Annotated in this window: 101 protein-coding genes and 5 pseudogenes (1 of these 106 running past the window's edge); 46 read left to right on the top strand and 60 right to left on the bottom strand. The window is 44.8% G+C overall.

Going from position 1 to position 115,343, the window contains the following annotated elements:
* On the top strand, window positions 1-1,122 hold a 1,122-nt coding region (locus L4D19_RS19115), incomplete at its 5' end, for a transglycosylase SLT domain-containing protein (RefSeq protein ID WP_428453807.1).
* On the opposite strand, the gene L4D19_RS19120 is transcribed toward L4D19_RS19115, so the two are convergent.
* From L4D19_RS19120 to L4D19_RS19130, 3 genes are all read right to left on the bottom strand, one after another.
* Window positions 1,106-1,492, bottom strand: coding sequence for a hypothetical protein (locus tag L4D19_RS19120; protein ID WP_428453808.1), 387 nt, complete (start codon window positions 1,490-1,492; stop codon window positions 1,106-1,108). The genes L4D19_RS19115 and L4D19_RS19120 overlap by 17 nt on opposite strands.
* A gap of 418 nt (window positions 1,493-1,910) precedes the next feature.
* A complete protein-coding gene (locus L4D19_RS19125) occupies window positions 1,911-3,950 on the bottom strand; it encodes a sensor histidine kinase (protein ID WP_428453809.1) in 2,040 nt (679 codons plus the stop codon).
* 16 nt (window positions 3,951-3,966) lie between these two features.
* The gene (locus tag L4D19_RS19130) at window positions 3,967-5,475 is read right to left on the bottom strand and encodes a sigma-54-dependent transcriptional regulator (protein WP_428453810.1); all 1,509 of its coding nucleotides are present in this window, start codon (window positions 5,473-5,475) and stop codon (window positions 3,967-3,969) included.
* Between the two features lie 277 nt (window positions 5,476-5,752).
* On the opposite strand from L4D19_RS19130, the gene L4D19_RS19135 reads away from it, so the two are divergent.
* From L4D19_RS19135 to rsgA, 12 genes are all read left to right on the top strand, one after another.
* Entirely contained in the window at window positions 5,753-6,565 is an 813-nt protein-coding gene (locus L4D19_RS19135; protein ID WP_428453811.1) for an ABC transporter substrate-binding protein, read from the top strand.
* Window positions 6,566-7,267 (top strand): ABC transporter permease, encoded by a 702-nt coding sequence (locus L4D19_RS19140; protein ID WP_428453812.1) that lies wholly within the window; start codon window positions 6,566-6,568, stop codon window positions 7,265-7,267. It begins immediately after the preceding gene.
* Between the two features lie 15 nt (window positions 7,268-7,282).
* Window positions 7,283-7,987, top strand: coding sequence for an ATP-binding cassette domain-containing protein (locus tag L4D19_RS19145; RefSeq protein ID WP_428453813.1), 705 nt, complete (start codon window positions 7,283-7,285; stop codon window positions 7,985-7,987).
* Window positions 7,974-8,558, top strand: a complete 585-nt coding sequence (mobA, locus tag L4D19_RS19150) for a molybdenum cofactor guanylyltransferase MobA (RefSeq protein ID WP_428453966.1) — start codon at window positions 7,974-7,976, stop codon at window positions 8,556-8,558. The genes L4D19_RS19145 and mobA overlap by 14 nt, the downstream gene beginning before the upstream one ends.
* Entirely contained in the window at window positions 8,555-10,324 is a 1,770-nt protein-coding gene (locus L4D19_RS19155; RefSeq protein WP_428453814.1) for a bifunctional molybdopterin-guanine dinucleotide biosynthesis adaptor protein MobB/molybdopterin molybdotransferase MoeA, read from the top strand. Before mobA ends, L4D19_RS19155 begins: the two co-directional genes overlap by 4 nt.
* Before the next feature lie 375 nt (window positions 10,325-10,699).
* Window positions 10,700-11,146, top strand: a complete 447-nt coding sequence (locus tag L4D19_RS19160; protein ID WP_428453815.1) for an NUDIX domain-containing protein — start codon at window positions 10,700-10,702, stop codon at window positions 11,144-11,146.
* A 236-nt stretch (window positions 11,147-11,382) separates the two neighbouring features.
* On the top strand, window positions 11,383-12,102 hold the full coding sequence (locus L4D19_RS19165; RefSeq protein WP_428453816.1) for a DUF3581 domain-containing protein: 720 nt from the start codon (window positions 11,383-11,385) through the stop codon (window positions 12,100-12,102).
* Window positions 12,103-12,265: 163 nt separating this feature from the next.
* On the top strand, window positions 12,266-12,814 hold the full coding sequence (locus L4D19_RS19170; RefSeq protein ID WP_428453817.1) for a hypothetical protein: 549 nt from the start codon (window positions 12,266-12,268) through the stop codon (window positions 12,812-12,814).
* A gap of 196 nt (window positions 12,815-13,010) precedes the next feature.
* Window positions 13,011-13,892 (top strand): LysR family transcriptional regulator, encoded by an 882-nt coding sequence (locus tag L4D19_RS19175; RefSeq protein ID WP_428453818.1) that lies wholly within the window; start codon window positions 13,011-13,013, stop codon window positions 13,890-13,892.
* Between the two features lie 372 nt (window positions 13,893-14,264).
* Entirely contained in the window at window positions 14,265-15,269 is a 1,005-nt protein-coding gene (dgcN, locus tag L4D19_RS19180) for an N-acetyltransferase DgcN (protein WP_428453819.1), read from the top strand.
* A gap of 14 nt (window positions 15,270-15,283) precedes the next feature.
* Window positions 15,284-16,258 (top strand): N-acetyl-D-Glu racemase DgcA, encoded by a 975-nt coding sequence (dgcA, locus tag L4D19_RS19185; protein ID WP_428453820.1) that lies wholly within the window; start codon window positions 15,284-15,286, stop codon window positions 16,256-16,258.
* Window positions 16,259-16,556: 298 nt separating this feature from the next.
* On the top strand, window positions 16,557-17,597 hold the full coding sequence (gene rsgA / locus L4D19_RS19190; protein ID WP_428453821.1) for a ribosome small subunit-dependent GTPase A: 1,041 nt from the start codon (window positions 16,557-16,559) through the stop codon (window positions 17,595-17,597).
* Window positions 17,598-17,707: 110 nt separating this feature from the next.
* Here rsgA and L4D19_RS19195 read toward each other — a convergent pair whose 3' ends face one another.
* A complete protein-coding gene (locus L4D19_RS19195; RefSeq protein WP_428453822.1) occupies window positions 17,708-19,267 on the bottom strand; it encodes a BCCT family transporter in 1,560 nt (519 codons plus the stop codon).
* Between the two features lie 383 nt (window positions 19,268-19,650).
* Here L4D19_RS19195 and L4D19_RS19200 point away from each other — a divergent pair, with 383 nt between their 5' ends.
* Window positions 19,651-20,370 (top strand): phosphatase PAP2 family protein, encoded by a 720-nt coding sequence (locus L4D19_RS19200; RefSeq protein WP_428453823.1) that lies wholly within the window; start codon window positions 19,651-19,653, stop codon window positions 20,368-20,370.
* Between the two features lie 346 nt (window positions 20,371-20,716).
* Here L4D19_RS19200 and L4D19_RS19205 read toward each other — a convergent pair whose 3' ends face one another.
* The 8 genes from L4D19_RS19205 to L4D19_RS19240 all read right to left on the bottom strand — a co-directional run bounded on the left by L4D19_RS19205 (window position 20,717) and on the right by L4D19_RS19240 (window position 26,780).
* Window positions 20,717-21,382 carry a curlin repeat-containing protein gene (locus L4D19_RS19205; RefSeq protein WP_428453824.1) on the bottom strand — a complete coding sequence of 222 codons (666 nt, stop codon included), beginning with the start codon at window positions 21,380-21,382 and terminating at the stop codon, window positions 20,717-20,719.
* Window positions 21,383-21,982: 600 nt separating this feature from the next.
* The gene (locus L4D19_RS19210; RefSeq protein ID WP_428453825.1) at window positions 21,983-22,648 is read right to left on the bottom strand and encodes a hypothetical protein; all 666 of its coding nucleotides are present in this window, start codon (window positions 22,646-22,648) and stop codon (window positions 21,983-21,985) included.
* Between the two features lie 18 nt (window positions 22,649-22,666).
* Window positions 22,667-23,281 carry a hypothetical protein gene (locus L4D19_RS19215; protein WP_428453826.1) on the bottom strand — a complete coding sequence of 205 codons (615 nt, stop codon included), beginning with the start codon at window positions 23,279-23,281 and terminating at the stop codon, window positions 22,667-22,669.
* A gap of 397 nt (window positions 23,282-23,678) precedes the next feature.
* Window positions 23,679-24,515, bottom strand: a complete 837-nt coding sequence (locus tag L4D19_RS19220) for a CsgG/HfaB family protein (RefSeq protein WP_428453827.1) — start codon at window positions 24,513-24,515, stop codon at window positions 23,679-23,681.
* An 11-nt stretch (window positions 24,516-24,526) separates the two neighbouring features.
* The gene (locus tag L4D19_RS19225) at window positions 24,527-24,928 is read right to left on the bottom strand and encodes a curli assembly protein CsgF (RefSeq protein ID WP_160658289.1); all 402 of its coding nucleotides are present in this window, start codon (window positions 24,926-24,928) and stop codon (window positions 24,527-24,529) included.
* 11 nt (window positions 24,929-24,939) lie between these two features.
* Window positions 24,940-25,395 carry a curli production assembly/transport protein CsgE gene (locus L4D19_RS19230; RefSeq protein WP_428453828.1) on the bottom strand — a complete coding sequence of 152 codons (456 nt, stop codon included), beginning with the start codon at window positions 25,393-25,395 and terminating at the stop codon, window positions 24,940-24,942.
* On the bottom strand, window positions 25,392-26,054 hold the full coding sequence (locus L4D19_RS19235; protein WP_428453829.1) for a LuxR C-terminal-related transcriptional regulator: 663 nt from the start codon (window positions 26,052-26,054) through the stop codon (window positions 25,392-25,394). The genes L4D19_RS19230 and L4D19_RS19235 overlap by 4 nt, the downstream gene beginning before the upstream one ends.
* Before the next feature lie 369 nt (window positions 26,055-26,423).
* On the bottom strand, window positions 26,424-26,780 hold the full coding sequence (locus L4D19_RS19240) for an XRE family transcriptional regulator (RefSeq protein ID WP_428453830.1): 357 nt from the start codon (window positions 26,778-26,780) through the stop codon (window positions 26,424-26,426).
* Window positions 26,781-27,544: 764 nt separating this feature from the next.
* On the opposite strand from L4D19_RS19240, the gene L4D19_RS19245 reads away from it, so the two are divergent.
* Window positions 27,545-27,988 (top strand): DUF411 domain-containing protein, encoded by a 444-nt coding sequence (locus L4D19_RS19245; RefSeq protein ID WP_428453831.1) that lies wholly within the window; start codon window positions 27,545-27,547, stop codon window positions 27,986-27,988.
* A 97-nt stretch (window positions 27,989-28,085) separates the two neighbouring features.
* On the opposite strand, the gene L4D19_RS19250 is transcribed toward L4D19_RS19245, so the two are convergent.
* On the bottom strand, window positions 28,086-29,051 hold the full coding sequence (locus L4D19_RS19250) for a hypothetical protein (protein WP_428453832.1): 966 nt from the start codon (window positions 29,049-29,051) through the stop codon (window positions 28,086-28,088).
* A 426-nt stretch (window positions 29,052-29,477) separates the two neighbouring features.
* Here L4D19_RS19250 and L4D19_RS19255 point away from each other — a divergent pair, with 426 nt between their 5' ends.
* Both L4D19_RS19255 and L4D19_RS19260 read left to right on the top strand, forming a co-directional pair.
* Window positions 29,478-30,176 (top strand): DUF2786 domain-containing protein, encoded by a 699-nt coding sequence (locus L4D19_RS19255; protein WP_428453833.1) that lies wholly within the window; start codon window positions 29,478-29,480, stop codon window positions 30,174-30,176.
* A gap of 172 nt (window positions 30,177-30,348) precedes the next feature.
* Complete coding sequence (locus L4D19_RS19260; protein WP_428453834.1) at window positions 30,349-31,653, top strand: inosine/guanosine kinase; 1,305 nt, start codon at window positions 30,349-30,351, stop codon at window positions 31,651-31,653.
* A gap of 63 nt (window positions 31,654-31,716) precedes the next feature.
* Here L4D19_RS19260 and moeB read toward each other — a convergent pair whose 3' ends face one another.
* The 8 genes and pseudogenes from moeB to L4D19_RS19300 form a co-directional block, all read right to left on the bottom strand.
* The gene (gene moeB, locus L4D19_RS19265) at window positions 31,717-33,138 is read right to left on the bottom strand and encodes a molybdopterin-synthase adenylyltransferase MoeB (protein ID WP_428453835.1); all 1,422 of its coding nucleotides are present in this window, start codon (window positions 33,136-33,138) and stop codon (window positions 31,717-31,719) included.
* 63 nt (window positions 33,139-33,201) lie between these two features.
* A complete protein-coding gene (locus L4D19_RS19270; protein WP_428453836.1) occupies window positions 33,202-33,648 on the bottom strand; it encodes a M67 family metallopeptidase in 447 nt (148 codons plus the stop codon).
* A complete protein-coding gene (locus L4D19_RS19275) occupies window positions 33,629-34,537 on the bottom strand; it encodes a PLP-dependent cysteine synthase family protein (protein WP_428453837.1) in 909 nt (302 codons plus the stop codon). Before L4D19_RS19275 ends, L4D19_RS19270 begins: the two co-directional genes overlap by 20 nt.
* Window positions 34,538-34,675: 138 nt before the next feature.
* On the bottom strand, window positions 34,676-35,245 hold the full coding sequence (locus L4D19_RS19280) for a hypothetical protein (RefSeq protein ID WP_428453838.1): 570 nt from the start codon (window positions 35,243-35,245) through the stop codon (window positions 34,676-34,678).
* A gap of 6 nt (window positions 35,246-35,251) precedes the next feature.
* Complete coding sequence (locus tag L4D19_RS19285; protein ID WP_428453839.1) at window positions 35,252-35,449, bottom strand: hypothetical protein; 198 nt, start codon at window positions 35,447-35,449, stop codon at window positions 35,252-35,254.
* A gap of 366 nt (window positions 35,450-35,815) precedes the next feature.
* Window positions 35,816-36,331, bottom strand: a pseudogene (locus tag L4D19_RS19290) (DUF2711 family protein); the annotation flags it as partial.
* A 324-nt stretch (window positions 36,332-36,655) separates the two neighbouring features.
* Complete coding sequence (locus tag L4D19_RS19295) at window positions 36,656-37,681, bottom strand: alpha/beta hydrolase (RefSeq protein ID WP_428453840.1); 1,026 nt, start codon at window positions 37,679-37,681, stop codon at window positions 36,656-36,658.
* A gap of 111 nt (window positions 37,682-37,792) precedes the next feature.
* A pseudogene (locus L4D19_RS19300) lies at window positions 37,793-38,306 on the bottom strand (IS3 family transposase); the annotation flags it as partial.
* Between the two features lie 283 nt (window positions 38,307-38,589).
* On the opposite strand from L4D19_RS19300, the pseudogene L4D19_RS19305 reads away from it, so the two are divergent.
* Window positions 38,590-39,303 (top strand): annotated as a pseudogene (locus L4D19_RS19305) (IS110 family RNA-guided transposase).
* A 248-nt stretch (window positions 39,304-39,551) separates the two neighbouring features.
* Here L4D19_RS19305 and L4D19_RS19310 read toward each other — a convergent pair.
* The 4 genes and pseudogenes from L4D19_RS19310 to hrpA all read right to left on the bottom strand — a co-directional run.
* Window positions 39,552-39,812: pseudogene (locus tag L4D19_RS19310) on the bottom strand (transposase); the annotation flags it as partial.
* A gap of 112 nt (window positions 39,813-39,924) precedes the next feature.
* Entirely contained in the window at window positions 39,925-40,698 is a 774-nt protein-coding gene (locus L4D19_RS19315) for a hypothetical protein (protein WP_428453841.1), read from the bottom strand.
* 522 nt (window positions 40,699-41,220) lie between these two features.
* Window positions 41,221-43,305 (bottom strand): methyl-accepting chemotaxis protein, encoded by a 2,085-nt coding sequence (locus tag L4D19_RS19320; protein ID WP_428453842.1) that lies wholly within the window; start codon window positions 43,303-43,305, stop codon window positions 41,221-41,223.
* Window positions 43,306-43,754: 449 nt separating this feature from the next.
* Complete coding sequence (hrpA, locus tag L4D19_RS19325; RefSeq protein ID WP_428453968.1) at window positions 43,755-47,636, bottom strand: ATP-dependent RNA helicase HrpA; 3,882 nt, start codon at window positions 47,634-47,636, stop codon at window positions 43,755-43,757.
* Window positions 47,637-47,910: 274 nt separating this feature from the next.
* Between hrpA and L4D19_RS19330 the strand changes: the two genes are divergently transcribed.
* The gene (locus L4D19_RS19330) at window positions 47,911-48,441 is read left to right on the top strand and encodes a hypothetical protein (RefSeq protein WP_428453843.1); all 531 of its coding nucleotides are present in this window, start codon (window positions 47,911-47,913) and stop codon (window positions 48,439-48,441) included.
* 119 nt (window positions 48,442-48,560) lie between these two features.
* Here L4D19_RS19330 and L4D19_RS19335 read toward each other — a convergent pair whose 3' ends face one another.
* Window positions 48,561-49,967: an MATE family efflux transporter gene (locus tag L4D19_RS19335; protein WP_428453844.1), complete on the bottom strand. Its 1,407-nt coding sequence runs from the start codon at window positions 49,965-49,967 to the stop codon at window positions 48,561-48,563.
* A 129-nt stretch (window positions 49,968-50,096) separates the two neighbouring features.
* Between L4D19_RS19335 and L4D19_RS19340 the strand changes: the two genes are divergently transcribed.
* The 4 genes from L4D19_RS19340 to L4D19_RS19355 all read left to right on the top strand — a co-directional run bounded on the left by L4D19_RS19340 (window position 50,097) and on the right by L4D19_RS19355 (window position 54,390).
* Window positions 50,097-50,951 (top strand): helix-turn-helix transcriptional regulator, encoded by an 855-nt coding sequence (locus L4D19_RS19340; RefSeq protein WP_428453845.1) that lies wholly within the window; start codon window positions 50,097-50,099, stop codon window positions 50,949-50,951.
* 145 nt (window positions 50,952-51,096) lie between these two features.
* Complete coding sequence (locus L4D19_RS19345) at window positions 51,097-51,546, top strand: tellurite resistance TerB family protein (protein ID WP_428453846.1); 450 nt, start codon at window positions 51,097-51,099, stop codon at window positions 51,544-51,546.
* A gap of 224 nt (window positions 51,547-51,770) precedes the next feature.
* Entirely contained in the window at window positions 51,771-53,939 is a 2,169-nt protein-coding gene (locus L4D19_RS19350; RefSeq protein ID WP_428453847.1) for an LruC domain-containing protein, read from the top strand.
* A 19-nt stretch (window positions 53,940-53,958) separates the two neighbouring features.
* Window positions 53,959-54,390, top strand: coding sequence for a hypothetical protein (locus tag L4D19_RS19355; protein WP_428453848.1), 432 nt, complete (start codon window positions 53,959-53,961; stop codon window positions 54,388-54,390).
* Between the two features lie 75 nt (window positions 54,391-54,465).
* On the opposite strand, the gene L4D19_RS19360 is transcribed toward L4D19_RS19355, so the two are convergent.
* The 5 genes from L4D19_RS19360 to L4D19_RS19380 form a co-directional block, all read right to left on the bottom strand.
* Window positions 54,466-56,844: a DEAD/DEAH box helicase gene (locus L4D19_RS19360; protein ID WP_428453849.1), complete on the bottom strand. Its 2,379-nt coding sequence runs from the start codon at window positions 56,842-56,844 to the stop codon at window positions 54,466-54,468.
* A gap of 132 nt (window positions 56,845-56,976) precedes the next feature.
* Window positions 56,977-58,320, bottom strand: a complete 1,344-nt coding sequence (locus L4D19_RS19365; protein ID WP_428453850.1) for a T6SS phospholipase effector Tle1-like catalytic domain-containing protein — start codon at window positions 58,318-58,320, stop codon at window positions 56,977-56,979.
* A gap of 28 nt (window positions 58,321-58,348) precedes the next feature.
* Entirely contained in the window at window positions 58,349-59,092 is a 744-nt protein-coding gene (locus L4D19_RS19370; RefSeq protein WP_428453851.1) for a D-alanyl-D-alanine carboxypeptidase family protein, read from the bottom strand.
* A 164-nt stretch (window positions 59,093-59,256) separates the two neighbouring features.
* Complete coding sequence (locus tag L4D19_RS19375) at window positions 59,257-61,425, bottom strand: EAL domain-containing protein (protein ID WP_428453852.1); 2,169 nt, start codon at window positions 61,423-61,425, stop codon at window positions 59,257-59,259.
* 8 nt (window positions 61,426-61,433) lie between these two features.
* The gene (locus tag L4D19_RS19380) at window positions 61,434-62,411 is read right to left on the bottom strand and encodes a phosphate/phosphite/phosphonate ABC transporter substrate-binding protein (RefSeq protein WP_428453853.1); all 978 of its coding nucleotides are present in this window, start codon (window positions 62,409-62,411) and stop codon (window positions 61,434-61,436) included.
* 446 nt (window positions 62,412-62,857) lie between these two features.
* On the opposite strand from L4D19_RS19380, the gene L4D19_RS19385 reads away from it, so the two are divergent.
* From L4D19_RS19385 to L4D19_RS19405, 5 genes are all read left to right on the top strand, one after another.
* Window positions 62,858-64,546 (top strand): NAD-dependent malic enzyme, encoded by a 1,689-nt coding sequence (locus L4D19_RS19385; protein ID WP_428453854.1) that lies wholly within the window; start codon window positions 62,858-62,860, stop codon window positions 64,544-64,546.
* A gap of 423 nt (window positions 64,547-64,969) precedes the next feature.
* Entirely contained in the window at window positions 64,970-65,329 is a 360-nt protein-coding gene (locus tag L4D19_RS19390; protein ID WP_428453855.1) for a hypothetical protein, read from the top strand.
* 10 nt (window positions 65,330-65,339) lie between these two features.
* Window positions 65,340-66,149 (top strand): DUF2145 domain-containing protein, encoded by an 810-nt coding sequence (locus tag L4D19_RS19395; protein ID WP_428453856.1) that lies wholly within the window; start codon window positions 65,340-65,342, stop codon window positions 66,147-66,149.
* A 154-nt stretch (window positions 66,150-66,303) separates the two neighbouring features.
* Entirely contained in the window at window positions 66,304-67,272 is a 969-nt protein-coding gene (locus L4D19_RS19400) for an RDD family protein (RefSeq protein WP_428453857.1), read from the top strand.
* Window positions 67,273-67,497: 225 nt separating this feature from the next.
* Window positions 67,498-68,220, top strand: coding sequence for a SanA/YdcF family protein (locus L4D19_RS19405; RefSeq protein ID WP_428453858.1), 723 nt, complete (start codon window positions 67,498-67,500; stop codon window positions 68,218-68,220).
* Window positions 68,221-68,317: 97 nt separating this feature from the next.
* Here L4D19_RS19405 and L4D19_RS19410 read toward each other — a convergent pair whose 3' ends face one another.
* Entirely contained in the window at window positions 68,318-68,443 is a 126-nt protein-coding gene (locus tag L4D19_RS19410) for a hypothetical protein (RefSeq protein ID WP_428453859.1), read from the bottom strand.
* Window positions 68,444-68,980: 537 nt separating this feature from the next.
* Here L4D19_RS19410 and L4D19_RS19415 point away from each other — a divergent pair.
* Window positions 68,981-70,351 carry an SLC13 family permease gene (locus L4D19_RS19415; RefSeq protein ID WP_428453860.1) on the top strand — a complete coding sequence of 457 codons (1,371 nt, stop codon included), beginning with the start codon at window positions 68,981-68,983 and terminating at the stop codon, window positions 70,349-70,351.
* Window positions 70,352-70,436: 85 nt separating this feature from the next.
* Here the strand turns inward: L4D19_RS19415 and L4D19_RS19420 are convergent, their stop codons facing one another.
* Window positions 70,437-71,426: a Gfo/Idh/MocA family protein gene (locus L4D19_RS19420; protein ID WP_428453861.1), complete on the bottom strand. Its 990-nt coding sequence runs from the start codon at window positions 71,424-71,426 to the stop codon at window positions 70,437-70,439.
* Window positions 71,427-71,742: 316 nt separating this feature from the next.
* On the opposite strand from L4D19_RS19420, the gene L4D19_RS19425 reads away from it, so the two are divergent.
* Window positions 71,743-72,825 carry a ketoacyl-ACP synthase III gene (locus tag L4D19_RS19425; RefSeq protein ID WP_428453969.1) on the top strand — a complete coding sequence of 361 codons (1,083 nt, stop codon included), beginning with the start codon at window positions 71,743-71,745 and terminating at the stop codon, window positions 72,823-72,825.
* A 79-nt stretch (window positions 72,826-72,904) separates the two neighbouring features.
* Here L4D19_RS19425 and L4D19_RS19430 read toward each other — a convergent pair whose 3' ends face one another.
* From L4D19_RS19430 to L4D19_RS19470, 9 genes are all read right to left on the bottom strand, one after another.
* The gene (locus L4D19_RS19430; protein WP_428453862.1) at window positions 72,905-73,498 is read right to left on the bottom strand and encodes a DNA-3-methyladenine glycosylase I; all 594 of its coding nucleotides are present in this window, start codon (window positions 73,496-73,498) and stop codon (window positions 72,905-72,907) included.
* Window positions 73,499-73,571: 73 nt separating this feature from the next.
* Entirely contained in the window at window positions 73,572-74,870 is a 1,299-nt protein-coding gene (locus tag L4D19_RS19435; RefSeq protein WP_428453863.1) for a GGDEF domain-containing protein, read from the bottom strand.
* 297 nt (window positions 74,871-75,167) lie between these two features.
* Complete coding sequence (locus tag L4D19_RS19440) at window positions 75,168-76,436, bottom strand: DEAD/DEAH box helicase (protein ID WP_428453864.1); 1,269 nt, start codon at window positions 76,434-76,436, stop codon at window positions 75,168-75,170.
* Between the two features lie 114 nt (window positions 76,437-76,550).
* On the bottom strand, window positions 76,551-77,459 hold the full coding sequence (gene nagK, locus L4D19_RS19445) for an N-acetylglucosamine kinase (protein WP_160655150.1): 909 nt from the start codon (window positions 77,457-77,459) through the stop codon (window positions 76,551-76,553).
* Window positions 77,460-77,663: 204 nt separating this feature from the next.
* Entirely contained in the window at window positions 77,664-78,380 is a 717-nt protein-coding gene (locus tag L4D19_RS19450) for a tRNA-uridine aminocarboxypropyltransferase (protein WP_428453865.1), read from the bottom strand.
* A 90-nt stretch (window positions 78,381-78,470) separates the two neighbouring features.
* Window positions 78,471-80,510, bottom strand: coding sequence for a methyl-accepting chemotaxis protein (locus tag L4D19_RS19455; RefSeq protein WP_428453866.1), 2,040 nt, complete (start codon window positions 80,508-80,510; stop codon window positions 78,471-78,473).
* 257 nt (window positions 80,511-80,767) lie between these two features.
* Window positions 80,768-81,115: a DUF3802 family protein gene (locus tag L4D19_RS19460; RefSeq protein ID WP_428453867.1), complete on the bottom strand. Its 348-nt coding sequence runs from the start codon at window positions 81,113-81,115 to the stop codon at window positions 80,768-80,770.
* A gap of 128 nt (window positions 81,116-81,243) precedes the next feature.
* A complete protein-coding gene (locus tag L4D19_RS19465; RefSeq protein WP_428453868.1) occupies window positions 81,244-82,242 on the bottom strand; it encodes a GGDEF domain-containing protein in 999 nt (332 codons plus the stop codon).
* Window positions 82,239-83,216 (bottom strand): response regulator, encoded by a 978-nt coding sequence (locus L4D19_RS19470; protein ID WP_428453869.1) that lies wholly within the window; start codon window positions 83,214-83,216, stop codon window positions 82,239-82,241. The genes L4D19_RS19465 and L4D19_RS19470 overlap by 4 nt, the downstream gene beginning before the upstream one ends.
* A 712-nt stretch (window positions 83,217-83,928) precedes the next feature.
* Here L4D19_RS19470 and L4D19_RS19475 point away from each other — a divergent pair.
* The 3 genes from L4D19_RS19475 (at window position 83,929) to L4D19_RS19485 (ending at window position 86,365) form a co-directional block, all read left to right on the top strand.
* Window positions 83,929-84,288: a glutaredoxin family protein gene (locus tag L4D19_RS19475; protein WP_428453870.1), complete on the top strand. Its 360-nt coding sequence runs from the start codon at window positions 83,929-83,931 to the stop codon at window positions 84,286-84,288.
* 183 nt (window positions 84,289-84,471) lie between these two features.
* On the top strand, window positions 84,472-85,152 hold the full coding sequence (locus tag L4D19_RS19480; protein WP_428453871.1) for a DUF3334 family protein: 681 nt from the start codon (window positions 84,472-84,474) through the stop codon (window positions 85,150-85,152).
* A gap of 136 nt (window positions 85,153-85,288) precedes the next feature.
* Window positions 85,289-86,365, top strand: coding sequence for a ParB/Srx family N-terminal domain-containing protein (locus L4D19_RS19485; protein WP_428453872.1), 1,077 nt, complete (start codon window positions 85,289-85,291; stop codon window positions 86,363-86,365).
* 42 nt (window positions 86,366-86,407) lie between these two features.
* Here L4D19_RS19485 and L4D19_RS19490 read toward each other — a convergent pair whose 3' ends face one another.
* Window positions 86,408-87,304, bottom strand: coding sequence for a LysR family transcriptional regulator (locus L4D19_RS19490; protein WP_428453873.1), 897 nt, complete (start codon window positions 87,302-87,304; stop codon window positions 86,408-86,410).
* A gap of 107 nt (window positions 87,305-87,411) precedes the next feature.
* On the opposite strand from L4D19_RS19490, the gene L4D19_RS19495 reads away from it, so the two are divergent.
* A complete protein-coding gene (locus L4D19_RS19495) occupies window positions 87,412-88,023 on the top strand; it encodes a LysE family translocator (protein WP_428453874.1) in 612 nt (203 codons plus the stop codon).
* A 55-nt stretch (window positions 88,024-88,078) separates the two neighbouring features.
* Here the strand turns inward: L4D19_RS19495 and L4D19_RS19500 are convergent, their stop codons facing one another.
* From L4D19_RS19500 to L4D19_RS19510, 3 genes are all read right to left on the bottom strand, one after another.
* The gene (locus L4D19_RS19500; protein ID WP_428453875.1) at window positions 88,079-88,321 is read right to left on the bottom strand and encodes a hypothetical protein; all 243 of its coding nucleotides are present in this window, start codon (window positions 88,319-88,321) and stop codon (window positions 88,079-88,081) included.
* 65 nt (window positions 88,322-88,386) lie between these two features.
* On the bottom strand, window positions 88,387-88,866 hold the full coding sequence (locus tag L4D19_RS19505) for a GNAT family N-acetyltransferase (protein WP_428453876.1): 480 nt from the start codon (window positions 88,864-88,866) through the stop codon (window positions 88,387-88,389).
* A 258-nt stretch (window positions 88,867-89,124) separates the two neighbouring features.
* Entirely contained in the window at window positions 89,125-89,457 is a 333-nt protein-coding gene (locus L4D19_RS19510) for a YnfA family protein (RefSeq protein ID WP_428453877.1), read from the bottom strand.
* Between the two features lie 195 nt (window positions 89,458-89,652).
* Between L4D19_RS19510 and L4D19_RS19515 the strand changes: the two genes are divergently transcribed.
* Complete coding sequence (locus tag L4D19_RS19515; protein WP_428453878.1) at window positions 89,653-90,231, top strand: hypothetical protein; 579 nt, start codon at window positions 89,653-89,655, stop codon at window positions 90,229-90,231.
* A 76-nt stretch (window positions 90,232-90,307) separates the two neighbouring features.
* Here the strand turns inward: L4D19_RS19515 and L4D19_RS19520 are convergent, their stop codons facing one another.
* From L4D19_RS19520 to L4D19_RS19530, 3 genes are all read right to left on the bottom strand, one after another.
* Complete coding sequence (locus L4D19_RS19520) at window positions 90,308-91,075, bottom strand: class I SAM-dependent methyltransferase (protein WP_428453879.1); 768 nt, start codon at window positions 91,073-91,075, stop codon at window positions 90,308-90,310.
* Window positions 91,076-91,244: 169 nt separating this feature from the next.
* On the bottom strand, window positions 91,245-91,661 hold the full coding sequence (locus tag L4D19_RS19525; protein WP_428453880.1) for a GNAT family N-acetyltransferase: 417 nt from the start codon (window positions 91,659-91,661) through the stop codon (window positions 91,245-91,247).
* 75 nt (window positions 91,662-91,736) lie between these two features.
* Window positions 91,737-92,540, bottom strand: coding sequence for a GNAT family N-acetyltransferase (locus tag L4D19_RS19530; protein ID WP_428453881.1), 804 nt, complete (start codon window positions 92,538-92,540; stop codon window positions 91,737-91,739).
* A 188-nt stretch (window positions 92,541-92,728) separates the two neighbouring features.
* Between L4D19_RS19530 and L4D19_RS19535 the strand changes: the two genes are divergently transcribed.
* The 3 genes from L4D19_RS19535 to L4D19_RS19545 are packed head-to-tail and all read left to right on the top strand — an operon-like array spanning window position 92,729 to window position 94,768.
* Window positions 92,729-93,499, top strand: coding sequence for a phosphotransferase enzyme family protein (locus L4D19_RS19535; RefSeq protein WP_428453882.1), 771 nt, complete (start codon window positions 92,729-92,731; stop codon window positions 93,497-93,499).
* Between the two features lie 52 nt (window positions 93,500-93,551).
* Window positions 93,552-94,067, top strand: coding sequence for a ClbS/DfsB family four-helix bundle protein (locus L4D19_RS19540; protein ID WP_428453883.1), 516 nt, complete (start codon window positions 93,552-93,554; stop codon window positions 94,065-94,067).
* A 29-nt stretch (window positions 94,068-94,096) separates the two neighbouring features.
* A complete protein-coding gene (locus tag L4D19_RS19545; RefSeq protein ID WP_428453884.1) occupies window positions 94,097-94,768 on the top strand; it encodes a hypothetical protein in 672 nt (223 codons plus the stop codon).
* Window positions 94,769-95,099: 331 nt separating this feature from the next.
* On the opposite strand, the gene L4D19_RS19550 is transcribed toward L4D19_RS19545, so the two are convergent.
* Both L4D19_RS19550 and L4D19_RS19555 read right to left on the bottom strand, forming a co-directional pair.
* Window positions 95,100-96,524 carry a DKNYY domain-containing protein gene (locus tag L4D19_RS19550; RefSeq protein WP_428453885.1) on the bottom strand — a complete coding sequence of 475 codons (1,425 nt, stop codon included), beginning with the start codon at window positions 96,522-96,524 and terminating at the stop codon, window positions 95,100-95,102.
* A gap of 126 nt (window positions 96,525-96,650) precedes the next feature.
* Window positions 96,651-96,938, bottom strand: coding sequence for a hypothetical protein (locus L4D19_RS19555; protein WP_428453886.1), 288 nt, complete (start codon window positions 96,936-96,938; stop codon window positions 96,651-96,653).
* A 356-nt stretch (window positions 96,939-97,294) separates the two neighbouring features.
* On the opposite strand from L4D19_RS19555, the gene L4D19_RS19560 reads away from it, so the two are divergent.
* Window positions 97,295-98,260, top strand: a complete 966-nt coding sequence (locus L4D19_RS19560) for a S8 family peptidase (RefSeq protein WP_428453887.1) — start codon at window positions 97,295-97,297, stop codon at window positions 98,258-98,260.
* A gap of 7 nt (window positions 98,261-98,267) precedes the next feature.
* Here L4D19_RS19560 and L4D19_RS19565 read toward each other — a convergent pair whose 3' ends face one another.
* From L4D19_RS19565 to L4D19_RS19595, 7 genes and pseudogenes are all read right to left on the bottom strand, one after another.
* Window positions 98,268-98,450, bottom strand: coding sequence for a hypothetical protein (locus L4D19_RS19565; RefSeq protein ID WP_428453976.1), 183 nt, complete (start codon window positions 98,448-98,450; stop codon window positions 98,268-98,270).
* A 50-nt stretch (window positions 98,451-98,500) separates the two neighbouring features.
* A pseudogene (locus tag L4D19_RS19570) lies at window positions 98,501-98,626 on the bottom strand (phage holin family protein); the annotation flags it as partial.
* Between the two features lie 157 nt (window positions 98,627-98,783).
* On the bottom strand, window positions 98,784-99,293 hold the full coding sequence (locus tag L4D19_RS19575; RefSeq protein ID WP_428453888.1) for a hypothetical protein: 510 nt from the start codon (window positions 99,291-99,293) through the stop codon (window positions 98,784-98,786).
* 190 nt (window positions 99,294-99,483) lie between these two features.
* On the bottom strand, window positions 99,484-99,669 hold the full coding sequence (locus L4D19_RS19580) for a hypothetical protein (protein WP_428453889.1): 186 nt from the start codon (window positions 99,667-99,669) through the stop codon (window positions 99,484-99,486).
* Window positions 99,670-100,055: 386 nt separating this feature from the next.
* Window positions 100,056-100,511, bottom strand: coding sequence for a YaiI/YqxD family protein (locus L4D19_RS19585; RefSeq protein ID WP_428453890.1), 456 nt, complete (start codon window positions 100,509-100,511; stop codon window positions 100,056-100,058).
* Between the two features lie 143 nt (window positions 100,512-100,654).
* A complete protein-coding gene (locus tag L4D19_RS19590; protein ID WP_428453891.1) occupies window positions 100,655-102,250 on the bottom strand; it encodes an ABC-F family ATPase in 1,596 nt (531 codons plus the stop codon).
* 241 nt (window positions 102,251-102,491) lie between these two features.
* Window positions 102,492-103,640, bottom strand: coding sequence for a glycosyltransferase (locus L4D19_RS19595; protein WP_428453892.1), 1,149 nt, complete (start codon window positions 103,638-103,640; stop codon window positions 102,492-102,494).
* Window positions 103,641-103,961: 321 nt separating this feature from the next.
* Between L4D19_RS19595 and L4D19_RS19600 the strand changes: the two genes are divergently transcribed.
* Window positions 103,962-104,915, top strand: a complete 954-nt coding sequence (locus L4D19_RS19600) for a glycosyltransferase family 2 protein (protein ID WP_075765615.1) — start codon at window positions 103,962-103,964, stop codon at window positions 104,913-104,915.
* Between the two features lie 76 nt (window positions 104,916-104,991).
* Window positions 104,992-106,410, top strand: coding sequence for a lipopolysaccharide biosynthesis protein (locus L4D19_RS19605; protein ID WP_428453970.1), 1,419 nt, complete (start codon window positions 104,992-104,994; stop codon window positions 106,408-106,410).
* 66 nt (window positions 106,411-106,476) lie between these two features.
* On the opposite strand, the gene tdh is transcribed toward L4D19_RS19605, so the two are convergent.
* Together tdh and L4D19_RS19615 are read right to left on the bottom strand one after the other, a co-directional pair.
* Window positions 106,477-107,508, bottom strand: a complete 1,032-nt coding sequence (gene tdh, locus L4D19_RS19610) for an L-threonine 3-dehydrogenase (RefSeq protein ID WP_160655220.1) — start codon at window positions 107,506-107,508, stop codon at window positions 106,477-106,479.
* Window positions 107,509-107,631: 123 nt separating this feature from the next.
* Window positions 107,632-108,825: a glycine C-acetyltransferase gene (locus L4D19_RS19615; RefSeq protein ID WP_428453893.1), complete on the bottom strand. Its 1,194-nt coding sequence runs from the start codon at window positions 108,823-108,825 to the stop codon at window positions 107,632-107,634.
* Between the two features lie 190 nt (window positions 108,826-109,015).
* Here L4D19_RS19615 and L4D19_RS19620 point away from each other — a divergent pair, with 190 nt between their 5' ends.
* The 5 genes from L4D19_RS19620 to L4D19_RS19640 all read left to right on the top strand — a co-directional run.
* Window positions 109,016-109,939 carry a LysR family transcriptional regulator gene (locus L4D19_RS19620; protein ID WP_428453894.1) on the top strand — a complete coding sequence of 308 codons (924 nt, stop codon included), beginning with the start codon at window positions 109,016-109,018 and terminating at the stop codon, window positions 109,937-109,939.
* Window positions 109,940-110,143: 204 nt separating this feature from the next.
* Window positions 110,144-110,587 carry a DUF4174 domain-containing protein gene (locus tag L4D19_RS19625; RefSeq protein ID WP_428453895.1) on the top strand — a complete coding sequence of 148 codons (444 nt, stop codon included), beginning with the start codon at window positions 110,144-110,146 and terminating at the stop codon, window positions 110,585-110,587.
* A gap of 156 nt (window positions 110,588-110,743) precedes the next feature.
* Entirely contained in the window at window positions 110,744-112,594 is a 1,851-nt protein-coding gene (malZ, locus tag L4D19_RS19630) for a maltodextrin glucosidase (RefSeq protein ID WP_428453971.1), read from the top strand.
* A gap of 136 nt (window positions 112,595-112,730) precedes the next feature.
* Window positions 112,731-113,828: an anhydro-N-acetylmuramic acid kinase gene (locus L4D19_RS19635; protein WP_428453896.1), complete on the top strand. Its 1,098-nt coding sequence runs from the start codon at window positions 112,731-112,733 to the stop codon at window positions 113,826-113,828.
* Between the two features lie 186 nt (window positions 113,829-114,014).
* Window positions 114,015-115,343, top strand: partial view of an ABC transporter substrate binding protein gene (locus L4D19_RS19640; protein WP_428453897.1) — the 5' portion only. 381 nt of this gene lie beyond the right edge of the window; only the first 1,329 of its 1,710 coding nucleotides appear in the window; it begins with the start codon at window positions 114,015-114,017; its stop codon lies beyond the right edge, outside the window.

A 115,343-nucleotide genomic window follows, 5' to 3' on the forward strand; every position in this document is an offset into this window, starting at 1 on the left:
TCATTGCCTAAGCCAGAAAACACAAATCATCTGTTTCCCGACTTGTTCAATCACCACTGTGAAATAGACAACAATCAGGTAAATGACATCCTGGCAGATGCCAGCTTGTCTGCCCCAGAGAGCGAAAAGCATGTCGTTGAAACACCAACGCCAATAAACCCTGATCTGTGGGATATACTGGGTGGTGCTTTTGATATTCCTGTGCCTGATGATAAGCGGGTTGAATACTATAAAAATTGGTACTTATCCAACCCACACCATATCGACACAGTAACCAAACGCGCTAAACCCTTCTTGTTCTACATCTACCAGCAGGTCGAACAGCGCGGTATGCCGTACGAGCTTGTGCTGCTCCCCTTTATTGAAAGCTCATTTGATCAATTTGCGCACTCGCACCGCGGTGCGGCAGGCTTGTGGCAAATCACTGTCCCGACAGGCAAAACCTTTGGCCTTGAATATCTTAAAGGGTATGACGGGCGTCGGGATGTGATTACCTCTACCGTTGCGGCCCTGGATCTTCTTGACTACCTCTACGATAAATTCGATGGCAACTGGCTTCATGCAATGGCTGCATACAATACCGGTGAAGGGCGCGTCAGAAGAGCTATCAAGAAAAACGCATCCCTTGGCAAGCCCACTGACTTCTGGCATTTAAAACTGCCGAAAGAAACCCGCCTGTACGTCCCCAAGCTTCTTGCGATGTCTGATCTCGTCAAAAACAGATCACACCATGACTTAAAGCTTGCACGTATCGAACCAACGGAAGTACTTACCGAAATCACAATTAGCAATAGAGTAAAACTTGATCTTATTGCTGGCCAGGCTGGACTGACAAGCCAAACCTTGTACCAATTAAACCCTGGCTACATCAGCGGCTATACCTACCCAGGAAGAGAAAACAAATTATTAATCCCAAGCAGCAACAAAAATCAGTTTTATAGCAACAGAAAAAGCTTTAATCGTTCACGTGAAGAATTCACCATTTATCACATTCAGCCTGGTGACTCCCTCAGTGAACTTGCCTTGCTAAATAACACCACGGTTGCTCGGATAATGAATGCCAACGATATGTCAGCATCAATGATAATTGCAGGTCAACAACTGCTTATTCCGCAGCCTTAACCGGTACCTCTGCACTCGATACGTCAGCAAGATGAGCACTGTCCTCTGCTGGCGTATATTCAAGGCGAACAGAGGCGTTCCACACTTCCTGAATAGCTTCATACTTTGCCTGCACCATAGGTTGTACCTGTTGCTCCAGGACAGTTAACGTCTGCAAATCCAACTCGTTATGAGACAAAGACAAACCGACAAGGATACCGGCCAGTAAACAAACAGGCGCAATTAAGCTTCGTATAGCGGTTAAACAACATATAGACAATACTGATACAATAGTTGCCAGGTAGATATTTCCCGTGAACTCACTATAAAAAGCGATATATATAGCCACACCTTGAAGAAACACACCGAACAACAAAAAAGTTAATTTCATAACAGCCACCACTTAACACTTTTAATCAATTATAGGTCTAAATAGTGGCCCGGCTAAGATTCAGGCGTTTATTTTGAACCCATCAAACTATTAACGCTGTTGTTGTTTTTTAGCTCCAAGCATATGAAATATGTTCTATACTTAGTTTTACGACGAACATACCGGAGTCTTTTCTATCATTAGAGGGAATTATATGCAGCATACAGAAATGATCGTTCCAACCAATATGGGCATTATTAGTCGAACAGTACTTACCGCAATCGTATTTATGGTTTTCGGGCTTTTCATGATGTAATTAAATACATTGAGGCTTGTTGAGATGAAATCTCTTATACTTCGATCTCACCCCAAATAAAAAGGCATGTTTACCACATGCCTTTTTATATTTCTTGAAATTATAGCGCAAGAACAGTGAAATCTATTCTTCTATCTTGGCTAATTGCAAGCCGCTATTATCAACCGCTTTGTCCGGTAAATAAACAGAAAAGGTCGATCCTTTACCCGGCGTTGACTGCACGCAGATATCACCACCAATCTCACTGATAATACCCTGACTGACAGAAAGCCCCAGACCTGTGCCGCTGCGGCGTGTCGTAAAGAACGGGTTGAAGATTCTCTCCAGATTCTCTTTGCTGATCCCGCAACCATGATCAGTAATATGAACAACAGCACCGACGGTCTTCCCCTGCTCGTCAATCCAGTCTTCTGTTCCGACTTTGAGCAAGCCTTGATCGCCCATCGCATGGACACCGTTCATCTGCAGATTAACCAGAACCTGCAACAGTTGATGGCGATTAACCTCGACACAACACTTTGCCTCCAGGTTGGTTTCTATATGAATTGCATGCTTTTTCGTTCCCGAACGAACCAATGTCAGGCTCTCTTCAACAATTGGATTAAGGTGCTGCCAGGTAACTTCGTCCTGTACCCCTCCTTGCCGGCTGTATTGCAACAGGCTTCGGGTGATATTTCGTATCCGGTCAATCTGCTCATGAATGGCTCCCAGCTCTTCCTTCACCCGTTCGGTATCGTCTCCCAGTTCAAACTGAAGCAACTCCACATTACCGAGTATCACTGCTGTCGGGTTATTGATCTCGTGTGCGATACCGGCAGTCAGCTCGCCCAGCGCCGCCAATTTTTCGCTGGTTACCAGCTTGCTGCGGGCCTGGTTTAGCAACTTAATGTGCTGCTCTAGTTCTTCGGTTTTTTCATGCAGGCTCTTGGTACGTGCCTTAACTTTGTCTTCCAGCTCGATTGAGGCCTGCTTTATCACTTCGTTACGCTGGTGAAGCTGATCCAGCATACTGTCAAACTGTTTGCCCAGTATTTCCAACTCATGATCGGGCGTTAGATCCAGTGAGCCTATCCGGCGATCAAGCCCCAGTTGTACAGCTTTCACGACCTGGTGAATTTTCTCTATCGGCCGAAACAAATCACGTGCTCCGCGATAAACCACAAGACCGGATATCAGCAGAACAAGTACAATGCCCACCCCAAGCTCAACAATGTTTGTCAGGTAAATGCGAATAAGTGGCCATTCTAGATAGCCAGTGTAGAGCATGCCAATTCTACGGCCATCATGATCGCGGAGCGGCTCATAGGCCGACACATACCAGTCATCATAAACATAAGCCCGATCAACCCATGTCAGGCCGCTAGCCAATACCGCCTGTCTCACCTCGTCCGAGACTCGTGTCCCTATTGCACGTCCGTTAAGCTGCTCGCTGTCTAGTGGTACGTTGGTGCTTACCCGGATATCGTCCATAAATAGCGTAACGGTTCCGATGCTACCTTCGGGTAACGTGTCTGAGGCGTAAACCAGATCCCGGATTCGATCGACCAGCGAAGTACTGTTATTGAGCAGCATACCGCCATCGACAATCCACTGCAGGTTGTTTTGTTCGTTGAAAACGGGGATCAGGCTTCGGCTTACCAGCCCCTTCGATTCAATCTCACCTTCGCTAAGCAATGGGATTTGAGCCCTAGCCGGCAGGTTGGGGTGCAAATCTTCAAGCGCCATCTCATCGAGCTGCTGGAAAAAAGTCTGCTCTTCACCATTCATCAACAAGCGACGGTTTGCCTTGGAAAACTCCCCCAGAGCCGATGCTGGGTGAACGACGACAAAATCAAGATCGTAGCGACCCGCCTGTTGTCTTACCCACTCACTGAGTTTGGCCTCATCATTTCTCAGCAAATACTGAAAATCGTAAGACTCGGATAATGCCGTCAAGCGCATACGCTGCTCTTTTTGCAGCAACTCCATGCTGTGGTGGGCAACCGCCAAATCTGCACGTGCATTTTTAAGCGCATTCTGCCAAGTATACATCACGGTCCAGTACATAGTCAGCGCAATAAGTGCCAACAAGGTAATGATGATCGGCACTGATGTCAGCATCAGCAGCCGGTAGCGCACCATGGTTCGAAAACGGCGAACCCACATCGCTAAATATTGTTTCATAGCTGTCACTGCCTATTTATGCGCTTTCGTCTGCCCAGTCTTTGTATTTTCGCTCAAGCGTTTTCCGCGCAACACCAAGCTGTCTGGCAGCGGCAGACTTATTGCCTTCATGGGAGTCTACGACCTGCATGATATGCGCTTTCTCTACTTCTTTTAGCGTCCAGTCCGTCGGGTAACAGAATGAATCTCCATCTATCTCTGCACAAGAGCACGATGGCTGATTGCCTGCTGGCACAGCTACAGAATCAAGGGAGGAGAAGGTTTCTTCCGCATTGGTAGTTCCAACCTGTATATCGGATGCAACAGGCTGCTCTCCTACCGTGGTAGCAGAAGTGATAACAACATCGCCGGCAAGCTCGCGCCAGTACTCAGCAGGTGGTTTACCCAGCAGCAGGCAACGCTCCATCATATTGCGCAACTCACGAATATTGCCCGGCCAGTCATAAGCCTGCATTGACTGGATATCTTCATGAGTCCAGCTAACCGGCTTTACGCCTAAATCTTTCGCCAGTTGCTGAGTAAAATGATGAGACAAAGCCGGTATATCTTCGACGCGATCCCTTAGAGCCGGCAATTCGATGGTTAGCACATTCAAGCGATAGTAGAGATCGCGGCGGAAACGCCCCTCTTCAACTTCCTGCTTCAGGTTGCGGTTGGTAGCTGCCACAATCCGCACATCGACCTGAACTTCGCGCTCGGCACCGACCGGGCGAATGGCTTTCTGCTCAAGCGCTCGCAATAGCGATGACTGCATTGAAAGCGGCATTTCACCTATTTCATCAAGGAACAAAGTACCGTTGTTTGCAACGCGAAACAGTCCTTCGCGTCCTTTCTTGGCACCGGTAAAAGCACCTGAAACATGGCCAAACAATTCACTTTCCAGCAAGTCAGGGGCAATGGCGCCACAGTTCAAAGGAACAAAAGGTCCGCTGCGCTTGCTCAGCTGGTGCAGCGCTCGCGCAACGAGTTCTTTACCCGTACCCGATTCCCCTTCTACCAGTACCGCGGCCTGCGAGGGAGCGACCTGAGCAATCATCTTTTTCATCATCAGGGTACGTTGCGCATCACCAATAATATCAACCGGATACGTTCTATCGATATCGCGCTGCAAGGCAAAATTCTGTCTTTCGACCAACCGCCTCTCGATACAGCGACTGACCGACTGCATCATTTGATCAAGGTTAAACGGCTTGAGAATGAAATCAGACGCGCCGGCACGTAGTGCCTGAATAGCTGTATCCAAGTCTGCGTAGCCCGTCATGAAGATCACATCGCTACGGCGTGTCGAGGGGTCAAAGGCTTCATGCCACTCAATTCCTGAGCGTCCCGGCAGATTAATGTCCACAATTAACAGATCGAAGTGACATCGCTTGCGAAGCTCTTCCGCTTCCTCGATACTGCCAGCGGTATCAACCTGGGCAAATTTCTTACTCAGGGCTTTTTTGAGGATCGCTCGCATTCCCGGCTCGTCATCTACGACAAGCACCGACACAGCAGACCAAGAAGAAGCAGCGGATTCAGACATAAGTTGTTATTTACCAATAAACAAGGGATGCGACATTTTGTCCCACCTCGTTAACCAATGTCAAAACAGTTTATGATGATAATGAATATAATTGCATTTTTGATCAAAATACTTGTTTAAAATCATTCGCTTGCAGCATTGGTTCGCGTTAATCTCAATGCGTTGGAAAAATTGGCACCTGATTTGCTTTAGCCTCGGCAGTCACGAAAGATTTGTCTGCCTTACAGGCAACAGCTATTTGCGTATTCACTTAATTGACATTAAGTCAGGAAGACCTATGAAATTTATAAAAACGACTCTTGTTATCCTTTCCCTTGCCTCTGCAAGTGCAGCCCAAGCCACAGAAGATATGACCATTCGCCTGGCCACGACGACCAGTACCTATCACTCTGGCCTACTAGACTACCTGCTCCCTGAATTCAAAAAAGATACCGGCTACAGTGTTGAAGTTCTGGCTGCCGGCACCGGTAAGTCACTGCGTATGGGACAAAATGGCGATGTTGATCTTGTTATGACCCACGCCCCGAAAGCCGAAGCGAATTTCGTTGAGAAGGGCTACGGTGTACTACCTCGCAAACTGATGCACAACGACTTTGTGGTTGTCGGGCCTCAGGCCGACCCGGCAAAAATTGCTGGCGACAATAACGTTGCTGATGCATTGACTAAAATTGCTTCTTACAACGCAACCTTTGTTTCTCGCGGCGATGACTCTGGTACCCACAAAAAAGAACTTAACCTGTGGGCACAAACAAAAATGGAACCTAACTTCGGCGGCTACAAGGCTGTTGGTCAAGGCATGGGTCCTACATTGAACATGGCATCTGAACTACAGGCCTATACCATGACAGACCGTGGAACCTGGCTAGCGTACCAAAACAAACTTGACCTTAAGATTGTGGTTGAAGGTGACAAGCGCCTGTTTAACCCGTATCAGGTTATTCTGGTTAACCCAAGCCGCTACCCTGATATTAACTACCAGGGTGCGAAATCATTCAGTGACTGGCTGGTTAACCAGAAAGCACAAAAAATGATCAACAACTATAAGCGACATGGCGAACAGCTGTTTGTCGCGGATGCTATCACACAATAAATGGATATTTGGCAAACCACCCAACAAGCCGTTCAGCTACTGCTGAGCGGCGATACCGCCCTCTGGGGCATTGTTGGTGTCTCTTTCTCTGTTTCTCTGCTGGCTATAAGCATTGTGCTTTTGCCAGCATTACTTATTGGCTTCGCCCTTGCCTACGGCAAGTTCCCCGGGCGCTGGCTGATACTGTCCATATTTAACACCTTTCAGTCAATTCCGACTGTTGTTATCGGACTGCTGCTGTACATGCTCTTGTCTCGATCCGGCCCCTTGGGTGACTGGAAGATGCTGTTTACCCAGCAGGCAATGATATTGGGTCAAATCCTGATTTGCTTTCCGATCCTTGTCTCAATGATGCACGCAGCCTTTCAAAACAGTGACCGCCGTGCCTGGGAAACGTCACTCACGCTCGGCGCAAGTATCCCAAGGGCGCTCATTAGCCTGATGTGGGAGAGCCGCTTTCCGCTTATGGCCGCAGTTATTGCAGCCTTCAGCCGCATTATTACCGAGGTAGGCTGTTCTATGATGGTCGGTGGCAATATTTTGAATTCAACCCGGAATATTCCCACGGCGATTGCACTGGAGAGCTCGAAAGGTGCCTTTGCTCAAGGTGTTGCATTAGGAATGGTGCTGCTGTTGCTGGCACTCGTACTAAACTTTTTTCTATCTGTTGCGCGGGGCAAAGCCCATTTGCGTACCAATTAAGCTGAGGAGCAGATGATGTCTCAAATCTCAATTCAGGCTCATGACCTCTCAATCCGCTTCAAGGAGCGCCTGCTATTTCATATCCCTCAGCTAAGCATCGGCCCGCAAGAAGCCATTTACCTGACCGGCGATAACGGCGTCGGAAAAACCACCTTGTTAAAGGTGCTGTCCGGCCTGCAGAAACCGACCACGGGCAAGGTGAATTTACAACAAGCCTCACTGTTGACAAGACTGTTCAAAGGAAAAAGCCAGGGTGGCGTTATTTATATGCACCAAACTCCTTACATGTTTGATGGCACTGTGTTCGATAACGTATGTTACGGCCTGAAATTTACGATAAATAACCGCCAGATGCGACGAACAGAAGCCATTAATGCCCTTCGTATGGTAGGGTTAGAAACCTTGGCCGACGAACATATTTCGGTCCTTTCAGGCGGTGAGCGCCAACGCGTGGCTATGGCACGGGCTTGGGTACTAAAACCGGGTGTATTACTAATGGATGAATCAAGTGCCAGCCTGGATCAAGAGTCGGTAGAGCGTCAGGTTGTTCTTGCTGAAGACTTACTTGATCGCGGTACCAGCCTTGTGATCACCAGCCACCAGAAAAATGCCCTGACGGATTTATGTCGTCGCCAGTGGACCATCTCCAATACAAAATTAATAGAACGAGCAGACTTGCAGCTCGTCGATGAGGATAGCAATGAGTATGCCTACGCCTGAAAATACAAGCTGGGTGATCCTGGCTGGTGGACAAGCCAGCCGTATGGGGGGAAATGACAAGGGACTGGTAGAACTTGCCGGCCGCGCAATGATCGAACATGTCATCGACACACTCCAACCACAAACCTCCGCAATAACCATTAACGCCAACCGCAACCAAGTGCGTTATAACACTTACGGAACCGTGTTTGGCGACCATATCCAGGATTACCCTGGCCCGCTGGGAGGTATGCATGCCGCCCTTCATCATCTCAGTGATGAGTGGATTGGTTTTGTCCCTTGTGACTGCCCTCGATTACCGGCAGATCTCGTTTCTCGCATGAGTGCAGCATGCCAAAGCGACACCGATATTGCTGTGGCACATGACGGCGAACACATTCAACCCGTTGTAACACTATTAAACCGGCGTATTCTGCCAAAACTGGAACGTTTTCTTGAAAACGGCGATCGCAAGATCATCCTGCTGTATAAACAATGCAATATGATCACCGTTGACTTTAGCGATCAGCCGAATGCCTTCGTTAACCTGAATACACCACAAGAATTACAACAATTTGGACAGGAACTATGAGTCAGATTTATGCATCCCTGCCCTTGCTGGGCTTTGCAGCGTGGAGCGGCACCGGTAAGACGACACTGCTTGAAGCCATGTTGCCTAAACTTGTCGAGCGAGGCATACGTGTTGCCGTGATCAAGCATGCTCACCACAACTTCGATATAGACCAGGAAGGCAAAGACAGCTATCGCCTGCGCAAAGCAGGAGCCAGCCAAATGCTGATCTCATCTCGCTACCGTCGTGCGCTGGTAACAGAAACACCGGAAGAAGAAGCTACACTGCCTCACCTTATTTCCCAGCTTGATCAGACCCAGCTTGACCTTATTCTGGTCGAAGGCTTTAAGAAGCTCGATTTCCCAAAAATTGAACTGCACCGTGAAGAGATTGACAAACCTTGGTTGCATCCACAAGACAGCAACATTATTGCAGTTGCATCTGATACCAAACCATCAACAGAACTGCCGCAACTCGATATTAATAACCTCGACCTATTGACTGACTTTGTCGTTAACTTTGCCACCCAGGCGAAAAACGAAAGCTTCAGCTGCTTTGATATTGACCCGTCCGGAATGATCTCTGTCGATGAAGGCCGCTCACGTATCTTGGAACAAATCGTCCCATCCAAGCGTGAAATCACGGTTCCGCTATCACAGGCTCTGGGACAAATTGTCTCAAACGACATTCTGTCACCGGTCAATGTGCCTCAACATACTAACTCGGCAATGGATGGCTATGCCATTCGCGGCGATGATCTTGAACGCGACAACTACACGGTTGTCGCCGAAGTGCTGGCAGGTCATAGCTATAACCAACCACTAGAAGCTGGACAGGCTGTTCGTATCATGACGGGAGCACCAGTCCCGGCCAACGCCGATACCGTCATTATGCGAGAACTGGCTGAGCAAGAAGGTGGCACTGTCACCTTTGACACAACTAAAGCCGCTATTAAACAGGGCCAGAATGTTCGCCAGGCTGGAGAAGACCTTGCTATTGGCCAAACAGCTGTAGCAGCAGGATCTCAAATTACGGCTCCTGAACTGGGTATGATTGCTTCTCTGGGTATCGATTCAATTAAGATAAATTCCACAGTGAAAGTCGCCATTTTCTCGACCGGTGATGAAGTGCAACATCCAGGCGAGGAGCAAAAGGCCAACTGCATCTATGACTCAAATCGCTATACCCTACTCTCTATGCTGACCAAAGCAGGTTGTGAAGTGATCGACCTTGGCATTATTGAAGACAGTGAAGAAGCACTGGAATCTACTCTGCTCAAAGCCAGTCAGCAAGCTGATCTTATCCTGTCTTCAGGTGGGGTTTCTGTCGGTGATGCCGATTACATCAAAACCGTACTGGATAAACTTGGCCAAATAAACTTCTGGCGGATCAACATGCGCCCGGGGCGTCCATTGGCATTTGGTCAAATTCAGCAAACCCCTTTCTTCGGTCTGCCAGGCAATCCGGTAGCCGTTATGGTGACCTTCCTGCAGTTTGTCGAGCCGGCAATTCGCAAGCTACAAGGTATGGATAACTGGCAGCCACAGGTATTCAATGCCATAGCAACAGAAAAACTTCGCTCAAGACCCGGCCGTACAGAGTACAGCCGAGGCATATACAGCCTTGACGCCAACGGGCGGCTGTCAGTGAAAACGACTGGAAAGCAAGGTTCAGGCATCCTTCGCTCGATGAGCGAAGCTAACTGTTTGATTGAAATAGTGCCGGAACAGCCAAGTGTTGAAGTGGGTGAAGTTGTTCGGGTTATCCCTCTGGAAGGGCGTATTTAACCCGGTAAACTTCTACATGTTGAAACTCTAAGTTTATTATTATAGCTGCAATTTATTAGCACTCAGAAAACGGCGAATTCACCGTTTACTGAGTGCTTTTTTGTTTGCAGCTTCCGTGCTACTTTATTTTCCTGAGCTTCTACACGTCTAGAAGATGGTTTTGAATACACTTTGTGTATATATTTTTTTACGCTCAGATAAAGTAACCTAGCCTGAAAATTCTATTTTATTTGACAAATGCAAATTATTCTTTTGCTTTGCCATTTATTAAGCGCTGAGGATATTACATAATTATGCTGCCCGTTGCATCAAAAATATCATTTTTTTATCAATCATTTATGAGAGCAATGATCAGACACCGTAAAAGGACACATTATGGGACCCCGAATATCAGTCCGTGCAGTATTCTATAATCACGGTCACATTTTACTCTGCAAGCATCATGATGAACGCGGATTCTGGTATATCACCCCAGGTGGTGGTGTCGAACATGGTGAAACACTGGAAGATGCTTTTCATCGTGAACTAATGGAAGAAATAGGTCTGAAAGCAATCATGGGAGATGTGTTGTGCATCCGAGATCTCATCTCTGATCGCGCTCCTACCCCTTATCTGCCAGAACATTTTCATCAAATAGAAATCTTCGTTGAGGGAAAAGCCCCCAACTTTATTGATACTGCCAGCAAACTAGATCCTGCTCAGATTGGTTATGAATGGGTACCGCTTGAGCAGCTCGATAGCATTTTATTCTTTCCGACGGAATTAGTAGAGGTGTTCAAAAACAGAGAATTCTCTACCATCTACCAAGGCCACAAACTCTAACCTCATTCCTTTGAAGTATATGCACATCGTACAAAACCAACCGTGCAGATACCCTGATTTGTTCGTAGAACCACCGCAAAGAGGCCAAAGTGTATTAATATTCAACAATTTAGCCCTATAAGTTTTCTATCAAACAGTCAAGCTTTACCTCGCATTCACTGGCTAGACCATCTATTGTGAAGTTCTCATGTAGAATACACGACAGTTTGATTAACTAAGGTATTCATAAGTTAGGCATGTTTTTAGAATCGTATTACTCTGAACAGAACGGTGAATTTTCTTTCACACGTGAACAAGCCAGTCATTTTGCCAAAAAAGTAGCTGGTGACTTCAATCCTATCCATGATGAAGATAACAAGCGTTTTTGTGTTCCGGGTGACCTACTTTTCTCTGTTGTTCTCTCCAAAGTAGGCTTGAGCCAGAAAATGCGTTTCGAGTTCGCGGGTATGATCAATGATGGTATCGCCATCAGCGTTGATCAGAAGTCGAACGATGACCTTTCTATGATTGATTGCAGCGGTAAAGAGTATCTCCACATTATCCGTGAAGGTGATACCACGCTTAACCAGGACTTGATTGAACAAGTCACCAAGAGCTATGTCCAGTTCTCTGGTATGAATTTTCCGCACATCATGGTACCGCTAATGGAATCCAAGCAAATCATGATTAACCCAACTCGCCCGTTGGTTATCTATGAAAGCATGGAACTCGATTTCGAACGTCTTGATATTTCATCGCCAACAGTTGAACTGACAGGTTCCGATATCGATGTCGACGGCAAACGCGGCAGCGTGACTTTGAAGTTCTGCTTCAAAGAAAACGGCGAAGTTGTCGGTACTGGCCGTAAGCGTATGGTCATGAGCGGACTGAAGCCTTACTGCCAAAACGATATCGATGACTTGGTTAACCGCTTCAACCAGCGAAAAGATGATTTCACTGCATTATTAGCTGCTTAATCATACAGCACCAAAGAATCTAAAAATGCCGGCCTTAAAGCCGGCATTTTATTTCGCTTTATATATCTAGCCCTCTGCCTCTCCTCCTATACTCTATGGTGTCTTTTACTGATATTGCATTGATACGAGTTGTATCAACCATAGAAGTAGTGGAGAAACCAACATGGTTAAGCGACTAATACCTAAGTTACTGTTTGTTGCTGTAGCTGGCTTTGCCGGGAGCATGAACAGTATTGCCGAAGATGATTTGCAGGAACTTGTTGCAAGAGCAAAATCAGCGGCTCCGGCCGAAATTAGTGGTAAGGCTACGGTAATCGTAGACGGTAAAGAAGTGGTTAAAGGCACCAATGGTTGGGTCTGTCTACCAAACACTTTTCCCGATGATGGAATGCCGATGTGCAACGATCCGGTATGGATGGAAATGCTGGATGCCATGGTGAACAAAAAAGATTTTAAGGCTGATCGAATTGGTATTTCTTACATGCTGCAGGGTGATTTAGGCGCAGGAGTCAGTAACTCTGACCCATATCATTCCGATCCTAAGAAAGCCGACGACTACGTTGAAATGGGCGCGCACTTGATGATCATCGTGCCTGAAGAAATGCTAAAAGGATTAACAGACGACCCAAGTAACGGTGGCCCATACATCATGTGGAAAGATACACCTTACCGTCATATCATGGTCCCAATCTCACCAAAGCCATTGAACTAAAAAACAATTTATAGCAATAATGATGTGAATTCCTGTGTATTTTCAGCTTGGTATTATTGATAAAGCCCGTGATAACTTTATAGTAATACCAAGCTAATCATATTGGCTTTATATGCCTCAGGCATTAAATCACCTTATGCCAACCTCCAGGGCAAAACATCATATTCAGTGAGTCATCAATTGACAGGGATCCATTTTGAACCTCAGGCAAATCGAAGTTTTTTACGCAGTGATGAAATCAGGAACGGTTTCAGGTGCGGCGAGACAACTTCATGTTTCTCAACCCAATATTACCCGAGTACTCTCGCATACCGAGCAACAGCTAGGATTTGCACTATTTCAACGTATAAAAGGCCGATTAATTCCAACCGATGAGGCACGAAAACTACTTCCTGAAGCAGAAAAAATATACCAGCAGCTCGGTAGCTTTCATTCACTAACCAACAAGATTAGGAAAGGCAGCCAGCACTTGAGGGTTGGTGCCCCGCCAATTTTAGCGACATCTCTGTTAGCATCAGTTGTCGCTGAGCTATGTAAAGACAGCGATATCTCCGTCGAACTGAGCACCGACAACAGAGCGGCATTGTGTACGGGTCTTCTCCAAAACCGACTAGATCTGGTTATCTGCTTTGGAAACGAGGTACCACCAGCTATTTCTGGCCAAGAGCTTTTCACCGAAGAAATGGTGCTACTCTACCCTCAAAACCATCCATATGTTCCTTTAATAAATGAAGGCAGCACTAGAGTAGACTGGCCACAACTAGTGACAGCGTCACAAAACATCATAGGACTTGATCCTCGTGATCCGCTTGGTGGCCTGTTAAGCCAATCCATTCAGCATTACGAACCTGATTACCACCATCAAATCACTGTCAGATCTTATAGTGCGGCTGCTCAATTGGTCGAGCATGGTGCAGGATTAGCCGTCGTTGACCCCTGGACGGCATCGGTCTTTGCCAACCAATTAGAGCAAAAGCCCCTTGAGCCCGCGTTAAGATTCTCTGTCTCTTTACTCTATGCCGACCACAGTCCAATCTCTGTGACGGGTAAAAAATTCATCTCTATGCTTAGTCACTAGTCCTTCGGTCAGCCGCATCCCCTCTATACTATGAATTAACAAGGTATACAGGTTGCCCCAACCCTGAAAAACATGCTGAGGATGCTAACAATGGCTGACTACTTTTTTCCTATCGTCTCAATGATTGCTTACGCACTTCTGATTTGGAAACTGCTCCAACCAAGACCACCAAGAAAATCAGATTCGAAGAAAAAATAGAGGCTATTCGTAGCTGCTTTTGCCAAACAGCCGCTTACCCACTGTTGATCTGCAATCAGGCTTTGCTGATTAGGTATAACTTGGATTTATACCCTGCAGACAAATAAGTATTCGGCTTCCGGCAGTTCACTCCTTACAGTAAGTGTCATTGTTTGCACCATACAAGGAAGAATCATGCAAATCCCACAGCCTTACTTACTCTTTCTCGGTGATGTCACCGATCCCCTTTCAGCCAAAACAGCCAAAGGAATACTACAGTGGCGTCCTAAGATGTGTACGGGTCAATTAAGACTTACGCAAGAAACGGTGTCGCTAGGCATCACCGACCTTTCTCTGGCTGAAGCCAGAGAACGTGGAGCCAAAACCTTGGTTATCGGGACGGCCAATGCTGGCGGTTTCATTCCCCAGTCGTGGCTGGCAACATTGCAAGAAGCCATTGAGCTTGGCTTCAACATTGCTTCGGGCATGCATCAACGACTCAGTGACTTCCCAGCCCTCTCCAATGCAGCCAATATTCATGGATGCCAGTTGTATGATGTTCGCCATTACGATCAGCCGCTAATTGTTGGTACTGGTAAACCGCGCCAGGGAAAGCGCCTGCTTACCGTAGGCACCGACTGCTCGGTGGGTAAAATGTACACCTCTCTTGCCCTTGAAAACGAGATGAACCGACAAGGACTAAAAGCACAATTCCGTTCAACCGGTCAGACCGGAATTTTAATATCCGGCACAGGCATTGCCGTCGATGCCGTAGTCGCTGATTTCATATCAGGAGCAGCCGAAGCGATCAGTCCTGATTTTACCGATCATGATTGGGATGTCATTGAAGGCCAAGGTTCTCTGCTTAACCCATCGTTTGCGGGCGTCAGCCTCGGGTTACTGCATGGTTCACAGCCCGATGCGCTTGTACTCTGCCATGAAATTGGGCGTGCTCATATTCGCCATTTACCGCATATGGGCGTTCCTACAATAGAGTCTACACTTGAAGCCAACTGCGTAGCCGCCAAACTAACGAACCCAAACGCTGAATTCGTCGGGATTTGCCTTAATACCTCAGCCATTGATGAATGTGATGCCCTTGCACTGTGTCGACAATGGGAGCGCCAGTACAAGCTGCCAGTGACCGATCCTGTTCGCTTTGGTGTTTCGACTATCGTTGACAAACTCCACTCGATTTAAAGCAAGGGATCGTAATGAACATTCATACCCAGCACGAGCAATTTCCCTTTGCTCGCCCTTTTACGATATCTCGTGGTACAAGAACACACCAGGATGTCGTCACAGTATCCATCGAGCATAATGGGCTTTCGGCTACTGCTGAATGTACGCCCTACCCGCGATACGGAGAGAGCATCGAGTCAGTAATAGAGCAGATCGAGTTACTCAATCATAAACTCTCAGATATTCAGCTAACCAGAGCTAACCTGCCCGATTACCTAACAGCAGGAGCGGCCAGAAATGCTGTCGACTGTGCCCTGTGGCGTCTTGAGCATCAAGCCGCCTTCCCGTATCAGATTTTTACCATCGAGCCCGAAATCATTACTGCGATGACAATCTCTCTTGATACACCGGAGGCAATGGGAAGGCAGGCGAAAGAACTATGCGAAGTACATGGTGCTAAATTACTTAAAGTAAAACTCGACCATAAGCGAATTATAGAGCGCGTTAATGCGGTTCGAGACAATGCACCTGATGTCAATATTATTCTCGATGCCAACGAAGCTTGGGGAGATCTTGGTCAAGATACTGATTTGGAGACTCTATTCGAACAGCTGACCCCGTTCAACATCACTATGATTGAACAGCCAGTGCCAAAAGGCATGGACAACAAACTACTGGGCATCAAACATCCTATCGACTTATGCGCCGATGAAAGCTGCCACACCAGTACAGATCTCGATGGCCTATTGGGCTGCTACGAGATGATTAACATCAAGCTCGACAAAACCGGAGGGCTGACAGAAGCGCTTATGCTGGAGGCCAAAGCACGCGCGCTGGGTTTTAAAATTATGGTGGGTTGCATGGTTGGCACTTCAATGGCGATGGAGGCTGCACTGCCCGTTGCCACACATGCAGACATTGTTGACCTCGATGGCCCGGTTCTCCTGAAACAAGACAGAGCCAACGGCCTGCACTACCAAGCAGGAATGTTGCATCTCGACCTCTGATACACAATTTGCACATTCCAGTTCGTGGAAGCATTGAATCAATGACAATATCTCTTCAGTACTTCCACTTTTTTATTAAGCTGCAGAACAAACGGTAGAACCAGGCGGGTAAGTCTGATAAATTCCAAGAGTCAATTAACCAATGGAGGAACTTTGATGATTGTTTTAAAAACTAACCGGGCGCAGCGAGACTAATAATTTAATCCCTCTCCCTCCTGCCCGGTCTTAAACCGGGGCCACAATGCCCCTGAAAATCGTCTTTCAGAATGGTGCGTAATGCATCAGGGGTCTATCTATCATGATCAAACCTATTTCTTTGCCTGAACTAGGCTGGAAACCTTTTTTTCAACAACAACTTTCGCTCGATGAATGGGAAACCTCCCATATAGCCAGAGTCATGGCACAACATCGCAGTCAACTAACAGTCATGACTGAGCAAGGCGAGCAGCACTTGAAGATTGCTCCCAGCATGCCAGCTATGACCGTTGGTGACTGGGTATTGCTATCTGATGATAGCCAATTTGTGCGAGCTTTGGATCGCAGTTCCGAATTCAGCAGGAAAGCGGCGGGCAGCAAAGTACAGTCGCAATTAATTGCAGCCAATATCGACACCGTTTTTATTGTCTGCTCGTTAAATAACGACTTTAACTTAAACAGAATCGAGCGCTACTTGGCACTGGTTAACGAAGCCGGTGTCGAGCCAGTTATCGTGCTCACAAAAGCTGATTGCTGTGAAGAACCTCAGCAGTACGTCCAGCAGGTTCAGAATATCGATCCAATGCTATTCGTCGAAGCCGTAAATGGCCTGGACCGTAGCAGCACAGCTGTACTTGAATCTTGGTGTCGCGCAGGAAAAACCGTTGCCTTTATGGGTTCTTCCGGGGCCGGTAAATCGACACTGATTAATGCCCTACAAGGTATTGAGGTGCAACAAACCGGCACTATTCGTGAAGATGACAGCAAAGGCCGCCATACGACAACATCGCGGTCATTGCACGTCATGCCGTCTGGCGGCTTGCTTCTTGATACACCTGGAATGCGGGAACTGCAGTTGGCTAGCTGTGAACAAGGGCTTGAGGTCACGTTTGCCGATATTGGCTTACTTGCCGAAGAGTGCCGGTTTTCAGACTGCCAGCATGATCAGGAACCAGGATGTGCAGTACGAGCCGCTATTGAATCAGGGAGACTTGAGGAACGTCGCTTGCGAAACTTTCATAAGCTAAACCGTGAGCAAGCCCGTAACGGAGCGACACTTGCGGAAAGACGGGCCAAAGATCGCAAATTCAATAAGTTTTGTCGTTCTGTCCTAGCCGAAAAGCAAAAACTAAAAGAAAGCTAACCAATTTGCGCTGACAAATGTCCAGACAGTGCAGAACTAGCTATCTATATAAACCACATGAAAAAGCACTCCCGAGGGAGTGCTTTTCTTAATACGGATGTTAGCTCAGCTTAAATCGTTGAACTTGCACATTCTGGCTGCCAAATTTGTGATTTTTCCTTCTCATGCACCTGCATTCTCATTACGGCAATGGGCCCCGTAATTAAGGTAACGGCAATCAACAGTGAAACAGGAACAGCGGTGATCACGATAAAAGACTGCAGTGCATTCAATCCGCCATCACCGGCTACTAACAACACCGCAGCCACGCACCCCATGACTATCGCCCAGAACAGACGCTGAGATTTACTTGGTTCGTTATCGCCCGAGACAACCATAGAGATTGAATAAGCCATCGAATCGCCTGTCGTGACAACAAAGGTAGTCGTCAATACCAAAAATGCAGGTACCAGCAAACTACTAAATGGCAACTGAGACAGAGAAGCGAGCAAAACGGCTGGAAGCCCGGCGTCATTCAGAGGTCCCGAGATGCTCCCCGGAGATTGAAGCTCGAAGAAAATTCCGGTTCCACCTAATACGGTAAACCAAAAGTTTGTCACGATTGGCGCACCGATGGCGACGGTCAGAATCAGCTCACGGATACTACGCCCCTCAGAAATACGCGCAATAAAAATCGCCATCATTGGCGCGAAGCCGATAAACCATCCCCAGAAGAACCATGTCCACCATGAATTCCATGCAGGAGCATCAGCGTTCAGGCTCATCTCCGGCATTTGTTCCACATACATCGCAAATGCCGAACCAAAGTGCTCAAAGATAAACTGAGTCGGACCAAATACCAGCATCACAAGCAGCAAGGCAAATGCACCAACAACATTCAGGCGACTTAACCATTGCAAACCTTTGTCCATGCCGGTAAAAGCGGAAACAGAATACACGGCAACCACAACGGCCAATATACCCAACTGGCTAGTTACGGTGTTCTCTATCCCCATCACAGATTCAAGGCTATAGCCCAACTGCGAAGCCAGAAAGCCGATTGGGCCAATAGTACCGGCCGCAACGGCAATAATCGAGCAGGCGTCAATCACAGAACCCAACCAATGGTTCTCTAACCGATCACCCATCAGCGGGTAAAGCAATGCCCGCGGGCGTAGTTTCACACCACCTTGGTGGTGAGCGTACATAAGAACAATTGTTGCAAGCGTGCCCAGTACTGCCCAGGCTAAAAAGCCCCAATGAAGAAAGCTCTGACTCAAAGCGGGGGTTACAGATTCTACAGAAGAACCCACCACACCATCAAAGCTCGGAGGGGGTGTAATAAAGTGATAAATAGGTTCTGCAGCAGACCAAAATACACCACCACCGGCAAGTAAAGTGCACATGATCATTGCCAACCAGCGGAAAGTTCCAATGGTCGGTTTCGCTTGCTTACCCATACGAATTTTTCCGTAACGGGTAACAGCAATAAGCACAGCCACTGCAAAATTGATAACCATCAACCATTGCCAGGCGTACCCAAAATGTGAAGTCACTGAGGAGAACATTGACTGAATCACACGGGTAACGAGTGACAGGTCGATGAGAGAAGAAAGCAGGAACAAACTGATGAACCCAATCGTTAGAGCTGGAACCAGTTTATCACCAACTTTATGTGTCGTGCTATGCATAATATACTCACGGTTACTGTGAGGGACGGCACATTATCAGCTTGCGGGCTATATAACCAGAAAAAAATGCTTTTTTTTATGAAAGAAAATTCAAAATAGCAGCCAATAGATACCTTTCAGTCCATAATGATGGCCTTTTACACTCCATTCTAGCCCGTTTCAGTGCATGGCTATTCATTAGAGTTCAAATGGTTTTATATCGTTTGAATACACAGCCCGGTATAGTATGGCAGTTCGCACCATTCCCTTCTTTCAACCAGCTACACCTACATAAAATAGTCCTCTTGACACTTTCTAACCATGGCTAAGTGGTAAAATGACATAAATTTCACTTTGTTAGCGTTACCCTCTGATACACTGCGAGTCCAAATTAATCATCCTTTATGACAATGCCAATCTATTCGTTTCTTCGTAACAAAATTCCTGGCTACATTGCCCTGCTCATTTTCGCCACCATGATGTCCGGCGTACTTATGTTCTTTTCATCTGTCGAGCTGACAGGTCCCGTATCCGATCTCACAGGTCAAACTTTCTCATTACTTACAGCATCAGCTGGGAGCCCCTATTTCCTCGTCACCGTCAGTGTTCTGTGCTTAGCTCCGATGATTTCGAAACTACCCCCAAAAGCAGTTGCCCGGCTTATTTTTCAGTTTGCCTTTCTGCTAGTACTCAGCTTTATTGCCAAAACAGCACTTAAGCAACTAACTGAAATACCAAGGCCCTATAGCTATCAATTGCAAAGCTTAGGTCTCGTGAATTCAGTTGATGAGTTCTATCAGTTAAGTGCGACTGAAAAAGCAAAAGCAGTTCAAATGGCTACGCCGAATGTCAGTGATTGGCGTACATCCCATTGGCAAGGAGAGACTAACTACTCACTACCTTCAGGGCATACTATTTTCGCCGCTGTCTGTGTCGTTTTTTGGGGGGGATTCTATTGGCGAAGGCGCCAGCTAGCAGCTGCAAGCCTTCTGATCCTGTGGGCAACAGGTGTCGGTATCAGCAGAATCTGGCTCGGGATGCATTGGCCAACAGACATACTCGCCTCTATCGCCTGCGCCGGACTGTTATACCTATTTATTCCAGAGTGGAAGAATACGTACTAACAAGCTGCGGTCAAAAGAAAAACGCTTCCTAGGAAGCGTTTTGAGTTTCTATGTCACAGTTTCTTTGAATCACTAACGGATCCGAATGGCCTGTTTCTAGCGTCACCGGGAACTGTGACTTACTGAGAGTTAAAGAACTCGAGCTATTACCCCTTCCACCTGAAACCATGACATTGTTAGTACTAGATACGATTCTTATATGAACAAAATCACTACTTTCATTTTTCAGAATCAATCTCACTCTATCCGTCTTCGATTCACAGGTAATACCTAGTGGTGGAAAAGTTGCTGCATTCACATGGAATGCAGCGATTAGAAAGGCCGTAGTTAGCGCTACTTTCATGTATTAATACTGACTTACATACACATGATTATAAGAAGAGCCACCTGCAATATATACATTCGAGTAATCGTTATTTGACTGTGTTACGTGAACTTTGTTGTAAGAAGTTCCACCGCCATAGTAATCATCAATTCTAACCTTAGATTTTGAGTAATCACCATACTGCTTGACTTTAACTTTGTTGTGATCTGCATTTTCACCTAAGATATCAACATCAGAATAATTCCAATTACCTTTTTGCTTCACTTTAACTTTGTTCCAGTCACCTGCTTTAACGCTAACTGTTGAATAGTTAAAAGCACCCTTCTGGTAGACATCTACATCATTATAATCCGCATAATAACCGATATTTACCTTAGAGTTATTACGATAACCTTTCTGACCTACAGTGACATAGTTATGATCCGAGTTACCGTAAATATAAACACCTGAACGGTTCTTTTTACCATACTGAGAAACATCTACATCGTTGTAATCAGAACCATAGCTAATCAAAACCTTTGAGCTATTTCCTTTATACTTACCAGGAGAGTGCTGATACACAGATACATGGTTACCGTCACTATTTTTCTTAATTTTAACGTCAGACTTATTGTCAGTATAATAACCTGTCGCTGCTGCAGAAGTTGAAACAAGTGCAGCTGAAACCAATAGAGCTAACTTTTTCATGATAATTCCTTTAATTGTGTTATCGTACAATACTATTTATGCATTTATTATTCAGGTGATAATCAACACCAAATATTACAAATACGAATTAAAACAATCATTGCAATAATTCAGTTATTATTATTGTAAGCAACCTATCCTTGGCTCTCTTCCTTGTTTGGATTTATGATAAATCAACTTATTATTAAACTTAGCGCAGTCTCTCAACGAGATAATTCTCTTGTGACAATACAAAACTCAATCGAATTGATTTGCTTGTTTGCCGATGTTCACATATTTAAGTTGTATTATTAGTATCGGACTTTCTAGACATTATTCCATAAACCTAATTATGAATATCCTCTCTCAAGTTTAATACTTTTATCAATATGGATAATCTGAGATCTAGTCATTGTGGTTGATAGCGTTCGTTACTCGTTAGTAAAAAAGTTTAACTGATTATAATCTATAAAAATCAACACCTTATAACACAAACCACTGGTGAGAGTTAACTCTTAACATCACAATCTATCCATTTGTTTAGTTTTACTTCTAATAAAAATTCGCTGCACTCAAAAGAATGCAGCGAAAACACATCAATAATTTACACGTTTACTTAGATTAGTATTGTGTTACATACACAGTGTTGTACGAAGAACCGTGTGTAATTTCTACATTCGAGTAGTCATTGTTTGTCTGAGTTACATGAACAGTGTTATAGCTTGTTGGGCCATAGTAACCGTCGCTGATTAACACCTTAGACTTACTGTAATCACCACCTTGACTTACAGAAACATAGTTGTAATCAGCATTTTCACCGAGAATGTCAACATCAGACATGTTGTAGTTACCATACTGATCTACGTGAACATTGTTCCAATCACCCTTGTTAATATACACATCGGAATAGTTAAAGTAACCATCCTGGTACACACCTACTGTATTATCATCAGCGTAGTTATGTATACCGACCTTGGAATCGTTATAGTAACCTGTTTGGCTTACATACACAGAATTATTATCTGAGTTGTAATTAATATCTATATCTGATTTATTCTTTTCACCATACTGGTTGACAGTAACGTAGTTGTGATCAGACCCATAATCAATCAAGACGTCAGAGGTATTACCGTCATAGCCGCCCGGAGAGTCCTGGTAAATTGTGACATGGTTGCCATCACTGTTGTTCTTAATTTTAACTGTCGACTTGTTATCACCATAATATCCCGTAGCTGCGGCAGATGTAGATACCAATGCAGCCGAAATTAATAGAGCTAGATTCTTCATGACAATTCCTTAATTGTGTTATCGAACAGTAATGCTTTTGTTCATCCCGTTGATGATCACATGCGTCTGACCACCAGTCTGGTTGATATCGGATTTAAAATACCTAACGTTACTTTTTTGGACGATTAACGCTTTATTGTCATTTCCATATTGCGCTATTTCGCCTCGGTTTTTGCTTCCCTTTTGTATTATTGCTGCTTTGTTGTTATTACCGTACTGAAGAATAACTCCAGTATTATCAAAACCATCTTCGAGTACTGCAGCATAGTTATCATCTCCGTTTTGGTCGATATATGCTTTATTACCGCTTCCTTTCTGAGCAATATACGCATCATTACGACTACCACTTTGCTTGATCTTAGCTGCGTTACCTAATCCACCATATTTATTTTGTTGAACAACAGTAGCTGTACTATTGTACGCACCACTTTGCTCAACACTTGATATGTTATCGTACTCTAACTGTAACTCTGATAGCTTACCTAATTCATTAAACGCTAGGTCACTTGAAAATACGTTAAAGCTAATACCTGATAGAAACAGTGGAATAATTAGTTTTTTGTAACTTTTCATTTTCACAGCCACACATTTAACTTGTACTATCAGTATCGAATTTCCTAAATATTGTTCCATCAACCTAATCATGAAACTCTTCTCTTACTGTTAATACTTTTATTGATAATGAAAAACCGCCTAACTAGTTAAATGCAATGAATAGAAAGCGATAAAACTAATCAAATAGTTTAAGTAATTTAAATAAAACGTATAAATTCAAAAAGATAAAATCAAAGCATCAAGATTAATACTAATGACCAAAACAACTTACAGGAGTGATTAATTAAATTAACAAAGAAGTAGTAAAAATATCGATAAAGTATAAGTTATTTATTATCAAGCACTTATACTTTAGTTGCGCAGTGATTTAATTCTCAGAACTGAGAACAGAGTATTGAGAATCGATGAGAATTCACTTTTTGAGCATTAAAAAGCCCTCTTGCAGAGGGCTTTGTTGTTATAGGAAGGGGTCAAACTAGATAATAGGTCTGGCACGAAGCATGTATTCCTGGATTATTGGATGTTGAAGATCCGCATCTCGCATAGGTTCCCATAGGCCAGCCTGGATACCATCAACAATCACGTGTACAACTGCCGCGTCTATTGCTGACATGACAGCAAGGTTCACAGGTTCATTAGTTGTATACCCCAGTTCTACTTCTAGCAGATCTTTATAATCGATAAACTTGAATACACCCGTTTGAAGCTCTTTAGAAAAGATAGTCTTACTGGTCGTTACGCTAAGCAGAATTCTTCCACTTCGAACATCAACAGCGCGTACATTAACGGTAACCTGGTCAGTGCGATACTGTCCTGAACCACCAATCCCCAAATATCGTGCCCCAGCTCCACCAGTTCGGACGTTACTGTCATAGGCCACAATTCCACCTTCTACCATAATATTCGCCGAAGCCAATGAGGGTAAATGAACACCATGGTTCGTTGGTATTTCATCCTTTTTCTGTGCAGCACGGATGATTTTCCTTTCGGTTAACAAGTTCTGCAACCCTTCGCGTTCCAGCGGTATAAACCATTTGGAGTCAAGCAGCGCTGTTGTTAACAATGCTGCTCCGCCCTGTGGAACTGCGGTAGAGAAGTTACTGTTTGGCTGTGGTTTATATTGGCCTGTTTGATCCCTAAAATCATATACAGAAACAAAGACTTTCCCTTTAGGTAGAGGTAGGGATACCAGATCCTGATATGCAACACCCCTCGCCATTAATGATGGTTCTTTGCTTATCTCCGGAGTCTCAAGTGACATAGAACAACCGGATAATAAGAGAAGCAAGCTCCCCCAAACTAGCGCTTTCATCTACCTTCTCCCTATAAATCCGGTACCAGACCACTCACCTGAATTGTCGATGATTCACCCGTCTCTTTATCTGTTATTTGAATAACCAAGCTACCATTGTTATCTACGATGTTTAGGACAAAGTCATTTGTAACAAGTTGCCCAGTATTTCCGTTACCAACATCAGACAAAAGCTGGCTTATCAGGCGTGATTCAAGGCTTGCCGCCAATCGCTCCAGATCAGACTGCTCATTAAGCAAGCCGTCATCAGGCGCTTTATGATCATTGATAGCATTGGCAACCCCCAACAAATGAGCACTGTTTAGTGGGTTCCCACCAAAACTGGGGTTTATTGGTGTATAAACCAACTCTGTCGCCGAAACCTTAGCAGATAAAGCTATCAGACAGACTAAGGCTATTTTGCTCCCTTTCATGATTAGTCCTCTTAAATTTCGTCATAATCAACATCAAAGGTATCTTTTAGATATCGCTCTATTCGCCACCGCACGACATAGGAACTGACCGTTTTTATTGCATCATCCACCTTCGCTTCTATTTGATCTCTTCCAGGCGATACAGCCGTTCGGTAGATAATAGTTTGTCGGTGAAAAACGGTGATAATACTGCCTGACAAGGCTGTCGGTCGTTCTTTTACCGTTAAGTTCTCTTCCAAATCCTCGAATTCATCATTCAACTTCTGAGAAAAAAGCGAGTAGAAATCTTCTCCGAGTCGAGTCATGGTTCGGTCAAGTACCACACCACTTATCTCTCTTAAATCATCAAGCGCGCCATTTTTCTGTTCCAGCGGAGGCCCATTCTCGAGAGGCTTCTCATCTTTAGCCTCCGCATTAAAAGACGGAAAAATACACGCAGCAAACAGTGTGATAATGACTAGTCTCATAATGGTAAATCATTGTAGTGATTGTTTTTTGCCCACATAAAAGCCTGCATCCTGTTCTTTACATTGATCTTTTTAAACACATTGTACAGATGCGTCTTTACTGTGTTCTCACTAACAAATAAGGTTTCGGCAATTTGTATATTGGATGCCCCCAACACTAACAACTGCATGATTTCCTTCTCTCTTGTCGTTAGGTTTGCTGTCGATTTGGCAACAATTGCATCTTTGTTACGGTACGAGGTAATCAATTCATTGGTCAGCTTTCGGCTTAGCCAGAGTTCGCCTTCAAGAACTTTTTTCATTCCTTTGGCGACAACACTCATTTCATCTCCAGCAAAAAAGACACCCACCATATTCGGCCATTTTGCTATCAAATTAGCAGCAACATTATTTGGGGAGTTAATTAACACTTCACTGCCACTTATTGACTTTTCTATAAGGAACTTGATATACAAGTCTAATGAGTCTTCATTGATGTGTGTATTATCAATGATTACTAGCACCGAGCTTTTTTCTGGTAATGTTAATCCAGACAAGCCTTCAATAGTCGTCATTTGAATAGGAATATCCAAAGATTTCTCTAGAAAATCTCTGAATAGTGAGGATTGTAAACTGGAATCACAGATAAAGATTAGATTATTATATTTATCGCAAGCCATCTTGATATTCCCTTACTATAAATATCTTATTACTAAGACTTTTTAAATCTAGAACATAGTGTTCAAACATCAAGACGACAAAAGATAATATTCGTGCTCACACTCACAAATTATTGATATATAAGGAAATATTATTAATCTCAATTTTGAACATAAGTTCATCATTTTTCAGTAGTTTTGATAAATGCACAAAAACAAAAAAAAGCCAGCTACCAAAAAAGTTAATGTGTTTTATATCTGAGAATAATTTGAATTATCGACAGGGGTATTCAGCGAAGTAAAGAGAGGTGTTAGAGGAAGCAAGTCATCACCTTGCGCATATTAGCGCAAGGTATTAATTTATCAAAAGTTTATTAATAAAGCCCGCAGTTAGTATGTTTGGACATTATGTTCATATTCCACAATAATTTGATTACCACTATACCGAACATTCTTAATATTCCCATCAACAATGTAGGTATTGGTCAAGGTAACGGAGTTTGGCATTGTTGCACCAACCTGCTCCCTCAACGATGGTAGCGTCATAACTGGGTCAACACCGATATAATTGCAAAACTGGTTAACAAAATTGTGCTCTAACGGTACCTGACCCCGTAAAATGTCTGAAAAAACCAACTGACTTAAGCCAAGTCGCTTTGCCATCTCAATTTGGGTTACCCGCATCTTCGCTTTATAGCTCATCCACGTGTCGTGTAATACTTGTCGGTCTTGTTCTGTGTACTGCATACCCATAAACCTTAGCGTCATATTATATTTATCCCCCAATTAAAACCTAGAATTGGGCGAAGTATGTCAGAGCAAAGTTAGGGTTAAGAATTCATTATCAATTTTGATATTCAGGTAATCGAATCATCACTCAAGCTGCATAACAAAACCCTTTAAGCATCAACTCATTACCCAAACATGCTCAATTCTCAGACAATAAACGTTTTCTTAACCACAAAGCTTGTCGCTTCGGACGGAACATGGATATAATCCTAGGGTTAGTTCTCTTGTTCGAGTTATAGGTATTTCATGCGGCTGCAGCAGATAGTTTCAAAAATCATCATGCTTGCAATGCTATTCACAGCACTTTCCCCAACTGTGAGTGCTAACTCGTTCATCATTGAAAACCCGCTAGCGCACTCTGGCTGTCACACCAGTTCAGCGATGGCCTGCTGCAGCGAGATGACAACGGCTTCTCCAGACAACACGACTATGTGTAGTACTGACACAATGAGTGATCATTCCGTGCCCACTTGCTGTGTCGATAACGACTGTCATACTAACAGCCTACAATTTGCGATTCTTAATCACCTATTCCAAATATCTGTTCCCTCTGCCACCCAAGTTTTTACTGAGCCTGTGGGTGAACGACTTTATTTCTACGATGTGATCCTTCGTCCACCTGTTTTTTCCTAGATTTCAAGTCAATCGCTGCTTTGGCCTTTTCAGCCATCGACTAACTCCGAATTACTTTAAATTTTGAACAAGACAAACAGGATTTTACAATGAAAATTAATCACATCGTCGCACTATCTCTACTCGTTAGCAGTTCGTTCGCCATCGCAGAAACGATCAAAGGAACTAACTACCAATCACCGTATTGCGGCTGTTGTAAAGACTGGGTTAAACACATGGAAGACAACGGGTTTGAGCTAGACGTTGAATACGTACAGGACATGACGGCGAAGAAAATCGATCTTGGCATTCGCCCGCAGTATGCTTCATGCCATACAGCTGAAATCCAAGGTTATACATTCGAAGGGCATGTTCCTGCAGAAGACATCCAGCGCTTTATCGACTCTAAGCCTTCACGCATGGTAGGCCTAGCAGTGCCTGGTATGCCGATGGGTTCACCTGGCATGGAATATAAAGATCAGAAAGACCCGTTTGAGGTTGTCGCCTTTGATGAAAACGGAAACACCATGGTATGGGCTCGCCATAACCAGTAAAGCTAGCCAAACAATAACTTAAAATAATAAGGGCAGAAAAGAAATTCTCTTCTGCCCTTTTGCAATTCCTGCCAAGCAACAATGAACCCTTTAATTGCTAACCAAGCTTCGCAAACAACACACGGTTCGGGTCATCGTTCATTGCCCACTCATTATCTGTTTCACGCTTTTCCAGATAGATCTGCATACCATTAAAATACGTAAAGGCTACCAACTCAGATTCCTGCATAAAGTACTCGAAGAAATCATCCTCGTGCTCTGCAAGCTGGCTCAATGTCGAAATGCCTTTCCTCAATGCCCACTGTACCGCATAAGGCGAAATCATCGTACGGCTTAATATCAGCTCTTTGATATCTGAGATTGCGACTTCTAGACCTTGCGCTGACTTTGGCTCTTCAGCTGCCAGCACACTTTCTTCCACCAGCATCGCTTTCAGGCTGGCAATACTCGCTTCTCGCTCTTCAGCAGAATATCCATAGGTAGTTTTGGCAAAACGAATGGCGTAAGCCAGACGATGACGGCCTACCGTCTCTACCACATCCTCAAGGTAAGCTTGTGGAATATTGTATGCCTTGGCCAGCTGTTCGACAGCCTGCACTAAGCTCGTGTATGTGATGCCGTTAAATTCAACCTGGAAACTGCTTGTCAGGCCTACAACAGGCAAACCGTCGATTATCAGCGGCCAACCGGTATAATTTACACGCTGCTTGGCAATTTCAAACATTGTCCAGGCACTTTCCCGAAAGCCTTCTAGCGCTTTACCCTCAAACTCTGACTCCTCAAGTTCCTGCTGAGTCCAGTTTGCACCAATTTGCAGGTGTTTTTCATACTTGCGATGAAGCTTCTCTTTCACTTTATCGCGTAACAAATCCAGACCACTGACCTTTATTGGCTGGCAAATGCGATAGCACTCCTGGCAACAAGGAACCATTATCGGCAGTTCCTGCTCATCATAATTTGGCGATGCCATAAATGAGTAAGACTCATAGTAGGGCTCGCCACAAAACCAGCAGGTATGACGAAACTCAAAAGGTATATCGATTGACTGGTAAGCTGTTGGCATGTCTGTGTTCTTTATCCTGTATCAACGAAACTATTATGCTGTTGACGCTGCGGTATCTCAAGTCACAAGCAGAATTGTTACTACTAAGTAGCATAGTTATACCCAAGCTACCTCAAGATGCTCGTTTCAGCGAGAATTACTTGGCTACTAGGCTAGGCGCCGATTAGAAGATCTAGTGGCTCTAAATCAATAATCGGTAACAACGCATAGAAGCCAAGTAAACTCGCCCTTTGGGAGTTAGCCAGCGAACCCATTTCTGTGTCAAATAACGTTGAAAGGGACTACCATTCCTACCGTTATTTTCCTTGAACTGAGCCCGCTGGTCTCACTCTGAATCCTGCATCTTGAGGTAGCTTGGGTATATAATTGTACTGTTCAACATAAAGCGTTAAAATACGTGCCCCTTTTCTGAACGAGTGTGATTGGATGTCTGAACAGAAGCGAAAGGCGCTGAAGAAAATTGCTAAATGCCTAGAGCTGGGTAACTCTGCGAACGTCAATGAAGCTGCACAAGCAATCAAGATGGCACACCGCTTGATGCTCAAGTACGGCCTTGAACAAGATGATATTGAATTCATTCAGATGGGCAAAACCAAGTCTTCGACACTTCTGCCAACCGACATCAGTCAGCAAATCCTCAAAATTATCCGAGGCATCAACCGCCGTTTCGGCGTTGAGTGTGTACTAACCAATTACAAAGGGCTAAAGCAGGCTGAATTTATTGGCGTTGCCGAACGTGCTATCTTCGCGGCCTTTGCATTTGATGTCGTCTATCGTGAAATGAACCAGCAAACCGGTCAGTTTCGAAACAGTTTTGCCGGTACCGGTACCAGTTCGGCAGAAGTTACCCGTCGCGTTAGCTCATTTCTGGCGGGTTGGATTGAAGGAGCACTGGAAAAGCTCCCCGAACTCAATACCGATGATGATCATGATAAACGCATGACAAACTATATCGATAAAGAGTTTGAAAATATTGACCGTGAAACCTTCAAAAAACAGCTTCAGGAAGCAATGAAAGCGCTGACTGATGATTATGAAAAAGGGATGAAAAAAGGCCGTTCTATCTCTGTTAACCGGCCTGTTGGGGGCTCGAAGGCCCATAACCCAAAACTATTAAATTCATAATTTCCTGCTTAATACGTCTCTTACAGCTGCAGTAAATTACAGCTGTAATTCTATACGTTCAAAAAAGAAGCAAAAGAATCAAATTCTTCCTCTTCACGCAATGAAGTGGGATGTAAATCCCATTTCTGTGATAGAATGAAACAAAATTCCTTAAAACCGATAGCTTTCACACATGAAATTCCCTGGTCAGCGTAAATCCAAGCATTACTTTCCAGTTAATGCCCGCGATCCATTAGTTGCTCAAATCCAGCAAGAAAATCCGCTATCTCGAACCCACTTAGTTGGTGTTGGTCAAACCATTGTTGATATCGAGGCTCGTATCGATGATGACTTTCTTCAGCGTCATTCGCTGAGCAAAGGCCACTCATTGGTTCTTGATGAAGATAAAGCCGAGCTGCTTTACCAGGAGCTAAAAGAACGCAACCTGATCAGCCACGAATACCCGGGTGATACTATTGGCAACACTTTGCATAACTACTCAGTACTGGCTGATGACAAATCGATCCTGCTGGGTGTGATGAGTCAGGACCTAAAAATTGGTTCTTATGCCTACCGTTACCTTTGCAATACCTCAAGCCGCATGGATCTTGATTATTTGCAGCCTGTTGATGGTCCTATCGGTCGCTGCTATACCCTGATCACCGAAGACGGCGAGCGTACGTTTGCCATCAACGAAGGTGAAATGAACCAGCTTAGCCCAGACAATGTGCCTGAATGCGCTTTTGAAAATGCATCAGCGTTAGTGCTTTCTTCTTACCTGGTTCGCGGCAAACCTGGCGCGCCGATGAAAGAAGCGGCACTAAAATCCATTGAACATGCCAAGAAACACAACGTACCGGTTGTCCTCACACTAGGCACCAAATACGTTATCGAAGGGCTGCAGGAATGGTGGATTGATTTTCTGAAAGAGCACGTCACCTGCGTTGCAATGAACGAAGAAGAAGCGGAAGCCCTGACCGGCGAAAAAGATCCGCTTCTTGCTGCCGACAAAGCTCTTGAGTGGGTTGATATGGTTCTGTGTACAGCTGGTCCTGTGGGGCTATACATGGCTGGATATACCGACAATGCACTAAAACGTGAATCGTCTCTACCATTGCTGCCGGGTCGTATTGCTGATTTTAACAAGTATGAGTTTAGCCGCCCGATGGTTAAATCGGAGTGTGATAACCCAATTCGAGTCTATTCTCATATTGCGCCATACCTTGGTGGTCCTGTTGAGATCAAAAATACCAATGGTGCTGGTGATGCCGCCCTGTCCGCTCTTCTGCATGACATGTCAGCAAACCGTTACCACAAAGAGAATGTACCTAACTCTGGCAAGCACACTGCTCAATTTTTGACGTATTCATCGTTCTCGCAGATTTGTCAGTACTCTAACCGAGTCAGCTACGAAGTTTTGACCCAGCATGCGCCACGACTATCTCATGGATTACCAGAACATGAAGACTGCCTGGAAGAAGCCTATTGGGAGCGCTAAACAACCAGTCAACTAACAACGGAGCCTTTTGGCTCCGTGTTTATATACAGGTATTAGCCAAAATTAATACTTCATCAAACTAGAATCAACATCGTCTATCCAGGCCAAAATCCCTCCCTTGAGATTGATGACATTGGAAAATCCGTTATCAATAAACTGCTGACATACTTTTGCCGAACGTCCGCCCACCTTGCAGTGAAAAACAAGTGTCTGCTCCGGATTGAATTCGTTCATATGCTCCGCTACCACGTTCATAGGAATATGACGACTTCCTTCAATACGACAGATTTCACGCTCGTAGGGCTCCCTGACATCAACCAATACTAACGATGCTTTCTGCGCAAGCTGTTGTTTGAGCTCTATGGCAGATATCTCTTGATAAGGCACCTCAACCGGCGTGCTTGAGATACCACAAAACTGTTGATAATCAATCAACTGGGTAATGGTTGGTGAACTGCCGCACAGGCAGCACTTTGGGTCTTTTTGAATGCTCAGTTCTTCAAAGCTAAGTCCCAGTGCATCATAGGTTAGCAACCTGCCACTCAATGTCGTACCAGCCCCAGTGACCATTTTTATTGCCTCCGTGGCCTGAATACTGGCAATCATAGCTGGTAACACACCCAACACTCCCCCTTCGGCACAAGATGGCACCAGCCCAGGAGGCGGCGGTTCTGGATATAAACAACGGTAACAAGGGCCTCCTTGATAATTAAAAACCGTTGCCTGCCCGTCAAAGCGGAAGATGCTGCCATAAATATTGGGCTTATTGAGTAATATACAAGCATCATTGACTAGATATCGAGTCGGAAAGTTATCCGTTCCGTCAATTACAATGTCATAGTCTTTGATAATCTCAAGTGCGTTCGCAGAAGTGAGCATCTCCTGATAACACTTGATATCCAAATCGTCATTGAGCGCAAGTAATCGCTCCTTGGCACAATCCACTTTAGGCTGGCCAACATCCCCCAAAGTGAATAGAATTTGCCTCTGCAAGTTCGTCTCGTCAACGGTGTCATGATCCACCAGACCAATCGTTCCAACACCGGCAGCAACAAGATACAGACACAAAGGCGAACCTAATCCCCCGGCACCAATAATCAAAATCTTTGCAGCCTTTAATCGTTGCTGCCCTTCCATACCCAGTTCAGGCAACATGATGTGGCGACTATAACGGCTGATTTCTTGCGGAGTGAGTGTTGGCAATGGACCTGCCCCACCCGCAATAGCCGGGACAATTCGCAGTTCACAGCCATCACGTAATGGGGTTGCCATCCCGCTTTGCTGTTTGATATCAACCCGGTCGAGAAACAAGTTCACGAAATTTCTCAACTGCCCCTTGTCATCAAATAGCTGAACCTGGAGATCGGGGTGCTTTTCACAAAGTAGTGTCATGGCCTCAAAAACAGTTTCTGCCTCAACGTCAACCTGACTACTTTGTTGAGTGAACCGCCGTAAAGGTGACGGGATCTTAATTACAGTCTTCATAACTTAACCTATATGTTCGTAGCCTCTTCACATACGCTGCTATATATACATTTTAGGAAATTGCTACGAGCCGTTATCAATTCGAACCAGCTCCTGATCAAAGCGCTCACGATCATCTGTGAGTCGCCATGAGCGATAACCTGAAGCTGTACCATTGCAGACAGAGACAATGATGTAACTGAGCCCTGGCCAGGCATGTACACGGTCAAATTCAGATGGAATATCAGGGTGATCAGGGTGAGAGTGAACGATGCTGATGATCGACAGTCCTTCACTGTCAGCCTTGTCTTCAGCGTCTTGATAAGCAAGGGGATCAATTAAAAAACGGCGTTCACGATTTTCATTTTTTTCATTGAGGCACGGCAGGTAATAACTGCCTGAAGCTTGTATATCACCGCTCTGGTCTATAGAAGCCGTTCCAATAATAAAACCGCAACACTCATGCGGATAGCTCGTTTCCGCATGCTTAATGACTTGAGTAATAATCTTATCACTGATCTGAATGGCCATGGTTCCACAACCCCGCACTAAAGTAGCGCTCACCAAGATCACAGAGTAATGTGACGACTGTTGCTTCCGTCAGCCCTTTCATCGCTTTTTCGCAAGCGGCAAGGTAAGCACCTGACGACTGTCCGGCGAAATATCCGTGCCGAGCAAGTTTCATACAGCAACTTTTCGTCTCATCGGCTGATACATCCACCCAACGGTCAACATAATCCGCCTCAAAGATCTGCGGCACTATATCTTCAGGCTCTCCTAACGGTTTGAGCCCTTCCACTCCAGGCCAGCGCTCTGGACGAACTGCAACAATTTCAATCTCCGGATAATACTCTCTTAACCGCCGGGCAATGCCAGTCAGCGAGCCCCCGGTACCAACCCCGCCAACAAAATGGGTGACTGGTCGCGGAACCTGTTCGATTATCTCAGCCGCCGTCCCCAAATAGTGGGCATTAACATTTTCAGTATTCTTATACTGATCACAAAAGAAATACTTATCCGGCGATGCCTCATACATCGCATGAACATGTCGCAGAGCTTCGTCGTAACCTTCAAGTGGATCTGTTTCAACTAATGTCGCACCATGTGCAAGCAAGCGCTGCTTTCTTTCCTGACTCGCATTGCCCGGAATGACAATAGTGACCTCGTAGCCCATCGCCGCACCGATCATTGCATATGAAATCCCCGCATTCCCGCTGCTAGAGTCAAGAATGATTTTCCCCGGAACTAGAGTCCCCTGCTCCACAGCCTTACACAGCATCTGCTTAACAGGTCGGTCCTTGAGTGAACCACCAGGATTCATCCATTCTGCTTTGGCAAACAGTGCTAAATCAGGCTGTTCGGGATATAAAAAACTAAGGTCGATTAAAGGGGTGTTGCCGATCAGATCCAACAGATTCATGACCGCCCTCCTTGATAGGGCTAAACACTCAGTAACCCAATGAGACTGGTACTCATTTAAGATAGTTGATAGCTAGCTATTACCCAAGGAAAAGAGGATGTGAATAAAAAAGGAGATGCAATACATCTCCCTTTCATTTTAGAACAAAGTCTTATAAGACAACTCACTAAACCGAGCGTCAACTTTAATATTGCTACCGCTTAGCTGTGGAGATAAGTTCGTGTCTTCAGCAATAAGATCAGTAATTACAGTACACGTCGTATAAGTACTTCTTAGATTGGCATCTGTAACAGCAAAATCCTGTGCTAAATCGAATGATATAGAACCACCACTGATTACATTATCGCGCCAGTTTTCATTTGCCGAATAATACTTTGTGAAGGCATTATTATCACAATTCAAACCAGCAGCTATATAGGTATACTTATGGTCTGATTCTTCTGGCCAGCTGTAATTAATTTTATCACCATCATAAGTAACCGGTGATGTAAACTCTACAGGCATGTCTCCTAAAGAAGCTTTAGCAATCACTTGTCCATCACGGCGCCATATAAACTCATAAATACCAACGCTACTTGCAGGAGCTGTGAAAAATAATGTGCTGTCAATAACTTGGTTTGACTGCAATTTAACGCCATCTGCTAAAACTTCAATTTCATCCGTGCCAGATAGATAAACATTACGCTTGGTATTATCTTTGTATTGCAACTTTGCCTAAACTGTATTCAACGTTAAGCCCAATGTATCACTTTGGGTATTATTCGCATGAAAATAAGCTTCTAAGAGAGAGGCGTCGTAGTCATTACTATGCTCTGATTTTGGAGCAGGTAGGCTTGGACTCCCTCCATCCCCGCTACCTCCACCGCATCCAGCTAAAAATATCACACCAGCAGTAAACAACGTATTTTTCATCAAGATTCCCCTATTTACATAAATAACTATTATCTAATAAGTAACAATCATTGCTCTAAAATAACTATACTTCTGTGTATTAATATTGCCATGAAAATCACTTACGGCTAACCATCCAAATTAAGTCGATTTGTTTACAATAAGATACGGCGAATTATGATTACACTGCTAGCTATAAAACACAAGCATCAATCAAACTATAATTCCTATTAAACTTGGCCAACTAACATTCTATCCCTCACAGCAATAATTAATGAACAATCATTCCTGTTGATACCATATATATATAAAGTGTTGTACTGTTGTATTAATCAACTCAAAGCAGCACTTTAAGTTAATTAATACATACAGTAACAATTAACCATGTTAAGTTTCATATGCTCTCCAGTAAACTTCGGTTTTCGGAGTGCAATAAAACCCTTCAAAAGATTCGGTTGAAAGAAGTTTTTCAATTAAATCTCTTGAAGAACTCAAAAACGAACAATGACTATCCCAATGTGTGGTGACTAATATGCTATGTTCATGTGTGAACACACAACCATGTGAGGGGATATAATCTTTTTCAATTAGATCGATAATCCAGTGTAGTTTTCTTTCTGTCCCAACCTCATCATCAACCCAAAACCAATCAAAGCCAAGCTTTCTAATTGCATTGAAAAGCCGATTTTCTAGCAACGGCGGCAGCTCACCCTCTGTAGGGTGGATGGTATTAAGCTCTTCAGATAGTGAATTTAGTTTGTTTGCTGCTTCTCTATTTGAAAGTGCCTTTTTTATACCGCCAATACTGGTTCTTAGCCCTACCTCAATATCTGCTAAACTGGAGAACTTTGTTAGCTTCAGAACCTCCGGCCAAGATACCGCATTGTAACCGTCAATAATCTCATGTTTTGTAGGCTACTTCGCAGGCCAGATGCGCTCAATATCCAAATTGAACGGTTTTAGAAATGGGTGAAGCATCACATTCACCGCTTCGAATTGACCTTCATAGAATGGAAGTATCTTTTCGTCGTATGGACATGAAACAAATTTTTCTGGTGTTGGTAGTATTCTATCCTTCATACCTCGATCTACCTTAGAAATATAACGCCGCCATCACCCGCCGGAGGTGGCTGTCACGCTTTTTGCCCCCGGCAAAAAGCGTGACAGCTGCCGAAGGTCAGGCACGGAGCGAAGCGACATTGCCTGCACCGCCTTGTTCGACCTCAGTTATTCCAAATGCAGTTTAAGAAAGTTGCTCATCTTTGCCCTAGCGATGTCGGATTCTGGAAGCCGCCAGTGAAACGCTTGGAACACGTGCCACATTCCCTCGTAGGCATCGAGTTTCACGGCTATGCCCGCCTGATCTAGAGCCTGGTAATGGCGTATCGAATTGCTGAGAAAAATCTCCTTCGTTCCGACCTGGATCAATGTGGGCGGAAAGCCTTTCGAATAATCACCGTAAACGGGTGAGACGTAAGGGTGTTTCTGGTCTGCGGGATCAGCATAGGCGGCAGCGGCGTTCTCAAGACTATCCGCGTAGACCAAAAGGGGATCCGCAGCGCGAAGGGTAGAATAGGTGTCGCCTGTTTCCGTGATGTCAGACCAAGGCGACCAGAGAACAACGGCAGCAACCAATCCCACGCCTTCATCACGTGCTTTGAGGACGGAACCGGCCGCCAGTCCCCCTCCCGCAGAATCCCCGTAAATAGCGATGTCCTTTAAATCGTACCTCCCCTCAACGAGCGCCTTAATCACTGATACCACCTGGCCGGTTACCTCCTTCCACCTCGCTGTCGGCGGAACGGTGTAATCGACGGAAATGACGCGCAATCTAGTGGCGTCGGCGACCGGGACGGAACTGATCAACGTTGAGGCTGCACTGAACAAGGTGTAGGCGCCACCATGAGTATAGATAAGGACTTTTCCATTGTCCTCCCAGTTCTTTGGCCTGATGTCGAGGACGGGCACACCGCCAAGTTCGAGTTTCTCTACGGTGGCGCCAAACTTTTTGGTGACCGCTTCGTTTTCTTTTTGCTGCGCCTCCTCGTTTTCCTCCCACGCTTTCTTCCAACCTTCGATGTCATCAGGCTTGGGGAGGCGCGACCGATCGCCGGAGAATTCCGCAGAAGCCCCTCGGGCTTCTCTTGAAATAGTTGCGGGAACGTGAAAATCTTTGGCCACCGCAATTGAATCTAGCACGGCAACTGCAATGAGTCCGGCTAAGAGAGGTATTGTCAAATAGTGCACTTTCATTACTTGGTCCACCAAGGTCGATTCTAGGTTTGAAGTCGAACGCCACGCTTAAGGCGCGAGTTTACGAACGTCCTAGCAGCGTAGTTGCGACTAGTGTAGTGGTCAACTAATTCAGGACAGTAGGTTAAGTCGATTTTCTACTTCAACTGGCGCGATACCACCACTATAACTGTGTGGTCGTTGCCAGTTGTAATAGCCCATCAGATATTGCTTCGGACACAGAGCGATAACCGGCTGTGGGCACCCATTCTGACTTCAAGCTTCGGAACAATCTTTCCATAGGCGCATTATCCCAACATTTGCCACGGCGGCTCATCATCTGCTCCATGCGGTAGCGCCACAAGTGCTGTCGGAACTTACGGCTGGCGTACTGGCACCCTTGGTCAGAGTGAAACAATACACCACCAGGACGGTCTCTTTGTTCGTAAGCCACCGCAAATGCCTTTGTTACTAATGCTGCGTCCGGCTTGTCAGATAGTGCCCAAACAACTCGGCGGCTGAACAAATCAATAACGACGGCGAGATAGCACCATCGATTTCCAGCCCAGATATATGTAATGTAACCACACCACACTTGATTTGGCACGCTGACATCGAACTCTCTGTTCAGGCGGTTCGGGATATCTGGACAAAAACTGTTTTCATATTATTGCGATGGATAAACAGGGACACATTCTCTCCTGACAAAAGCTAACCCGAAGCCAAATGAAAAAGTTTGTCATCAATACGCCGCCAACAACCGTGTGTTTTGAAGCATACCCTGGCTCTCAGTATTGGGGGCACATGTTTGCTGATGCCGACTTCAAAGTGAAGATAATCCCGGCACAGTTTGTAAAACCTTACTTGAAATCAATAAGAACGACTTCAATGACGCCGCCGCGATTGCCGAAGCTGGTAATCGTGGCTCTATGCGCTGCGTGCCATTAAAAACTGATGAACAGCTTGCGTTGCAGGCAACGCACCGAGTCCGACAGAGATTTAATACGAAACGAACAGCTGTTGTTAATCAGATGCGCGCACTTTTATTGGAATATGGGATAACAGTACCTGTTGGACGGAAGGTATTTGAACGCTCCCTTCCTGGTATTCTAGAAGATGCTGACAATGGGTTACCAGACTTCATGCGTGCCTTGGTTTTTCGTTTACGAAAACGCTGGCAGTACCTTGACATTCAGATAGACGAGATAACTGAACTATCGAAACAGGCTGCGTTCGCCTCCGAACAGTGCAAATTGATAAGCACAGTACCCGGCATCGGCCCAATCGTATCAACGGCTTTGATTGCGGCTGTTGGCAGCGGAAACCAGTTCAAACGAGCAAGGGATATGTCGGCCTGGTTGGGTTTGGTACCGAGGCAATAGTCGACCGGAGAAAAGTCTAACCTCGGAAGCATTAGTAAGCGCGGTAACACCTACTTACGAACGCTGGTTATCCAAGGAACAAAGGCATTAAAAATCCACATGAATCGAGAGCAATCTTCCCTTGGGAAGTGGATTGGAAGATTGGAGATCTCACATCATCACCATGTGGTTCTGATTGAGCTGGCAAACAAACTCATTCGTATCTGCTGGAAGGTATTAACCTCTGGCCGTGAATATCAGGCATACCCGAGCGCGGTATAAAGTATCCACTATAGCAATAACTAACCAATGTTTTGCGGAAGAAAACTGATGAAAGAAGCGTTAATCCCACATCACTGAAGCCTGGCTAAAAAAGCAGTCCATCGTGACTGAAAGCTTTATTAGGACGGTGATGTGCGGATCCCACCAAGGCCAGAGTACAAAGATTGCTCGCAAATAGGCCGGATACATTAACGCAAACGACTACTGGAATCGAGGTTCTCTTGCAATTCAGGAGCAGACCATACATTTTTTAGAATGGTTTTTTCTCGCTCCAGGCGATTAATACGAGCCTCTAGTTCTTGGGTTTTCTGCTGCTCTGGCGTCAACGCTTTAGAACTCGGCGTTGCTCCATTCCGCTCCTCTTTTAGTTGCTCGACCCAGCGCCGCAATGCTGTATCTCCAACATCAACAGCACGACTTGCTTCTGGAATTGTATAGTTTTGGCCAAGCACTAGACTTGCTGCATCACGCTTGAACTCTGGACTAAATGAACGACGTTTTTTGGTCATTGAACATCTCTTAATGAGTGGTAACTTTACCACCTAAAATGGTGTCCGGCTTTATTAGACCACTACAAAGGGAAGAGTATAAAAAGGAGATGCAATACATCTCCCTTTCATTTTAGAACAAAGTCTTATAAGACAACTCACTAAACCGAGCGTCAACTTTAATATTGCTACCGCTTAGCTGTGGAGATAAGTTCGTGTCTTCAGCAATAATATCAGTAATTACAGTACACGTCGTATAAGTACTTCTTAGATTGGCATCTGTAACAGCAAAATCCTGTGCTAAATCGAATGATATAGAACCACCACTGATTACATTATCACGCCAGTTTTCATTTTCCGAATAATACTTTGTAAAGGCATTATTATCACAACTCAAACCAGCAGCTATATAAGTATACTTATGGTCCGATTCTTCTGGCCAGTTGTAATTAATTTTATCACCATCATAAGTAACCGTTGATGTAAACTCTACAGGCATCTCTCCCAAAGAAGCTTGAGCAATCACTTGTCCATCACGGCGCCATACAAACTCATAAATACCAACGCCACTAGCAGGAGCTGTGAAAAACAATGTACTGTCAATTACTTGGTTTGACTGCAACTTAACGCCATCTGCTAATACTTCAATCTCATCCGTACCAGATAGATAAACATTACGCCTGGTATTATCTTTGTATTGCAACTTTGCCGAAACTGTATTCAACGTTAAGCCCAAAGTATCACTTTTGGTATTATTCGCATGAAAATAAGCTTCTAAGAGAGAGGCATCGTAGTCATTACTATGCTCTGACTTTGGATCAGGTAGGCTTGGACTCCCTCCATCCCCGCTACCTCCACCGCATCCAGCTAAAAATATCACACTGGCAATAAACAATGTATTTTTCATCAAGATTTCCCTATTCACATAACTAACTATTATCTAATAAGTAACAATCATTGCTCCAAAAGAACTATACTTCTGTGTATTAATATTACTATGAAAGTTACTTACGGCTAACCATCCAAATTAAATCGACTTGTTTACAAATAAGATACGGCCGAGTTCCGATTGCAATACCATATATAAAACACAGGCATCAATCAAACTATAATCCCTATTAAACTTGACCAACTAATATTCTATCCCTCATAGCAATAATTAATAAAAAATCATTCCTGTTGATACCATATAAGTAAAAGGTGTAGTACTGTTGCATTAATCAACTCAAAGCAGCAGTTTAAGTTGATTAACACATACAGTAACAATTCACCATGTTAAGAAATAGCAGGATTATCCTAAATCAGAAAAATCAGTTCTGTCATGATTATACAAACAACATCACTTTTTATTCGATGATGTAATCATCAATTCAGGCGTTTGTTACAACAAAAACAAGTCAATTTGAACCCATACTAGTACTCATAAGGATTAATACCTGAAGAAGTTAATTTTATCGCTAACATCATTGGTATAGCTTGCAACACGATTACTCTCTTCCTGTGACAGTTGCGCCCCTTTACCGATACTTTCCGCCGCTTCATTAATGGCCACAATGCTGCGATTTACTTCTTCAGTCACAGCCGCCTGCTCTTCCGCAGCACTAGCAATCTGATGTGCCATATCCTGTATCTTTCCGCTCTGAACACTCACCGCTTCCAGGGCTTTCACCGCCTCTTCGGCATGGGACATGCACTTATCACTTAGCCTCCGGTTAACCTGCATTGTATCAACAGCCTGTTTGCTACTCGTTCGCAAGCCATCAATCATCTGCTGGATTTCATCAGTCGAGTCTGCAGTTTTGGTCGCCAGATTGCGTACCTCGTCAGCGACAACAGCAAACCCACGGCCTTGTTCACCAGCGCGGGCCGCTTCAATCGCAGCATTCAATGCCAGCAAGTTTGTCTGTTCTGAGATATTACGAATGACTTCCAAAATGCTGCCAATACTATTGGTTTGAACTTCTAATTCTTCAATCACTTGCGTTGCATCGACAACATTATTTGCCAGTTCGTGCAAGCCTTCGGCATTGGCTCCAACAACATCTTGTCCCTGAGCGACTGATTGCTGAGTAAGTGACACGGCTTCCGCCGTTTCCTGAGCATTATCGGAGACACTATGGGCAGTCGAAGACATCTCATTGGTCGCTGCAACAACCTGTTCTATCTCCTGACTCTGCGACATAATCTGTGTTTGACTCTGGGTTGCTGCCTCGGCAGTTGCTGCCACACTCTGTTTAAGGGAACCCACAGATCCAGCAACATCTGTCACGATTCCTCGTACATCCGAAATAAAGGTATTCAGATGGTTTGCCAGCTGCCCTGTTTCATCTTTGCGGTCGATATCGATTTGCTGAGTTAGGTCGCCGCCCGACTGAGTCAGCGCCTTAACACGTGCCACCAGCACACTGATTGGAGAAGCAATCGAAACAGACACGAACCACATCATCACCAAACCCAGTAACGCCGAGATAAGACCGACGGCCATTTGTCCGGATAGATTGCTGGAAAAATGTGCCACAACAGTGTCGACAATGGCCTGAGCGCTTGCCAATGCAATATTTTGAGGAGCAACTACAATCACCTCCCATTCTGTGTCCGTACCGATAGTCCTGAAGCTTTCAGCCGCAATAAGGTTACTACCGGCTGTCACCGTTTCACCTAGGGTGCGATCCGCGATTAATGTCTTCAGGGAAGTGCCTGACAGCATCTTGCCGATATTGGCCGGCTCGGCACTATCTGCACCAACAATACCCAACGGACTTAGAATAATGACTCGCGAATGACCTGATATCAGGTTCTGGCTGGCACTAGTGGCCAGCGACTGCAAGAAATCAAGAGAGTAATCAACGCCGAACATGCCCACAAACTTGCCGTCGCGAACCACCGGGGAAACGAACGAGCTCATTAGTGTTGATACGCCCTGAATCTCATAGCTTGCCGGATCGATAACACAGGACCGCTTAGTTTCCATCGGGCATAAATACCATTCCGACTCGCGAATACCTGTGCTCGTCAAGCTTGTCGAATAAAATGGGTAAGTGGCTTCTACATGAACTTCTCCCGAGGGGGAACGGTTGAAATACGGACTGAATTCACCATTTGACTGAGCGAACTCAGTCCCTTTATACAAGCTAGACTGCCCATCAAACCCATTTACTTCCCACCCGCTGTATATACCGATGATGTTTGGCGTATTAGTGATGGTATTTTCTAGTAACTGAATGACACTCTGGCGGGATATCTTTGGGTCTGTGCCATTGAACGCTTCAGAATACGTTGTAGCAATATCCATTGCCTCGTTAAATACAAGGTTGATTTTTCCAGCCTCAACTTGTGCTGACAGACTTAATTGTTCTTTAAGGCCAGCTTCGGCATCATGCAAAACTAATTCATCAAGTTCTTGCATAAGCGCATCACCGTTATAATAGCTATAACCTAGCATAGCTATGGTGACGGCAAGCAAACTCGCCCCTCCAAACAACAATACTTGTTGTTTAATACTTGAAAACTGCATAAATTCCCCTTACTACATTCTCCTTTACGTTTGACTTGAGATATCCTCGTCAATATCACAGTCAAATTCGGGATGTAGAAATCCCAGTCAATATATTGACTAATAAAAGAAAAATATTAAYAACTAAAAATACAGAAAATGATTTCTATAACCACAATATTAGTAAGGGGCAGAAACTATCATATGCCACCATTGCATACAAAATACTTTATCAAAAAATATGGCACATAAGACAATTCTATTAGTGTTTATTCCTTATGGAAATAATTACGTTTATAAGTGTTAATTTTTAAAGGGCGCATGAATTATGCTCACTGCAAATAATCCACATTAAACATATCCATTAGGAATAAAGTTTAAATTGGTATCAACTATTTTCATTTACCATTCTTTGTAAATAAAAAACGGAGCTTTTTGCTCCGTTTTTATATCAAGCGCTCATTAGCAGTTTAGCATTCTGCAATCGCATTTTTTACCCGCTTATCTGAGACTGGGTAAGGTGTGCCAAGCTGCTGAGCAAAATAACTTACCCGCAACTCTTCAATCATCCAGCGAATGTCTTTCACTTTCTGCGGCACTGGCTGACCTTTCGGAATTTTATTCAGTAGCTCTTTATAATCTGAGACGACTGATTCAATCTTAAGGATGTGTAGCCGATCCTTGTTAGGATCAATTGGCAGCTTCTCCATCCGACGCTCAATGGCTTTCATATAGCGCAAAATATCCGGCAGACGCTTCCAACCACACTCAGTCGCAAAGCCTTTAAAAATCAAACCATCAATTTGTGCCTTAATGTCTGACAGAGCAAAAGCCATTGTCAAATCAACACGACCTTTCAGGCGCTTGCTGATGTTGAACGCAGTAGTCAAAATCGCCTCAACCTGCTTGGCAATGTCTACCACAGTATCACCCAGTTCGCCGCGGATGTGTTCCTTCAACGATTCGAATGCTTCCGGCTCCCATACCAGACCACCTTTCTCTTCAATAAGCTTATCGATGCCACAGGCGATACAGTCATCAATCAGATCCAGCACCCGACCATACGGGTTGAAATACAAGCCTAACTTGGATTTATTCGGTAGGTTAGCATGCAGGTATTTAATCGGCGACGGAACATTCAACAGCACCAAACGACGCTGACCTTGCTGCATCGCTGTCTGCTGCTCTTCCTCGGTTTCAAATAGCTTGATACCAACAGAGTCCTTGTTATCCACAATTGCCGGGTAGGCTTTTACTTCAAAGCCCCCACGCTTTTGCTGATAACGCTCAGGTAACTTACCAAAGCTCCAGGTTTTCAGCCCTTCCTGCTCGATGTCATCATCGGCAACCTGAGACAAGGTTTCCTGTACCTTTTCCTTCAGGCCATCTTTCAGGCTATACAGATCTTTGCTTTCTTTAAGCTTACGGTTACGGTGATCAACCACCCGGTAAGTGATTTTGAGGTGATCGGGCACCTGTTCAAAGTTCCACTCTTCACGCAAGACAGTCACGCCGGAAATACGCTTAAGCTCTTTTTCCAGTGAATCGAGCAACGGCATTGCCATCGCCTCGGCCCGAGCCAGGAAAGCTTCCGCATAGTTAGGTGCCGGTACAAAGTTACGACGGACAGGCTTTGGCAATGACTTGATAAGGGCAACCACCAGCTCTTGGCGTAAGCCCGGGATCTGCCAGTCAAAGCCATCCGGCTCAACCTGATTAAGAATAGGAAGCGGCACATGAACCGTGACACCGTCACTATCTTCACCCGGCTCAAACTGATAGCTTAGCTTCAGCTTAAGGTTGTCCTGATGCCAGAAATTTGGGTAGTCCAAGTCGGTAATATGACTAGCATCTCCCTTGAACAGCATCTCTCGCTCGAAGTTCAGAAGATCCTTGTTCTCGCGACTTACTTTCTTCCACCAGGTATCGAAATGACGACCGGAAACGACAGTCAACTCGATACGCTGATCATAAAATTCAAACAAGGCATCATCGTCGATCAAAATATCCCGACGACGCGATTTATGTTCGAGCTCTTCCACTTCCCGCAATAACTTACGGTTCTGGTGATAGAACTTATGCTTGGTTTCCCAGTCCCCCTCGACAAGTGCCGAGCGAATGAAGATATCCCGTGAAAGCTGTGCATCAATTCCGCCATAATTCACTTTGCGCTTGGCGACAACCGGAATGCCATACAGTGTCACTTTCTCAAAGGCAGAAACTGCTGCCTGCTTTTTCTCCCAATGAGGCTCGCTGTAGCTACGTTTAATGAGATGGCCAGCCAATGGTTCAACCCACTCGGGCTGAATTTTGGCGGCAATACGCCCCCACAATCTCGAGGTCTCTACCAGCTCAGCAACCATTACCCATTTCGGCTGTTTCTTGAAGATGCCGGAGCCAGGGAAAATATTAAAGCGCGCATTACGAGCACCTTGATACTCATTCTTTTCCTGATCTTTCAGGCCAATATGGGAAAGCATGCCAGATAGCAGCGCCATGTGGACACCCGCATAGCTCGCTTCCTGATCGTTGATACGAAGATCCAGCTCCCTCACGACCTGAGTAACCTGATAATAAATATCTTGCCACTCTCGAATACGCAGATAATTCAGGTAGTCCTTCTTGCACTGCCTGCGGAACTGATTACCGGACAGTGCCTTTTGCTGTTCCTGAACATAGTCCCACAGGTTAACAAAGGTGAGAAAGTCAGATTCTTTATCGTAAAAACGACGGTGCTTCTCATCGGATGCCTGTTGCTTTTCCATCGGACGCTCACGCGGGTCCTGAATCGACAACGCACAGGCAATAATCATAACCTCTCGAAGGGCACCCTGTTTCGGCGCTTCAAGCACCATACGTGCCAAACGAGGGTCAAGTGGCAAGCGTGCCAGTTGGCGCCCAACTGAAGACAATCGTTTGCGTGGATCCTTGGCCTTTGGGTTAATCGCTCCCAGCTCTTCCAGCAGGCGAATACCATCTTGAATATTACGGTTATCCGGCGCTTCAACAAACGGGAACGCCTGAATATCGCCCAGGCCGATAGCCGTCATCTGCAGAATAACGGATGCCAGATTGGTTCGGAGAATTTCGGGATCGGTAAACTCAGGGCGGGAAAGGAAATCATCCTCCGAATACAGGCGGATACAGATACCTTCCTGCACACGGCCACATCGTCCTTTTCGCTGGTTGGCGCTTGCCTGTGAGATCGCCTCGATCGGCAGACGCTGCACCTTGGTTCGATAACTATAACGACTGATACGGGCAGTACCCGGATCGATAACGTACTTGATCCCCGGTACCGTCAGTGACGTTTCAGCGACGTTAGTAGAGAGTACGATGCGACGACCGCTGTGCGACTGGAAAATCCGGTTTTGCTCTCCGGCGGACAGACGTGCATAGAGCGGCAGCACTTCAGTATCACGCAAGTTACGTTTTAGCAGGGCATCAGTCGTATCGCGGATCTCGCGCTCGCCATTCATGAAGATCAAGATATCACCCAGCCCTTCATCGCACAGCTCGTCCACGGCATCAAAAATCGCCTGCAACTGATCACGATCACTGTCATCACCGTCTTCAGAAACAGGACGATAGCGAACTTCTACCGGATAGGTTCGACCCGACACTTCGACAATCGGAGCATTATTGAAATGCTTGGAAAAACGCTCCGGATCAATGGTTGCCGAAGTAATAATCACCTTCAGATCAGGGCGTTTTGGCAATAGCTCACGCAGATAGCCAAGAATAAAATCGATATTCAGGCTTCGTTCGTGGGCCTCATCAATAATGATGGTATCGTACTGGTTCAGGTAACGGTCGTTTTGAATTTCTGCCAGCAAAATACCGTCAGTCATTAACTTAACCTGACTGCGGTCAGACACTTTATCGTTAAATCTGACTTTATAACCAACATACGATCCGAGTTCACACTTAAGCTCTTCGGCAATACGGCTGGCGACGGAACGGGCAGCAAGACGACGAGGCTGGGTATGGCCGATCATCCCCTTGGTGCCTAATCCAAGCTCCATGCAGATCTTTGGCAGCTGGGTGGTTTTACCTGAACCGGTTTCACCCGCAACAATCACAACCTGATTGTTCTTGATTGCCTCGGCAATATCATCTTTTTTCTGGCTAACCGGTAGCTGTTCTGGATACGTGATGGTTGGGCGCTGGGTAGAGCGCATCTCAACAACCTGCATAGATTTGGCTATGTCCATAGCGATTTCATCGAAAACAGCATGCTTGGCTTTTTCGTTTTTGATTCTAGCCGCACCTTGCACACGTTTGTGCAAACGGAAGCGATCGCGCATCATGCAATCTTTAATCGCGGCTTTTAACGTTTTCTCACTATTCAAAACGTCTGACTGAGAGGTATTCGACTGAGTCAAAGGAATTCCTGATATTTCAGCTTGGTATTAAATAAAATTGGCGGGATTCTACCACAAATCGCCTGGTTACGGCGGGATAAACTCACTGATACAACCCAAATTAGTTTTCATGTAACACGGCTCTGCGTCACAAGGTCATTCATTGTGAAACAAAACCTGGCCTGAAAAATGGTTGGATTTGTATGCATTGCATACAATTTACAAACTAAAACCAACAATTAATACAGTGAGCCTTCCTTAAATGAAAAAACTATCCGCCCTATTGCTTTCGCTCGGCATGTCTGCCCCAGTGTTTGCACAACAAGCCTTTCAACTTTCGGTTCCAGATGCCAACTTTCCGCCAGGCAATGTAAAAGGGGTTCGTTTTACTATTCTTCACGGTAAAACCTCCCAGGTTACCGGCCTTGATATACCTCTCCTCGGTCTCTCTGAAACCCAACACTTTTCAGGTCTGAGTGTCGGGCTTTTTTTCGGCATTAGCCGTGTGACAGGCAGCTCAAACGGCGTCAAGCTCGGCCTGGCCAACTGGAACGACGGTAATGCCAAGGGGGCTGATATCAGTTTTATTAACTACAATGCGGGTCAGTTTACTGGCTTACAGGTTGGCGGCTTTAACTATACCGGGCGTCTCAATGGCCTGCAGTTTGGCTTTATTAATGCCACCAACCGCATCGAGAAAGGCATTCAGATTGGTCTGATTAACTACGACAAGTCAGGCACATTTATCAGCAAGGACATTCCGGTATTCCCGCTTATCAATGCCCGCTTCTAGCCAGACACGCCATCTGCTGCACTCTGGCGTCATTCTATTCTAGAAGCGTTTCATAAAGAAAAGGGAACCACCCAGATGGTTCCCTTTTCTGTGATTTTAATCTATTGGCTAGGTATTGATTACGCAGAGACGATACATTGCTCATCGTCTTGCTTTGGCTCATCATTCACTAGATTAATTAACCAATGGCGGCCTCTGATTCGGTGTGTCGTCAATAGCACTTTTACCAGTTCTTCACTGAGTATTGCCAGCATTACCCAGTGTAACGGCCACCCGAGCACAATCCCCGTGAACACGGCAATTGGAATACCTACCGCCCACTGAGCAAACAAGTCGATGAATATGCTATAGCGAATATCTCCGCCACTGCGGAGTACACCTGCAATTCCAACCATGTTATACACCTTGAGAAATAACCCCAGGGCCATCACCAAGGTCACATTAATAGCCATCTCCAGGTTCGGCATGTCTGCTTTCGCCAGCAAATTCCCGACACCATCATGAAAGAGCAAGACTGTCATTCCAAGCAATAAGGCCAGTGACGCGCTCAAACCTATAAATAGCCACGACTGGTGCCAGGCTCGCTGATAGTTTTCCGCACCCAGCTCGTGACCAAGAATAGTGGAAGCTGCCACGGCAAAGCCGATAAAGCCCGAAATCAGTACACCTTCAATAGGTGATAGCAAACTGATGATTGCCAGTTCCGAGACACCAAGCTGACCGATAATATAGTTATATACCAGTAAGCCCATCGCCCAGCCGCCATCATGAATGATCATAGGAAGCGCCACTGACATATACTTTTTGCGCGCTTTCGGTGCCGCTGCAGTATCAACATCAGAAACCTTTGGCAAAATAGCATCATACTTCCAATGAGCAACCAAGAGCAGAATCACTGTTTGTATACCGCGTGAAATTGTCGTTCCCAACGCAGCACCCGCCACTCCCATTTCCGGAAAACCGTACAAACCAAAGATAAGCAAGGCATTCAGAGCCGCATTGATTATGACAGCAACCAGGCCAACAACGGTCGGCATTTTTGCCTCACCGACAGCCCGCAATGCCGACTCCAGGGGGACTACAATCGCGGTAAAGATAATGCTCCAGCCACACACAAACAAATAGCTGGTTGCATGTTCAACAAACGCGGGATCATCGGTCACCAAACCCACTATTTGCCCCGGTGCTAAACGATAAAGCAGCGCAAATGGAATCGTGAAAACTATAGCGCAGATCCATGATTGCAGAAGAGTACGTCTCACACCATCCATTCTACCGGCGCCAAAAAACTGCGCAGCCAACACGCCAACCGCACCACTCACGCCAATGATCAGTAACAAATTAAAAAAGAAAATTCGGTTACCGACACCAACCGCGGCAACTTGCGCCTCGCCCAGCTTGGAAACCATCATGACATCCACTAAACCGAGGATTGCAAATAGCATGGACTGCATTGAAACCGGGATCGCCAAACGCCAGGTTTTCTGCCAAAAATCTTTATCTGCTGAAGTTCGCCAATTATGCATATTTGCCTCCTTTTGTTATTTTGATTATGTGATTGAGATCTTACTCCTAAAGGCAAAAAACAACTTATGCTAGTCTCTTAAAAACTTTTGCAAAACTATCATATTTCAATTTGGAGTGAGTAAACCATTATGGGGTGGCCCGAGTACTTTGAAATATCTGATCAATGCCGCTCGACGATAATTGACCAAGCGCAGCTCGTAGCCCTTGAAAAACACCAAATTGTTCAATGTGGTATCAATTATGCCCGCGACAGTTTCACCATTTACCGCCGCAACCCGAACATGCACATGCTGCTTTTTACCTGTAGCGGAAAAGGCTGGCTAGATACGCCTTCACGTAAGTGGCAGCTGGTCCCCAATAGCGTGATGTATGTGCCCCCGGGCCATGAAAATGGATTTGGTATCGAACATGAAGACAATGATAACGAGAGCTGGGATGTTGCCTGGGTAATGCTTGCGTCAGAAGGTCTATGGGAGGATATCTTACCCCACGGTGTCACCTACAGTGATACCCGCTGTGCGGATTTACTCAGGCAGACAATCGACTGCCTTCACCAGTCTATGTCATTGCCCTACCCCGTAGGTCACGAACTGGGGGAAAACCTTGTCGAGCAAATCAGACTGCTTGTCTCTCACCGACTGCCAACATCTAACCCGACACCTCTTCAACGACTGGATAAGGTGTTTTCCCGGGCTCAGGAACAGTTTCACCGGAACTGGCAGGTCTCAGAATTGGCAGCCTTGCATCCGTGCTCCGAGGCTCACTTTCATCGTTTATGTCAGCAATACTATGGCCATGGACCAATGTCCCACCTCACTCGATTGCGGATGGAGTATGCGGCCCGTCTGCTGAGTTCGACTGAATGGCCAATCCAGCATATTTGCGAGTTAAGCGGCTATCCAAACCCGGCCAACTTCAGTACCCGATTCAAAAAATGGAGTTCATTGACGCCAAGAGAGTTCCGTCGGCGATTTAAATACTGACGCTTCGCTCAATATAGCCTCGCAATACAGCGGAACAAGATGGTAAGTTTCGCGGTCTCAACACTAGTACTTATCTCTTCTGCCTTGATTTATTGCACAATCAACCGCAGATATGGAGATAGAAGGCATTAGAAAGAGGCACCCTATGTTTACACAACTACGTACACTATTTCGTCAGGTTATGCATGAAGGCTCGGACGGAGGGGCGATTGATACTCCGACAATGAATCTCGCCATGGCTTCACTGCTGTGTGAGGTCGCCAATGCGGACCATGAGATTGACCCACGAGAAGAGTCTGCCAAAGTACACCTGCTGGTTAATTTGCTGGATATAGATGACAGCAACGCTAAATCTCTACTGAATAAAGCAAAAGAGCAAAGTAACCAATCTGTTTCTCTCTATGAGTTCACCACCAAGCTTCGCGCTTTGATGCCAGAACAGCGTTATCAATTAATTGAATCAATGTGGCAAGTCGCCTATGCCGATGGTGTTATCGATCCTTTGGAGGAAGCGGTGATTCGCCAAGTCGCCGAACTCATTTATGTTGATCATTCTGAATTCATCCGAGCCAAACTTTCAGCACAAGACAAATAGCCCCCTGTATAGCTTTCATTGTCATCCTGCCTAATAAGGTTTTTCGCTTTCATTCTCAATTTGCAAATCGCATCTATGAAGGCGAATTACTACCCCGCATCACCACAACAATCATAAGCCATTGATTTATAGGACAATTTTATATTTCAAAGCATTCGTTGGCAAAGCTGGCCTTATTTTTGACTAATGCTCTTCAGCATTAACAATAAGAATAAGGTTGCCTAATGAAGAAACTAAAGCTCTCTCTCGTTGCCTTCGGGCTTCTTTCATCCCCCCTCCCGGCGTTTGCGATATCCCCCTTCGACGACTGTCCAACTGAAGCGTTTCTTTTTCAGGGTAGCCCCTCGACTGTCTATGCTGTTGATCTTGCAACAGGACAGTATCGAACTGTAGGTACCAATACCGGGGCGGGTGGCGTTATCAATGCTGTTGGCTTTAACGAAACCGATCGCTATATCTACGGTTGGAATAAAAATGCCGGTACGATTACGCGCATTAATCAGGCCTACCGTGTCGAAGATCTTACTGTTCAATCTGGCCTGCCTGCAGATAAAAGTTTCTTCGTGGGTGATGTCTTTGGCAATGTCTATTATCTTTATCTCAAAAACACCGGCATGTTTAAAATCGACCTAAGCCAAGGTGATAACAACCTGGTCGCCACCCGAATTATGTCGGCAGCTGATGCCACCCTCACCCTTACCGACTTTGCCTTTTACCCTGAGACAGGTGAACTGTTTGCGGTCGAAAATAACAATAATGACTTATACCAATTCACGTTTGACGGTTCAGGCAATGCAAGTTTTGAGCGTAAAGGACCGACAGGCGTAACCGGTCAAACTACATTCGGGGCACAATATTTTGATAAATCAGGATTCATGTACATCAGCAACAACAAAGGAGGAAAGATTTATCGGCTAGATCTCCGCAACTTAAGCTCGTTCAGCACAACAGCCGAATTCTTTGCCGACGGTCCATCATCCGACCAAAACGACGGTGCGCGTTGTGCCAGTGCCCCGGTTACCGCCAACAATACTGATTTTGGCGATGCGCCAGATAGCTACAAAACAACACTGGAAAATAATGGACCTCGACACTTTATTGGGCCAAATTTTGTCTTCGGCACCGAAATTGATGCCGAAGGCGTGGCCTTAGCTTCACCGAGCTCCGATGATAATGATGGTTCTCCTGATGATGAAGACGGTATCTCTTTTGGCTCCAGCTTCAAGCAAGGCTCCGACGCACTTATCAATGTTGTTGTCGGAGGCGAAGCCGTCGGTTATGTCAGCGGTTGGTTTGACTGGAATGGTAATGGCACCTTTGATGAAGATACCGAGCAGGCTATCGCAGATGAATACCTGATGCCCGGCTCCCATACCCTCAAAGTACGGGTACCTGAATCGGCGCAAGCCGGCAGCACATGGGCAAGATTCAGAATTGGGCAAAACCCGGGGCTGACCTCCTTCGGCGGCGTAACCTACGGTGAAGTCGAAGATTACCCGATCACCATCGAAGAGCAAACGCTGACCCATACCTACTACCCCGGTGAAGGTACATGGGTAACGCTGGCTTATGAAGACAACTGGCCAGAAAAAGGCGACTATGACTTTAATGATGTCGTAATGTTCTACCGTGTCGACACAGTATCTAACCAGGTCGGCAACATTGTTCGCTACGATATTTATGGCAAGCTGCAGGCCTACGGCGCATCATTCGCAAATGGCTTTGCTGTACAGCTAGACAATATTGCTCGATCCCAAGTCAATGCTGACCTATCAAAGCTTATTGTCAATGGCAAAACCCTACACAGCCAGTCTGTTATCGAACAAGGACAAGACTTTGCCGTTATTGTTATATCAGGCAACCTTAAAGATGAAATAGCGCCTCCGCAGTGCAGCGGCAGTGCTGGTAATTTCTACCGGGTATGGCAAGGTTGTACCGCAGACGCTGCCGACCAGTTTAGCTTTGTCGTCAGCGTACCATTTAACTCAGCAATTGCAGCTGGCCCCGACATGCCGCTAAACCCTTTCCTTTTTGCTCCTGAAGGGCGCTTCCACGGCGATAACTTCAACGTTGAATTCCCCGGTCGCGAACTCGAAATCCACCTAAAGGGCGATTCACTGACCTCTCTCGCCTCCGATCGGTTCTTTTCAACGGCAAACGATACGTCAGTGTATGACCCGAGCAAGTGTCCGGGCCCTGACTGCGACAGCTTCCGCGGAGAAAACGGAACACCCTGGGGATTGCTCATAGATTCTAACTGGTCTCATCCTGCTGAAAGAATTGATGTACTAGAGGCATACCCGAACCTGGCAGATTTTGCCAGCTCAGGCGGCGAGACAAACAGCAACTGGCACCAACGTACTAACGCTATCGTCAGCAAACTTTTTGAATAATTTCTAAGAGGAAAAGATAATGAATAAATTCTTTATTTCCCTCAGCCTCGCTTTTGCTCTCACAAGCTGCGGTGGTGGCGGTGACTCTGGTAGTAGCAGCGGTGGAGGCGGGAGCGAGAACCGGGTGACCTTTGATCAAATTGTCATCCCTGAAGGATTCAACCTAAGAACCTCTTACCCGGTCATGCTCGATATATCACTCGGATCCAATGAGCTTATGTTCCTCAATGTTTATGGCAGCTACAGGCACGCAAAAAACGGAGAGGTTGTAGCTAATACCAGTAGCCGGATTATCGCCGGCGAGCTCAAAGACGGGCAATTCAAAGGGAGGTTTACAGCCACCTCAGGATTAGACAGTGTACTCGTAGAGGCATGGTTTAAAGACGGAACTCGTCTCCCATTTCGTCAGGTTATTCAGCTTCCTCAAGAAACTATCACGATACGTAACTAGACATCGCACTATTTAACGTTATTGCTGCTCGGCACAAACTGCTGGTGCAGAGCAGCAAAAATCATTATCGCAGTATTACTTAATGTCTATGGTTCGGCTGGCTTTTCGGTATTGGATTCTCCACCCCTGCCAACGCGGCAACTCCCAGCGCTTCGGATCCGCTTTCCGTTTTCCACTTACATGCACGGCCGTAACCAGCTTTCTTGCGATATGGTACTCGATTCGCATTGTTAAATCGGTCAATTCAACCTGATACGGATATGCCTGATCAAATTCGTCACGCTCCCAGTCAGGAATACCATCAAAAGGGAAGTCATCAACACTAAACAGTTCCAGGTCTTCTGCTGCCTCAACTCCAAGTGCTTCCAACTGCTCGCTGAACCACTCAGTCATATCCACCTGTGTTGCAGGACGCGAACAAACCTCTTGCTGATAGCGCCCGAGCGCCACATAAAGATTCCATTGATGAATATCGGCCGATATCCTATCAGCAAGCCCCGGTAAGGCCACTCCCTCAAGAATCATTCCGAGTAATGCCTGTCTTGCTGACTGTCCCTGCGGCTCTTGCCATTGTGAACTGATCACACGCCCGGCATAAACACGCTGTACTTCAACCAAGCATTGATCATCTGTCATCTGACTTTGACCCTGAACCTCCTCACCAAAATCCAGTGAGCTCAACATCTCCAGACTGACAGGAGACATACAGGTTGCCAATGACAATGTTTGCTTTACCCCTTTCCCCGGCAAAGCAAACTGATCGAAAACGATAGCCGCCTCTGCACTATCAGCAAATCGGCTGTCACGTCCTACAGTTACTTCGTTGTAGCCATTTCCTAATGCCTGACGACGCTTTTCACGTCTGATATACACCAACTCAGGCGCAGCTGTCATTACAGCCTGTAGCCAATTTTCACGCTTAATCGATGTGGCGACTTCCAACTGCGGGAGCTCAAGAGCCTCACGAATTTGTTCGGATAGCTGCTTTGCTTCTTTAAGGACACTTTCGTCAACAGTAAGAAAGTCGGGGGTCGGCTCTCGAAGCAGTTTTACCATCGTTATGGCGTCACAGGCCACCGGTAACCATTTTGACAGCAGTTCACGCCGCTCTTCACCACTTGGTAATTGCCAAAGCCGCTGCGGTACACTGAGCGCAGCAGACAAGTCAACCATCATCTCCTGGCTGGCCTTATCCGGCATCACTGTTATCAGATGTGCAAACAGTGTATCAATCGGCAGTGGATACAAACGCTGGCCATGAGTAGTCACCTTCCCCTGCTCGTCAATCGCTCGCATTTGCAGTAGCTTGTCCTTTGCTTTTTCAAGCGTTTGTTGAGGCAAACTGTCAACAAACTTCAGCTCTGCAAATGTGAACCCACTACAAGCTGCAGCCAACATCGGCTCAACCAACTCCTCCCGGTGCAGTTCGGGCGGAGTCAGCCTCTCAAGCGGTGCTGCCTTACCGTATAAACGTATACAGTTCCCTTCACTGACTCGACCAGCCCGACCTTTACGCTGCTCGGCACTGGCTCGTGATATTGCATGAAGCCCCAGCACTGTTCGACCGTTTCGCTGGTGTGTTCTGCGCTCAAGGCCAGTGTCAACGATAAGTGTCACACCAGGAATGGTTAGGGATGTCTCGGCGACATTCGTGGCCAAAATAATCCGTTGTTTGTCACTTTCGGTTAGCGCTCTGTGCCTCTCTTCGTCAGAGACAGAGGCATGGAGCGGAATAACATCCATCAGCCCAGAAGCAACTTGCTCATTAAAAACTTGTTTTAACTGGGACACGCATTGGGCAATTTCTTTGCGACCCGGGAGAAAGACCAGAATATCTTGGTGCTGCTCATAACCCCCTAGTATCGCTGTGCTGACTTTCTTCTCAACTCCTCTGATATCAGGCATGTTTCTGCTATCACTGGCAGAGTGGGTAACTTCGACAGAATACGTTCGCCCCTTAGCCTGCAAACGCTGAGCGCCCAGATACTTTGACAGACGCTGACCATCCATTGTCGCCGAAGTCGCGACCAACCGGTGCCTGTTAAGCTTCATGAGCAAAGCCAGCAGCAAATCGGTATCCCAACGCCTTTCATGAAACTCATCGATGATCACGGTATCAAAGGACGCAAGCTGGTCTTCGCTTAGCCATCGCAATGCGACGCCGGGGGTCACAAAAACAATGCGGCTCAAATCGGTATATCGATTATCAAAACGGATCGCATATCCCACGCCTTCACCCAGCGTCTCCCCCGCCAATTGCGCGACATATTCGGCTAGTGAAGTACATGCCACACGTCTTGGCTCGACGACCAATACCCTGCCCTTTTCTGCGGCCCAAACGGGCAAACGCGTTGACTTACCCGAACCGGTCTCGGCTTCGACAACCATATGCTGATGTGAAAGTTGGGAGAGGAATGTTTCTTTAAGAGAATCTATGGGTAACGTCTGCGACATGCCTGTTTCTGCTGCTAAATCCAATTCTTACGGTATTTTGTCAGCATTTGACGTCCATGTCATACTTACTTTGCTGTGAAATTGGTGTTGATACAAAGGGAACCTTCAACGATGGCTACAACCGTCACTAGATTAATCAGGGCGATCTTGCCTCATAGCATCTTCAGCATGGACTGTTATTTTATTTTTAAGGCCTTTGTTGATCTTATAGTGAATACCCAAAATGACAGCAAACAGCACCGTAAGGAATGGCTGCTGAGTGAAAGCACCGGTGAACACAGACAATATTGAGCCCGTACCTGTTTCGGTCAATAAGAGAATTATGATCGCAATGATTGATAGTGTTACCTGAGCAGACCAATTAATCACCTTCTTTTTATTAACAAGCTCTAATACTTCCTCACTTTTGGTATGCATAACGATATCATTTGGTTTTTCTACTAACTGATATTCAGAAGGCAAGCAGATTGGTGAGTAACTAATATAGTTTTTCTCTATTCTTTCCACCACGCTATCATGGATTTTGGCCAGTTTAATATTCACTTTACCCGTATTCATCAACTCGTCGATATTTCTCGGCGCGTAACGATACAGTGATTTCAGCCCGGCTCTCGAGTCATACATTGTGCCATGGCTATTGGCCTTATCGCGATATTGACCAAGAATACCGTTTTTGAGCCGTAGTCCATGTTGCTGCGCTTTTTCCAGCATCCATACCAGCGGCACATAAGAGAGGTCATCATCCGGATAGCCACCTCCCACATTAGAGTGAACACCGCTAAACCAGACCTGCTCGATACGATTACCGTCTTCGTTGCTTTCATCCCAAAGCAAAGGGTGAAAGGTCTTTCGTTCATCATCGATCGCTAGGGCGTGCACTGCCTTCTCAACGGATTGCGATAACTGACGATCAGGTATGTAAAGTGGGTAACAACGATTGATAAAGTCTTTTATCTCATCAACGGGTGCGCCATAGGCATCCACGGTATCCCACACACCAACAAATTTAATCGGAATAGGAGTGTTATTCTCTGACTGTGTATCTTGGCCCGTTCGCTTTTTCCAGTCACTCAAATAGGACTCATATTTATCCTTGGCATCCTGTTTGAGCTCAACATCATTTTTACCTTGTGCCAATCCCTGATTTGCCACAAGCCCAACTAATATTCTCACCGTAAAGGCACCACGACTAAAGCCAAAACAATAAATATCATCACCGGCTTCATAATTTCTGCTGAGAAAAGAGTAAAGGTCAATTACGTTTTGCTTTAATCCCCAGCCAATCGCCCCACCAAGCAACTTGAGAGGCTTAAAGCTGGATGTGCCAACACCGTCGTCGTAGAGGGCTATTTGTGTTTTGGCTACCTCTTCACTGTTTATATCTATCGCTTTATAGGTACGCCACACGTTTGTTTTGTGCAGCTTGGCCGCACTATTGCCGGTACCATCCGAGAGCAGAATAATATTCTTGGCCACATTCACATCTCCTTTACGATATCTGCAACTAAACCTGTTTCAGATAAGAACTATGACAATAACCATCAGCCAGATTGTCTCCTTCAAGATCAACCTGGCTCCAATCCCCCTCCTGGCCAATCACATAAAGTAGTAAATTCGGTTGTAATACTGTAAGGGTCGGAAAACTTACACCCGGACCGGCACGTAAGTTAAGTCCTGTACGTGCTATTACTTTAGAACGCACCATCTGCTCTTCGTCCGGATTATCGTTCAGGCTTGGCCTTTCTGGCAGTAAAGATGGAACGGGAGGAGCACCGCCGTCTCCCTGTGAGCGATATATTTCACTGGCAAGGTTACTCGCCCAGCTTTCATCTGCGTCTTCCGGATAATCCCCCCGGCGCAGTTTTGCAACAGATAAATCGGGTAACTGCAAGTGCGGCATTTCCCAGGAAAGAGGCTCAAGCCCCTCAGCCTTGGCAACTTTGTGCATCCGTTTCCACCATTTCCGCTTTTGCCCACGATCATCCCAGCTCCAGCGGCCGTTTTCTCGTAAAACTAAATCAGCTGCACATCCATATTGATGCATGGATTGCCAAGGTTTAGCTTTAGTTACTATAGAGCCGGCGTTACCGTTGCGCCCTTTACTATAGAGATAAGCTTGTCGAGACGGGGAGCGATAACCTTCAAAGACCTGAAAAGGCAGCCCTTCATCATTTAAGATTGACACAACAGAAACGACTCGAGCTCGTATAGTGGGGTGAAGATGTTGCATGTTTCGATCTACACTCATGTCAATACCACCCTTAACCTTGGTATTTCACAAATACACATCATTGGGCTTATCACATCAGGCAAAGAAGAATGCTTGAAGTGATCTATTACGCATCAAATTAATAATGCCATACAGTATTGTAGTCTAAACTATACATCTTGCTATCTCAGGCGAACAATCGTCTACATCTTCACTAGCGCTAATGTCGTCTTGGTGCTCGTGTTGTCTGCCAGGTATCTGTCCCTAAAGGCATCGGTAGTCAGTGGCTTGGAGTAATAATAGCCTTGCCCGATATTGCAAGATTTGGTTTTCAGAAACGCTTCCTGTGTGGCGGTTTCTATACCTTCGGCAACCACAGACATACCAAGGTCATTTGCCATCGAAATGATTGCGCCAGACAACGCCTGGTCATAGGTATCGGTATCGATATCTCGAATAAAGTCTCTATCAATTTTGACGCCATCAAAGCTGAACTGGCGAAGATACTTCAATGAAGAATACCCTGTACCAAAATCATCAAGCCATACCTGAACACCAGCATCCGATAAAGACTTAAGGTACTGTTGTGCTTTCCTTTCATTTTTTATCAGCAAGCTTTCCGTTACCTCAACATGCAACCTGTCGGCAGCAAGGTTATGCTTATCTAACATTTCTACAATTTTCTCGCAGGTATTTTGCCTGTAAAGCTGCTTGGCCGAGATGTTGATTGCAATATGGAACTTAGGCGGCAAATCGGCTGACCAATCCACCAGATGCTGACAGACGCTTTCTATTAACCAGTCGCCAATTGGGATGATTAGCCCGGTAGATTCGGCGATGTAGATAAACTCGTCAGGGTGGATCAAGCCAAGCTTCGGGTGACGCCATCGAATAAGGGCCTCAGCCCCTACTACTCTACCACTGTTGAGATCAATCTGGGGCTGCAGCCAGATTTCAAATTGCTCCAGGGCTGTTTGAGCCTTCCTTAACTCTGTTTCTATCAAGCTTCGGTGCTCAAGCCGGTTGTTCATTTCTGCATTAAAATGACTGAATGTTCCCTTTCCTTTCGCCTTGGCCTCATACATTGCAATGTCGGCATTTTTAATCAAATCGTTGCCGGTATCAGAAGATGCCGAAAAACTTGATATACCAACACTGGCATTGATAAATAACTCCTTACCCTCAATGGTAATTGGCCGTTTAATTAATTTGATCAGTCTTTTTGCGACAGTCGATGCCTCGCTATCATTAGCCAACTGAGGCAGACACAGCAGAAACTCATCCCCACCCACCCTGGCTAGAATGGCCTGACTCTCGCTGCATTCAGAATTGAAGTCGGTACGACGAAGGCTGGTAATAATCCGCTCCGAGACCTGCCTCAGCAGCGCATCGCCTACCGGATGGCCAAAGGTGTCATTGGTGTTTTTGAATTCGTCAAGATCAATGAACATAACAAACAAAGGCGAAAAATGTGCCTTACGCTTTCTAATCAACGCGTTGAGCAACTGCAGGAAATACTCTCTGTTGGGCAACTTCGTCAATGGATCATGATAGGCAAGAAACTCCATTTCTTTTGTTCGTAGCTGTAATTTAACACTGAGATCGTTGAATGAGTTCGCCAGTATCCCTACCTCATCACTGGAGCTAACCTTATTCAGTCGAGAAAAATCCCCTTGAGACATGCGTTTCACATGATCAACCAGATCAGAAATAGGGCCAGTTATCGAGCGCGTCAAAAAGACCGACAGACTAAGGCTCATTAAACAGACAAATAACACAGAGACGACGGTTATCACTTGGATCTGCATCAGTTTCAACTGCGTGAAATCCGATATCAGTTGCCTTGAATTATTGATATCACCATGAATGGATGTAAGAGAAAATTGCAGAAATAAACCGCCCAATAACTTATCACCAAGAAAAATTGGAGTAGCAAGCTCATAGTGCAGCTTGGTCTCATTTGAGTAGTCTCTCTGTTCAGTTAAGACCACATTCAACACATCAGTTCGCTCAAACAGCGCACCGTAGCTAGTGATCTTTCGCTCGGCTTCATGGAAGATCTTTCCGTTATCATCAAAGACAACAATCGCATCAACTTTCTTGGAACTTAATGCCGGATTCAATAGCCGATATGTCGACTCTAAGTCATACATGTAAAGCGGGTTAACCAAGGCCTCCGAGAAGTACCTCAGTGAATGATTGGCACGCTCGTACAGTTGCTTCATCAATGTTTGAGAGGTCAACTTCGTCGTATCTTCTAAGACTTCTTTCGAGCTATCTTTGACAATCGCTATCTGAATCGTCGAAACCAGCACAATACCGCCGACGACAAGCAAGGTATTCCATAATGAAAAGCGGGTGAGCAAGTTCATTATACCCCCTAGGGAACCAACTGCTGTTCAACAATTTCTCTAAGCTGTTCGGCATACGCGATGCCGTCTAATGCATCAGAGTTTAAATGCGTAAATTTTGCCGTTGACTGATACCGCCGCAATGCCGCTTTCCCAGCTTCGCTGTCATTGGCATCAAGTAACAGTCGTTGGATCTCTTTCTTTAGCCCGTTGTCGATCCCGGAGCGAATTAATACAACACTTCTTGGAAACGACGGAGACTGATGGATAATATTCAGCTCCTCGCGCATCTGCGACGGCAGATCTTCCTCATCGTTCCAGTTCAAATCACTAAAAGCCCCAGCCATAATCACCCCATTACAGACCCATGATGAAATATTGACTTCGTTATGCGAGGCCGTCATCTCATCAGAGAATAGGTAACCGACCCGATTCGCATCAGGTAACTCTCTCGGTGATTTTAACTCCTGAAGTTCAAAGCCTGACTGAAGCAAAATTGATGCAGGAATATAGAAAGCACTGGTTGAACTTCTGTCTTCAAATGCAATGGTTTTTCCAAGTAGGTCATTCAATGACTTAATACCGCTATCCTTCCGGACAAAGAACACCGAGCGATATTTCTCCACCCCTTTCTTCCACCTAAGCAAAAGCAACTCGGCATAGGATTCGTTAACGAGTTTACTGGCTGTAAATACCGTTTCCGACAATACATCAACCTTGCCTTGCTCAAGCAGGTTCATCATCTGTGCGGTATTTCTGGCGACGATCACCTCGCCTTTTTCGATACCGTAAGCGTGAAGATTGCTGGCTAAGTAGTCAGCCATCGGCTTAATGAATTTATATTGCTTCTTCGGGTTAGTACTGATGACACCAACAGTAAGTACACTAGAAGACAGGCTCAAGTCAGTTTGACTCACTGTCACAGCATTTGTTTCTATACCGACAAACAATAACGCCAGACACAGAGCCCTGTAGATCATGACTCGACATAGTTGAACATCCTTCATCGACTACCCTTCACGAAATTGCTCTAAAACAAATTTCATAATAGACCAACGGTAAAATTGTGTTACTCAGTTCTCAATTTTTCGATAAAAAATATGCAGTATTCATAACTAACTATTCCGACCTTCTATTAGTACCGATCTTGTAATTTGACAGTTATTTCTCTCACAAATACTTTCGGCTTCATTAACAAGCACTGCAGCTGTTCACAAACTCAGCATGAGTCACTAACCTTCTTCCCCGGTCAGCACATTATTTGTTAACCCGTTACCTACAAGGAATGGGGAAAAATCCCCCCAAAATAAAGAAACATGATCATTTTCTCGAAAATAATCCTTACAGGCTTTGAAATAACTCGCTTATAGGCATACGATTAGCCCCTAAATGAAAATGTTGTATACAATTTTTATTGATAACTACCAAGTCCCCCAAAAACAGAGTCTATTGCATGAAAAACGATAAAAGACCCTTATATATTCCCTACGCAGGCCCTGCGTTGCTTGAAACACCTCTGCTAAACAAAGGTAGTGCATTCTCTGTCGAAGAACGGATGTTCTTCAATCTGGAAGGTCTGCTTCCAGAAGCAATTGAAACCATCGAAGAGCAAACTGAACGTGCATATCAGCAATATCAAAAATTTGATAATGATATGGATAAGCACATTTACCTGCGAAACATCCAGGATACTAACGAGACTCTGTTCTATCGCCTGGTTGAGAATCACATCACCGAAATGATGCCAATCATTTACACACCAACTGTCGGTGCGGCATGTGAAGACTTTTCTAATATCTATCGCCGTGGACGCGGCCTGTTTATCTCGTACCCGAACCGCGACCGTATTGAAGACATGCTTAACAACGCTTCTCGTCACAATGTGAAAGTCATCGTTGTGACCGATGGCGAACGTATTCTTGGTCTTGGTGACCAAGGCATCGGCGGTATGGGGATCCCAATTGGTAAGCTGTCTCTGTATACCGCCTGTGGTGGTATTAGCCCGGCATATACCCTGCCGGTTGTTCTTGATGTAGGTACCAATAATCCACAACGCCTGTCTGATCCTATGTACATGGGCTGGCGCCATCCGCGTATCTCCGGTCACGAATACGAGAACTTCGTTGACGAATTTATCCAGGCAGTAAAACAACGTTGGCCTGATGCATTAATCCAGTTTGAAGATTTTGCCCAGAAAAACGCCATGCCTCTGCTTGAGCGCTACAAGGACAAAGTTTGTTGCTTCAACGATGATATTCAGGGGACTGCAGCGGTTACTGTTGGTTCCTTATTGGCAGCATGTAAGGCGGCTGGCAGCAAGTTGTCTGAACAGCGTGTTACCTTCTTAGGTGCTGGTTCTGCAGGTTGTGGTATTGCCGAGGCAATTATCGCGCAAATGGTATCTGAAGGTATTCCCGATCAGCAGGCCCGTAGCCAAGTATTCATGGTTGATCGCTGGGGTCTGTTGGTAGACGACATGCCGAACCTGATTAACTTCCAGAAGAAACTTGTTCAGCCTCGTGACGAGATTAATAAGTGGGAAGCACAGGACAACAACATCTCGCTACTTGATGTTATGCGCAATGCCAAACCAACCATTCTGATCGGTGTATCCGGTGTACCGGGATTATTCAGTGAAGATGTGATTCGTGAAATGCACCAGCATTGCGAGCGCCCTATCATCTTCCCGCTATCCAACCCGACAAGCCGCGTTGAAGCAACACCGGCTGATATTATTCGCTGGACAGACGGTAATGCGCTCGTTGCCACAGGTTCACCGTTTGAACCTGTTGTACATAACGGAAAAACCTACCCGATTGCCCAGTGTAACAACAGCTATATCTTCCCGGGGATCGGCCTGGGCGTATTGGCTGTAGGCGCGCGGCGCGTCACTGACGAAATGCTGATGGAAAGTAGCCGCGCTCTGGCAGAATGCTCCCCGCTGGCTATCGATGGTAAAGGCGCCCTGCTCCCACCATTGGAAGAGATCCAGACAGTATCTCGGCATATTGCTTTTGCTGTTGCCAAAAAGGCAGTTGAGCAGCATAAGGCACCGAAGAATACTGACGAACGAATCAAAGAGAAGATTGACGCAAACTTCTGGCAAGCAGAATACCGTCGTTACAAACGCACATCTTTCTAACGATTACTTATCAAAAGCCCGCGCTATGCGGGCTTTCTTCATGCTAAGCTTCTTCTAGCATCAGCCTACCTAGATCTCTTTAGCAGCACACAACATTAGCCTTGCTGAGGCAAGAACCTTGCCTTTTCTCTCTACTAACAACTGTTACATTGCTTCATTTATTTTCGTGACAAACCTCAAAAAAACACTGTTCGATTATTGTGTAAATGACAAGCACATATATATTAGTTAATAACAAAGCTAATTACTTAAACATGGTGAATATATAAACAATTCAGTTTAACCAAATGTCTTTCATAAAACACTCATATTAGTAATGCTATTAAATTTTGCATTTCTAAAGGCTATTTTTTTATTCTTGCTATCAAAAACATGTATTTACTTTTCTTACTGTATATTTATTAATTTCGATTGGAGATTCACATGAAAAAATCATTCTTAGCCATTGCAGCCATTATCACCTTCACTTCCTCTACCAATGCAATTGCCAGCGGCAATCATAGTGGACAAGCTTTAAAAGAAACAGGTAAGTCCGGCTCACATGCCAGTGCCAGCGTTGGTCACTCCGTTGCAGGCTCAGGACAGGTAACCTCAGCCGCTTCTGCCATGCCACTCGCCGTTGTCGGCTCTGTCGGTACAGTGAGTAAAACAGTATCCAATGAACTCATGGAAGCCGCAACGGCACCTATTGGCACCCCACTAGAAATTACGGAAGAGTCAATTTCAGCAGGCCCGCCACCGAGTGAAGCATTAAAGCCAAATTTAAATAATCAAGAAATATAGGAGATAACTGATGAAGGTTATAAGGCTTTATATCCTAATATTTTCTCTGTTTCTATTATCATTACCGAGCGCTTCGGCACTCGCAGGAATGAGTCAGGCAGGATCAGAAACGTATTATACGACAGAAGAGATCCTATCCTTCTCTAAGAAAGTTGAAAAGATATTGGCAAAAAAAGGAGCCAGAGTTGCCATTATTGCAAGGGTTGGTAGTTCACGTAGTAATTTACCGCCAGGAATAAGATTCACTCATACAGCCGTTGCCGTCTATTCTCAGATTACCACAGAAGATAATAGAGTTGTGCCTGGGTATGCGATATATAACCTGTACCAGAAAGAACAATCACCAGATGTGAGCGAGCTGGTACAAGATTTTCCGGTCGATTTTTTTGCTGGTGTCGAAGTTCTTGAAGCAGGTGTAATAATACCCACAGCAGAATTACAAAGAAGACTGTTAACCATTATTTCTTCATCCAGCTATAACAATTTACATAACCCCAATTACTCGCTCATTGCGAACCCGTTTACAACGGACTTTCAAAACTGCACGGAGTTTACCCTTGATCTTATTACAGCCGCTATCTATCAAACTGATGATGTAAAAGCGATTAAACTCAACCAAAGGGCTTACTTTAGACCTCAGCCTTTGCGTGTAAGTCCTGTTAAGCTTGCGCTTGGCTCGATGTTTGTTGCAGATATCACAACGTCCGATCATCCGGGATCTCCTGAAACTGCCACCTTTACAACCATTGGCGACTTTCTAACCAACTACAACGCCGCTTCTGAGGTACTGACTATCACACTTGACGCTCAGGATGGATAAGTTACCGCTACAAATATCGCTATTTCACATAACTAGAACCTACGCAGCAACATATAATGCAACGCATGATAGTATCGAGCCCCTATACAACAGTAGTGCAGTTTGCAATAACAAAAAATGAACAACTTAAGCTTGGTTCATTTAAGGAAGTACGATGAAAGAAAATAATAAGAACAAAAGATGGATTGCTAGTTTTTGGCGAAGAATTGCAGCATTTTTAGTCGACATTAGCATACTTGGTACCAGTGGCTTCTGCTTAGGCTTCATGTTTCAAGACTTCTTCGTTCAAATAGGAAACTGGGGGAACTTGATTGGGTTTTCAATTGCACTGCTTTACTACAGCATATTAAATAGCAGCCTTGGCCACGGGCAAACACTTGGTAAAAAGCTATTTAAAATAAAGGTTGTTGATTCTAATAACAATACAATAACTGTTAATAGGTCATGTAGCAGATATTTAATTTTATATATCCCTGTATATCTTAATGGTGTCCAGCCTAGTGGTAATATTACACCGATGCTTTTGGAGTACTTATACCCTCTTATTATTTTTGGCGGGCTATTCTCTACCTACTACCTATACCTTTTCAACCGTACAACGAGACAGTCACTACATGACCTGGCCGTTGGTACCTACGTTGTAAACATCAATAATGAGCAACAAGATGTTGGAAAAGTATGGCGACCACACTTGGTTGTCATTTCTCTCTTTTGCGCAGCGATGCTTAGCTTACCCTTATTATTACCAGATAACGATCAAGCAGAGCTCCTTACAAAACTTGGTACAACTCAAGATGCTGTGATGGAAGTTCCTTCAGTACTCTCGGTAAACGTAACTGACGGGGAAACTGTTTTCAAAACAACAGAGGGAGAAACGACCAACACTACCTATGTTGCCGCAGACGTATACCTATTAAAAAATATAGTTGATGATAAAGAACTCGCTCACCATATTGCAGAGATAATCGTTCATAGCTACGAGTTGTCATTAGAAAAAGACGTTATCAAGGTTCAGTTAATTTACGGCTATGACACGGGTATTTTTTCGAGTTGGAATAAGCAGGAGCACTATTTTGAACCTTTAGAACTCACTTCGAGCCTCCTTTCTAAACACGAGAAATAGTACTGGCTCAGCACTTAATACTTAACAGCCATCTGCAGAGTTGGCTGTTAACTATCACTTTCCAACCAAACGTACCTTCGATTCAAAGAGTCTGACCTTACTCTCACATTACATTGACTATAATTGACAATTAACTAACAATTCAAAGGGTTGTGGCATATAGTACCTTGATAAGGTATTAGGGTACTATTGCCGATAGCATTTAATAGTTACACTTAGGTTTATATGAAACTGCTCTCCTTCATTCGCATTTCTGCAGTTCTCTGTATCGTTCTTACCGGAACGAGTTTGCTTATCGATCGTTGGATATCGGAATCAACTACGGATCGCATCTTTTTTGATCCCTCTCTCATCCCTTCGCGCTCTATTGGTCTGGTGCTAGGAACGAGTAAGTACATCGCCAAGAACCTCAATCCTTACTACGACTACCGCATGTCTGCCGCTCTCGAGCTATATGAGCTTGGGAAAGTCAATATTTTACTGCTAAGCGGTGATAACGCACATCGCTCGTACAACGAGCCTTGGACAATGAAACGAGACTTATTAAAAGCCGGTATTCCAGATCAAGACATTGTTCTGGATTACGCCGGTTTTCGTACACTGGACTCCATCGTCAGAGCCAAGAACGTCTTCGAGGCCGATCATTTCGTTATCATTACCCAAAAGTTCCACTGTGAACGGGCACTGTTTATTGCACAAAGCAACGACATTGATGCGATTTGTCTTGCAGTTCCGGAGCCCAGAGGCATGGCTGGATTAAAAATACGTGTTCGGGAAATTCTTGCAAGAGTGAAAGCTGTGGTCGACCTTTACCTGTTAGACATTCAACCTCGCTTCCTCGGCCCCAAAGAGCCTATAGCCACCGAACAGGCGATCCTTGAAGGGCCCGTGCTTGAAAAGCAAGAAATTGAAGAACCAACGACAGAAGAGCAGCAAACCAGCGGATGAGTTGCTCAATATCATCAATACAACAAAGCCACTGCGTTTATTCAGTGGCTTTCTTATATCATCAGAGATTGCGGTTTAACGATTGGAAGTAAAACTGTTAGCTCGCCTTTTGTTTTCCTTCCTTCTCGATATACGCTTTTAAAAACTTCATTCGCACATCTTTCATATGCGCCTGTGCCTCGCTATGAACGCGCTTACGCAACCCCTGCGTTTTGGAACCCATAATGACCTAGCCTTATAATTTTATTAAATTTTATTAATTTACAATTCCTTTTGAATTTATGATACCGAAGGCATAAATTTGCACCTAAAGTTTTTTTGCCACCCTAGCCTACATCTGTGATCTAACACACATATTTTGAATAAATAATTATCCTACTGACTGAATCACAACCAACTGCAACAAGCCTCAAAATATAAGTACTCAGTAAGCAAAAAATACCACCAAACATCTTTTTTAACTCATTATTCCAACTTGCCCAGCGTAAATATGATAAATTCTGGAGCCCACAGAAAATTCAACTAACAAGCGTACCTAGTTCATCCTTTCGCAGCATGATTATCTAGCCGAGTTTCTGATGGGTACATTTCCACACATTCGCAGACAATAACCTCACAAAAAAGATAATCAACAAGCCAAAAGCACAACAAACAACCACCCAGTGGTTAACAATTATCAAAGTTTCTGTAACATTCAACTTAAGTGACATGTTGTGCATCGCATTGCGCATTATTAATATAACTAGCGAAAGGAAAGCATATGACAGCCTTAACCCTGACACTGAAAAAGTGGCTGTTTGACCGGAATAGTATCATTCTACTGGCAGACATCGCCCTGTTTACCATTTTGTTAAATACCCTTCCCTTCGAGGAAGACGTTGTGATCGGCTTGAGCATTCTGGCCTTTGTGGCTGTTTTATGGCTCACAGAAGCGGTTCATGTAAGTATTACGGCTATACTTGTTCCAATCATGGCTGTCGCATTTGGGATATTCAAAACACCACAGGCACTAAGCAACTTTGCCAATCCAATCATTTTCTTGTTCCTTGGTGGTTTTGCCCTTGCTGCTGCATTACACAAGCAAGAACTGGACAAGGCCATTGCCGATAAAGTTCTTCTTATTGCAAAAGGGCGTATGTCAGTCGCCGTCTTTATGTTATTTGGTGTAACAGCAGCCCTGTCAATGTGGATCAGCAACACGGCAACGACAGCTATGATGCTCCCTCTCGTACTCGGCGTTTTGAACAAAGTGAATGCTAAAAGCGAACGTGGCACCTATGTGTTTGTATTACTAGGTATCGCTTACTGCGCAAGTATTGGTGGTATCGCAACAGTTGTCGGCAGCCCACCAAACGCCATTGCCGCTGCAGAAGTTGGCCTGAGCTTTACCGAGTGGATGGCGTTCGGCCTGCCTGTATCGATAATTTTGCTACCAATCACTGTAGGTATGCTTTACTTCATGCTAAAGCCGAACCTAAAGCATACGTTTGAACTGGACCACAAGCCGGTTGAGTGGGACAACGGTAAGTTGATAACGCTAGCTATTTTTGGCCTGACGGTATTGATGTGGATTTTCAGCAAACCAATCAATGCATTCTTAGGCGGATTTAGCAAATTTGACACCCTAGTCGCGCTATCTGCAATCGTTCTGCTTGGTGTATCTCGCGTTGTTCAGTGGAAAGATATTGAGAAATCGACAGACTGGGGTGTACTACTACTGTTCGGTGGCGGTATCTGTCTGAGTAATGTTCTGAAAGCAACAGGCACCAGTGTTTTCCTTGCTCACAGCCTAAGTGGCTTCCTAGAGCAAGCCGGCCTGTTCTTCACAATATTGGTTGTTGCCGGGTTCGTGGTATTCCTAACCGAGTTTGCCAGTAACACTGCCAGTGCCGCCCTTCTGGTACCAGTTTTCGCAACAGTTGCTGAAGCACTGGGAGTATCGCCTGTTATCCTGTCAGCCTTGATTGCAATTGCTGCATCGTGTGCCTTCATGCTACCTGTGGCTACACCGCCTAATGCGATAGTCTTCGGCTCTGGTCATATTAAGCAAAGCGAAATGATGAAAGCCGGTATCTATCTCAACATTGCCTGTATCGGTGCCCTTTCGGCCTTTGCATGGATGTTCTGGTAAGTTTTCGCCCTGCACTATTCTAACTATAAATAATCATTTCCTTTTAGGTGGCCAGAACTGGCCACCTTTTTTTATGTCTTTGCTATCAGACTAGTGGTTGTTCATCTGCCGGGAAGCGAACGCCAATAATATCTCGGGCCTGAGTAATGATAGCGCTAACAATACGAGCCCTGTCCAACCCTGAATGATCCACTTGCTGCAATTCAACCAAACGAGCAAATTCAAGCGCTTCGTAATACATCACGTTTTCTTCTTGTACAACACTCAAATCAACAGCGCCTTCACCCGGACGATGTAACGAAACAGACTTACACTCCGAAATCCCGTCAACCAGCATACTCGCCTGCTCACCTTGTAGTTCACTCGGGATCAAACCATCACTGACTTTTGAGTGGCTGATAACTGCATCAAACCCATTATAATGAAGCACTAGCGTGCCGTGCGCATCCACTCCTGAATCCAACAACGCTCCCTGTGCGGTAAAGCTGTTCGGCTCACCAAATAACCCAATTGCAGCACTTAACGGATATATACCGATATCCATCAGCGAGCCATTGGAAAAGGCCGGATTAAAGGTATTAGGATTTTCGCCATTCAGGTACTTCCCGTAGCGAGAGGACAGTTGGCAATAAGAAAAGTACACTTTGCGCAGCTTCCCGAGCTTAGGTAGCGACTCACGTATGCGCAAAAAGTTCGGGGTATACGTCGTTTTCATGGCTTCGAACAGAACAACACCCTTATCAGCGGCGACGCTGATTAATGCGTCTACTTCTGCATAATTTGATGCCAGTGGTTTTTCTCCAACAACATGCTTGCCCTGCTCAATAAACTGCTTGGCCTGCGGGCCATGAAGTGAATTAGGGCTGGCAATATAGACTGCATCAATTTCATCACTTGCAGCCATTTCATCAAGGCTGTCAAAGTACTTCTCGACTCCGTATTTTGCACCAAACTGTTGAGCTTTATCCAGCTGACGTGAATACACTGCCGTCAGCTGATACTTTCCTGTTTTCACCGCGGCTTCGATAAAACTATCCGTAATCCAATTCGTACCAATCACACCAAAACGGATCATAATCGTCACTACTACCTTATTGTTATTCCATGCTAGTGGGTTCAATCATAACAGATTGTACTCACCGTATTTAATCGCCAATTATTGCTCACAATATAATGCTCCACTATTTAAATCCGTTCAGCCAATAGAGATATTCACGTAACAAATGCATGATGTTTTCTAAGCCCATGATTGAGCTCGAAAATTTCAACTCGTTAACTATCGCTGCCGGGATGAGTTTGTTACAGTCTAGAAACAGCCGCAATCACAAGCATTGATTGCTTTATCATTTTGCCCTCAATAACACGGTTCTATAATGACTGAGAGACAGCCTATGTACTATGCAGAAATAACCGGCTGGGGGAAGTGTTTACCTCCAACGGTATTAACTAATGATGAACTTAGCCAATTTGTCGATACCTCTGATGAGTGGATCCGCACCCGGACAGGCATCGAGACACGCCATATCAGCCATGTCAACACTTCTGAACTGGCGAGAGTTGCAGGTTCACGGGCACTGGCAGCTGCCGGGATTGATGCCAGTGAGTTGGATTTAATTATCATTGCCACCTGCTCACCGGATACACTAATTCCCAATATTGCCTCAAAAGTCCAACGAGAGCTTGGAGCAACCAAAGCCGCTGCTTTTGATATGAATGCGGCATGCACAGGCTTCCTCTACGGACTCGAGACAGCAACACGCATGATTCAGGCCGGCAATTACGAACATGTATTGGTAGTCGGTGCCGAGCGCTTGTCCTGGCTTCTTGATTGGAGCCAGCGCGATACAGCAGTCTTGTTCGGTGATGGAGCCGGTGCTGTTGTGGTTAGCCGTTCAGAGCAAGAATCCGGCCTGTTGGATGCGCAGCTTGGATGTGACTCCGAAGGACGTGACGTCCTGGCTATCCCACAATTTGGCACCGGTATGGACCGGTTTAATCCCAACTCAGGCCATTTTGCCTTCGATTTTGTCGGACGCGAGATTTTCCGCCGTGCCGTTAGGGGAATGGATGCCGCTGCGCGAACGGTGCTAGAACGAGCCCAACTAAGCAGTGAAGATATTGATATCGTCATTCCTCATCAGGCTAACAAACGGATTATTGAGGCACTATGCGATCACGCAGGTATTCCAATCGAAAAAGCATTCGTCAATATCAACAAGTATGGCAACACTTCTGCAGCTACCGTGCCGATCGCACTGTGTGAAGCCGTTGAACAAGGAAGGATCCAGCCGGGTAACACTATCTTGTCAGCCGCTTTCGGCGCCGGGCTAACCTGGGGCGCAAGTGTTATCAAATGGGGAGAGCGCACGGCACCAGTGTCTGTTTCTGATGACAACCTTACTGAATGTCACCAGACGGCAACAGAGCTTCTTGCAAATGCCATTGAGCATTGTGTGAATAAGAAACCGGCCTAAATCTGGTATGTACAGTTTAAACCAGGTGTTACCCCTTGTATCAGCCAGCTTTACTGGCTGATACAAACCATATGCAATATTAGTTATCAGTTTCGGCTTCCAGTATTTCGGCTCTGCGGAAGCAGTCAATGCTGTGGTCATTGACCATACCGGAAGCCTGCATGTGCGCATAAATTGTCGTTGAACCAAGAAACTTAAAACCTCTCTTTTTCAGATCTTTGGCCAGTGCATCTGATTCCTGAGTCTTCACTGGGTAGTCAGATAAGGACTCAATATGATTTGTCTTCGGCTTTCCGCCAACAAAGCCCCAGATATACTTTGCAAAACTGCCAAATTCAGCCTGCACCTCCAAAAAACGCTGAGCATTATTGATGGCTGCCTCAATTTTACGGCGATTGCGAACAATGCCTGCATTTTCCATCAGCTGTTCAACTTGCGCCTCATCAAAAGTTGCAACCACCTTGGGATCAAAGTTAGCAAATGCCCCACGATAGTTTTCACGCTTCTTTAAAATGGTGTACCAGCTAAGACCGGCTTGCGCTGATTCAAGAATAAGGAATTCGAATATTTTATTATCTTCATACAAGGGTACGCCCCACTCCAGATCATGGTATGCAACGTAGTCAGGTTTGCTTGTATCTACCCATGGGCAACGTGTGAGACTTTCAGACATAGGGAACCTTTGATGCAACATCATATTTATTTAATATGAACACCAACATAGAGCAGGCGAATAAAGGTGTCAACTAAGCTGTCGCAACCCGATTACGGCCCAGTTTCTTCGCCTTATAGAGCGCGTTGTCTGCCCGTTGTAACAATGAGTCAAAATTCTCGTGGCCAGAAAGTTGAGCAACACCGATACTACAGGTGATTGCCAAACCATCATTCCAGTCATTATTTTCGATTATTTGACGAAGTTCTTCACTGAAACCTGTAACTCCTGCCTTGTCTGTTCCTGAACAAAAAATAATAAACTCTTCACCGCCCCAGCGAACTAACACATCAGTTCGTCGAATTCGGTTATTCAGCAGCTGCGCAAATTCCCGGAGGATCTCGTCCCCTTTATGGTGGCCGAAAGTATCATTTATCGACTTAAAATGATCAATGTCGAGATAAATAATAGAGAAAGGTTGATGATTTATTCTCGCATGCTCGAGAACTTCCTGCAGCCATCTATCAACCGCATTACGATTATTCGTGCCAGTCAATGTATCTTTATAGGCAAGCTCTTCAAAAAACAAGTTTTCCTGATACAAGTTTTTATTTGCATTCGTCAACTGAATTGTTTTTTTCTCTATTTCCTTAAGACCACAATGTAGCTTCCACCGCTCCCAGACTAAAAAACCAATAGCGCTGAGTAACCATAAGAAAATATTAAAACGCAACAGCATAGATTCCGAAATCCACTCGCCATAAAACACCAGCTGTTTCAATTTAAGACTATAAGTTGTTGGTTTTACGTTACTGCCGGTCGCGATTTCTATAATCGTGACATTATTGAACTGCGGCCCGGAATATTCAATCGGCACTTCGTAGTCAGCAATCCACCAGGACAAGACCTGAAAAGCCCGCATAGGGATAACTTGTATTCCATTCCCTACCCCGGGAGCAAACTCGATCGCGTTAAACTTCGATGATACGGGATCATTTTTACTGGAATATGCCGGATCAAAATTTCGCAAATACACTCGAATGCGCTCGTCACTCAACGGGCTATTGTAGTCAATGTCCAGACCGATAGAATGATATTGACTAAGGTCAATCCCTTTAACGCCCGATGATAAGTGAATAGCCACTTCACAAAATGGCCATTTTGCCGCATCGGCGATCTGGCAACTTAAACTTAACGACTTACCATCGTAATCAATCCACGACTGTGTATTTCCACCTTGGGTGGTATCGTCAATATTCTGGAAGGTCGCATTCCGTGGCGAAATAACAAACTCTCTGTCAAATACACCACATTGATATAATAGGTAAGATGACGTGGTAATAAAAATAAGAAAATAGGCAGTCGAGCGCAGTCGTTGGGTAAGCTCTGTCACATCTCTCACCTACAGCTAGCCTTATGAATAATAAATGATTTATTTTCACAAACAGTAGCAAATAGCCTGAGCCAATGACAACAACTAATTTTTAATCGTGAATTAATTCGCTTTCTGGCACATGTTTTTGTACTTTTATTTTTATATAAATGCCCATTTTTGGCACAAAAAAACAAAGCGCTGCATCAAAACAAGCGTAGCAGCACAACCGCCACTATATAAGAGAATCGAATGGCGGCTGAAATGTACACTTATTTTTCGAAATAATGTTTGTAATGCCCGGCAAAAAGACCGCTGTTATCGCATACGACGACCACGGTTTTTGTGGATTTTAGACTTTGCCTTTGCCCTTCGCTTCTCGGCCGAACGCCCGCGTCGATTATTGTCCGATAGGTCGATAGTAGGATCCGGTTCATACCCTTCTAACCATTGCTGTGGCAATCGGGTATCAAGCAGTTCTTCTATCGCTCGTAGCGCCCACTCCTCATCCATGCTCATCAATGAAATAGCATGACCTGTTTGTCCTGCGCGCCCAGTTCGGCCTATACGGTGTACATAGTCTTCAGCCTTAAACGGCATATCAAAATTGATGACATATTCAAGCTGTTCGATATCCAGGCCACGAGCAGCAACATCAGTAGCAACCAGTACACGTGCCTTACCTTCTTTAAAGTCGTTTAATGCCCGTTGCCTTGCGCCCTGACTTTTGTCGCCATTTATAGAAACCGCCTTGATACCATCCAGCCCCAACTCTTTGGCCAAGGCATCAGAGCCCTGTTTCGTCTTGGTAAAGACCAGCACTTGTTGCCAGTTTCTTGAGCCAATCAGGTATGAAAGTAGCTCGCGCTTTCTGTGCTTATCAACGGGGTAGACCATTTGTTCAACCGTAACCGCAGCACTGTTTGACGGAGTGACTTCTATCAGCTTCGGCTCATCTAAAATATCATATGCCAGTTTTTTGACCTGCTTCGAAAAGGTTGCAGAGAAAAACAGCGTCTGGCGGCTGGCTTTCATGCGACGCATGATGCGTTTGATGTCATCAATAAAGCCCATATCCAACATTCTATCGGCTTCATCAAGAACGAAGTATTCCACCCTTGATAAATCAACGGTACCAACATGAGCATGATCAAGCAGTCGGCCCGGTGTAGCAACCAAGATATCGGCACCTGCACGAATTGCACTAACCTGAGTCTTCATGCTGGTACCGCCATACGCTACCGCTAACTTTATCTCCGTATTCTCGCTATACGAGGCAATACTGTCATAAACCTGCTGAGCAAGCTCACGAGTAGGTGTCAGTACCAGCGCCCTGATCTGAATGTCAGCCTTTTCGCTAACAGTAGCAGCCTCAGTCTGACTATCGGGCTTATCCAGTAATTGATGTAGCAGCGGAAGGCCAAAAGCCGCTGTCTTCCCGGTACCGGTTTGCGCGCCAGCCATAATGTCATGACCGGCCAGCACCTCAGGGATTGCCTGCAGCTGAACGGGAGTTGGCGTTTGAAACCCCAGGGCAGTAACGGTATCAACTAGCTGGCTTTGCAGCCCCAACGCTTGAAATGACATTATGATTTTCCGGTTTTGAACAAAAGAGCGCGGATTTTAGCAAAGTTTTTGGAAAAAAATAAAAAAAAGCACTGCCGAGCAGTGCTTTTTCTACAAATTAAATGCTTTCTGATGTTACTTGATGTTCAGGAATGCAGCACCACGAACACCACCAGCATCACCATATTTGGCTTTCACGATTTTTGGCACTCGTGCTACAGACAGCAGGTGTTTAGGTAATCGCTTCGGCAGCTCTGTATATAGCAGCTCAAAGTTAGACAGGCCACCGCCAAGTACGACAACGTGCGGGTCAAGACCAGTAAATAGATTTGCAAGACAGATAGCCAGCATTTCCATGAAGCGATCAACATGTTCAACCGCCTTCTCATCACCGGCAGCGTGACGTTTGATCAGCTCAATCGCCTTCACTTTTTCGCCGTAATAGTGAGTATACAGTTGCTCGAAACCACGACCAGACAGGTAGTTGTCGATGCAGCCCTTATTGTCACAGCCACACTCAAACAATGGTGCATTTTCGCCAAGGTGGAACCATGCATCGATAGGCATACGAGTATGACCCAGTTCGCCGGCTACGTGGTTTTTGCCAGAGAATACATGACCATCGAAAACCAGACCTCCGCCGAATCCGGTGCCCAAAATCAGGCCCAGAACAGATTTTTCACCTTGAAGCTCCTCATCCCATGCTTCAGACAAGGCAAAACAGTTTGCATCGTTGTCGATAGAAACACTACGGCCTAATTTTTCCTCAAGATCCTTGCGAAGAGTGTGCCCTTTAGCTGCAGGAATGTTAGATGTAAGCAGAGAGCCATCCTCAGCATCTTCCATTCCTGGGATACCGATACCAATGTGGCCTTCACAAGAGAATTCCTTATCTGCCTTCTGAATAATGTCCACTAACGTATCGACTAATTTGTCGTAATCATCACCCGGAGTCGGTACTCGTTCTGTCGCTACTCGCTCAAGTTTCTCATTAAATGCACCAAACTCAATTTTGGTACCGCCTACATCAAAGCCGTAGTACATCCTGCACACTCCGCAAAAAACATAAAAAAACAAAACTGAAAAAATTATCCACACATCTACACCTACTGACTGTGACTTAGCACAAATTTAGTAGGGATAGCGGTTGGCATAGCTCGCGTTTGACGAAAGAAACAGCAAACTGTTACATTTTATGACAATTAGCTGTTACTAAATTACCAAAACAGAAGATAACGAATTCAACAATTAAGCAGCAACATATTGTTTTAGCTGCTTCAAGGCTGAATCATCCGGCAATACCCGGTTCATCTTCCCTGTCAGGTAATTCTCGCGAAACACATCAAACCAGAGATCCAGTACATCCGCATTATGTTGCTCGCCATAAAGGTCAATAATACGGGCAGCCACCTCGGCAGTACCAAGCTGGTTTTCTTTCGAAGCTTCCCTGACTTTGTAACGAGACGGTTTATCCGGGTTGATTGATAAGACTGGGAACTTATTCAGGTAAGGGCTTTTACGAAACATTTTCTTAGCTTCAGCCCAACTGCCATCAAGCATAATAAACAACGGTCTCTTACCCGTATCGATGTCTACTTTCTCCGCAACACGCTCTGGTTGAGCATATTCGGCAGGGAAAACGACATAGGGTTGCCACTGAGGATCTTCTAACAATTCAAGCATGGCAGAGTTTGGCTCTGTACGTGACCAAATATATGCAAAAGTATCTTCAAACAGATCTGCGATAAGCCGACCGGTATTACTCGGCTTTAATACCTCATCATCATACATAACCAATAAGAAAGCGGCATTTGAGCTTATCACGGGTTTGTCCGAACAAATGCACAGGTGCTCACGGAGCATACAGTAACTACAGCGTTCAACCTTGCAGCCTCGGGCTCTGAATGGGCGTGTAGAACGTGCTAAACGTTCTTCATATAAATCATGTACCGCGTGAATACGCATAGCTGCTATACCTAAAACTAGAAAACGCCAGCATTTTACTGGCGCTCATCTTAGTTGCAATCAAAACTTATGCTTTCACTGATGACTGGCTCACGATGATAACTGATATCGAGAAAGAAGGGTTTGTTGCTGGTTCGCGATCTCCGCCACCTTGCTGGCTTCATTAACCAAGGTTTTCAACTGTTGATTGTTTGTCTGTGCCTGACCGGCAACATGCTCTACGCTTCGCCCGACCTCAACAGAAGCATTCTCCTGCTGCTGGGTTGCCGCAGCAATCGTGATCACCTTGTCGTTAATGGAAGCGATCATTTTTTGGATTTGGTCAATCGCCGCCTGAACCTCACTACTCAATTCAATCGACGAAGTCATCTCAGTTCGGCTCACGGCCATTGCTTCATTGGCATCCTTTGCAGCCTGATGAAGCTCACCGATTGTCTTACGTATCGACTCTGTCTGCAGGTTTGTCTCGCTAGCCAGTTTCCTGACTTCATCGGCAACGACGGCAAAACCGCGCCCCTGCTCGCCTGCCCTAGCCGCTTCAATGGCTGCATTCAATGCCAGCAAGTTTGTATTATCTGCAATTGAGCTGATCAACTCGACAACTTCGGTTATCTTGTTCACATGATTACCAAGCTCTGCCATACGCTGCTCGTTAACTATAAACTGCTGATCCAGAGAGCGAAGCCCAAATGTACTACGCTCAATAATTTCTACCCCTTGCAGGGCTAGCCTGTTCGCCTGCTCAGCTTCAGATTCTGACTCGGTAGTACTGGCAACAATCTCCTTAATCGAACATTCCAGTTGAGAAATGGCGGTTGCAATATTCGTAAGCTCACTGCTTTGTTGTTTCAGTGCAACACGAGAGTTCGACGCTGCCTGCTGGCTACTCTCAGCGGCTGTATTTAAGCTGTTGCTGTTTTCCACCAGCTTACTGAGTATCTGGCTATTATTGATATTCGACTGATTTAGCAACCCGCCCAGAATCGCAAACTCTTTGGGTGCATTTGGGGTCGCTCGTGCTGTCAGATCACCTCTGCTGGTTGCATTAACCACATGATCTATCCGTTTGAGCGACGTCCTTACCGTACGGCTTATCCAGCCGCTTGATGCAACAGCAAGTATCAAGCCAGCAATACTGATGGTAACAAACAGGGTTATCGCATTCTCACTGGCTGCCATTACCGCAGCCTCCCCTTCGCTGACCATTACGTTGGCACCATTTGTCAGGGTATCGAGCTCACTCATCACAGAGGCTATCACATCTTGAGTCTGCTCTACTTTCAACAATTGAGCATCCATTAGCTGCAGTGTTTGCAGATGACGTTCGACAATTCCCTGTTTGGAGAAGAAGTCCTCAACCATCTCCAGTGGCACAGTAACACTGGTAAAATCAGCGATCGTGCCATCGACTCTATTAAGCTCACGCCAAGCGTACTGCATTCCCGAGAGGTTCGTCCTTTTCAGTTCCCGTGCAATTTTCTTGGCTTTTGCCGGATCTTTTTCAATGAGTAACGCGATTAAATTACTGGCCATTTCCAGCGAATGATTGACAAAATTATGAACATGGCTCAGGCCTTCAGGATTACCGCTATAGAGTTCCATTCCCAACCGACTCATTTCAGCTCTTACGCCCGAGACGGCATAGCTCATCATTGCCTTGTCAGCCTCAACCTTGGCTCGGTTGAGCAATATCTGCTGTTGAGAATCCTTCAAGTCTAATGACATTCCTTCTATCTGGTTTATTTCTTTCTTAAACCGAGCGACATCTCTGGTCAGCCAGTCTATTGTGTAGGTATCAGCTAGCACCTCCAGCTCACTCATTGCAGATAAAACGGACTGCTGATCAGTCTGAAGCTGCTGGTAGGCCGTTTCTAGTACCTCAACGGAATCGCTGTTGGTTATCTCGGCCAACCGCTGCGCCGTTTGCAACGAACCCTGAACAATAGCGGCATTGTTCATTGCAACCGGCAGTGCCTGCTTGCTTAGTCGTTCAAATTCTTGTGCGACATTATTCAACCCCTTGTTGCCAAAATAGGACAAGAGCCCTCCTGTAGCGACAAGCAACAAAAAAACTATCTGGATATAGGTAACGATTGAAAACTTTGTCTTACCAAGCTTAGTCTGTTTCATTTTGATAAATCCCTGATAAACCTTGCGCTATTATTCCTAGCGAAGATTTCAGTTTTAATTAGCGCCTATAGTTACAACCAATGAAAGCACTGCTGGGTTAATGCTCTGTAACTTACTGAGGGATTGTTACGGTAAGATTTCAATTTTTTGACTTATCAATAAAATCTTGAGGGTATTTAATGTGTTAGATATCACGCATACAAATCGCAGGCACTAAAAAGGCAGCTTGCGCTGCCTTTTTATGATAAAGCTCTGTTTTAGCCTTCTTGGATGCTAATTGCACTATCAAACAGATTTTTTACTAAGCCAATATAATCTTCAAGGAACGCTATCTGTTCATTGGTCGGGCAGCAACGCCAAGCCCCTGCCAGCACTTCCGACAAATCTTCGACAACTCTATCGGCTTCCTGCATCAACTTGAAACGAAAATCGGCTTCAAGATCAGGATTTTGAGAGAACACTGCCATTAAATTCGTTGCTATCATGTCTGTCACAACATCTTCTACCGTTTCGCTACAACTGTCTTTACTGGCACGCTCGAACAAAGACAGGTGTTCGGTAAAATATTCTATAAGCGCATGATAACCTTCAGACTCAACAACCATAATTTATCTTTGGATTAGTAATAATTTTCTACAATTCTAAGAAGAATCAAAAAAATTACAACAGTATCGATGGATGTTCTTGCTCTCGATCAAAGAGAATTCGCAACAAAACCGCAGTATATACTTTCTCAGCCACTAACAGCCCGCAAAGACTTTTCCTGTTCCTGGCATAGTTCCCGAGTATAGACAGTCGTTTGATTTCTACCGTTTTGCTTTGATTCATACAAAGCACTGTCTGATAGTTCCAGCCAGTTTTCATAGCTTGGCATCCAGGGGGCCCATTCACAAACACCAAGGCTGATAGTCACACTGATATTTCGGACATCGACTGCGACGGATGCTTCTTCGACGCGACTACGCAAACGCTCAGTAAAATACAGCCCTAACTCTGCAGACGTACCCGGTAAGATGACACCAAACTCCTCGCCACCATAACGTCCGGCGATATCGCTATGCCTTTTGGTCCGCCGCAACAAGCTGGAAACTTTCCGAATCACACCATCCCCGGCAATATGTCCAAATGTGTCATTCACCTTTTTGAAATGGTCTATATCAAACATCACCAACGTCGATGGAATATTCGCCTTGCGGCATCGTTCGAACTCTTCGGCAAGACATGCCTCCCAATGCCCACGGTTATACAGCTGTGTTAGCCTGTCTGTCATGCTTAGGTGCGTTAGCTGCTCATTAGATTCGCGAAGGTGTGTTTTATTCTTGGCTATGTCCGAGACATCAGTAATCGTCAGGCAGATATGCGACAGCTCACCACTAAGCGATTTTAGCGGCGTTAGGGTCATGTTCTGGAACATCAATGAGGAACCACCAGTGACCGGGCTAAAGTTGGAGAAGTTGAAAATGCTTGGCCTGTCTTCCCAGCAACTAAAGGAGCGCATTCGCAATTTGAAGGTGGATGCTATTTTATTTTTTAGCCATTCCACCGGCAGATCATCGACAACGTCGAACAAATTATTGCCCATAATTTGTTCCGAGGTAATGCCGCTGTATGCCTGCATAAACGTATTCCACGCCCAGACGTTATATTCTTTATCAATGATCACTACACCAGCATCTATATTGTCCATTACCTGCATGGTTAAGTGAAAGTCAGCAAGTGCTACCTGATTCAATGTAGAGTTTCCATCATCTTCTTGATAACCTGCGTAGAGCTGTTATCCATCATAAATAAAACATCACATTCCAAGTCTAATGATTCAGCCTCATAGGTATACTCGACAGTGAAGAGTTCTGTTTTAATACTCTCACTATCACTCCATACCATATAATCTTCCAGCACAATAGGCTGACGCACCGAGAAAGGAATATTCATTTGTTCAGACAGCGCAACTAAGAACGAAGACACCATAAGGTTGGCAATATCAATCACGATTTCGCTCTTGTGCTCATCAACCTGGCTAAAACCCATACGGGATCCAAACACATCAACGTCCTTACCACGTAAGCAAACCAGCGCTTCGCCATGAATGCCTCCACCCACAAAACGCTGTGCAATCGCAACTGACTCACTCTGTTGCTTAATATCATCAATCGCCATTTCCAGTTCCCCGGCACATAACCTGGCAACATTCGGCAACGGCATCTTTATGAACTCTCCGAAGTGATCAGAGATAATTGCAGCACCTCGGCCCAAAGCGACATTAGCCACTTCTTTAAACGTCTGAATATATTCGTCACCGCTGCGATGAGGCAAAGACGGAGCCAACTCTTCTGCTACATAGACACCGAACTTATTCAATATCGAGATAAGATGCTCAGGGTCAAAAGGCTTAGGTAGGAAATGATACGCACCGAGTTCGATACACCTTTCCATTGCCTGCTGCTGAACATCAGCAGACAATATGATTATTTTAGTCTGGTGCTCACGACCGGATAAGGCCTGCAACACCTCAAAGCCATCCATGACAGGCATTGTCAAATCAAGGAACATCACATCAATATCATGACGAGAAAGGCACTCAAGCCCTTCTTTTCCGTTCTCGGTAAAAAACAGCGTCAAACCTTCCTGCCCAGATAACATCTTGGACATGGCTCTGTGCACTACCGGCGAATCATCACAGATAAGAATGTTCTGCTTCCTTACCACGTTGATTTTCTTCCTTAGTTTTCCATGGACCGTCTAATAATAATCAATATTCAATAGAATAATAATCGCGGCGTATGAAATTTATTTAATAAGTGAGCTAGATCGTCTTTTTAAGCCTTATAGATCATTTAGTACTAATTTATTCGGCTTGTTTTTATGGGTCCTCCGGTAAATATCGCACTGATGTTTTTAGCTTTTATCGTCTAACAAACATAATGAATAGTTAAGAGTAACGATTAATTTCCATGAATTGTTGGTGTAAACATATTTCCCCTCCACATTATTCCATGCCAATAATATGGGTATGAAATGCTTTATACCCAAGCTACCTCAAGATGCAGGATTCAGAGTGAGACCAGCGTGCTCAGTTCAAGGAAAATGACGGTAGGAATGGTAATCCCTTTCAACGTTATTTGACAAAGAAATGAGCGTCGGAATGCCGAACCAACTGGCTCACTCCCAAAGGGCGAGTTCCAGTTCTTTTAAGTAGATAGGGGCTTCTATGCGTTGTTACCGATTATTAATATAGAGCCATTAGATTTTCAAATCGGTGCCTAGCCTACAAGCCAAGTAATTCTCGCTGAAACGAGCATCTTGAGGTAGCTTGGGTATACATTCTTATCAATCATTCCTCTGTGATTTTCTAGTTATCAAATATCACTCGTTATAATACAATCTCCGCTACAAATCATAACAACATGGACAGCCTTCTATGAAAGTCATTCGTTGGATATTAGGCCGGGTAATTTTGCTGCTTAATACCGTTTTTACACCAAAGTCAATCAAGCGTTCAGAAGCCGAACAAAAAGAAATTGACGATGCTGTTGCTCAACTCCATCTCTACCAATTCGATGCTTGCCCTTTCTGCGTAAAGGTAAGACGCCACGCCAAACGACTCAACCTGCCACTGGCGACCAAAGACGCGAAACAAGCACAATGGGAAGAAGAGCTGGTAAATGGTGGAGGCCGAAGAAAAGTCCCTTGCCTGCGTATCGAAGGGGAAGACGGAGACGTCGAATGGATGTACGAATCTAACGACATCATTAACTACCTAGATAAACGCTTCGCCTGATACACCTGTCCACCTAAGCTCATTAAGCCTGCTTTTTGAGCTTAGGTGTCGCTGATTAAGCATATTTTTGTGAGTCTCGCTATAAAACAGTGAGCCATATCAACCCGCTTTCTTTAAGGCTGTGCAATTAATAACGTTTGATGACACACTGCCGATAAATGCAAGCTAGGTACCGAGTACACAATGAAAAAAACGAAAACCATCACTACAGACGACATCCTGCTAAAGCTTTGTCAGTCAATTTCTAATGTTCTATCCACTGCTACTGACAGCCAGATCGGCTACTCTGCAATGGTACAGAAAATCAATAAAACCAGCCTAAAGCCAGACATTGGCTGCTTTGTTCTTTTTGACGGGGGCTTTACAGGTCTGGTCGTTACCAACTTTTCTCAGCAAGCAGCACTGGAGCTCTATCAGAACTACATGCTTAAGATGGGCATACCGCAGGATGATTTAGCCATTCATCATACTTCCGATGAAGTAGCTGATGTACTGGGTGAACTGATGAACCAGGTTGTGGGTGATTTTACTAGCAAAATCCGTCGTGAACTACGTATTTCCATTACGCAGAACCAACCTAAGATGCTTGCGCTTAACAAGCAAATTTTGCTTTCTGTTGATACAAACCTGGATCGCCCTCAGGCCCGCCGCGTTAGCTTCACCACTGAAGATAACAACATTTTCTACCTCGAGCTGGCCATGGATAAAACTGAATTTATCCAGCTTGAAGAGTTTGAGCAACATGATGAAGTCGATCCTGACACTATCATCGAAAATGCAAAAAGAGAACAAGCCAATAAGAACAAGCAGGCTGTCCCTGTTGCCGAAGTAGATCTCGATTTGCTCGACGAATTAGGTATTTAAACCACTCTGCTGCCAACCTGATCTCGTCTATCATACAAGATAAGATCAGGTTAGCTTTATTAATTCTTAAACACCCTCCACTTATCACTCTTTGCTAGACTCAGTGATGTCAGTTTTTGCCCGAGAGGCCTGATTTATGCTGAGATTCCGTAACACAGTCTGGCTAGCGATATTGTCACTCGCAGCCCTGTATTGCCCCTATTCTAACGCAGAGAAGGTAAGCTATGACGAGCTGAACAATGGTGACATCATTACTGTTACCTTGGATCAGCTACTTCCTACTCAGGCCGTTCTCAGCTATGACAGAGAGTATGCCCGGCTCAGTCGCTACAAAGACAACCTAAAACACATGTATAACGATCTCTGCCAGATCAACGGCGCCAAAGGTGTCAAGAAATGGGGAGAAGAGTCACAGCCTACCGATCCATCCAGCTATACCTGCTCTGACAAAACCGGCACACATACTGATGCACTCAATACGGTTGTTGTCGGTCCCAAGAAAGGCAGTCTCTATCTCACCAAGGGCCATCATCTTTTTTCTACATTCTGGGATATGCCAAATGGTGGTACCAGTGTCCCGGTAACAGTAAGAGTTACCCATAATTTATTTGGTTCTGGTGAGGATTTTTGGCCGGAAATGAGCAATGACCAAGAGGTGTGGTTGTACGATTCAAAAGGCGAGAAAATAAAAGCCGGTGATTTACCGGAATATATTGGTCAGAAACAATTAAAACATGATAAATATCTTTCACTCGTCCATTTTCTGAATGGGATCAGCTATTCGCCCCCAGTGAAAAAGAGCAAGAATAATAAAGCCAATTCGGATTCGATCATTCCTTTTCTGGAGCTCCATTGGGCACTTGAAGTTCGCAAACATATGAAAGTTTCAGACTATAACTTAAACGAGCCTGATGAGTATGCTGCAGCTCTCACGGAAGCGGCGACCGTCATGGTTGATCTGCCTGACGATGCAGTTATCGGACAATCAACACTAACCGCTAAGGAAATGGGAAAATTGAGTCAAGTAGACAGCAAAGCATTAGCCGCACTAATCAATGATAAAACGTCCAGCTTCAATCATGCTCTGGCCTATCGACTGGCGAAAAAAGAAAAATCGACCCCAAAACGGTTACTTGAAGAGGAAGCGGCAGCAAAAGAAAAATCCCTGCCAAGTGAGGCAACTACCAATAGTGAACAGCCTCAATCAGACTAAGCTAGCTACTTCTTGATTCAAGCCATTCTACAACGAGTAAAATTAATCAAGGGACTGCTCGTCACATGCCTGGTCCGGAACACATCGCTGAAGGTTGCCTTGCAACCAATGAATGAACCTTTGTTCAAGCTGATCATCGGATGTTTTTTCCTGACTGAGTAACATATAACTATGTCCAGATAGCAAAAAACCGAATGGTGCAATAAGGTTGCCGCGTTTTAAATCATCAGCAACGAGCGGGTATGAGCCTAGTGCCGCGCCAAGCCCATCTACAGCAGCCTGAAAACAAAAATAAAAATGAGCAAAAGACTGGCTTGGATTATCTAACAAACCCATTTCTCCAGCGCTTTGACACCAACTAGCCCAAGCTTGTGGTCTCGTTTCACTGTGAAGCAGCCTCACCTTTCCTAAATCATCTTTTACCTGTTGCCAGTAGCCTGGGGCGAATACCGGCCCTACCCACTCATCAACAAGTCTTGTACGTTTATAATCATGCAGCAGCTCAAAGTCGTCACGACGAATAGCCAACGACATACCGTTCACACCCAATGTAACAGGTCCGCCTGCCGTTGATAGCCTGACATCCGCATCAGGCACTTGGGAATAAAAGTCGCTTAGCCGTGGCATTAACCAGCGCATGGTTAATGTTGGTTCGCAAGAGACTTCAAGACACTTGTTCCTCACAAGAGTTAACTTGTCGATCCCCTCATCAAGAGCGTCAAAGGCCTGTGTCGTGTATTTTTTTAACACCTCTCCCTCTTGCGTCAGGTATACATGCCTCCCTTTCTTGTAGAACAAAGATTGAGAGAGGAAACTTTCCAGTACTTTTATTTGTTTGCTGATAGCTCCGTGTGTAATACACAGCTTGTCGGCAGCTTCACTATAGCTTGATGAAGACGCAGCAACATGGAAAACGTGGAATGCTTTCAAGTGTCTCATATGTGAAAATTTCTCACAGTTCGATTGAAATTATTTCGATTATAATGACCTCAACAGCTCGTTACAATCAGTCCCAGTCAACCAGCAAACATCTATTTGGAGTAATAATGGAAGTTTTGGGTCTTGCGTTCTTAGGGTTACTGATCGTTATCAGCCCAGGTGCTGACTTTGTTTTAGTGCTAAAAAACAGTGTCAATTTAGGGAGAAAGGCAGGCATCTATACCGCTATAGGCATAAGTATTGCCATCTGTATCCATATCAGCTACTCAATGCTTGGCATTAGTTACTTAATCTCACAAAACGAATTGTTATTCTCACTGGTTCGGTATACCGGCTCGGCATATTTAATTTATTTGGGTGTGAAAGGCATCATTACAGCCGGAAGAGGTATTGATATAAATGAAACAGCCAAAAGTGAAGCCGGACCTGCTCATTATTTGGTACAAGGCTTTTTATGCAATGTTCTGAACCCTAAGACAATGCTGTTTTTCCTCAGTATATTCAGCCAAGTTATAAGTCCCGACTCTGATAATCAGCTATCAGTACTACTTTACGGTCTTTATATGATAATGCTCCACGCAGTATGGTTTAGCCTCATTGCGATTTTATTGACCTCAAAAGTTTTTCAAACTCGACTAATGAAGATGAAAAAAAGGCTAAATCAAGCATGCGGAGCAGGGTTAATTTCCTTTGGTGCAATATTAGCCATAAAATCATAATTATACCCAAGTAACTGGTATAGCCACATCTGTTGGCTATACCACCGACTGATATCTATTCTGGGTGGTTACTATACCATTGGTCAAGTAGCTCTTTGCCGAAGATAACTTCAGTTTGCATATGAAAATAAAGCAAAGCCAACATTGAAACCACGAAAAGTATATTTAACCATCGAGTATATTTGGTTCTTACATCTTTACTAAAAATGGCAATATTTAAAACAACAAGTACGAATGGGTATGATAGCAACAGTACGATAAAGATACCGAGATAATTTGATATTGCCATTTCAGTCATCACTTTCTCCATTTAGTATCATTTCATCTTACTTGCCAAATATAATTAGCTATCTAAAGTTTTCCTCAAGGTTTAAATGCCATATATAGCAAGTTCCAACTTTCACCATTAAATGAGCGTAATCCAGTTTCTTTTGCCGTCACTGTAAACCCGAGGGATTGATAGCAAGAGATTGCTCTATCATTGTGTTCAAAGACAGCTAACGTCACTTTCTTTGCTTTTAACGTATCTAGCGCATAATCAAGTGCCAGGGCCACAAGCCTTTTGCCATAACCCTTACCACGATCTGATTCACTGGCGATCAGAACTCGACATAAGCGATACACCGACACTGATTCACGATGAAGTTCGATATAACCAATAACATTATCATTATCTAGTAAGACAAAAGGATTAACCTCAGGTTTGCTAACATGACCATGTATCTGTTCAATCGTCAACGGGAAGGAATAGACAGGCCCACCCCATAAATAGTTGAACGCCTCATTGGGTACCCATGATATAAGTTTCTCATAATCATCTTCGGAGAACCGAGCTAAATACATACATTACCTTTACATCTATTTTGACAATGACTGCTATTAAGACCTGCTTCACAAATACACTACAATGAGAAAACAAACAATATCATATGAGACATTTATAAAAATAAAAAAAGCAACCTCAAGTAATTTATCAAAGTATTCTTCGGCGCAGTTATCGTTTCCACCTACTTGAGTAGCATCCTTTTCAAAACAATAAGAAACATTCAACCTGATTATGCTCCACGCTGAATACGTGGAGCAATATTAACACTAGCCTATTTACCCTTGGCGAGGTGCAAACATTATTATTGTCATACCGAGCAAAGCCACTGATGCGCCAACAACATCCCACACCGTAGGACGGATCCCGTCAACCACCCACAACCACAAAATTGCTACGAAAATATAAACCCCTCCATAAGCGGCATACACCCGACCCGATGCGGTTGGATGTAGCGACAACAACCATGCAAAGAGAGCCAAACTGATAGCGGCCGGTAATAAAAGCCATACCGTCTTTCCTTCCCGCAGCCATAAATAAGGTAAGTAGCAACCAACAACCTCAGTTATAGCCGTAAGTAGAAATAGTCCAACCGTTTTAATTTCAGGCAATAGATTCCCCTCAAGCTCCACTGATAATATGCGCCATTTATGACACATTACAGCTTAATAAAATAATTAAAGAACACTTTTAAATCAAATAGATAGAAGCCACACATCATTTATATCAATTCACTTGCATTGAATGGTATCACATATATAATCCCGCTGTTTTTGCTAGTTAATGATTGTTTATAGAGATCTATCATGCCAAACCCTGAAAACTTAAAGAGTTCTGCTACAAATTTCAACTTTTCAAATCTACCCAATAAATTAGGAGCATGCTCCTACGGTCTCTTTGTTGTTGCTTGTTTCTTTCCGTTTATGACCATCGAAATCTGGGGAATGAAACAGTCCGTTTCAGGCACTGAGGTAATTGATGTTTCCGTAATCGCCCTGATGTTCGCAAGTATGCTTCTTTGTCTTTCTGGTGCTCCGAAGTGGCTCCCTAAAGGTATAGCGGTTTGTGCTGTTGCCTACTTTTATTACAGCTGTTTTGGCGCATATTCTGATGCCAAGGAAACGTTCGGCGGTATGGGGCAACTTAATGACCTAAATGCCCTACTCGGTGGCTCAACGCGCGATACGATGCGTGAAGCTGCCCCGTCTGTATTCTCAAAAGTGATTGAAATGCTATCGATTGGCTTCTGGCTAATACTGACGAGTTTCATCTCCATGAAAGTCTTTGTCTTTACGCCATACACAGAATCAACCTTATGGCTGCCAGTGAAACAGAAAGTCGCAGATCTAGTTAATAAAGCCACGGAAAAAGCGACAAGTAAATAAATACGCTTTTGGTAGGCTAGCGGGTGAAGCAAAGGCTCAGCTTCATCTGCTAGCCACCATTATAAGAGGTTTATGATCAGAGCTTTTTGCCTGTTACGGAATAAACCAGTGGTATAGCATTACCTTTGTGAAGAAGCTGATAAGCTCCGCTTTCGCCTGCTACAAACCCTTCCAAGTAATACGGGCTGTATGGATATTCATTAAAGCACTCAATGCTAATTCCCGACTTAACTAAGGCATTGATCACATTACTGATCGGATGCATCCAGGTGACCATTTTAGCTTTATCACCTGTGCAGTTTTCTGTATAAGTCCCATCATCTTCGATTATAGGTTCATCGCTCGCAAAGTATGGTGAGCCCAACAGCAATTCATCAAAAGGATGAAATTCAACTAAATGTATTTTTCCACCGGGCTTTAAAGCCTTTGAGACCGTTTCTGCCCATAGATTAAGATCTGGCAACCAACACAGCGCACCATAAGAAACAAAGACGATATCAAATTTCTCTGGGCATACTTCATTGAACTGGTATACATCCGAGCAAATAAAACTTGCTTCAAGGTTGGCTTGTTTTGCTAACAATTTTGCCTGAGAGATCGCTTCCGACGACAAATCGACTCCGGTAACTTTAGCCCCCAACCTTGCCCAAGATAGTGTATCTAACCCGAAATGACACTGCAGGTGCAACAGGCTTTTCCCCTCAACCGGCCCAACTTCCTCTAATTCGATATTTTTGAGTGACGTCTTCCCTTGGAGAAAGCCATTTACATCGTAATACGATGACTTTACATGAACCGTTGTTCTCTTATCCCAAGCTTCTTTATTTATTGCCAAGTAATCCATTAGCCGACAACTCCAATATTGGTCAAATTCAGAAGGCGATAAACTAGCAGAACAGGAACCAGGTTATAGATATAAATGACGTTTGATCGCATTTGTCATAAATATTTGCGACACATTCCACAACAAGTAACTCATATCACGCCACATTAAGGCATATAGGCGCACGTTCTCAGGTAAGCTCTTTTGTCATAAAGTGAAGCTGTCCTTCGGCTGGATACTCATCAAGCGTCATTTTACATTGGTAACCATTCTTTTCATAAAATGGCTTAGCTTGAAAACTCATCGTATCGACCAGGGAGAATCTACACCCTGACTCTTTCGCGTGATTTTCTAACGTCGCCAGTAACTGTGTACCCATTCCCTGCTTGTGGCAAGTTTCATCTACCCATAGGTATTTAATCAACAACCAACTGCCCCACGTACGACCGATAATCCCTCCTAGTTTGGCTCCATCATTACTATTAGTAAAACACGCAATGTGGCTCTCTTTAATATCACCAATATATGGAATGTTATGCCGTTTTAACCCCTGATAAATTTCATCGACATCTTCACTGCTTGGGTTTTCGCTAATAATAAATTCCATTTAATTCCTTATCATTCTATTAGTTTGCGTTTCTGATAATTCAGTGCATCTTCAATTTCGCAACATGCCATCAAACTAGGGTTTCCACTTATACCGAACATTACTACAGACCTGGCGAAAACCTATGTCTTTATACATCTTGCCCCCTTCACCGGAAGCCTGAAGTATCGCAAACTTGTAGCCTGCATCATACGCATCTCTTAATACGATATTCATCAAGCGACGCCCGATACCTCTCTCCCTAAAGGCAGGTAACGTTGATACCCAATAAATGCCAACGACATCATGTTCAAAGTAACAACAAGCAGTCGCCACTGGTTCACCGTCATATAACCCTAAATAAATTCTTACTGGATCTCTAAAACCTCCATCCATGAGTACTTTTCTATAGGTTGACCTCACCCCCTGGTTCAGCTGAAACCCATCAAAAAGAGTTGCTATCCACTGCTCTAAACGTTCATCACTATCTACCCGCTTAACCAAAAGCTTATCAACGGTGGGGTTGGAAAATGTACAGCTAGAGAGATCAATAGCCATTCCAGAGCTTACAGAACCAACAGTTAAACCCTGAGATTCCAGTATATCTCCGATGTTGCTTGGGCTTGATGATGACCACACTTTCCAGCAAAAATGATCCTTACCAGAAGCTAACTTTTTAAAAAACTGGCTAATCGCTGGTGACGAGTTGTGCAATTCAACATTGGTTTCCAGCACACCGTTGAAAACTGGACTATTGTCAGCACTTTCAATCCAGATAAATTGTTCATTCCTGTGCAGGGTAATCTCATCTGACTGAGCCAAGAACAAATCATATGACAGCTGATTTTTATCGACTAAACGCCCCAAGTCCAGACGATCAAGACCATTATGAATCCCCATACCTACCCCAAAATTACACAAACCTGTTTATTTAGCTTTGATTGAAACAACACATCAAATGCTGAAACTGCCATGAAAGTACACAAACTTTGATACACGTCTACTTTGACAAATATCCCCAAGATATACAATCAGTCACTTATTAATGTTTATCGTTAGGAATGTTCGCATCGCACATAAGGACAATCATGGAAGAACTACAAGGTGGTCGTGAAGGTTTGATTCATCGGCATAAGGGTAAAGTATACCGCCCTAGTGGCTTTTGGTCTCAATCAGTACATCAGTTACTTACTCACCTGAGAAAAGAGCAGTTCAATTCTGCACCTGAGTCATTTGGTTTTGATGCAAAAGGCAATGAGGTTTTGTCCTACGTACCTGGTAATGTTTACAACTACCCGTTAAGGGGTGCCATAGCGAGTATTGAAGCATTATGCTCAGCGGCTTTGCTCCTACGTAAATATCATGACGCAACCGTATCTTTTGCTCAAAGTGAACGATGTGAAAACTTGGATTGGATGTTGCCAGCTAGAAAGCCCTACGAAGTTATCTGTCATGGTGACTATGCCCCCTATAACGTGGCATTAAGTGGAGATCAGGTAGTCGGGATCTTTGACTTTGATACCGCACATCCAGCACCGCGGATTTGGGATATTGCGTATGCGGTTTATTGCTGGGCACCATTTAAAACCAGTCCTAATGATGCTTTGGGTAGCTTACCTCAGCAGATTTCGCGCGCTAAACAGTTCTGTGACTCTTATGGTTTGCCCCAACAAGAGCGAAGCCAGCTTGTTGATATCATGATATTACGTGTTCAAACCTTGATTGACTTCATGCGTAGCGAGGCTGAAAAAGGCAATCAGGCATTTATCAACAATATCAAAGATGGGCATCATCTAGCGTATCTAAACGACATTGATTACTTAAAATGTAATGAACATATAATTATAAGCAATCTGTAGCAAACAGCTCTCAACGAACAAAACTAGCAACTAACCAAACAAGAAAGCGTCTATGACATCAGTACCACAAAATAAAAATGAGTTAATCAATGCAATCACTTTAGCCTCTAGTAAGCTGATTGATGACTACCGCTCTATTCCTGATGAACTGTCTAGAACACATGGGATTGAGGGTAACGTCAAGGGCACAACAATTAGCGTTTGCGATACGCTTGCCTACTTAATTGGCTGGGGAAAGCTCGTCCTTAAATGGCATTCTTTAAAGTCTCAAGGTAAACATGTCGACTTCCCGGAAACCGGCTATAAGTGGAATCAGCTTGGGCTACTAGCCCAAAGCTTCCAACATCATTATAAAGATTGGGACTATCAAAGTTTGCAAAGAGAGTTCGCTAGGGTGACTCAAGAAATTCTGGTATTAATTAAGAGCATTGATGAGCAGGCACTTTACGGCGATCCATGGTATGACAAGTGGACACTTGGCCGTATGATTCAATTCAACACGTCATCACCAATGAAAAACGTACGAACAAAGGTCAGACGATTTAAAAAAACACAGGGAATCAAGTAGAGCCCACTTACAGACACTCAGGCGAGTAAATGAAAAAGTATATCTTTACCTTATTCAGTCTACTGGTAATGACAGTTAGCTCATATATATCATTTGGCCTATATCGAAATTACTTGCTTGCCACAAATATTGCACATGGTAGTTATAGTCAATGTTTTGATAATTCTACTACAGAAAACTTTGAATTCGATTTATGGAACGGAGAAGGTGCTTTTACCGTTCGGTTTGTTACTTCCGGAAATCGTCATTGCTTTGCTCCGAAATTTCCATGTATTGAAGTAATGTCTTCAGAGGTTACTCATTGGCTTCATGTTGTGACAACAACAGGTGATGCTCAGTTTTCTGGAAAGCATTCATCATTTGGCAATACAGAACATGACTGGACATTTATTGATGTGGGTTCCCAAGAAAAGCGAGATAACAGTGATCCAATCTATAGTGTTGGCTCTATCTTTAGAGATAGCCCTGGATGGACAGCCGCTCCCCATATACCACTTGAATGGACTGGAAAACTTTTTGGCTTAACCGAACATGACGGTGTGTTGTATCCAGTGGGAGCTCTTGTTTGGGGCTTCAATTTAAAAAGTTGGACTTTACTCCCTGACTCGGTTTCACCAAAACCGCTTGGTCAGAGCTCATGGACAGAAATCGCCGATTTATTAAACGAGGAATACCCTAACTATGTGTTCAGTCCAAACTAATTTCCTAGCATCTAAATGCTCTATTGGTATTCTGCCACAGTACATTTTTCCTTGATGGGTACGATGATTGTTAAGTAGTCCATTCACCTAGATATTTCTGCAATTCCTCTATTACGCCATAGGGTATATTATCATAGACATAAATTGTCATGGCTGTATCTAGCCTAGCGTCTTTATATTGATTACGCGTTCTTATCGGGTGACCGATTAAGAGCTACCAGATGGTATCTCGCTTTCAGATGATTTTTTTGTGAGTGACCATAACTATTTTCATACAGGTGCCGAGATGTCGGCACCTGTTTTTTACTATGAGAGTCACTATTTAGATTAATTACTTGATATCCGGTCTAAAGCCTTTGCGAATAAACTCACTTTCTAATTCATCATTATAATATTTCGCAACATATACCTCAAACCCATATTGATCATAGATTCTGTATTCTTGTTTATGACGGCCGTTAATTAAGAAACTACGCTCCCAAACCCCATTTTTATAGCTAATTTTAACTGATCGTTTATCGGTACTCTTTTTACTGCCAGAGATAAATTCCTCTTCGCAAATACCTAGCTGTCTTTCACACTTAACACCTATGTATTTAGTAACATATCCAGACCGGCCAAGAGGACGAGTCTCAGAAGTTAACTGTCCACTATTATTATAAGTGGACTTCATAACTTCATTCACCTTACGGCTAAACATGTCTAATGTCATTCCATCTCTATCTATGGTCTTAACTTGGTATGTTAGTGAGTAACCAGATAATGTAGGAACGAGCGTAAAATAATAATCATTAGTGATTTGTTGCAAGTCTAGTTTAGAGTTCGGCGTCAGCAAATTGTTACCAAGTTTGCTAACAACGGCTTGTCTAACTACTTCAGCGTTTTGGGTTGCAATTTCTTGTCTTGTTTTTTTTGCAGCATTCATGTTGCTTTGAATAGTATTGAATGCTTCCTTTTTCCCTTCCTTTGTTCCTATTGTATCAAAGTTGACACCAGAAAAAATGCTGTCATCATTTTTAGTTGTATTACACGGCACTCTGTGATTATCGATATAACAACCACTCTTATCTTTAGAATCAATGATATTATTTCTGTATAGTAGCTCAAAAGTAGCGGAGTCTGCACCTTCAATAACAGTGTTTTCATAGTAAACATTCTGTGAATCTTTTGCGTATGAAAAACTCAGTTCTTCAAAGGATTCGATGTCAGCAGGAATAAACACTTTACCTCTGCTATACGCGCAGGTGTTATCTGCAGCCCAATATCTACCAAGTCCTGCACCGTCAATTATACGAAAAGACTTTTCATCGCAAATAGTGAATGGTGTTTGGTTATAGTAGGCACTCTTGCCATTTTTTGCGTATGATGAAATAAGATCATCATGAATTACCTTGAAACCTTCTGGTGAAGCTCCTTCTAATACCTTATTCCTTAGAAAAGCAAATCTGTGATCAACACCGTAATTATTTGAAATTGCTCTAAAAGTGTTAGCATCTGCCAACGGTATTGGAGCTCCTTTATAGTATACGTACTCACCATCAGTTCCAAACTGCTTATTTAGTATTCTGAAGGTAGCAGGGTTTGCACCTGGCAATTCTTTATAAACAAGTTTGTTAGTTAGCGAGCCAGATGTCACCCAATTAACTTCTGTTTCTGATATCTGATATGTATCACGTTGCGATGTCATGCCACAACCGGAAACAGTGCTTAGACCAAGCAAAGCAATGGTGATGTATGTAGACTTGCTTAAAAGCATATTGGAAACCTAATGATTAGTTTTTATTGAATTGCCTATTTTCCTTATCATTTTTTTAAAATCAATAAGCATTAAATAAAAACGTGAAGGATTTGTTTCGCAATTCGATAGCACAAGATCAGGCAGTTACAATCTGCTCAGAAACACTTTCGTTGCTATTTTGGACAACCTAAACCCCTCACGCGGTTTCGATGCCGCAAGTTCCTCTTGCAAGCGTTGGTTCTGGGCAAGCTCAGCTTCTAGCACCTCATACGGAATACAGTGCTCACCGTCTTTGACAGCAATGTACTTCTGAGGTTGTTCTCCCTGCTTTTCTTCGCCCTGTTCTGCTTCTTCCTGCTCCGCAGTTGCCGTGGCTGCGTTCGTATCAGATTCTGAGCTGGCTTCGGCAATTTCAGTTTTCGGCTCTGGCACTTCATCGACAACGGGTTCAGCTTCAGTTGGTCCATTTACTTACTTCTCCGTAATGTAGACGTATCGCTGTCTGTGCGGCTAAGAGCTCTCGATAAAAACGCTTAGCAGCACATACGAAAAAGCCCCGCCATTAGCGAGGCTCAGAGACAAGAAAAGCTGCCACCCGAAGGCGCAGCTTAATGGTCAAATTAAGCCCGAGTTTTTGGCAAGACACAAGTCATCTTGTCGCATCAAAAACTTACATTCGTTTCTAATTACTTTATTCATTTTTAAGACAGAAATACCAGCTATGCATATGCAAGCGTCCTTTTTAGTGCCTAACATTTCAGACACAAATTCTTCAGTTGGTAAATATCATGTCTCCTAGAACTTTAAAAAGAGAACATAATGGTTTTTCTCATGATTGCTGTACACCCAAATACCTAGTAAACCAAGAAGTAACGAATGAAAAGCAATTACAAAAGATGACAGATCAAGAACGAGAGAGAATAAATTGGGCTGGCCGAATACTTGGGCTCCCTGATGTTTGGAGGCTCACACAAGGCGAAGGTGTAAAAGTGGCAATTCTTGACACTGGAATTGATACTGATCATCCAGACCTTAAGGAAGCAATCATTGCTTCAAAGGATTTTTCTGGTGACGGCATTGAAGATGTTGACGGCCACGGTACACACTGTGCTGGCATTGTTGGAGCTAGATTAAATGGTGTCGGTTTCGTCGGTGTTGCTCCAAAATCACAACTCATGATTGGTAAAGTTCTATCAAATAACGGGAATGGACCATATTCTTGGCTCATTGAAGGTATTTATTGGGCTGTTGATAATGGTGCCCAAATTATATCCATGTCCCTAGGTGGGCCGTCCTCTGATTCTGAACTGTATAAAGCCATCCAGTATGCTTTATACCATGGTGTATTCGTAATATGTGCGGCAGGTAATGAAGGCGGATTATTTACAAATAGTATTGGTTACCCAGGAAAGTATGGTGGTGTAATTACCGTTGCTTCTCATGATAGTGATGGTAACCCTTCAGGTTTTACTTCTCGAGGTGGTGAAGTCGATGTCATGGGTCCCGGGAGTGATATTTGGTCAACCTTTAGAAACGGCGGATATGCAACGCTCAGTGGTACATCCATGGCAACACCTTTTGTTGCAGGTTTAGCTGCCTTAATAGCTTCAAAACATGAAAGCTCTAACTCTAATAACACTCCACTTTTAAACAACGAAGATATGAGAAATCACTTACTGAGAATGGCCACACACCCTGGCTATCATGACAACCAGGCTGGATACGGTCCATTACAGCCATTCAGTTACTTTTAACTCTGCACTAAGGCTGAATAGCATCAATCTGAGACTGTAGCTGAGCCATACATTGTTCACGTAACTGGGCAACTTCCTGATTGAGTTTTTCCATCTCCTGAAGGATTCTGCCCGTTTCGGCCTGTGTCTTGGCATCCTGATAGCACTGAGACTCAATACCTGTCTGCTCCTTGGCTGTTGCGGCCTGCAACTTAGCGGCTTCATTCTCAGCTTGATTACCTTCGCAGCCATCTCACGCACACCGCCGCCGCTATAGGCCACTCTCAATACAGCGATACAGATAGACATCAGGAAGGCATAAATCGTAGGCGAATGCGCACTTAGCCACTCCAGAACGAGTGACGTAACAGTCGTTTTTTTATTCATTGGGTTTCTCTTAACTAAGAGGATGAAGGAATTTCAGGCATAAAAAAACCCGCCAAAGGCGAGGTTTGTTATAAGATGCGTAATAGCTAATAAAAACACTGAAAATATTACTTTAGATATAACTTCTTATAGTAGATATTTTCATATATAACTTGTATTAATTAATTAGCTTAGTAGCGGCATGGTCTTTTTTTTCTGATGGATCCAATTGTGAATCTAAGCAACCAAAAAGTCCTGACCTGTCGTATATGCCAACAGCCTCATTGCTCTCATCATCATAAACATTAACTGTACAATACCCTACTTCAACTACTAACTTTTGTTTTATTGTGTAAGTATGATCCTTCTCAGGCGTAAAGCTGAATCTATTCAAGCAGGTATACACACCTACGTGAGTTGGTATACCTGAAACGATTTGAATCGTAATAGGTTGATCACTTTCCACTTTCAACTTCCCATCAACAATTCTTGAGTAATCAACGGGTTGCAACCTTTTACAATCCTTATAATCTTCATAAATCCCTATGCTTGCTCTATTAAGGAGCCTATCTTTTTTATAGCTTAACTTTGAGTAGTTATCTTCTGGCTCTGAATAATCAACTACAGGCGCTCTACTTGCGCATCCACCAATAAACAGTAGTAGTAGAACCAATATTTTCTTATTCATTGTTAATTAACCTTATTCATTTACTATTAGTTTATTCACGACGGCAAGCTTAATTTAATCAATAGCCAAGCTTTATAACTCTGTCTTCAACGAACAATATCCGCAAAACAGAACACCCGATTGTATATCAAAACAACCGCAATAAAATCATAAACATACTAATTTTTTATCAATCGTATTGAACAGAGACCTAGCTCACAGCCCTCTCCTTCTCTAGCGCTACATTCAACGCCTTTACCGTCTCCTGCAGCTCCAAGTAGAGCCACTGCCAGCACCTTTCGAACAAAGGCTGTAGTTCGCGTTCAAACAGGTTGGCACTGATCCGCGCTACCCTAGCTTTGCGAAGGTGATTGCGAATATCATCAGGTGTCGGCATCAAGTAATCTTTACCGGTGCATGCCGGGCATTCCATGATTGACGGCTTTATTACCTGCCTGTTCCTTGGCATAGTGGACATCGGCAACTCTGCTTTGCTTGATTCTCGGCGTACTCATTCAAGGAGATACTTGATGACGGTATCTTTATTAAGCAGGGCAAAACAGGGAACTCTGATTACGAAGGAACCATGGCCGATAAGCAACGCTTTACGGGTCATAAAGACATGTCACAAGTAAACACCTACGACCGTAAACCTGACATCGTTCCGACTATTAGATCAGAAAGTATTAGCAAGTAATTTCGGCTTTGTTTGAATTGTGAAATGAACAGTGAAAAAGAAGGGAGAAAAACGAAGGTGACAACAGCTGCTATCACCATCATAAATTATTGTCTCTTATGGTTTTTAGCCACAAAAGAATCTAGCTTATTCGCGAAATTTTGTCGGTCGGATTGGCTCAGCGGTGCAGGGCCACCGGTCTGGATACCACTACTTCTCATTGTCTCCATAAAATCGCGCATTTGCAGGCGCTGCTTGATAGTATCCTTGGTATACATCTCGCCACGGGGATTGAGGGCATGGGCACCTTTGGTGATGAGCTCATCGGCAAGCGGAATATCAGCCGTGATCACCAAGTCGCCAGCTTCGACTTGCTGAACAATGTAATTGTCGGCAACATCAAAGCCGGACTCTACCTGAATCGATTTAATATGTGGTGAAGGTGGAACTCTCACGTGGTGGTTTGCCACTAAGGTAACAGCAACCCCGACACGATTGGCAACACGGAACAAAATCTCCTTGATGACATTAGGACACGCGTCCGCATCAACCCAAATCTTCATCTTTAATCCTTTCTATAAAACAACAGTACTACTTTACTGTGTGCATTCTAAAAAACAAACATAAGAAAGCCGCCAATTTGGCGGCTTTCTTCTATCAAGCTAAATCATCCATTGGCTTCATTAACTCGCCAACGTAATTTTAATTAGCCCACAAGGCCTTGCTTGCGCAGGTACTCTTCGTAAGTACCGTGGAAATCTTCAACGCCATCTTTGGTGATTTCGATGATGCGCGTTGCAATCGAAGATACAAACTGGCGGTCATGAGAAACAAACATCAAAGTACCTTTGAAGTTTTCAAGCGCCAAGTTTAGCGATTCGATAGATTCCATATCCATGTGGTTAGTTGGCTCATCCATCAACAGGATGTTTGGTTTTTGCATGATCAGCTTACCAAACAGCATTCGGCCTTGCTCACCACCTGAAATAACTTTTACAGATTTCTTGATATCGTTCTGCGAGAACAGCATGCGCCCAAGGATACCACGAACCGTCTGCTCGTCGTCCCCTTCTTTCTTCCACTGACCCATCCAGTCCAGCAGTGTCATGTCTTCTTCGAAATCAGCACTGTGATCCTGCGCGTAGAAGCCAATGTTGTTGTTCTCTGACCACTTGATCATACCTTCCATTGGCTCCATCTGGCCTGCCAACGTGTTTAGGAAGGTTGATTTACCAATACCGTTTTCACCGATAATCGCAATACGCTCACCCACTTCAACCAACAGCTTCACACCATTGATAAGGATGTTTTCGCCGTAACCCTGTTTTAGGTTTTCGACCTCAAGCGCGTTACGGAACAGCTCTTTCTCTTGTTCAAAGCGGATAAATGGCGACTGGCGGCTCGATGCTTTCACTTCGTCAAGCTGGATTTTATCAAGCTGCTTCTGACGTGACGTCGCCTGCTTTGCTTTAGAAGCATTTGCAGAGAAACGGCTAACGAAAGTTTGAAGCTCAGCCATTTGCGCTTTTTTCTTGGCATTATCAGCTAGTAAACGTTCACGCGAAGCTTCAGCGGCTGTCATGTACTCGTCGTAGTTGCCAGGGAACAGACGAAGCTCACCGTAATCCAAATCAGCCATATGAGTACATACGCTGTTTAGGAAGTGGCGGTCGTGCGAAATGATAATCATAGTGCAGTTACGCTCAAGCAAAACCTGCTCAAGCCAGCTGATAGTGTGAATATCCAAGTTGTTCGTCGGTTCGTCAAGCAACATGATTTCTGGGTCTGCAAACAAAACCTGAGCTAGCAGAACACGAACTTTAAGGCCTGGTGCAACTGCGCTCATCAAACCAAAGTGCTGCTCTTCCGAGATACCCAAGCCAAGTAGCAACTCACCTGCACGCGCTTCAGCTGAGTAGCCGTCCATTTCGGCGAACTCAGTTTCCAGATCGGCAACACGCATACCGTCTTCTTCAGACATTTCAGGTAGCGAGTAAATACGGTCACGCTCTTCTTTAATCTTCCACAGTTCTTTATGACCCATGATTACGGTATCAACCACTGTGTACTCTTCGAACGCGAACTGGTCCTGGCCCAGTTTTGCCATACGCTCGTTCGGATCTGTTGAAACAGTACCTGCCGACTGCTCAAGTTCGCCACCCAGAATTTTCATGAATGTCGACTTACCACAGCCATTCGCGCCGATAAGACCGTAACGGTTACCTTCACCGAATTTAACCGAGATATTTTCAAACAATGGCTTATCGCCAAACTGCATTGTGATGTTAGCGGTAGAAATCAATGTACTGTTCCAATAATGATTTATGTATCAAGCATTAAAAAAGCCGCCGGGTTCAGGCGACTTTAGCAACGAAATTGGCGGCAAGGATAACAGAATTCGTGAACTATATCACTATGATTCCCTACTTTCTGGTCTTGATACATACCTCCCTTAACATACAGATATGCACTCAAAGTCATTAGAATCATAGCAAGCTAATCCGGCTTGCCTTGTATACTCTAACTACCTCAAGGAAAATAAGTTAATGAGCCGCTGCCTCTATCCACCTGGATAACACTCTGGCTTGCTTAAGTGCATCAAAATGACGTTCAACATTGCGACGTGCCTCCTTCCCCATTTGCTCCCGTTTTTTAGCCGGTAAACGCACAAATCGCTCAATGGCCTGGGACAAAGCTGTTGCATCTTTCTCATTCACCATCAGGCCCGTCCCGGGGGCGACAATCTCTTTACACCCCATAATGTTGGTCGTAATCACTGGTACTCCCACTGCCATTGCTTCTTTTAATACTAAAGGCCCTGTATCAACACAACCGGACTGAGCCACACAAAAAGGCGCAACCAAACAGTCATATTGAGGGAGGTTTTCCTGTACCCAGCTCGGCTCCTTCGGACCTAGAAAATTGACATCTTTCGCAATACCTAAAGCTAAGGCTTGCTGTTTAAGTTCCTCGGACAGTTCACCGTCACCAACAATATCAAGAGTAACCGGATACGTTTCACATAAGCCTTGCATACTTTGAAGCAAATAAGTAACGCCTTTAGGTTCGACAAGCCTACCTAAAAAGACCAGTCGTATTTTGTTATGCTTGAGCTTCGACTGAGGCTTAAATAGCGAGGTTTTCACTCCGCAGTGCAGGAGCTTGATATTGTTAGCCCCCAACTTTGAAAAGTCTTCCATCATGTCATTACAAACTGCCACGGCAAAATCGCTTCTTTTGAGCTTTAGAGGTATATCAAAAGCATGCTCATAAATATCATGGCCATGGCTAACAAACGAACAGGAAATACCCAGTAATTTAGCCGCTGCTATGCTGTGAGAAGTTGTATGTTGGGCAAAATGAGCGTGGACATGTTCGACATTTAACTTCGCCATTTGAGATGCCAATTTGACGCTGTAATAAAATAGAGACCGCTTCGGCATCGATTGTTGTTCCATCACAAACTGAATACAGTTGTAAAGATTACTTGGGCTGATTCGCGCCAAGAAGTTAAAACTAAAACTCTCACCAACCTCATAAATTGGATAACTAAACTTCTGTGCCGAAAGATGTTTCTCAAAGGTCATCACACAAACATCGTGACCGCAGGATTCAATGGAATCAATTTCAGTTCGGATAAACGTTTCACTCAACACCGGAAATGTAGGTGCAACGAAGGCTACTTTTTTCATTATTACGCTCTCTATAGCAAATGTTTACACTATGAAAAGCAATAACTGTTCCTATCTTCTCAACATTATATGGCCGTTTATTCTCGCATTCTGCAATGCAGATAAGAAAATACTGGCAATAAGCAACATATCATCTGGCACACCATCTACTGCACTTCATCCACTCCCCCCTCTCTTCAGCACAGTATAAACACCACTTCCCTCTTTCAATATAACCCATAAAATTCAATGATATAGCAACCAGCCGTTCAGCAACTGATGCTATACGCACGATTTAGGTATGAATTCTGCTTCACCCTATAAAACTAAAGGGAGCCAGCCATGGATAAAGTATCTGTAGTCATACCAACATATAATTGCCTACCTTATCTGCCTAAGGCGATTGAGAGCGTTCTCGCCCAGGATTATAAAAATATCGAGCTTCTTATTGTTAACGATAACAGCAGCGATGGCACTGACAAGTATCTGGCTACCCTAAGCAAAACACATAACAATATTATCGTCATAAACACAGACGGGGTCGGTGCCGCATCAGCCAGAAATATCGCCATCAAACAATCATCAGGACACTACGTGGCTTTTCTGGATGCCGATGACTGTTGGTACAGTGGAAAAGTCTCCGAACAAGTCAGAGTACATCAAGAAAACAAACACCTTGGAATGACTTTTACCAACTACGATCACCTCAACGAAAACAATGAATTAATTATCGACTGTCTGGCGTACTGGAATAAGTACAATAGTGACCAGAACACTGTTCACTTCTTTGACAACCCGCTCAATGATATTTTTGCCAACAACATTATCGGTACATCAACTGTCATGATTAACAAAGCTGTCTTTCAAAAGATTGGCTTTTTCAATGAAGAGATGAGTTATTGCGAGGACTGGCATTTTTGGTTAAAGGTGTGCGAGCATTTTGATGTTGCACTATTGAAGCACTCTTACACCGGGTATCTCATGAGAGCAGGCTCAATAACCCAAACAGATTCTAAGCGATGGAATAATTTGCTTTCTGTCTCTGAGGTTATTTCACATTATCAGGATCGTAATACATCAATCAGTAAGAAGTCGTTATCACAAGCTCGGGCAAGGCTTCAAGAAGGCTATGCTGACTATTTCAGAACCAAAGGTGATATATATACCGCCCTGCTGCACGACTTCCACTCTTTGCTGATTGATCCCCAAACCAGACGTGTAAAACATACGCTCGGCGACATGAAGAAATGCCTTATGCCATCTCAAAAGCACAAGCAATCAGTACCGATCAAGTAGCTGTCACCATTTCAATTTGGCGACATCGCCAGCGTAGAAATGTATTGGGAATTGATATAGCTAAATAGGGTTTATGATGAGTGCATTAAAACAGTCTGCCTATTATGGCGTCGGAATAATAATGATGAAGGGAGTATCATTGTTCATGATGCCATATGTGACTTCCCGACTGACGCCGTATGAGTATGGTTCGCTAGAGTCACTCATATTGTTGACAGATATCGGCACCATCATTATCGGCTTTGGTATTATTGAATCTCTGTACCGTTATGTCGGCCCGAGCGACGGGCGAAAGCGCAGTGAACTGATTTCCAACTGTTTTCTACTAAGCCTGATAGTCGCACTAGTCGCTAGCTTCCTTATTTGGTTGATGATGCCTTTGCTGCTGGCAAACCTGCCCCATCAATTTGAACCCTACCAAATCACTCTCATTGCCGTTCCGACTCTGCTGGAGGGATTAATTGCGATTCCGCTGACGTTGATGCGTATGGAATCACTGGCCAAAAAATTCTGTATCTACAACGTCGTCAAAGCCATTTTTCAGGCATTGCTTATTATCATCTTACTGGAAGCTGGTTATGGCATTGATGCCTTACTGATTGCCGGAGCCTGCTCAAGCGTACTGTTACTTTTCTTCCTGCTCAAATTCCAATGGGCACAAATGGCAGGTAGTGCCTATTTGGGCTACTCCTTACCGCTACTAAAGTACAGTGTGCCGTTCGTTATCAGCAATATTGGGTTATTTGCCATTACCGGACTGGACCGCTGGGTGCTCGCTGATAAGGTCGGTGTTGATACACTAGCTGTCTACGCGATAGCCGCTAAATTTGCCATGATATGCGCGTTACTGATGCAACCCTTCGCGCTATGGTGGTACCCCAACCGAATCAAAATGTTACAACAAGAACAAGGGCGTGAGCTGTGCGCCAGGAATGCGATCCTTGGCACCAACCTGGGGATTTTCTTTGCCGTCTCTCTGATACTGACTGTACCCAGTTTCATCTGCCTCTTCCTACCCGAAGACTACCACCTCGCCGCCAAAGTTGTTGTTGGGCTAATTCTGGTGAGTGCATTGAAAAACGCCAGTGACTTATTAAATCTTGGCTGTTTCAGTGGTGATTCCAGCCAATGCCAGATGTGGATCCAGTGGTTATGTTCTGCCCTGGCGGTTGCAGGGTACTGGTTGCTCATCCCACAATACAACATATGGGCAGCCGTATTTGTTCTGGCTGGCGTCTATACCGTTCGTTTAGCGCTGTTTTACTACTTTAGCCAAACGAAGCTTTCACTGCCCTACCGCCATTCAGACTGGCTGGCCAGTGTACTGATCGGGGCTGCGTTATACGGCATCAGCCAAGTGATATACCCAGCCCTCAACCTCTGGGCACAATTAATTGTTGGCGGGCTATTAAGCCTCTCTATGCTTGTACTGCTTATCAGCATAAAAGTTTTCCCCAGCATAACGCCTTCTCGCTTAAATTTAACTGTCAGCTAAATCGCAGATATAAAAAAAGCGCTGATTAACAGCGCCTTTTAACAATAGAAATTATCGACTTATCGATTATTCCCAATCAAGGATAACCTTGCCGGAACGCCCGCTACGCATGGCGTCGAAGCCTTTTTGGAAGTCATCAATCTTGAAGTGGTGAGTGATGATTGGGTTCAGATCCAAACCAGATTGGATCAGGCTTGCCATCTTGTACCAAGTCTCGAACATTTCACGTCCGTAGATACCTTTGATGACCAAGCCCTTGAAGATAACCTGGTTCCAGTCGATACCCATGTCTGATGGTGGAATACCCAGCAGTGCAATCTTACCGCCGTGGTTCATGCCAGTTAGCATGCTGTTGAACGCCGATGGGTTACCAGACATTTCTAGGCCAACATCGAAGCCTTCTGTCATGCCAAGCTCAGCCATCACATCTTCAAGCTTCTCGTTAGCAACGTTCACTGCACGGGTGACACCCATTTCACGAGCCAGATCCAAACGGTAGTCGTTAACATCAGTGATAACAACATGACGGGCACCTACGTGCTTCGCAACAGCAGCTGCCATGATACCAATCGGGCCTGCACCTGTGATCAGAACATCTTCACCAACAAGGTCAAATGAAAGTGCAGTGTGTACCGCATTACCAAACGGGTCGAAAATTGAAGCAAGATCATCAGAGATTTCATCAGGGATCTTGAATGCGTTGAATGCAGGGATCACCAGATACTCGGCAAACGCACCTTCACGGTTTACGCCAACACCTGTAGTGTTACGGCAAAGGTGGGTACGGCCGCCACGACAGTTACGGCAGTGGCCACAAGTGATATGACCTTCGCCCGAAACACGGTCGCCGATTTCGAAACCACGCACTTCCTGGCCAATACCAACAACTTCACCTACGTACTCATGGCCAACAACCATAGGAACAGGAATTGTTTTCTGTGACCATTCATCCCAGTTGTAGATATGAACGTCAGTACCGCAAATGGCTGTTTTCTTGATACGGATTAGCAGATCATTGTGACCAAGCTCAGGCTTGTCCACTTCAGTCATCCAGATGCCTTCTTCAGGCTTTAGTTTAGAAAGAGCTTTAATTTTCATGACCTTTATCTCAACAAATAGTATTGCAGTGAAATATTCAGAAGCGGGCTACCACTATTTTTATTCGAGTACATTCTACCCGCCCCTGTTGTTGCATTAGCTCGCTATCGCGACAGATGGCAATTAGATGATACCCATATCTTTGCCAACTTCGATGAAGGCATCGATAGCTTTATCTAGCTGTTCACGATTATGCGCAGCAGACATCTGAGTACGGATACGTGCCTGTCCCTTTGGTACAACTGGGAACGAGAAGCCAACGACGTAGATGCCTTTAGCCAGAGCACGCTCTGCAAACTCAGCAGCCACTTTTGCATCACCCAGCATAATTGGAATGATTGCGTGATCTGCACCACCCATGGTGAAGCCAGCCGCTTCCATACGAGCACGGAAGTGCGCTGCGTTGTCCCATAGCTGGTCACGTAGCGAACCACTTTCTTCCAATAGGTCTAGAACTCGGATTGACGCAGAAACGATAGCTGGTGCGACTGAGTTAGAGAACAGGTACGGACGAGAACGCTGACGTAGCCAGTCGATCACTTCTTTCTTACCTGAAGTATAACCACCTGACGCTCCGCCCATCGCTTTACCCAAGGTACCAGTGATGATGTCGATACGCTCGATAACATCGTGGTATTCATGTGTACCGCGACCATTTGCGCCCATGAAACCCACGGCGTGAGAGTCATCAACCATCACTAGCGCATCGTACTTGTCAGCCAGGTCACAAATAGCAGGCAAGTTGGCTACTACACCGTCCATTGAGAACACACCGTCAGTAACAATCAGCTTGTGGCGTACACCCGCTTCGTTTGCGGCGATTAGCTGTTCTTCCAGCTCTTGCATGTTGTTGTTTGCGTAGCGGAAACGCTTCGCTTTACACAGACGAACACCATCGATGATTGAAGCGTGGTTCAACGCATCAGAAATAATGGCATCTTCTGCACCAAGAATTGTTTCGAACAAACCCGCATTGGCATCGAAACAAGAAGTATAAAGAATTGTATCTTCCATGCCCAGGAAGTTAGACAGCTTTTGCTCTAACTCTTTGTGAGAATCCTGCGTACCACAGATAAAGCGGACTGAGGCCATACCGAAACCGTGATGATCCATACCGGCTTTAGCGGCTTTAATCAGATCAGGGTGGTTAGCAAGGCCCAAGTAGTTGTTTGCACAGAAGTTTAGAACTTCTTCGCCAGTTTGGATAGAAACAGCAGCTTTTTGCGCTGATGTAATAACACGTTCTGATTTGTATAAACCTTCAGCTTTTACTTGTTCGATTTGCTGTTTGATTTGGTCGTAGAATGCAGCTGACATGATGTTCCTCTCAATTATGACTGTAGCGAATGCATGCTTTAAGCGGCATTCACCAGACGATAATCCATATAATCAGGTTAGGAGATCTGACTGAAAAAATGTTCAATTAACAGGATGTTTGAACTCCATCCATTCTAATTCAAGCGCATTCAGACTATTATCCCCTGACCTGGAAAAGGACTGTTGAACTATGGACACAAATAAACTGATTGCCCTTATGCCGGAACTGGCTGTTTTTAAAATCGTTGTCGATGAAGGCAGCTTCACAGCCGCTGCAAAAAAATTAGGGGTTACCCCATCGGCACTGAGCAAACAGCTCTCGCGTCTCGAACACACGCTTTCAGCCAAACTTCTTGAGCGTACCACCCGAAAACTCGTGATCACCGAATCGGGCAAAGGGATCTATGATCAATGCTGCGCAATGCTTGACGCAACCAAACAAGTTGTCGAGTTCACAAGCTCGGAGCATGCAACGCCCTCTGGTGCACTGACGGTGGCGGCCCCTAAGGCATTTTTAAGTATCGTACTTCAACCTCTGGTGACCCCTTTTCTCACCAAGTACCCCGATATTCAACTCAAACTCAAAGCATCAGATGGTGATATAGACCTCGTTTCAGAAGGCATCGACGTCGTGTTCCGTTTGACAGAGAAACCGACAGAAGGCTTAGTTCTAAAGCAGATTGGCAAGGTTAGCTTGAGCCTTTGCGCCAGCCCCGACTACTTGGCTCGACGTGGCACCCCTATCGTTCCAACCGATTTACTTCAGCACGATTGTATTTTCCTTGGCGAAACAGCCACGGATCATATCTGGGATTTTGTTAAGGATGATGAATTCCACACCATACCCGTCACTGGCCGCTACGCCGTTAACCATTCACAAATGCGCCTGAGAGGAGTGCTTGATGGATTGGGGATTGGCATCTTCCCAGACTTCGTGATCAAGAAACCGCTCGAAGAAGGAACGGTAACTGAAGTGCTCAGCGACTGGACAATCAAAGGAAATTACCAGGGCGATATTGCACTGCAGTTTGCCCAAACCAAGTTCATGCCTGCTCGTCTTCGGGTATTTATTGACTACGTCTCGGAACATTTATATCAGTACACAGTTCATTAGCCACATTGCCTTACCATAAGGGCCGACATAGCACATAATCATCTAAATGAGGTTCTCAAGCCATAGACTATACTGGTTTTAGTACTTATGGCTTTGATACTAGGCGGCAGACACGCGATTGATCCAATCTGACAAAACTGCCGTTTATATTGATACCAATCCAACCCACTCTCCTATGGTATATCCGGGAGCAGGAGAGCTAACATGAAAGCTCTGATTAGTTGCTTATACTCAGCCGTTATTCTTTTTTCGACCAGTGTTGCCTCTTACCCTCTGGATTCTCTGCACTGGAACCACCGCAGTATTCTTTTCTTTGCTCCCGAAAAAGATCAGTACGTACAAGAATTCATGAAACAAACGCTAATGAACGACTGCCTATTACAGGAAAGAGATATCGTAACCATCATTATTACCCGTGATGGCTTCAACCAACCCGAGGACTTGTTCAGCCCTGAAGATATCCGCTTTCTTCAGCAAAAATATAACATTACCCAAGATAGCCACACTGCAATCCTGATTGGCAAAGACGGTCTTGAGAAACACCGCTGGGGGGAAGAAACCAACTGGCGGCATATCACCGACTTGGTCGACAAAATGCCACTCCGTCAGCGAGAAATGACATACCGCCAAAGCCGCTGTGCTATTTAAACTTATACCTCCGACACATCAAGATACCGAGCAGGCATAACCGCTCTACGCCTCTCGTCTACGCCGTCGCATTTTTTGACGAAGGCTGATTTTTTTTTGTGCTTGAAGCAGTATCTTGTTACCCATTGACCTTCCAACTGGCCAGTTATAACAATGATGAAGACACCCTACTTATATCACGGTCAAGATACGGCTTGGGTAACTCCCTCTGAGCACAACTTGAAGCTGACGCTTGTCAGCGAATCTGACCTACTTATCTCTGCTATATTCATTCGCTGTGAACCCGACAACGAGGAAATGCTTGTTGATATGGTACGCGGCAGCACCAATGGCAGGCTTCAATACTGGCATGGTGAAATTCCATTAAACTCAGATAAATCGTTAACTCACTACTGTTTTAAGGTAATGCAGAATAGCCGGCAGTGGTGGTTACACGGTAACGGAGTATCGCCACGCGTTCCCGGCAAAGAAACCCACTTCAAGTACAACAAAGACGATCAGCCACCAGCCTGGGTAAAAGAACAGGTTTTCTATCAGATATTCCCCGATCGTTTTGCAAACGGTGATCCGACAATCAGTGTCGAAACCGATGAATATTGCCTCAAAGGTAATGAGAGACCAACTATTGCCAAGGAATGGGGAGAACCCGTTTCGCCACACGGCAGCAATGGCCCGAACGAATTTTACGGCGGCGATCTCAAGGGCATTCACGAAAAATTCGATTACTTCGAAGATCTAGGCATTACCGCCCTGTACCTTAACCCGATCTTCTCTGCTCCCAGCAACCACAAATACGATACGACCGACTATCGGAACGTTGACCCACACCTGGGAACCAATGAGCAATTCGCCGAGATGGTCGCCGACCTGCATCAACGCAACATGAAGATCATGCTTGATGCCGTGTACAACCACACCTCAGTCAATCACCCTTGGTTCGATATGTACCAAAAGAACCAGGATGAAGCCGGTGCGTATAATCACCCTGAATCGAAGTATCGTCATTACTATCAATTTAGCGGAGACAGCAACGATTACATCGGCTGGAACGGAATTTCAAGCCTGCCAAAGCTTAACTTCTCAAATCCCGACGTGCAGGAATACATCTACTCGGGACAAGATGCCGTCATCAAGCACTGGCTTCGCCCGCCGTACAATATCGATGCATGGCGATTTGACGTTATTCACATGCTGGGTGAAGGCGCTGGTGCAACCAACAACGCCCACTATGTCAAAGCATTCCGTCAATCGGCCAAATCAATTAACCCTGACTGTTATGTACTAGGCGAGCATTTCTTCGAGGCAAGCCAATGGCTCCAGGGCGATCAGGAAGATGGCGCAATGAACTATTACGGTTTCGCCCACCCGATCCGTGCTTTTTTTGCCCACAAAGACATTGCCTACCACAACTGCCAAATTGATGCCGACGAACTGGTGGATTGGCTCAACGAGGCCCGTAGCAAAATGCCTTGGCTCAATCAGCTTTCCCAGCTTAACCAATTGGATAGCCACGATACGATGCGCTTCCTGACCATGCTGGAAGACGATCAGGAAACCATGCAACTGGCATTGTTAATGCTATTTGCCTATGTGGGCACACCTTGTATTTACTACGGAACAGAAGTGGCACTTGAAGGCGGACAGGATCCTGACAATCGCCGTTGTTTCCCGTGGGAGCGAACCGAAAAGCCTCACGCGATGTTTAGCTTCCTCAAACAGCTAATTGCTATTCGCAAAAATCATCACTCCCTGCAGGAAGGCAGTATCCAATGGCTCGTTGCCGAGCACAAGCAGCTCACATTTGCCAGAACGCTAGGTGATGAGATTACCGTCTGCCTGATGAACAACAGTGAGCATGCCAGGACGATTGAAGTTCCTGTCTGGCAACTCGGTATTGAAAATGCTCAACTTAAGGATCTGCTTACCGGCGACGAATGGCAATCAAAACAAGGCATACTCACACTTACTCTGGCAGGTAAAGAAGGCTTATTGCTGAGCCTCGTCTAACCTTCCGAACCTGTTAACCTACCACACCGGCTAATCTAGCCTAGATTAGCCGGTGCAGCCTACCCAATAAGGTTTGCCGTGCTTCTTAGTTCCATGTAAATATAGGACTTATACCCTGCACATAACCGAGGCAATAATGGGATCTGAACGTTACATTGGAATTATGTCCGGAACCAGCATGGATGGTGTTGATACCGTTTTAGTCGACATTAACGGCAGCAAAATAGAGTTACTTTGCGAACATGCTTTTCCTATGGGTGAGAACCTTAAACAGTCCCTGTTAGATGTTTGTATGGGTCAGCCAACCAACCTACAAGCGATCGGCGAGCTAGATCATCACCTCGGGCACTTGTTCGCCGATGCCGTCCTCGCACTCCTGGAAAAAGCAAACGTTGAGCCGGCAACCATCACTGCGGTCGGTAGCCATGGGCAAACGGTCTATCATTCTCCTGAATCAGCCTATGCCTTCACCATGCAGCTTGGCGATGCCAACATTATCTCAGCCAAAACAGGCATCACCACAGTGGCCGATTTCCGCCGTAAAGATATGGCCTACGGCGGCCAGGGCGCACCGCTTGTCCCGGCTTTTCATCAGCAGCTTTTCAGCCAGCCGGATCTCACTCGCGTAGTGCTCAACATTGGTGGTATATCCAACATCACCATCCTGACTCCCGAAAAACCGGTTACCGGTTTTGACACCGGACCCGGCAACATGTTGATGGACGCCTGGGTCCACAAACACAAGGGACAGCGCTACGATAAAAGCGGAGCCTGGGCGCAATCCGGAGTCGTGCACCCGGCACTGCTGGAATCACTACTAAGTGATCCGTTTTTTGCCCTTTCAGCGCCCAAAAGTACAGGACGCGAGCTGTTCAACCTCGCTTGGCTTGATGACCACCTAAACAAGTTCAGCCTCAAACCAGAAGATGTGCAACGTACGCTGGCAGAGCTAACATCCGTCACCATTGCCAATGATGTTCGCACTGAAACCCCAGGCGAGTTGCTGGTCTGTGGCGGCGGGGCTCACAACCCTCTGCTCATGCAAAGACTCGCAGAGCTCTTGCCAGATTGGACGGTTGTGACAACGGCCGAGCGCGGGGTAGATATAGATAATATGGAAGCCATGGCATTCGCCTGGTTGGCTTACCGTACCCTGCATCAACTACCCGGCAACCTTCCGGAAGTGACAGGTGCCAACCAACTAACATGCCTGGGGGCAATCTACCCCGCATAATCGTTCCCATCAGACAGCGAAACGGCTATCTCCTTCATCTTTGGCAACGGAGTTTCTATTAGGTAAACTCCGCTGCCCTAAGAACTTCATTTAAAAAATCTATACTTGTAGAAATCCTTAGCTGCAGTTTATCCAACTGGATAAGTCGTTGTTCAGATATTGGTATTAGATAAGGTCTCATACAAGATGGCTGTAAAGTTGATATTGTTTTTACTTTTCTCTCTTCCTCTATTGGCGTTGTCAAAAGAGGAGCCAATTGTGCTTCTTGTTAATTCATATCACCCCCAGTACCAATGGACAACTCAGCAAACTCAAGGCATCAAAGATGTACTGATAGATACCGTTCATGCGGAGAATCTTCATATTGAATACATGGACGAAAGACGATTTGTGGATGATCAGGTTTATCACACCAAACTCATAGAACTGCTCAAACACAAATACCAAAAATACGAACCCGATCTCATCATGACTACCGATGATCATGCGTACAATTTCATGATCGAAAATGGCAAAGACTTATTTCCTGGCAAACCTGTTGTCTATAGTGGTGTCAACGTGCCCAATACGGAATTGATGGCGCGCCACGATAGCATTATCGGCATAGTTGAAGGCATGGAAATTGAAGGAAACCTGGATCTGATTTTACAGCTTCAGCCCAGAACGAAGCGAATCATAATGCTGAGCGACACCACAGGCCTTGGTTTGAATATGGGTAAGAAAGCAAGAGAGATCAAAGCACAATGGCAAGCTGATCCGCATAAAAAGCACATTACATTAGAGGTTTGGGATCAGTTCTCAATCCCAGAGCTCTACCAAAGAGCGGAAAATGCAGACTTTGACTCTGTTTTCCTGATGCTAGCCATTCATAAGGATAAACTAGGTACCTATTTCTCCTATGAACATCATCTGCCGCTCTTAACTCAAAAAAGCAAAGTGCCTGTTTATGGCATGTGGGGAACGATCATTATTGGTTACGGGGGAATAGGTGGGCTCATGAATAACCCCTATGAGCACGGTAAAAATGCCGCCAGAATAGCCATCAAGGTTCTTGACGGTGTTCCGTTGGAAAACATCAAAGTACCGGGAAAAGCACATTATTCACCTTATTTCGACTATCACCAGCTAAAGCGGTTTGGTATCGATACCAGCCTTCTGCCCGCCCATAGCACCGTCATCAACCGCCCAGTTTCACTCTATGACGAACACGCAAAGCTGATAAACAGCACTATTGCTCTGTTCATCTTCATGCTTGTCGTTATCTCAATACTCACTATCAATATTAAACGTCGGATCACGGCACAACGTAAACTGCACCAATTCAATCAAGAGTTAGAATCAATCGTCCAGCAACGCACCAAAGATCTGGACGAGCGCAATAAAGAATTACAGGCTGCATCGAAAATTTTGCGGGCGCATGCCTATTCCGACGAACTCACAGGTTTGCCCAACCGAAGAGCTGCCTCCCGTGAAATCGTCGCCCATATTAAACGCTACAACATGGACTTCCAGCCT

The organism is Photobacterium kasasachensis, from assembly GCF_050336885.1.
GTDB classification, from domain to species: Bacteria; Pseudomonadota; Gammaproteobacteria; order Enterobacterales; family Vibrionaceae; genus Photobacterium; species Photobacterium kasasachensis.

What these genes read in the sequence shown, in the direction of transcription:
- L4D19_RS19120 (WP_428453808.1), bottom strand. Translation starts at nt 1,492, where the DNA reads ATGAAATTAACTTTTTTGTTGTTCGGTGTGTTTCTTCAAGGTGTGGCT.
- L4D19_RS19125 (WP_428453809.1), bottom strand. Translation starts at nt 3,950, where the DNA reads ATGAAACAATATTTAGCGATGTGGGTTCGCCGTTTTCGAACCATGGTG.
- L4D19_RS19130 (WP_428453810.1), bottom strand. Translation starts at nt 5,475, where the DNA reads ATGTCTGAATCCGCTGCTTCTTCTTGGTCTGCTGTGTCGGTGCTTGTC.
- L4D19_RS19135 (WP_428453811.1), top strand. Translation starts at nt 5,753, where the DNA reads ATGAAATTTATAAAAACGACTCTTGTTATCCTTTCCCTTGCCTCTGCA.
- L4D19_RS19140 (WP_428453812.1), top strand. Translation starts at nt 6,566, where the DNA reads ATGGATATTTGGCAAACCACCCAACAAGCCGTTCAGCTACTGCTGAGC.
- L4D19_RS19145 (WP_428453813.1), top strand. Translation starts at nt 7,283, where the DNA reads ATGTCTCAAATCTCAATTCAGGCTCATGACCTCTCAATCCGCTTCAAG.
- mobA (WP_428453966.1), top strand. Translation starts at nt 7,974, where the DNA reads ATGCCTACGCCTGAAAATACAAGCTGGGTGATCCTGGCTGGTGGACAA.
- L4D19_RS19155 (WP_428453814.1), top strand. Translation starts at nt 8,555, where the DNA reads ATGAGTCAGATTTATGCATCCCTGCCCTTGCTGGGCTTTGCAGCGTGG.
- L4D19_RS19160 (WP_428453815.1), top strand. Translation starts at nt 10,700, where the DNA reads ATGGGACCCCGAATATCAGTCCGTGCAGTATTCTATAATCACGGTCAC.
- L4D19_RS19165 (WP_428453816.1), top strand. Translation starts at nt 11,383, where the DNA reads ATGTTTTTAGAATCGTATTACTCTGAACAGAACGGTGAATTTTCTTTC.
- L4D19_RS19170 (WP_428453817.1), top strand. Translation starts at nt 12,266, where the DNA reads ATGGTTAAGCGACTAATACCTAAGTTACTGTTTGTTGCTGTAGCTGGC.
- dgcN (WP_428453819.1), top strand. Translation starts at nt 14,265, where the DNA reads ATGCAAATCCCACAGCCTTACTTACTCTTTCTCGGTGATGTCACCGAT.
- dgcA (WP_428453820.1), top strand. Translation starts at nt 15,284, where the DNA reads ATGAACATTCATACCCAGCACGAGCAATTTCCCTTTGCTCGCCCTTTT.
- rsgA (WP_428453821.1), top strand. Translation starts at nt 16,557, where the DNA reads ATGATCAAACCTATTTCTTTGCCTGAACTAGGCTGGAAACCTTTTTTT.
- L4D19_RS19195 (WP_428453822.1), bottom strand. Translation starts at nt 19,267, where the DNA reads ATGCATAGCACGACACATAAAGTTGGTGATAAACTGGTTCCAGCTCTA.
- L4D19_RS19200 (WP_428453823.1), top strand. Translation starts at nt 19,651, where the DNA reads ATGACAATGCCAATCTATTCGTTTCTTCGTAACAAAATTCCTGGCTAC.
- L4D19_RS19205 (WP_428453824.1), bottom strand. Translation starts at nt 21,382, where the DNA reads ATGAAAAAGTTAGCTCTATTGGTTTCAGCTGCACTTGTTTCAACTTCT.
- L4D19_RS19210 (WP_428453825.1), bottom strand. Translation starts at nt 22,648, where the DNA reads ATGAAGAATCTAGCTCTATTAATTTCGGCTGCATTGGTATCTACATCT.
- L4D19_RS19215 (WP_428453826.1), bottom strand. Translation starts at nt 23,281, where the DNA reads ATGGAACAATATTTAGGAAATTCGATACTGATAGTACAAGTTAAATGT.
- L4D19_RS19220 (WP_428453827.1), bottom strand. Translation starts at nt 24,515, where the DNA reads ATGAAAGCGCTAGTTTGGGGGAGCTTGCTTCTCTTATTATCCGGTTGT.
- L4D19_RS19225 (WP_160658289.1), bottom strand. Translation starts at nt 24,928, where the DNA reads ATGAAAGGGAGCAAAATAGCCTTAGTCTGTCTGATAGCTTTATCTGCT.
- L4D19_RS19230 (WP_428453828.1), bottom strand. Translation starts at nt 25,395, where the DNA reads ATGAGACTAGTCATTATCACACTGTTTGCTGCGTGTATTTTTCCGTCT.
- L4D19_RS19235 (WP_428453829.1), bottom strand. Translation starts at nt 26,054, where the DNA reads ATGGCTTGCGATAAATATAATAATCTAATCTTTATCTGTGATTCCAGT.
- L4D19_RS19240 (WP_428453830.1), bottom strand. Translation starts at nt 26,780, where the DNA reads ATGCAGTACACAGAACAAGACCGACAAGTATTACACGACACGTGGATG.
- L4D19_RS19245 (WP_428453831.1), top strand. Translation starts at nt 27,545, where the DNA reads ATGAAAATTAATCACATCGTCGCACTATCTCTACTCGTTAGCAGTTCG.
- L4D19_RS19250 (WP_428453832.1), bottom strand. Translation starts at nt 29,051, where the DNA reads ATGCCAACAGCTTACCAGTCAATCGATATACCTTTTGAGTTTCGTCAT.
- L4D19_RS19255 (WP_428453833.1), top strand. Translation starts at nt 29,478, where the DNA reads ATGTCTGAACAGAAGCGAAAGGCGCTGAAGAAAATTGCTAAATGCCTA.
- L4D19_RS19260 (WP_428453834.1), top strand. Translation starts at nt 30,349, where the DNA reads ATGAAATTCCCTGGTCAGCGTAAATCCAAGCATTACTTTCCAGTTAAT.
- moeB (WP_428453835.1), bottom strand. Translation starts at nt 33,138, where the DNA reads ATGAAGACTGTAATTAAGATCCCGTCACCTTTACGGCGGTTCACTCAA.
- L4D19_RS19270 (WP_428453836.1), bottom strand. Translation starts at nt 33,648, where the DNA reads ATGGCCATTCAGATCAGTGATAAGATTATTACTCAAGTCATTAAGCAT.
- L4D19_RS19275 (WP_428453837.1), bottom strand. Translation starts at nt 34,537, where the DNA reads ATGAATCTGTTGGATCTGATCGGCAACACCCCTTTAATCGACCTTAGT.
- L4D19_RS19285 (WP_428453839.1), bottom strand. Translation starts at nt 35,449, where the DNA reads ATGAAAAATACGTTGTTTACTGCTGGTGTGATATTTTTAGCTGGATGC.
- L4D19_RS19295 (WP_428453840.1), bottom strand. Translation starts at nt 37,681, where the DNA reads ATGAAAGTGCACTATTTGACAATACCTCTCTTAGCCGGACTCATTGCA.
- L4D19_RS19315 (WP_428453841.1), bottom strand. Translation starts at nt 40,698, where the DNA reads ATGAAAAATACATTGTTTATTGCCAGTGTGATATTTTTAGCTGGATGC.
- L4D19_RS19320 (WP_428453842.1), bottom strand. Translation starts at nt 43,305, where the DNA reads ATGCAGTTTTCAAGTATTAAACAACAAGTATTGTTGTTTGGAGGGGCG.
- L4D19_RS19330 (WP_428453843.1), top strand. Translation starts at nt 47,911, where the DNA reads ATGAAAAAACTATCCGCCCTATTGCTTTCGCTCGGCATGTCTGCCCCA.
- L4D19_RS19335 (WP_428453844.1), bottom strand. Translation starts at nt 49,967, where the DNA reads ATGCATAATTGGCGAACTTCAGCAGATAAAGATTTTTGGCAGAAAACC.
- L4D19_RS19340 (WP_428453845.1), top strand. Translation starts at nt 50,097, where the DNA reads ATGGGGTGGCCCGAGTACTTTGAAATATCTGATCAATGCCGCTCGACG.
- L4D19_RS19345 (WP_428453846.1), top strand. Translation starts at nt 51,097, where the DNA reads ATGTTTACACAACTACGTACACTATTTCGTCAGGTTATGCATGAAGGC.
- L4D19_RS19350 (WP_428453847.1), top strand. Translation starts at nt 51,771, where the DNA reads ATGAAGAAACTAAAGCTCTCTCTCGTTGCCTTCGGGCTTCTTTCATCC.
- L4D19_RS19355 (WP_428453848.1), top strand. Translation starts at nt 53,959, where the DNA reads ATGAATAAATTCTTTATTTCCCTCAGCCTCGCTTTTGCTCTCACAAGC.
- L4D19_RS19360 (WP_428453849.1), bottom strand. Translation starts at nt 56,844, where the DNA reads ATGTCGCAGACGTTACCCATAGATTCTCTTAAAGAAACATTCCTCTCC.
- L4D19_RS19370 (WP_428453851.1), bottom strand. Translation starts at nt 59,092, where the DNA reads ATGAGTGTAGATCGAAACATGCAACATCTTCACCCCACTATACGAGCT.
- L4D19_RS19375 (WP_428453852.1), bottom strand. Translation starts at nt 61,425, where the DNA reads ATGAACTTGCTCACCCGCTTTTCATTATGGAATACCTTGCTTGTCGTC.
- L4D19_RS19380 (WP_428453853.1), bottom strand. Translation starts at nt 62,411, where the DNA reads ATGAAGGATGTTCAACTATGTCGAGTCATGATCTACAGGGCTCTGTGT.
- L4D19_RS19385 (WP_428453854.1), top strand. Translation starts at nt 62,858, where the DNA reads ATGAAAAACGATAAAAGACCCTTATATATTCCCTACGCAGGCCCTGCG.
- L4D19_RS19390 (WP_428453855.1), top strand. Translation starts at nt 64,970, where the DNA reads ATGAAAAAATCATTCTTAGCCATTGCAGCCATTATCACCTTCACTTCC.
- L4D19_RS19395 (WP_428453856.1), top strand. Translation starts at nt 65,340, where the DNA reads ATGAAGGTTATAAGGCTTTATATCCTAATATTTTCTCTGTTTCTATTA.
- L4D19_RS19400 (WP_428453857.1), top strand. Translation starts at nt 66,304, where the DNA reads ATGAAAGAAAATAATAAGAACAAAAGATGGATTGCTAGTTTTTGGCGA.
- L4D19_RS19405 (WP_428453858.1), top strand. Translation starts at nt 67,498, where the DNA reads ATGAAACTGCTCTCCTTCATTCGCATTTCTGCAGTTCTCTGTATCGTT.
- L4D19_RS19410 (WP_428453859.1), bottom strand. Translation starts at nt 68,443, where the DNA reads ATGGGTTCCAAAACGCAGGGGTTGCGTAAGCGCGTTCATAGCGAGGCA.
- L4D19_RS19415 (WP_428453860.1), top strand. Translation starts at nt 68,981, where the DNA reads ATGACAGCCTTAACCCTGACACTGAAAAAGTGGCTGTTTGACCGGAAT.
- L4D19_RS19420 (WP_428453861.1), bottom strand. Translation starts at nt 71,426, where the DNA reads ATGATCCGTTTTGGTGTGATTGGTACGAATTGGATTACGGATAGTTTT.
- L4D19_RS19425 (WP_428453969.1), top strand. Translation starts at nt 71,743, where the DNA reads ATGTACTATGCAGAAATAACCGGCTGGGGGAAGTGTTTACCTCCAACG.
- L4D19_RS19430 (WP_428453862.1), bottom strand. Translation starts at nt 73,498, where the DNA reads ATGTCTGAAAGTCTCACACGTTGCCCATGGGTAGATACAAGCAAACCT.
- L4D19_RS19440 (WP_428453864.1), bottom strand. Translation starts at nt 76,436, where the DNA reads ATGTCATTTCAAGCGTTGGGGCTGCAAAGCCAGCTAGTTGATACCGTT.
- nagK (WP_160655150.1), bottom strand. Translation starts at nt 77,459, where the DNA reads ATGTACTACGGCTTTGATGTAGGCGGTACCAAAATTGAGTTTGGTGCA.
- L4D19_RS19450 (WP_428453865.1), bottom strand. Translation starts at nt 78,380, where the DNA reads ATGCGTATTCACGCGGTACATGATTTATATGAAGAACGTTTAGCACGT.
- L4D19_RS19455 (WP_428453866.1), bottom strand. Translation starts at nt 80,510, where the DNA reads ATGAAACAGACTAAGCTTGGTAAGACAAAGTTTTCAATCGTTACCTAT.
- L4D19_RS19460 (WP_428453867.1), bottom strand. Translation starts at nt 81,115, where the DNA reads ATGGTTGTTGAGTCTGAAGGTTATCATGCGCTTATAGAATATTTTACC.
- L4D19_RS19475 (WP_428453870.1), top strand. Translation starts at nt 83,929, where the DNA reads ATGAAAGTCATTCGTTGGATATTAGGCCGGGTAATTTTGCTGCTTAAT.
- L4D19_RS19480 (WP_428453871.1), top strand. Translation starts at nt 84,472, where the DNA reads ATGAAAAAAACGAAAACCATCACTACAGACGACATCCTGCTAAAGCTT.
- L4D19_RS19485 (WP_428453872.1), top strand. Translation starts at nt 85,289, where the DNA reads ATGCTGAGATTCCGTAACACAGTCTGGCTAGCGATATTGTCACTCGCA.
- L4D19_RS19490 (WP_428453873.1), bottom strand. Translation starts at nt 87,304, where the DNA reads ATGAGACACTTGAAAGCATTCCACGTTTTCCATGTTGCTGCGTCTTCA.
- L4D19_RS19495 (WP_428453874.1), top strand. Translation starts at nt 87,412, where the DNA reads ATGGAAGTTTTGGGTCTTGCGTTCTTAGGGTTACTGATCGTTATCAGC.
- L4D19_RS19500 (WP_428453875.1), bottom strand. Translation starts at nt 88,321, where the DNA reads ATGACTGAAATGGCAATATCAAATTATCTCGGTATCTTTATCGTACTG.
- L4D19_RS19505 (WP_428453876.1), bottom strand. Translation starts at nt 88,866, where the DNA reads ATGTATTTAGCTCGGTTCTCCGAAGATGATTATGAGAAACTTATATCA.
- L4D19_RS19515 (WP_428453878.1), top strand. Translation starts at nt 89,653, where the DNA reads ATGCCAAACCCTGAAAACTTAAAGAGTTCTGCTACAAATTTCAACTTT.
- L4D19_RS19520 (WP_428453879.1), bottom strand. Translation starts at nt 91,075, where the DNA reads ATGGATTACTTGGCAATAAATAAAGAAGCTTGGGATAAGAGAACAACG.
- L4D19_RS19525 (WP_428453880.1), bottom strand. Translation starts at nt 91,661, where the DNA reads ATGGAATTTATTATTAGCGAAAACCCAAGCAGTGAAGATGTCGATGAA.
- L4D19_RS19530 (WP_428453881.1), bottom strand. Translation starts at nt 92,540, where the DNA reads ATGGGGATTCATAATGGTCTTGATCGTCTGGACTTGGGGCGTTTAGTC.
- L4D19_RS19535 (WP_428453882.1), top strand. Translation starts at nt 92,729, where the DNA reads ATGGAAGAACTACAAGGTGGTCGTGAAGGTTTGATTCATCGGCATAAG.
- L4D19_RS19540 (WP_428453883.1), top strand. Translation starts at nt 93,552, where the DNA reads ATGACATCAGTACCACAAAATAAAAATGAGTTAATCAATGCAATCACT.
- L4D19_RS19545 (WP_428453884.1), top strand. Translation starts at nt 94,097, where the DNA reads ATGAAAAAGTATATCTTTACCTTATTCAGTCTACTGGTAATGACAGTT.
- L4D19_RS19550 (WP_428453885.1), bottom strand. Translation starts at nt 96,524, where the DNA reads ATGCTTTTAAGCAAGTCTACATACATCACCATTGCTTTGCTTGGTCTA.
- L4D19_RS19560 (WP_428453887.1), top strand. Translation starts at nt 97,295, where the DNA reads ATGTCTCCTAGAACTTTAAAAAGAGAACATAATGGTTTTTCTCATGAT.
- L4D19_RS19575 (WP_428453888.1), bottom strand. Translation starts at nt 99,293, where the DNA reads ATGAATAAGAAAATATTGGTTCTACTACTACTGTTTATTGGTGGATGC.
- L4D19_RS19580 (WP_428453889.1), bottom strand. Translation starts at nt 99,669, where the DNA reads ATGCCGACACCTGATGATATTCGCAATCACCTTCGCAAAGCTAGGGTA.
- L4D19_RS19585 (WP_428453890.1), bottom strand. Translation starts at nt 100,511, where the DNA reads ATGAAGATTTGGGTTGATGCGGACGCGTGTCCTAATGTCATCAAGGAG.
- L4D19_RS19595 (WP_428453892.1), bottom strand. Translation starts at nt 103,640, where the DNA reads ATGAAAAAAGTAGCCTTCGTTGCACCTACATTTCCGGTGTTGAGTGAA.
- L4D19_RS19600 (WP_075765615.1), top strand. Translation starts at nt 103,962, where the DNA reads ATGGATAAAGTATCTGTAGTCATACCAACATATAATTGCCTACCTTAT.
- L4D19_RS19605 (WP_428453970.1), top strand. Translation starts at nt 104,992, where the DNA reads ATGAGTGCATTAAAACAGTCTGCCTATTATGGCGTCGGAATAATAATG.
- tdh (WP_160655220.1), bottom strand. Translation starts at nt 107,508, where the DNA reads ATGAAAATTAAAGCTCTTTCTAAACTAAAGCCTGAAGAAGGCATCTGG.
- L4D19_RS19615 (WP_428453893.1), bottom strand. Translation starts at nt 108,825, where the DNA reads ATGTCAGCTGCATTCTACGACCAAATCAAACAGCAAATCGAACAAGTA.
- L4D19_RS19620 (WP_428453894.1), top strand. Translation starts at nt 109,016, where the DNA reads ATGGACACAAATAAACTGATTGCCCTTATGCCGGAACTGGCTGTTTTT.
- L4D19_RS19625 (WP_428453895.1), top strand. Translation starts at nt 110,144, where the DNA reads ATGAAAGCTCTGATTAGTTGCTTATACTCAGCCGTTATTCTTTTTTCG.
- malZ (WP_428453971.1), top strand. Translation starts at nt 110,744, where the DNA reads ATGAAGACACCCTACTTATATCACGGTCAAGATACGGCTTGGGTAACT.
- L4D19_RS19635 (WP_428453896.1), top strand. Translation starts at nt 112,731, where the DNA reads ATGGGATCTGAACGTTACATTGGAATTATGTCCGGAACCAGCATGGAT.